Here is a 111483-nt window from a genome sequence, read left to right on the forward strand (position 1 = left end):
CGCCGCGACGATGACGACGACCGGCGCCATGCCTCGCGCGGGCGCCGCTGAACCCGGGCGAGAGGGGGCCGCAAGGCCCCCTTTCCGCCCCGTGGGACCGGATCGATGAGCGGGCCGGAGAAGGCGACGGAGAAGGCGCGCGCGCCCGGGCCGGAGACGGAGACGGAAAGGCGGCCGGAGGAGAGCCGCGGCGCCAATCCCTCGCGGCTGCGCGCCGAGATCGACGCCGGCCGGACCGGCGACAAGCTGGGCTTTCCCGACCCGGCGGCGGCGCCGCTGGGCACCGACGACGAGGCGGCGGGCACCCCGGTCAGCCCCGAGCAGCTGCGCCTGGCGCGCCGCGCCGAGCTGGCCCAGGGCGCCCGCGCCCGCCGCAACCCCGGCCCGCGCCTCCTGCCGCAGAGGCTCGCCGTCCTCGCCATCCTGCTGCTGATCATCATCACAGCCATCCTCATCCGCGCAAACAGACAAAACTGAATCACGTCGGACGGGAGAGTCCGGGATACAGCCGCAGCCCTGCAGGACCTGCGGAAGGACAAGACAGCCTCAAGCCGGGCGACGGCGCTGCTGGCCGTCCACCCCGGCCAGGCCTCGCATGAAACAGAGGATCCACCTCGGTGGCCGAGGCGGGCTTCAAGGCGATGATGGCGGGGAGGAGCAGATCGTCACCGGCTGGAAAACCGGCTGCAGGTGGCGGCGGCGCATGTGACGCCCGCGGGAATGCTGGCCGAGAATGCTGGCCAAGCGGCATCGCCGGATGGCCGAGCCGAATTCCGGGCGGTCGGGGGACGGCGACCCCGGCCCGGGCGCTTCGGCCTCGATCCGGCCGCCCTCGGGCGATGAACCGACCGGGTTCGCCATTCGGCCGGGCGGGGCTCAGCCCTCGTCCTCGGGCCGGCCGTCGCGCTTGTGGTGCTGGCTTTCCTGATTTTCCCCCTTGGGAGAAGGGTCGCCATCGTCGTTTTCCAGATCCTGCGGCCTGACCCGCCCTTCGGTTATCTGCCCCTGAGGATGTTTTGCGGCCTCAAGATAGGGGCGGGAATCGAAATCCTTGCCGGCATTGCTGGTATCCACGCGCTTCTCGATAATCTGGCGCTGCTGTTGACGGGTTTTCTTTCCGGTCATTCTTGCCTCCTGGATATTATATCGCTGCGTCACTTGTTTTCGCGGCCGCGCTGCCGGGGATCGACGCCGCCCTGCGGCGTGGTATCGTTCAGCACATCGCCCTCGAAGGTATTTTCGCCGCCGATCTCGGGGTCTTTGCGGTCGACGCCCTTCGAACGGCCGATACCGGGATCGTGCCGCAGATCGGCGTCCGAGGGGTGGCGGGTCTTGGGATGCTTGCTTGCCATGGCTCTTTCCTTTCCTTGCTGAAATGCCTTTTCCGGCAAAGGCGCTAACAACCGGAAAATCGCTGCATTGTTCCAGACACGCCCGTATTCCGGAAACGCCTGTGCCATTTCGCCTTGCAGGGTGCTGACGCAATGGGCAGTCCAGCCAATTTCCGCCAATGGGTTTTTGCTCATGCGTTAATTCCATAAGCGCGTGGGGGCGCCGCTCACAGGCATCAGGAGGTGAGCATGCCACATCAAACGATTCTCGCATCGGCGCTGGTTGCCGGCGTCATGACCGGCGCGGTTTTTGCAGCAGCGTCGGTGATTGCAATGCAGGCGATGGGAGTATGGATCGAACCTGCCGAGCATTAAGAGTCAGCCCCCCGTTTTAAAAGCGGGGGGCTTCCTTCGGCCGGTCCTTGAAACCCCGAAAGGCACTGCCTGCGCGACATGGCCCTTGGCCGGGCTTTTCGTCGACGCCGGAACAAAGCCGCCGCCAGCGGGTTCAGGACCGGCCTTTCTTGCGGGAGACGGGACCATGAACCACCCAGCTTTCAGGCGCGCCGCCGCGATGCGGCCCAGAAGCATGCCGCGGGCCGGCCGGCCATGAGGGTGCTGGTGACAGGCGCGACCGGCCTGATCGGGCAGAGCGTCTGCGCCCGGCTTGCCGCCGACGGCCATGTCGTGCTGGGGGCAAGCCGCAGCGCCCGCCCGCCCGCCTTCGGCGCGGTGTCGCGATGGATCCGGGTGGATTTCGGGCAGGCGGACGATCCCGACCTCTGGCGGCCGCATCTTGAGGGGGTCGAGGCGGTGGTGAATTGCGTCGGCGTGCTGCAGGACAATGCCCGCGAGGACACGACGGCCGCCCATGCCGGCGGTGCGGCGGCGCTGTTTCGCGCCTGCGCGGCGGCCAGCATCCGGCGGGTGGTGCATTTCTCGGCCATCGGGGTGGACCGGCAGCAGGCCTCGGCCTTCTCGGCCAGCAAGCTCGAAGGCGACAGGGCGCTGATGGCGCTGGATCTGGACTGGGTGATCCTGCGGCCCTCGGTGGTGCTGGGCGGCCCGGTCTTCGGCGCCAGCGCGCTGATCCGGGGTCTGGCGGTCCTGCCGGTGCTGCCGGTGATGCCCGAGACCGGCCCCCTGCAGGTGGTGGCGCTGGAGGATGTCGTCGAGACCGTGGCCTTCGTCGTCCAGCCCGACCGGCCGGCACGGCTGGCGCTGGAACTGGCCGGGCCCGAACGGCTGTCCTTTGCCGAGGTGGTGGCGCTGCATCGCGCCTGGCTGGGCTGGCGCCCGGCCCGGGCCCTGGCGCTGCCGCGATGGGCGGCCGGGCTGCTTTACCGGCTGGGTGATCTGGCCGGCAGGCTGGGCTGGCGCCCGCCGCTGCGCAGCACCGCGCGGCGCGAGATCCGCCACGGCGCCGTCGGCGATCCGGGGCCCTGGACGCAGATCACCGGCATCCGGCCCCGCAGCCTGGCCGAGGCGCTGCGCGCACGTCCGGCCTCGGTCCAGGAACGCTGGTTCGCCGGGCTTTACCCCATCAAGCCGGTTCTGTTCGTGGTGCTGGTGCTGTTCTGGACGCTGACGGCGGTGATTTCGCTGACCACCGGCTTCGAGAACGGGCTGGAGCTGATGCATCGCGCCCGGACCGGCGCCTTGGCCGGGCCGGGCGTGGTCGCCGGGGCGCTGGCCGATCTGGCCATCGGGCTGGCCATCGCCTGGCGGCCGACGGCGCGGCGCGGGCTGTGGGCGGCGATCGGGCTGTCCTGTTTCTACATCGTCGCCGGCACGCTGCTGCTGCCCGAGCTGTGGAACGAACCGCTGGGGCCCCTGCTGAAGATCTGGCCGATCCTTTTCGCGCATTTCGTGGCGCTGGCGATCCTGGACGAACGCTGATGCTGTATCTTGGCCTGAAATACCTGCATATCATCGGCGCTTCGGTGCTGCTGGGGACCGGCGCCGGCATCGCCTTCTTCATGCTGCTGGCGCATCGCTCGGGCGACAAGGCGGTGATCGCCGGCGTGGCGCGGATCGTGGTGATCGCGGATTTCCTGTTCACCGCCACCGCCGTGGTGGCGCAGCCGCTGACCGGGCTCGCGCTGGCCTGGCATCTGGGCTACGGGCTGGGCGAGCACTGGATCGTGCTGTCCCTGCTGCTTTATCTGCTGACCGGCGCCTTCTGGCTGCCGGTGGTCTGGATGCAGATGCGGATGCGCGACCTTGCCGTGGCGGCGCTGCGCGAGGGGCAGGCGCTGCCGCCGCGCTATTTCCGGCTGTTCCGGACCTGGTTCGCCTTCGGCTTTCCGGCCTTTGCCGCCGTCCTCGGCATCTTCTGGCTGATGATCGCCCGGCCGGCGCAGCTCTGGTAGGCGGGCGGCGGTTTTCAGGAACATTCCGGCCCGCCCCCGGTTGTCCGCACCCAGCCGCCCGCGGCGGCGCTGACCGTGAACAGGAGGATGACATGGCAGATCGTTGGAGGGACGAAGACCGCAATCGCTGGGACCCGGATTATTCCGAGCGGTCCTATCGCAGCCGCTACGCCCGCGACGACGACAGCGATTATCGCGACCGGGACTATGGCCGGTCGGGGCGCTACGGCGATTATGGGCGCGGCGCCTATGGCACGCCCTACGGCGATTATTCCGGCCGGCCCGGCGGCTATGGCGGCGGCTATGGCGACGATCGCCGCCGCGGCTATGGCCGGGGCGATTACGGCGGCGCCTACGGCACCCATCGCCGGCAGGACCGGGAAGGCGGCTATGGCCGCGACGATCGCGACTGGATGGACCGCGCCGGGGACGAGGTCGCCTCGTGGTTCGGCGACGAGGAGGCCGAGCGCCGCCGCCGCCAGGACGAGCTGCGCGATTACAACGACCGCGGGCGCCGCGGCTATACCCGCGCCGACGACCGCGTGGGCGAAGGCGCGCGCGGCCGGTTCCGCGACGACTGGTAACCCTATCCGCGCCGGGGACCGCCTGATTCCGGCGGTCCCCACCAGCCCGATGTTCTGCCGCAGGGACCATGACAGCGCACGGGTCTGCAGGCGTCCGCCATGGCGCTGCCTGCGGCTTGGCCATGCCGGCCGCGCCGGGGAACATTCCACGCGCTTGCGAGTTGGTTCGGGTCCGGTGGGTTCGGGCGGGCAGATCGTGATCACGGGGGCAGGCCGCGGCTGGTTCCGGGATGCGACCAGTGCGCCCGCAGAAGGGGGGTGAAGGTTGCGCATTCTCGTTGTCGAGGACGATTATTTCCTGGCGGAACAGCTGACGACCGAGATCCTTGAGCTGGGCGATTCCGTCGTGGGTCCATTTGCGGACGTGCATGACGCCATTCTCTGCGACGACCGGATCGAGGCCGCCATCCTCGACGTGAAACTGGGCGACGAGACCTCTTTCTGCATCGCCGATTCCCTGAAGAGCTCCGGCATCCCCTTTCTGTTTCTGACCGGCGGCCATCACGAGCTCGTGCCGCCGCGGTTCCGCGATGCCCGGATCTACAGCAAGCCCAGCCACGCCCGGCCGATGCTGCATGACCTGCATGCCCAACACGACCGCCTGCCCGCCCGGCCTTCGGAATCGATCGAAACCATCGTGGTCGACATGCTGGTGCAGGCGCAGCGGGTGATGCCGGACAGGGCCTCGGCCGAGCGGCTGGTCGAGGCGGCGCTGAAATCCGCCGTCGCGATGACCGAGCGGGGACAGGCCGAGCAGGAGCTGAAAGCGTGGCTTCTGCGGCTGCTCGGGAAGGAATATGCGAAACGGCGCAGGCGTCACCTGAACTGATCCGTTGCCCGCCTTGCGGCGGGGTTCACCCGCCCATGGCCTGCGCGAGCTTTTCCATATCGACCGGCTTGTCCAGCCGCAGGATGCCCGCGAAGCGGTCGGGCAGGGCGGATTGGTCGTAGCCGGTCACGAACACGAACCGCACCCCCCGCTCTATCAGCAGGTCGGCTGCGGGAAAGGCGGCTTCTCCGTGCAGGTTCACGTCAAGAAGCGCGCCGTCCAGCCGCTTTTCGGCTCTGATCAGCGCCATCGCGTCCTGAAGCGTTCCCGCCCACCCGACCACGATGGCGCCGGCCCGTTCCAGTTCACCCCGAAGCTCGGCCGCAAGCAGGAATTCGTCCTCGACCACAAGGATGCGGCGGGCCTTGAGCAGGGGTTCAGTCATGCCGGTCCGGCTCCGTCGTGCTGGCAGAGACCGGGATCGAGATGGTGCAATGCACGCCGTCCGGTCCGAAGCTGTAGGAGGTCCGGGCGCTGAGCTGATAGGGCAGGGCGCGCTCGATCAGTTCGCGGCCCTGGCCGTTGCCATGCGGACCCGCGCCCGAAGGCGGCATCCTGACCCCGCTTTCGCGCCAGTCGATATGCAGCCAGGGCTTGTCCTGCCCGCCCTGCGGCTGAAGCCGCCAGCTTACCGCAAGCCGGCCCGCCGGCTGACCCAGCGCGCCGTATTTGACCGCGTTGGTCGCCAGCTCATGCAGCGCCAGGGCCAGAATCTGCACGGTCGAGGAGCGCAGGCGGACGCCCGGCGGTCCGTGCAGCACCACCCGCCCGGAGGCGCTGCCCATGGCGGAAAGCTCGGTCCGGATCAGGTCGTCGAAGGTCACGCGGTCATGTTCCTCCAGCCGCGACAGCAGGCCCTGGACCCGGGCCAGCGCCGCCAGGCGGTCGTGGAACCGCTCGCGGAAATCGGCCAGGTCGGTGCTGGTGCGCGCGATCTTGTCGGCCATCGAGCGGACCACGCCCATCAGATTGCGGGTCCGGTGCTGCAATTCGGCGACAAGGACCTTCTGCCGCTCCTGCAATTCGCGCAGCTCGTGGATGTCGGTCGAGGTGCCGAGCCATTCGACGATCATGCCGGATTCGTCGCGGACGGGCGTGGCGCGGGTCTGGAACCAGCGGTATTGCCGGGTCGCGGCATGGCGGATGCGGCCCTCCATCTCAAGATGGCCGGTGCGCACGGCGGCGTTCCAGAAATGCATGGCCTTGTCCCGGTCGTCGGGATGCAGCGCGTCCAGCCAGCCCAGCCCGGCGCTGTCCTCGCTGCTCAGGCCGGTATGGTCGGTCCATTGCGGGCTGGACCAGGTCCAGTGCCCGCCGTCGATGGCGCGCCAGACCAGCTGGGGGATCCCCTCCATGAGCGTTTGCAGGCGCAGCCCCGCCTTGTGCAGCTGCGTCAGGTCGTGGCCGATGCCGCCGATCAACGTCACCCGCTCGGCGGTGTTGGTGATCGGAAAGACGGTGCTGCGCAGCCAGCGGGTGGTGCCGTCGTTCTGCCTGCGGATGCGATAGTCGAAGGTGACGTGCCGGCCCAGGCGGGCCTGGCGCATGGCATGGCTGGCCTTGCGCCGGTCCTCGGCCGCGATCATCCTGATCCAGGCGCGGTAATTGTCGCCCGCCTGCGCGGCGTCGCGCCCCAGCCCGTAGATGGTCTCGAAGGCGGGGGTGAGATATTGCCATTGCAGGGTTTTCGCGTCGCGTATCCACAAGATGTCATGCGAGGCCTCTCCGAACCGGCGCAGCCGCTCCTCGCTGGCGCGCAGCCGGTCCTCGGCCTGCACCCGCTCGACCAGATCGGCCGCCAGCCGCACCAGCAGGTCCAGGAAGCGCAACTCGCGCTCGCTGGGCCGGTGCGGCCGGCGCCAATGGGTCGAGAGCATGCCGAGCACCGTGCCGCGATGGGTCCGCAGCGGCGTGGACTGCACGGCGCGCAGCCCCGAGCGGCGATAGGCCCCCACCTCGGCCGGATCGTCGATCAGCGGTTCCAGATCCGCCATCACCACCCTGTCGCCGCTGTGATAGGCCCGTCCGCAGGAACTGGCGCCATCCATGCCGACCCATTCCCAGAACCGGGCGGATTCGGGGTGAAATCCGCGATGGGCCAGCAGTTTCAGCTGGCCGTGTTCATGGTCCAGCACCTGGATGCTGGCGGCATCCGAACGCATCAGCACCGCCGCCGCCTGGACGATGCGGTCATAAAGCGCCTGCGGCGACTTGGCGCCGACCAGATCCCTCACCACGGCGTGCAGCTCCTCCATCGCCTGCAGGTCCTCGGCCAGCTGCGCCTCGTTGCCGCGCAAGGCCGCCTCGGCATACATGCGCGAGATGATGATGGCCGCGGTCTGGGTCAGCGCCGCGGCAAGCTCGCGATCCCGGGCCGTGGGCTCGCGCGGCTCGGCGAAATACATTGCCAGAGCGCCCACGAGCTGCCCCGAGGCGGTCTCGACCGGAAAGAACCAGCAGGCGCGATAGCCGAAGTCGCGCGCCAGCCAGATCCAGGGCCGCCAGCGCGGTTCCCGGGTGACGTCGGGCGTGATGACCGGCTGGCCGCTGGCGAAGGCCAGTCCGCAGGCAAGCGACTCGGGCGAGACCTCGAAGCCGTTCACCCGCTCGGCATAGCCGTCGGTCATGCCGACGACATGGTGCAGCGTCGCGCTTTCAAGATCGGCAAGGTAAAAGGCGCATCGCAGCGCCCCCTTTTCCTGCTCGACCGCCGCCGCGACAAGGATGCCCAGAGAGACGTCCAGCGCCGCGCCGTCCATGGCGGCGCGGAACGCCTCCTTTTGCGCGGCCAGCCAGTTCTGGTTCCGGCGGCGGGTTTCCTCGCTGGCCTGCAGGGCGGCCTCGGCCTGCTTGCGTTCGGTCACGTCCACGAAGACGTTGATCGCCCCCGCCAGCCGGCCGTCATCGTCGTAAAGCGGGTCGATGCTGGCATGGGTGACCAGCCGGGCACCGCCGGGCTGTTCGAGGACGATTTCGAGGTTGCGGGCGCTGCGCCCGTCGCGCAGGGCTTCGGCCATCGGGCTGTCCTCGGGCCGCAGCGGCGCGCCGTCGGCGGTCCACAGCCGGAACGATCCGCAGAACCGCTCGCCGGCATCGTCGAGCCGCGGCGCCCGCCCCCACAGCTCGGCGGCGCGGCGGTTGAAGAAGGTCAGCCGGCCCTCGGCATCGCAGGTGTAGACGGCGGCGGGCATCAGCGAGAGAAGCTTGCTGACGCGCTGCTCGCTCTGGCGCAGGATGATTTGCGCCCCCGCCCGCTCGGCCGCGGCCCGCGCTCTCTCCGCCACCTCGGCGGCCAGCTTCACCTCGGCCGGGGTCCAGTCGCGCGGCGCGCCGTGTTCGAGGACCAGATTGGCCGCCTCCCGGCCGTGCCGGAGCAGCGGGACCACCAGCAGTGCCCGGGTTCCGGTGGCCAGAAAAGCCCGGCGCGCCTCGGCCCCGATGCGGGGATCCTGCGCGATATCGGCCAGCGCGACCGGCTTGCCCTGCCGAAGCCGCTCGCCCATCCGGCCCGCCAGCCGCGCCCCGCCATCGCCCTGCCGGTCATCGCCCTGCCGGCCGGGGGCATCCGGGCGGGCATGTGTCCCGGCGTTGCGCGCATCGTTCGGCGCCGCGACCTCGCGATAGGCGGCGCGATCCGCGCCGAGGCGTTCCGCCAGCAGGCGCGCCGCCGTTTCCTGGATTTCCGCGGCATCCGGAATCGCCGCCAGCGCATCGCTGAGACGGAGCAGGAACGCCTGACGTCCTTCCTTCATGCGCAGCCTTCCCTCCATGTCTGGCGACCCCGCGCGCGGATGCGCGCAAACATGGTTCCTGGACGATCAAGGTCGCGGGAAGCGGATTTCTGACAACGCGCCCGGCATGCATCCGTTCCTTGGCCGCGCGAAAACCCTCTCCCGTCCGATGGAAAGCCGCCCGCCGCGGACAGGAACAGGCGCCGCGCCGCCGAATGCCAGCGGCTAGAACCCTCCGCCGAGAAAGCGGAGATCGGACACGGTATCCACGTCCGCGGCGCTTTCCTCGCCGATCTCCAGCAGGTCCTCGGCCGGCAGGCGGGCGATGAAATCGCGCGCGCCCGCATCGGCCCGGGCGCTTTCCCGCGCGGCCCGATAGGACGAGGCGTAAAGCAGCACCGGCGGCAGGCGGCGCCCGGCCGAGCGGCAGGCGCTGTTCCTGCGCCTGGCCAGCAATTCGCCCAGCAGGCCGGCGGTTATCGCCGGCATGTCGCCCAGGCAGATCAGCGCCCTTTCCGCCGACATCTTTTCCGCAAGCCCGACAGCGGCGCGAAAGGACCGGGCCATCGATTGCAAGGGCGGGACATGCCGGACGACGAATCCGGGCGGCAAGGCGGCCTCGACCTCGTGCGAGGACACGATCGCCGCGACCCTCTGGCAGGCGGAATCCTGCAGCGCGCTTGCCGACCAGTGCACAAGCGGCCTGCCCCGCAAGGGGGCAAGCAATTTGTCGCCGGGGCCGAAGCGGCGGGACGCGCCAGCCGCCAGAAGGATGCCGACCGTGCGGACCGGCCTGTCGAGAACCATGGCTTTGCTGCCTGTTTCGGGACGGTGCGGACCGGCTTCGCTCTGCGACATGGCGTTTCACCGCCCGCGCGGGCGGGCGCGGATTCTGCCGGCTGCGGCAAAGGTGGCCGGCAGGTGAAGCCGGTCCAGCCGGTAGAAATCGGCCAGGCTGTCGGCCAGCAGGCGCAGGGCGGTGTCCGGCCCGATATCGCCCCGGCCGGCGCATTCGGGCGCCAGCGCCGCCTCCAGCCGGGCCAGCCGGGCGCGTTCCAGCGACAGCTCATGCGCCAGCAGCGCCTTGCGCAGGCGGCCCGCCCCGCCGTCGCGGGGCAGGCGTTTCCTGAGGCCGCGCGCCAGCCGCAGATGCAGCCGCGCCGGCCAGGGCACGGCCCGTTCCAGCCGCCCCAGCGCGCCGGGCTCGACGCCGATCCCCCGCGCGGCAAGGAACAGGGCCGCGAGAAGCAGGCAGACATCGCCCTTCTGCCGGTCCTGGAAATGCAGGCATTCCGCCTTGACGCCGGGCTCGGCATAGACGGCGAGCGCGAAGCGCCAGAGCACCCCTTCCCCCGTCGTCCCGGCATTGCGCGCCTGCTGCCGCATCGGTCAGATCTTTCCCGCCAGTCTCATCAGGGCCGCGGCGATCGCCTCGGGTGCCTCCAGCGGGGTAAAATGCCGCAAATCGGGCAGAATCTCCAGCGTGGCGCCCGGAATCGCCTCGGCCATGGCCCGCGCCATTTCCGGCGGCGTGGCGTAGTCGTGTTCGCCCACCACGATGGCCGTGGGAAGGTCGAAACGCGGCAAGCCCGCACGCAGGTCCGCCGCGCCCAGCATCCGGCAGGTGGCCAGATAGCTGGCGACGTCGTTGGCCATGAAGGTCGCGACGGCCTGCTCCACGACCTCGGGGCTGCGGGTGATGAAGGCCGGGCTGAACCAGCGGCTTTTCTGGAAGCCGACCAGCGCGTCCAGCCCCTCGGTCACGGCCTTCATGCCGCGTTCTTCCCAGGCGGCCGGCGCATTCTCGCCATACCAGGCGGTGGTGTCGATCAGTCCCAGCGCCCGGACCCGGCCGGCGTGGCGGGTGGCGAAGGCCAGCGCGACGCAGCCGCCCATCGAGGCGCCGGCGACCAGGGCGCCCTGCCACCCCAGCTCCTCCATGACCTCGGCGAGGTCGTCGGCGAATTGCTCGACGGTGAAGGGGCCGGGGGATCTGGTCGAGCGGCCGTGCCCGCGGCAGTCGATGGCCAGCACCGCCACGTCCTCGGGCAGGCAGGCGACCACCGCGTCCCAGAAGGCGCCGTCCATCGCCAGCGAATGGACCAGCGCCATCCGCGTCGTGCCGGCGGGATTGGCAAGCCGCCAGGCAAGGCTTGCGCCGTCGCGCAGCGGCGTCGTGCCCTGCCGGGCGGCGGGCGTGGTCATGGCGTCCATGGTCTGTCTCCTTTGTCATGTCGAAGGCTGTTTGCGAGGGCGGGCAGGGCCGCGTCCGGCGTCTGCCGGGGATCCTGCGGCAGGGTGCGCGCCACCGCCTGGATCTTTCGGGCCATCCATTTATGCGAGGGCAGGGACGAGCGCGGCTGGCTCCAGACCAGGTCCGAGCGGACCGACAGCCCCTCGACCGGCGCCTCGGTGATGTGCAGCGCGGATGTGTCGAACATGGGCAGCATCCGTTCCAGCATCAGCGCCAGCAGATTCGTATGCGCCACGATGGCCGGCGCCGCGACGAACTGGTGGGCCGTGGCGAAGATGTTCCGCTGGATGCCCCGTTCGGCCAGCAGCTGGTCGACCCGGCTCGTCTCGCCGAAGCCCGGCTTCACGGCGAGATGTTCCGCCTGCAGGAATTCATCCAATGTCAGCGGCCCCTGCGCCAGCGGATGGCCGCGGCGCATCATGCAGACATAGCGGTCATGGAACAGCGGCGCGCGCGAAAAGCGGCGCGGCAGATGCGGGATCACCCCGATGGCGAAGTCGATGGCGTTGCGGTCCAGCATCTCGACCAGCTGCGCATTGCTGTGCGATTCGGCCAGGACGCGGATATTGGGGGCCGTTTCGGCCAGATGGGCCAGCAGCGCCGGCAGCAGCACCGCCGAGGCGTTCTCGGATACCGCCAGGGTGAACACCCAGGGCATGTCCTGCGGCTGGAAATCCTGCGGGACCAGGATATTCTCGATCTGGCGCAAGGCTTCGCTCAGCGGGGCGGCCAGCTCCTGCGACCGGGCCGTGGGCTGCATGGCGCTGCCGACCCGGACGAACAGCGGATCGTTGAACAGCTGGCGCAGCCGGTTCAGCGCATTGCTGGTGGCCGGTTGCGACATCCCCAGCCGCGCGGCGGCCTTGCTGACGGAGTTCTCGGCCAGCAGCGCATCCATGACCACCAGCAGCCGCATCTCGATCGAGGCCAAATTCACCGACATGATAGTGCTCTCCCGGATTTGAATTTGCCAAGCCGCGTCACTTCGCAATACTGTCATACATACATACCGTAGTATGCGAATGCAATATTGTCGTCAGAGGATGAATTATGCGACCGTTCCCGCGCAGGGAATCGAGTCGCGCTGTGAGCCGCGAACAGCGCGGTGAGTCTCGAGATCCAGGGAGGAGAATGTGAACAATACCAGATGCGCCCTCGTCGCTGCGGCGATCATCGCTGCGGGCAGCGCCGCCACGGCCGAGACCTGGCGCCACGGCGTCGTCGAGGCCAAGGGCGATGCCGGCATCCTTTTCATGCCGGTGCGCTTCGGCGAGAAATACGGCGTCGAGATCGACATGGTGCAATTCGTGAGCAGCACCGTGCCGGTCAAGGCCCTGCTGGCCGGAGAGGTCGACAGCTATTCCACCTCGCCCCTGGTCGGCATCGCCGCCATGGCCGAGGGGGCGCCGCTGCGCTTTGTCGGCTGCAACTGGCCGGGCATGACCTACAACATCTATGCCAAGTCCGACATCACCTCGGTCGAGCAGCTCAGGGGCCGGTCGCTGGGCGTGTCGGGGCCGGGCTCCTCGCCCGACCTCTTCGCCCGCGAGGTCCTGCATGCCAGCGGCGTCGATCCCGCCGAGGTGCAATTCGCCAATGCCGGCGGGGGCGGCGACCGTTTCCGCGCCGTCGTGGCGGGCATCGTCGAGGCGACCGCGACCTCCAGCGAATACGAGGAGGAGGCCGGGCGGCAGAACGTGAACGTGATCGCGCGCGCGCCGGAGGTGACCCCGAACATGCTGCGCAACTGCATCGTGACCACGCAAAAGGCCATCGACACCAAGGGCGAGGCGCTGGTGCGCTTCCTTGCCGCGCAGATGGAGGGGCATGCCTATGCGATGGAGCATCCCGACGAGACCTATGCGCTGGCCCGCGAGATCGCGCATCTGCCCGAGGACGACACCGGCCCGGAATTCATCTTCAAGGAGGTCGTGCAGTACTCCGCGGTGACGCCGGAGCTGGAGATGGATGTGGGGAAGCTGCAATGGAACGTGGACATGATGCAGCGCAACGGGCGCATCCAGAACACCTTCGACATCACCGAATTCGTCGATGACGGCCCGCGCCAGCAGGCCCTCGAACTTGTGAAGCAGCAGTAGCGCCTTCACGCAGAAACCGGAGACTGCTGTATGTCCCATGTCGAACTGAAAAACGTATCGAAGACCTTCGCATTGCGGTCGGGGGGAACCTCCCGCACCACCCGGGCGCTGGACAACCTGTCGCTGAACATCAACCGGGGCGAGATCATCGCCCTGGCCGGTCCCAGCGGATGCGGCAAGACGACCGCGCTGCGCATCATCATGGGGCTGGAAGAGGCGTCCAGCGGCTCGATCCGCGTCGCGGGCAAGGAAATCTCGGGCTGCGGGCTGGACCGCGGCATGGTGTTCCAGCATGCCGAGCTGCTGCCCTGGCGCTCGGCCGTGGACAATATCCGCTTCGCGCTGGAGGCCAAGGGCATCCCGCCGCACGAGATCGCCGAGCGGGCCGAGCGGTTCATCAATCTGGTCGGGCTGGGGCACGCCATGCACCACCGTCCGCACCAGCTTTCGGGCGGGATGAAGCAGCGGGTCGGCATCGCCCGGGCGCTGGCCATCGATCCCGAGGTGCTGCTGATGGACGAGCCCTTCGGCGCGCTGGATTCCCAGACCCGGGAAACCCTGCAGATGGAGCTGCTGGACATCCACCAGCGCACCGGCAAGACGATCATCTTCGTCACCCATGACCTGGACGAGGCGGTGCTGCTGGCCGACCGGATCGCGGTCATGGTCCAGGGCCACCTGCGCGAGGTCATCGACGTGAACATCGAACGGCCGCGCAACGACATGCGCGCCATCCGCAGTTCCGAGGAATTCACCCGCAAGCGCCAACTGGCCTGGGATGCGCTGCATGGCTATCGCGACGAGGGCGATGCCGCGCCCCGGCCCGCCACGTCCACCGCAGCGCCCCTCCGGGCCTTCGCCTGAGAGGCAGCACCATGACCATGTCAAGCTATCACGAACCGACCGTCGCCAAGAAAACCGGCTTTTCCGCCAGAAGCCTGCCGAGCTGGTCGATCACCCTGATCTCGGTTTCCACGCTGCTCGTCATATGGGAGCTGTGCAGCCCCTGGATCAACCCGCTGTTCGGGTCCTATCCCTCGCAGATCTTCCGGTCCTTCATCGTCATGATGCAGAACGGAACGCTGGTGAAGGCCTTCGTCCAGAGCATCCAGCCCTTCCTGGTGGGCTACGGGCTCGCCGCGCTTCTGGGCATTCCCATCGGCCTGCTGCTGGGGCGATACCGGGTGCTGGACGCCGCTTTCGGCATCTATGTCACGGCAGGCTATGCGACGCCGATGATCGCGCTTGTGCCGCTGCTGATGGTCTGGTTCGGGCTGGGCTTCGCCGTGAAGGTGGTGATCATCTTCCTGCTGGCCTTCTTCCCGGTCTGCATCAACACCTGCGCCGGGGTGAAGGCGGTGCCGAAAACCCTGATCGAGGTCGGGACCGCCTTCTGCGCCTCGCAGTCCAAGATCATGCGGCAGATCGTGCTGCCGGCGACCCTGCCCTATATCATGGCCGGGCTGCGGCTGGCGGTGGGCAAGGCGGTCATCGCCATGATCATCGCCGAATTCCTGACCGCGCTGTCGGGCCTGGGCGGCATCATCATCCATGCCGCGAACAGCTTCCGCACCGCCGAGATGTTCGTGCCCATCCTGCTGGTGATGGTCCTGGCCATCGTGCTCGAGAAGCTGCTGGCCCTGCTCGAGCGGATCGTGGCGCCCTGGCAGCGCGAGATCGCGGCCGGCGGCCACTAGATCCCTGCCGCCCGGCGCCCCTGCGCCGCCCCCTGCCGACCCGGCGCATCCAGGGTCGGCAGGCCCATTCCAGACCCAGCAGACGGTCCATCTGAACCATGGCGAAATCCCGTTTCCAGCCGCCCCGCCCGCCGGGCAGGTCGCCCCGCAACGTCCTGCTCGCCCTGGCGCTGGGGGTCTGCGGCGGCGCGGCCTTCTTCTACCTGCATCTGCCGCTTGCCTGGATGATGGGGTCGCTGGCCTTCTGCCTGCTGGGCAGCCTGGCGGGCCTGCCGCTTCACATGCCGCGCAACATCCGCCCGGTGATGCTGGCGCTGATCGGGGTGCTGCTGGGCTCGAACTTCGATCCCTCGCTTTTCGACCGGATCGAGTCATGGTTCGTCAGCCTGTCCTTCCTGGGCCTGTTCATCATCGCCGGCGCGACGCTGTGCTACCTGTTCCTGCGCCACGTCGCCCGGCTGCCGCTGCCGACCGCCTTCTTCGGTGCCCTGCCGGGCGGGCTGGCCGAGATGGCCGCCTTCGGCGAAAGCGTGGGGGGCGACATCCGCAAGATCATCCTGCTGCAATCCTTCCGCATCCTCATCGTCGTGCTGACCCTGCCGGCGGTGCTGTGGCTGGTGCTGGGCGTCTGGCCCGCGCCGCTGGTCGATGCCGGGTCGCAGGCGGCCTGGTGGCCCGGGGCGGCGGAAAGCCTGTGGCTGCTGGTCACGGCCGGGATCGGCTGGAGGCTGGCCCTGCTGCTGCGCCTGCATTCGCCGGCCCTGATCGGCCCCATGCTGCTGAGCGCGGTGATCCATCTGACCGGGATCAGCGCCTTCCATCCGCCGCTGCTGTTCATCGCCGGGGCGCAGCTGGTGATGGGCACCTCGCTCGGCAGCGGCTTCGCGGGCATGAATCACCGCGATTTCGGCACCAGCATCCTTTGCGCCGGGGCGACCACCTCGATCCTGATCTTGCTGGGCCTGGCCTTCGCGTGGATCCTGGTGCAGCTGACCGGCCTGCCGCTGGTGGACCTGATGCTGGCCTTCGCGCCCGGCGGGCTGTCCGAAACCAGCCTTGTCGCCCTGTCGTTGCAGGCGACGGTATCCTTCATCGCCGTGCACCATGTGGTGCGCGTCTTCCTGATCACGCTGCTTGCGCCCCTCTTCTATCTGCGGGTCGGCGGCGGCCTGAAACAACAAGGGCGGGGTGACTGACGTGCAAAGACTGATCGTCGCGATTACCGGGGCGTCCGGGGTGATCTACGGGATCCGCGCGCTGGAGCTTCTGCGCGCGCTGCCCGATATCGAGACCCATCTGGTCATGTCGCCCTCGGCGGTGCGGACCGCCCGCGAGGAGGTGGACCTGGAGCCCGACGCGATCCGCGCCTTGGCCGATTGCTGCTACAGCTACAAGGACATCGGCGCCGCGATCTCGTCGGGGTCGTTCCGCACCATGGGAATGCTGATCGCCCCGGCCTCGATCAAGACGCTGAGCGGCATCGCGAACAGCTACAACGAGGAGCTGATCGTCCGGGCGGCCGATGTCTGCCTGAAGGAGCGGCGGCGGGTCGTGCTGCTGCTGCGCGAGACGCCGCTGCATGCGGGCCATATCGCGCTGATGCAGCAGGCGACGCTGAACGGGGCGATCATCATGCCGCCGACGCCGGCCTTCTATACCCGGCCGCGGACGATAGACGACATCGTGACGCAAAGCGTCGCGCGCGCGCTGGACCTGTTCGGCATCGACCTTGCCGTCACCCGCCGCTGGGGCGAAGCCTCGGCCGAAGAATAGGAGACCGCGGCCTTGCCCGCGGCCTCATGCCGGCCGCTGGGCATGCAGGGCCAGGATCTCGGCCAGGACCGAGATCGCCAGCAGCCGGGCATCGCGCGCCGAGGGGACCACCCCGATCGGTCCGCGCAGCCGGCCGAGCGCGGGCTCGCCCATGCCTGCGGCGCGCAGCGCCTCAAGCCGCGCGTCCCGGGCCCGCCGGCTGCCCTGCGCGCCGATATAGAAGGCGCTGCCGGCCAGAAGCCGGCGAAGGATCGCGGTTTCGTAGTGATGCTCGTGATAGAACAGCACCGCGGCGGTGTCGCGGTCCACCTCGACATCGCCCGGCAGGCCCCGCGTGTCGATCGGCCGGACCGGCATGCCGATGGCGGTGGCCTGCGCAAGGGTTTCGTCGTCATGGCTGAGCACCAGCCCGGGAAGCAGGGCGGCCTGCACCAGGCCGGCGAAAACCGCGACCTCGGGGCCCTTGCCAAAGATCAGAAAGCGCGGTTCCGGCCCCAGCCGGACGTGGAAAAGGCCATGCCCGTCCTTCCCTGTCGGCCGGTCCGGTCCGATGGCGACCGCGCCGTCCCGCAGCCCGATGGCCAGCGAGAAGCCCCGCCTTGCGGCGCGCAGCCGCGCCACCTGGCCGAGCAGGGATGCGGGCGGGCAGGGCAGCAGGAGGATCTCGAGCCCGCCGCCGCAGGGCAGCTTCAGATCGAAGAAGGGCGATCCCGCGCCATAGCGCAGCAGCGCCGGCGCCTCCTGCGCCATCACCTTCTGGGCGTGGAGCTGAAGGTCGGCCTCGATGCAGCCCGAGGACAGGCTTCCGCTGCGCCGTCCGTCGGGCAGAAAGGCCATCATGGCGCCGACAGGCCGATAGGACGGCCCCTCGACCGCGGTGATCAGGGCCAGCGCCCCCCGCGCGCCGGCCCGCAGCAGGGCCTCGAGCGGGTCGTGCGGCCGCCTTTCCCGCGCCCGCGGGTCGAAGGGAAGCAGCTCGGCACCGGAAGGATCGGCGGCAGGCGCCGGCATTCGATGGCCCGTCGATACGGTCTGCGTCTCCGCCATGGTTCCGCCCCGCCCCGTCAGCCGCGCCTGCCGGCGCTCATGTCCGCGCCGGAGGCGTTTCCACCTTCCGGACCGGGGTTTCCGGCTTGATGCCGCCGCGCCGCCGCGCCAGCGTCTGGCGGCCCGTCTCGCGCCAGTCGCCCTTGACCGTGGCCTCGGCGAAGCCCGTCCAGCTGTCGTCCCAGTCCCCCAGCGAATAGCCGTGCCAGGGCGGCTGCGGCGACAGGGCGGGAAGCTGAAGCTGCTCCCATATCTCGCGGGCGCGGCGCATGAAGGGCTCGGCCGGCAGCGCCAGCGGCGGCATGGGCGCCTTCAGCGTCGCGTCGATCATCAGCGTGCCCTCGGCCGATTTCGCCGCCGATTTCGGCCCGTGCCCTTCCGAGCGGTAGGGCGTGACATGCAGGTCCTCAAGCAGGTTCGCACGGTAGGCGATGGACCAGAACACCGCATCGGCATTGCGCGCGTCGATGTCGTCGGAAACGGCGATGACGACCTTGCCGCATTGCGCCTGAAGCGTCGCGGCGCCCTGCATGCCGCGCCAGATCTCGGACTGGGGGGTGTCCTTCTCGAATTCCAGGAAGATCACCTTGCGGATATTGGTCAGCGGCTCGTGCATGACGACGCGCCGGATGCCCTTCACGTTCAGATGGTGGCGCAGGTGCTCGAAGAACAGCGGCTCATAGGCGACGCGCTTCAGCACGCTGGATTCGCTGGGCGTCACCTGCGAAACGATCGAGACCAGCACCGGGCTGCGCTTGCGGGTGATCGCCGTCACCTGCATCGACATGTTGAAGTCTTCCAGCGCCACATGGCCGTGGCTTTCGCCGAACGGGCCTTCGGGTTCCAGCAGGTCGGGGTCGATCAGCCCCTCGATCACCAGCTCGGCATCCGCGGGCACCTGCAGGTCGATGGTCTTGCATTTGACGGTCCGCACCGGCGCGCCGATCAGGCCGCCGGCCACCGCCATCTCGTCGGTGTCTATCGGCAGTTTCTGCGGCCCGGTGAACAGCACCGCCGGCGCGCAGCCGATCACGATGGCGCAGGGCATCGGCTGGTTGAGCTTCTTGTATTTCAGCCAGTGCTGATAGCCCCCCGCCCCGCTGAGCCGGCTGGCCATGCGCACCCCCAGCCGGTCCTCGGCCTTCAGGGCGGCGCGATAGGTGCCCATGTTCTGGATGCCGTTTTCCGGGTCCTTCGTCACGCAGAGGGTGGCGGTGAAATAGGGCGCGCTGTCGAAGCCGGGGGTCGAGACCGGCACCGGCAGGCTGCCGAGGCCGCGCCCGTGCCGGCGCAGCTCGTCGCCGGCGATCACGACTTCCTGGCAGGGGGCGGCCTCGACCTCGACCGGCGGGATGGGGTTGGCCATGGCGCGCACCCAGACATCGCCGATCTCGTCCTCGGCGACGCCAAGCCCGATGGCATAGATCGCGGGCGACGCGGCCAGGACGCCCACCGCTACGGGAATGTCGTAATGCATGCCCTTGCTGTCGCGCACATCGGTGAACAGGAAGCCGCGGCGCTGATCCTCTTGCAGGCCGCCCTGGAACTGCCAGCGGGCCAGGGGATGCAGCTCGGCATCCTTGTCGATGGGAACCTGTATCCGGGTCAGAAGCCCGGCCTTCTCAAGCCTTGCGATATGCTCCTGCAGGTCCAGCGGCGCCCTGCTGCTTGCCTGATCCATTCGATCCTCCCTGTCGTTCTGCGCATCCCGCAACCCAGGCACATGATGAGGGGGCGGGGGAAATCAATCAAGTTGACATACTGTCATACATTGTGACAGTAATGTCAAACGACAAGATGCCATAACCCGGACCGCAAGGGTCGGGCAAGGAAGATCCGGGAGGGAAAGCGGAAGATGAACAAGAATGCGTTGCCACGCCGGGCGGTTCCGGCGCCGACGGCCGGCCGCGAGGTCAGCTATCGCCCCGGCGAATCGCGGCCCGAGATGCGTCTGGTTTCCGAGGCGCTGTTTCGCCACATCGGCAAGCCGCTTCCCCGCAAGGAGGATCTGCGGCTCATCACCGGCAAGGGCCGGTTCTCGGACGATTTCAACCTGCCGGGGCAGGTCTATGCGGCCATGGTCCGCTCGCCCCATCCCCATGCGCGGATCGGCGGCGTGGACGGTTCGGCCGCGCTGGCCCTGCCGGGGGTGCTGGCCGTGCTGACGCCGCAGGACATGCTGGCCGACGGCCTGCAGCCCATTCCGCACAACCCGGTGCCCTCGACCAATTACGACGTCAAGCTGCGTGCCCGGGACGGCAGCTTTCCCTTCATCGGCCCGCATTACCCGCTGCCGCTGGACAAGGTCCGGCATGTGGGCGAGGCCGTCGCGCTGGTGGTCGCGGAAACCCCCGCCCTCGCCGAGGAGGCAGCCGAGCTCGTCGAGGTCGAATACGAGGTGCTGCCGCATGTGACCGCCACCGCCGAGGCGTTCCGCGAAGGCGCGCCGGCGGTCTGGGACGAGGTGCCGGACAACACCTTCGTCGACAGCCGCTTCGGCGACGAGGCGGCGACCGGGGCCGCCTTCGCCCGCGCCGCCCATGTGGTGAAGCGCCGCTTCCATATCGACCGGGTGACGGCGGTGACCATCGAACCCCGCGCCGCGCTGGGGCATTACGACGCCGAGACCGGGCGCTATACGCTTTACGCCGGCTCGGGCGGGGCGGTGCGCCAGAAGGGCGAGATCTCGGCGGTGCTGGGCGTCGAGCGCGAGCGGCTGCGGGTCCTGTCCTTCGATGTCGGCGGGAATTTCGGTGCCCGCAACCGGGTCTATGTCGAGTTTCCGCTGGTCCTGTGGGCCTCGGGCAGGGTCGGCCGGCCGGTGAAGTTCACCGCCACCCGGTCCGAGGCCTTCCTGACCGAATATCAGGGCCGCGACCTGATCACCACGGTCGAGCTGGCCTTCGACGACGAGGGCTATATCCTGGCCATGCGGGCCGACAACATCTCGAATGTCGGGGCGCGCTGCGTTTCGCTGTCGCCGCTGTCCAAGGGGTCGGGGCTGATCTCGGGCTCCTACCACATCCCCTGCGCCACGCTGCGCGCGCGGGCGGTGTTCACCAATACGATGTGCACCCAGGCCTATCGCAGCTCGGGTCGTCCCGAAGTCACCTTCGCCATCGAGCGGATGATGGATCTGGCGGCGCAGGAGCTGGGCATGGACCGGGTCGAGCTGCGGCGCCGGAACCTCGTGCCGCCCGAGGCGATGCCCTACACCAATCCGGTCGGGCAGCATTACGACAGCGGCGAATACGAGAAGAACATGGACCGCGCCATCGCGTTGTCGGACTGGGACGGGTTCGAGGCGCGCAAGGCCGAGGCCCGCAAGCGCGGCAAGCTGCTGGGGCGGGGCTTCGCGAATTACGTGGAATCCTCGATCGGCACCCCGAAGGAACGCGCCGAGATCGAGATCACCGCGGACGGCCGCGTCGAGGTGGTCATCGGCACCCAGCCCAGCGGCCAGGGGCACGAGACCAGCTTCGCGCAGGTGGTCGCCGACATGCTGGGCGTCCCGGTCGAGCGGGTCGAGATCATCCTTGGCGACACGGATGTGGTGAAGGAGGGCGGGGGCTCGCATTCCGGACGCTCGATGCGGCATGCCGGCACGGTGATGGCCATCGCCTCGGCCGAACTGCTTGCCGAGGCCAAGGCGCGTTTCGCGGATCTGCACGGCATCAATTCCTCGGACATCGACTATCGCGACGGGCTGCTCTCGGCCGCGGGGGCCAGCGCCGACCTGTTCGCGCTGGCGCGGGCGACCGCGGAGAAGGGACCGCTGCGCGCCGCCCATACCAACGAGATGCACACGCCGGTCTTTCCCAACGGCACCGCGATCTGCGAGATCGAGGTCTGCATGCGCACCGGCGCGCCGGTCATCACCCGCTACACCACGGTGGACGACGTGGGGCGCTGCATCAATCCGCTGATCGTGCACGGCCAGACCCATGGCGGCATCGCGCAGGGCGTGGGCCAGGCGATGTGGGAGCTATGCGCCACCGATGCAGAGACCGGGCAGCCGCTGGCGGGCTCGTTCATGGATTACGGCATGCCGCGTTCCGACAACATGCCCTCGTTCACCTGCGAGATCGCCGAGGTTCATTCCCCCACCAACCCCCTGGGGATCAAGGCCGGCGGCGAAGGCGGCACGACGCCGGCGCTGGCGGTGATCGTCAGCGCCATCGTCGATGCGCTTTCGGAATACGGCGTCCGCGACATCGCCATGCCGGTGACGCCGCAACGGATCTGGCAGGCGATGAGGAATGCGCGCGCCAGTCAAGACCTCTCGTAACAGGAGCTACGAATGACCGAAGTGAACACCGTCCGGGTCATCGCCTTTCCCGGCGCCCCGAACCTGCCCGTCTTCGCGGCGATCGAGAACGGGGATTTCGCCGCTCTCGGGCTTGACGTCGCGCTCAGCCTGACGGGCAGCTCGATCGAACAGGCCGAGCGCACCGCGCGGGACGAGTTCGACATCGTCTTCACCGCCTTCGACAATGTCGTCGCCTATAACGAGGGGCAGGGCGCCGCCGCGCCGGGTCTCGATCCCGGCTATGTCGCCATCGCTGGCGCGACGCGGCTGGACCTGGCCGTCGTGACGGCGCGGGACATCGACGGGTTCGCGCAGCTGGCCGGGCGCAAGGTGGCGCTGGACGCGCCGACCACCGGCTTCGCCTTCGCCTTCTATGACATGTGCGCGGCCAACGGCATCGGTCGGGACGCCTATTCCGTCGAGGCGGTGGGCGCCGCCCCGCAACGCTGGGAGGCGCTGAAATTCGGGGCCTGCGACGCGACGCTGCTGATCGAGCCCTTCACCTCGATCGCCGAGCGGGCCGGGTTCCATGTCCTGAAACGCTCGACCGAGGCCTATGCGCATTATCAGGGCGGGGTGATCGCCGCGCGGCGCGGGTTCCTGAAGGCGCGACCGGATCTGGTCGAGCGGTTCCTGCGCGGCTATCTGGCCGGGCTGCGCTGGGTGCGGGCGCCCGAAAACCGGCAGGCGGCCGAGGCATTGCTGGCGCGGCGGATGCCGCAGATCCAGCCCGCCGCCATCGCCACGGTGATGAACAGCCTGCTGTCGCCCGAAACCGGCCTGACGCCGGATGCGCGCTTTCTCGACGAGGGGGCGAAGCAGGTGCTGGCATTGCGCAACGCCCATGGCGGCGCGGCGCCGGTCGGGGATTACGCCCGCTATGTCGACCTGTCCCGCCTGGATGCCGTCCTGACCGAGGAGACCGTGGAATGAAGCTTTCCGGTGAACGCCTTCTGGGCACGTCGCGCGATGTGGTCTGGCGCCTGCTGAATGACGGCGAGGTCCTGCAACGCTGCATCCCCGGCTGCGAAAGCCTGTCGGGCAATCTGGAGGACGGCTATGCCGCCAAGGTGGTGCTGAAGATCGGCCCGATCAAGGCGACCTTCTCGGGCGATGTGACCTTCAGCGAGGTCCGGCCCGGCGAGGGCTATCGCATATCCGGCAAGGGGCAGGGCGGGATCGCCGGCTTTGCCAGCGGCGGCGCGCTGGTCGCGCTGCAGGACGACGAGGGCGGCACCCGGCTGGTCTATGACGCCGAGGCGCAGGTCGGCGGCAAGATCGCCCAGCTGGGCGCCCGGCTGATCGATTCCACCGCCCGCAAGCTGACCGAAGCCTTCTTCACCAAGTTCGCCGAGGAGGTCGCGGCCTTTGAGGCGCATGCCTGACACGCCAGAGAGAGGACGAGATCCATGGCATTGGTCAATCTGACTGTGAACGGCCGGCCGCGCAGCTGCGAGGTGCCGGACGGCACGCTGCTTGTGCATCTTCTTCGCGACCACCTGGGCATGACCGGCACGCATGTCGGCTGCGACACCTCGCAATGCGGGGCCTGCACGGTGATCCTGGACGGCAGGGCGGTGAAGTCCTGCACCATCCTTGCCGCCTCGGCCGAGAATGCCGAGCTGCGCACCGTCGAGGGGCTTGCCGAGGCCGAGCGGCTGCACGAGGTGCAGGAGGCGTTCCGCACCCATCACGCCCTGCAATGCGGCTTTTGCACGCCGGGGATGATCATGGCCGCCGTGAACATGATCGACCGCCACCAGGGGCAGCTGGACGAGGCGCTGGTGCGGCACGATCTGGAGGGCAATCTTTGCCGCTGCACCGGCTATCACAACATCGTCAGGGCGATCCTGGCGGCGGCAGAGGCCTATCGCGCCCGGCATCGGGTCGCGGCGGCGCAAGCTTGAGGATCGGCCATGTATCTTTACGAAACCACCTATCTGCGCCCCGCAACCATCGACGAGGCGAAGGCGCTTTACGAGGCCGGCGAATCCCCGGCCTTCCTGTCGGGCGGCCATACGCTGCTGCCGGCCATGAAGGGCCATCTGGCCCGCCACGACCGGCTGATCGACATCCGCCGCATCCCCGAGCTTCAGGGCATCGCCGAGGACGGGGGGCGCCTGACCATCGGCGCGGCGGTCCGGCACTGCGAGGTCGCGGCCTCGGCCGTGGTGCAGGGCTGCGTCCCGGCCCTGGCCGGCATGGTCGGCACCATCGGGGACGTTCAGGTCCGCCATGTCGGCACCATCGGCGGGTCGCTGGCGAATAACGATCCCGCCGCCGACTATCCCTCGGCGGCGCTGGCGCTGGATGCCACCTTCCGCACCGACCGGCGGGAGCTGCCGGCGGCCGAGTATTTCCAGGGCCTTTACACCACGGCTCTGGAACCGGGCGAGCTGCTGGTCTCGGTTTCCTTCCGCAGGCCGCGCCGGGCCGGCTATGCCAAGTTCCGCAACCCGGCCTCGCGCTATGCGCTGGCCGCGGCTTTCGTGGCCGATCATGCCGACGGCGTCCGGGTCGCGATCACCGGGGCGGGCAATGACGGGGTGTTTCGCTGGCGCGAGGCGGAAGAGGCACTGGCTCACGCATTCGAGAGCGCAAGCCTTGACCCCCTTCGGGTGGACATGGAAGATATGGCGTCCGACATGCATGCGGATGCGGAATATCGTGCGGAACTGGTGAAGATCTGCACGCAGGAGGCCCTGAAGAACCAGAATCGCGTCACGCTGTTCTAGGCGTGACCCGGTTCCGGCAGGGGGCGGGCAGGGCGATGGACAGCGGAGGGGCGGTTGGATATGTGTGGGCGGAAATAACGATCATGTGCAAGCGGGCATAATGCAAGGCGCATCCAAACTCCGGAGTTCTTTGGTGACCAGCAAGGCAGAAGGATTGGCCCCTCTTGTCGCGGAGGCGGCGCCCTTGCGGCAGAAGATCATGCGCTCGCTGCGCCGCGCGATCGAAACCGGGGTGCTGGAGCCGGGAACCCGGCTGATCGAGAAGGATCTGTGCCAGCAGCTGAATGTCAGCCGCACTTCGCTGCGCGAGGCGCTGCGCCAGCTGCATGCCGAGGGCATCCTGACCGAGGTCGGCAATCGCGGCCTGACCGTCGCGGCGGTGACCATCGAGGATGCCCGCAACATCTACCGGCTGCGCAGCGCCGTCGAGAGCCTGCTGGTGCAGCAGTTCATCGAGAACGCGACCGAACAGGAGTTCGCCGAGCTCAAGCTGATGCGGGACCGTCTGGTCGAGGCCTACCAGAACGGCGGGGCCGAGGAGATCGTCGGGACGAAGCGCGAATTCTACGACCTGATCTCGGCCGGCGCCCGGAATCCGCTGGGCCATGACATCCTGAACAAGCTGACCCTGCTGACCTCGCCGCTGCGGCGCAAATCGGTCGTCCGGCCGGAGCGGCGCAAGTCCAGCACCAAGGAGATCAAGGATCTGGTCAAGGCGATTCTGGACGGCGACATGGATGCCGCATCCCGGGCGGCCCAGGTGCATATCGCCCATTCCGCCGATTCGGTGATCCAGGCCCTTCAGGAAAACGACGTCACCTAGCGGGGCTTCTCGGCCCTCCTTGCGGGGCTTCGGCTTCAGGCGGCGTTCCTCGCCCGCCCTCTGGACCGGCGGTTGCCGGGATTCAGGCCGGGAAACGGTCCGGTCCGGCTGTCCGAGGCGCGGATGGTGGGCTGCCCGATGCGCTGCGCCTCGCAATGCACCGGCCGAGATGCGCTTTCCGTAAAGGGGCGCGCCTTGCGCCAGAGCCGCAGCCCATCCGGGTCCGCGCTTCGCTGGTCCCGCCCCGTCCTCCTGCGGCCCATGCCCGCCTTGCCTGCGCGGCGCGCATGGCGTCCGCCAGCCCCCGATGCTGCGGCGCAGAATGCATAGCGGCTTTGCCGGGATCGTCCCTACTTCCCCCGATCTGCCCGGCCTATATCCGCCCTGTCCGAAACATGCCCGCTGGATGGGCAAGATGAAAAAGGTGCCGAGATGTCCGCTGTTGAAATGAGCCATAACCATGCCGCCGGTGGCCTCGGTCGGGTCGTTGCGCGCGTGACCGCGATGGTCGCTGCCTGGAACGACGCCCGCGTCACCCGCCGCGAACTGAACGCGCTGACGGATCGCGAACTGAGCGATATCGGCCTGACCCGCGGCGATATCGAGCGCGTCGCCCGCGGCCTCTGAGATCCGACCGACGAAGACACTCCGCGGCGATGCGGGGACGGTCGGGATCCGCATGACGGCGAGGGCCGCCGCGGCCGCAAGGGCCAAGGGCGGCCCGGCCCGCGACTTCCATATCGCCAGACCTGATCGCCTTGCCCCGCGCCAGTCCCGCGACCCGCTGGCGGATGCGTGCGGGCCAGGCATCGCCTGACCTTCCCGATCCGCCGCATTGCGGCGCCTGCGGCCGGCGCAGCGTCGCGCGCAGATGCGACGCGCCCGCCCCGGCTGGTCACAGATACATGTGCCGGATCGTGTCGTCGCGAAGCATCTCGGCGCGGGTGCCGCCGACCGCGATCCGGCCCCGCACCAGCAGATAGCCGCGATCCGCGATCGACAGCGCAGTCTCGGCGTTCTGCTCGATCAGCAGCACGGTCTTGCCCTCGGCATGGATGCGGACCACGGTTTCGAAATATTCGTCGATGCCGGCGGGCTGGTAGCGGCGGGCGAAAAGCTCGTCCGAGATGCCGCGCAGGATCGTCTCGGCCTCGGCGGCGCAGGTCTCCAGCTCGCGCAGCGGGCCGAGCTCCAGGAAACCGTGGGCGATGGCCGGGAAGGCCTTGGGGTTCGAGCCCTGCGGATAAAAGCCCCGGATCAGCTCGCGGATCACCGTGCCCAGGGCCACGGTCGCCATCCGTCAGGATCGGCGCGCGGCATCAGCGTCGCGGTCCCCGCGGGGCGGCCAGAGCCAGATCTCATCGGTGGCGCCGGTGCCGTTCTTCCACGGCATGGTGCGATAGGTGCTGGCGGGCAGGTGCAGGGGCAGGTCCATGGGGCTTCTCTCGGGCAGGGCGGATCAGCCGCGCCGATCCAGGAATTCGATCCGCCGCGGCAGGCTTTCGGCGGACAGAAGGCGGCCTTCCGCGTCCAGCCGGACCGGCCGGGGCCGGGTGCCGTGCGGCACGCGGACCAGATACAGGCCCGCCCGCGGGCGGATCTGCGCGGGGGCAAGCCGCTGTCCGGGGTCCAGCGGCGCCGGGCGCGTCACAGAAAGCCGATCCAGCGCCCGGCCAGCAGCACCGACAGCCAGATCGCCAGCGAAAGCGCCGCGAGGATGCGGGCATCGGGGCCGGGCGCTCCGGTCTCGACCGCCTGCCGCCAGCCCTTGCCGGCATGTTGCAGGGCGACCACGGCAAGGCCGAGCGCGATCAGCGCCATTTTCCAGCGGAAGGCCGCATTCGCCAGATAATCGCGGGCCGCGACCGACCACAGGACCGGGCCGGTCGCAAGCGCGAGGCCCAGCCCCGCCCCCGCCGCGCGCGACAGGAAAGGGGCCAGCACGCGCAGCGCGCCGCTGCGGAGGATCCCGACAAGGCGCAGGTCCAGCGGGATGATCGCGCCCAGCAGCAGCGCGATTCCCAGGATATGCGCGGCGTTCACCACCATGTAGAGATGGCCGGACCGGCGCAGCGCCGCCGCCAGGGCGGTGCCCTCGGCCCAGATCGCCAGCTCCTGCACCGGTCAGTCTGCCTGGATGCGCTCGGGATACATGTCGTAATTCTGACCGTCGATCACGATGCGGACGGCCTTCATATGGGGGCTTTGGTCCTGGTTGCGATTGCCGATCACCGTGATCGCATCGCCGGGCTGCGCCGTGTCATCGGTAAAGCCCGAGCGGGCGGTCTGGTTGGGATTGCCCAGATCGACCTGCCAGACGGTGCCCTGGGCATCGCGGACCTGGATCGTGGGATGGGGCGGGTTCATCGAGACGCTCTCGATGGTTCCCTCGAGCGTGGTCTGCTCGCCCTCGGCCCATGACCAGCCGTGATGCGCAAGCATGGGTGCGCCGCTGAACGCCAGCGCCGCGGCGAACAGGAGCGAGGGAAGGATGCGGGATTGGATATGCATGTCGGACCTCTGTTTCGGATGCTGGTCGGGACTGCCGCGCGCCGGGACGGCCGCCCCTCCATGATCGGCCAGCCGGCGGCTGTTCGTGCTGACAATTGCGTGAACGGGCCATGTGGGCCGGATGATCGTGAAGCGGCCGCCCGTCCTGCCCCCGGGTGCGCGATCTGAGTGCCGGGCGGCCGGGCGGCGCGTCCAGGATCGCGCCCATCTTGTCCTGCGGCGGCAGCTTGCCCTCCTGCACCCACCAGCCGCGCGAGCCCCTCGGCGAAGTCCCGATCCAGCGGCGCATGCTTCGCGAAGGCACGGAAATAGATCGGGCCGGCATAGAGGTCGATGATCAGGTCCAGGTCCAGATCGGCACGGAACACGCCGTCCGCCCGGCCCCGCGCGATCAACTCGCGCGCATGGTTGCGGCGCGGGACCAGGAAGCCCCGGTGGAACGCCGCCATCAGCGCCTCGTCGCTCTGCGCGCGGCCCAGAAGCTCGGCGATCACCCGGCCGACCCGGCCCTGGCCGGCCTGAGAAAAGCCAGCGCGGACGGCATCGCTGTCGCCCGTGCGAGGCAAGCAGAGAACTGGGGTCTCAGCCTGGAGCTTAGGTTTTGCGTCTAACGCGTGCGCTGGTGCGCCTCCGTCTTTCTCCGATGAGGCTGCGGAATACGGACGACGTGGTCCCGAGAAAAAGAAACTGAACGCCATGAAGCACACCGCGATCGTGCCCGAAGGCTGCCACATCATGTAGGGCAATTGCCTAGAGATCATGTGCAAGATGCCCGCAGGAAGCGTCGATCTCGTCATATCATCGCCTCCTTATCATATCGGCATGAAATACCATAGCGTCGGGGACAGCAGGCCGCGCATGGAATACTTGGATTGGATGGAAGGGATCGCGGTCGAGATCCGGCGTCTCCTGCAGCCCGATGGCGCGTTGCTCCTGAGCCTGGGCTCGACGAGTGCCGACCCCGTGGATCGTGGACGATGTCAGCACGCGGTTCCGACGACACCTGGTGCCCGCCGCCGGATCAGTGCGCCTGCAATGCGGCCGGCGCTTTCGATGCCCTCGAAGATCGGCAGGGGGCTGTGCCAAATCGCCTCCCTGATCGCCATCGGGCGTCTGATGGCGGCAATTCCGGTATGAGAAGCCCCGGTGATCATTGGCGCGCTATACTGCCTAAAACGGCCCGGCAGGGCGCCGGAGCTCGGGATGGCGCGGGTCGCGTGCGCGAACTTCGGCCTTCGAAAGCCCCTGACAACATGCAGTCCAGTTGAGCAGTTTTGACACAGCCTCGACCGTGCCCTGCATTCCCTGATGGCAGGCAACGCACGGTGACCTCGGCGCAGGACCTTACGCGCGGTCCGGCCTGCGGTCGTCGGGAGGGGTTGGGCGAAGATTGTTAGCCTCCAGCCAGACCGGGTTTTCGGCATACATGTCGCGGATCAGCTGCCTGACCAGGTCGAGATAGGGCGAGGCGTCGCCGGCGCGGTGATTGAGGATGACCGGCGATGTCGCCCGCGGGCTGTCGATCAGCCGATAGCGCACGTCCGACCGCATCTGCCGGGCCGAGGAGGGGATGATGCAGATGCCCGACTCCGCCGCGACCAGACCAAGCGCCGTCTGGATTTCACGCACCTCCAGCACGTCGGCCGGGCGAATGCCCTCGTCCTGCAGCAGGTTGAGGACCTGGTCGGCATAGCTGGGCCGCGGCTCCTTGGGATAGACGATCAGCGCCTGCCCGGCCAGCGCAGCCAGCGGCAGCGGCGCGGGATCCCGCGCCAGGGGGGTGTCCTGGGGCAGGGCGGCCACCAGCCGCTCCTCGCGCAGGACGGTGCCGACGACATTCGGGTCGCTGTGCTTCAGGCGGCCGAAGCCGATGTCGATGCGGCCTTCCTTCAGCGCCGGGATCTGCTGGATCGACAGCATTTCCAGCAGCTGGATGTCCAGCTCGGGCACGTTCTGGCGCAGTTTCCTGACCAGCACCGGCAGGCCGCCGTAAAGGGTCGAGGCCACGAAGCCGATGGACAGCACCCGGTTGCGATTCAGCCCGACGCGGCGCGTCGCATCCTTCATCTGGTCGACCCGCCCCAGCACCTGCAGCGCCTGTTCGTAGAACAGCCGTCCCGCGTCGGTCAGCCTGATCGGCCGGCTTTTCCGAATGATCAGGGCGACGCCCAGCTCCTCCTCCAGCAGCTGGATCTGGCGGCTCAGCGGCGGCTGGGCGATGTTCAGGGTCTGAGCCGCGCGGGTGAAGTTCCGCTCGCGCGCGACCGCGGTGAAATAGCGCAGCTGTCGCAGATCCATGGCCATCCTCTGGGCAGGCAAGAGCAAAAACGATGATTGTTTTTGGTATTCTGTGGCGGGGTAACTGGCCGGGGGGCCATATTTTCTTCACCATAATACCTTCAGAGTATTCTTTCAAATCCAAATGGTGTTGGACAGAAAGGGGCCGCCGCCGCAATTTGGCGTCATGAACCAGTCATTCGCACCCCTCGCCCCGCGCACCGATATCCGCCCCGTCGTCTCAAGGGTCGAGACGGTGATCCTCGACCTTCCGACGATCCGGCCGCACAAGCTCTCGGTCGCGACCATGAACGGGCAGGTGCTGATGCTGGTCCGCGTCCATTGCAGCGACGGGATCGTCGGCATCGGCGAGGGCACCACCATCGGCGGCCTGGCCTATGGCGGCGAAAGCCCCGAAAGCATGAAGACCAATATCGACAGCTGGTTCGCGCCGGTGATGATCGGCCAGGACGCGACGCAGGTGCAGGCGCTCATGGCGCGGATCGGCCGGATGGTGCGCGAGAACCGCTTTGCCAAGTCGGCCGTGGAAACGGCGCTGCTGGATGCGCAGGGCAAGCGGGTCGGCCTGCCGGTCAGCGAGCTTCTGGGCGGGCGGCGGCGCGACCGGCTGCCGGTGGCCTGGACGCTGGCCTCGGGCGACACGGCGCGCGACATCGCCGAGGCGGAGCGGATGCTGGACCTGCGCCGCCACCGCGTCTTCAAGCTGAAGATCGGCGCGCGGCCCATGCGCGACGACATCGCCCATGTGGCCGCGATCAAGGCCGCGCTTGGCGACCGCGCCGCGGTGCGGGTGGACCTGAACATGGCCTGGTCCGAGGGCGAGGCCGCCTTCGGCATTCCCGCCCTTGCCGATGCGGGCTGCGAGCTGGTCGAGCAGCCGGTCGCGCAGACCGCGGCGCTGCGGCGGCTGGTGCGGCGCTGGCCCGTGGCGCTGATGGCCGATGAATCCCTGACCGGCCCCGAAAGCGCCTTCGAGATCGCGCGCCTGCAGGGCGCGGATGTCTTTGCCGTCAAGCTGGAGCAGAGCGGCGGCGCCTTCAACGCGCTGCGCGTCGCGGCCATCGCCGATGCGGCGGGGATCGGGCTTTACGGCGGCACCATGCTGGAAGGTGCGGTGGGCACGGTGGTCTCGGCCCATGCCTTCGCCTGTTTCGCCAATCTGCAATGGGGCACCGAGCTGTTCGGCCCGCTGCTGCTGACCGAGGAGATCCTGGCCGAGCCGCTGGAATACGGCGAGTTCGAGCTGACCGTCCCCGCCGGCCCCGGCCTAGGGGTGGCGCTGGACGAGGATCGCCTGGCCTTCTTTGCCCGCGACGGGATCCGCAAGACGATCAGCCTGCCCGGCGGGAGGGTGTGACGATGCTGTTCCATGTCGCCATGACCGTGAAGCTTCCCCGCGATCTGCCGGCCGAGGAAGCCGCCGGGATCATCGCGCGCGAAAAGGCCTATGCGCAGGATCTGCAGCGCAGCGGCAAATGGCGCCATATCTGGCGGGTCGCGGGGCAATACGCGAATGTCAGCATCTTCGACGTCGGCGACAACGACGAGCTGCACCAGATCCTGTCCGGCCTGCCCCTGTTTCCCTTCATGGAGATCGCGGTCACGCCGCTTCTGCGCCACCCTTCCGCCATCCGCGAGGATGACAGCTAAGTCCCAACGGGCAGGTCCGGGGAAGCCTGTCCGCCCAGTTTCCAAGCGAATCCAGGAGGAGAAACCATGACCGTCAAGATTTTCGACCGACCCGATGTGCAGGAGTTCCTGAAGGAACTCAGCGGGTTGAACAACGACAAGGGCGAGCCGCGCATGAAGCAGATCGTGCATCGGCTGATGTCCGACCTGTTCAAGGCCATCGACGACCTGGACATCACCCCCGACGAATACTGGACGGGCGTGGCCTGGCTGAACGATCTGGGCGCGGCCGGGCAGGCCGGGCTGGTCTCGCCGGGCCTGGGGGTCGATCACTTCATCGACGAGCGGCTGGACGCCATCGACGCCTCGCTGGGGATCGAGAACCCCACGCCGCGCACCATCGAGGGGCCGCTCTATGTCGCGGGTGCCCCGGAATCCGTCGGCTTCGCGCGGCTGGACGACGGCACCGACACCGACGGCCACACGCTGATCATGCACGGCACGGTCCACGGATCGGACGGCAAGCCGCTGCCGGGCGCCAAGGTCGAGGTCTGGCACTGCGACACCCGCGGCTTCTATTCGCATTTCGACCCGACCGGCAAGCAGGCGCCCTTCAACATGCGCCGCACCATCATTACCGACGATCAGGGCCGCTACAAGTTCCAGAGCATCCTGCCCAGCGGCTATGGCGTGCCCCCCGGCAGCCCGACCGAGGCGCTGCTGTCGGCGCTTGGCCGCCACGGCCAGCGGCCGGCGCATATCCATTTCTTCGTCAGCGCCGACGGCCACCGCAAGCTGACCACGCAGATCAATATCGAGGGCGATCCGCTGATCGACGACGATTTCGCCTATGCGACCCGCGAAGGGCTGGTGCCGCATGTCGTCGAGCGCACCGACGAGGACAGCATCCACGCCAACGGCTTGAACGGCCCCTTCGCCGAGATCGAATTCGACATCCACCTGACCGCCCTGGTCGATGGCGTCGACAACCAGGCCAATGAACAGCGCCGCCGCGCTGCCGCCTGACCGATGCTCTCGGGCGGCCGCCGCAGGCCGCCCCCCCTTCCGAACCCGATCAACCATCACCGACATCTGGCAGGGGCCGGCCCGCGAAAGGCGCATCCCCTGGGAGGAAAGCTCATGTCCGCGATCATCGAGAAGGCACGCGACCTGGATCAACTTCTGGCGACGGCCGTGCAGGACGACAAGGAGGCCGGCCTCTACCGCTGCCGCCGCGACATCTTCACCAACGAGGACCTGTTCGCGCTGGAGATGAAGCACATCTTCGAAGGCAACTGGGTCTATCTGGCGCATGAAAGCCAGATCCCCGAACCGAACGACTATTACACCACCTGGATCGGCCGCCAGCCGGTGGTCATCACCCGCGACAAGACCGGCACGCTGCACGCCGTCATCAATGCCTGCGCCCACAAGGGCGCCATGCTGTGCCGCCGCAAGCAGGGCAACAAGGGCAGCTTCACCTGCCCGTTCCACGGCTGGACCTTTTCCAACACCGGCAAGCTGCTGAAGGTCAAGGACGCCAAGACGACGCAATATCCCGAACAGTTCGGCAAGGACGGCTCGCACGACCTGACCCGCGTCGCCCGGTTTGAAAGCTATCGCGGCTTCCTGTTCGGCAGCCTGAATGCCGATGTCGCGCCGCTGGAGGAGTTCCTGGGCGAGACCACCATCATCATCGACCAGATCGTCGATCAGGCCCCCGAGGGGCTGGAAGTCCTGCGCGGCAATTCCTCCTACATCTATGACGGCAACTGGAAGCTGCAGATGGAGAACGGCTGCGACGGCTATCACGTCAGCACGGTCCACTGGAACTATGCCACCACCATGGACCGGCGCAGCGAGACCGGCACCAAGGCGGTGGACGCGAACAGCTGGTCGAAGTCCGTCGCCGGCGTCTACGGGTTCGAGAACGGCCATATCCTGCTGTGGACCAACACGAAGAACCCCGAGGTCCGGCCGGTCTGGAACCGCCGCGAGGATCTTGTGGCCCGGCTGGGCGAGGAGAAGGCCGGCTTCATCGTCAACCAGACGCGCAACCTCTGCCTCTATCCGAACGTGTTCCTGATGGACCAGTTCAGCACCCAGATCCGCGTCGTCCGCCCGCTTTCCGTGGACAAGACCGAAGTCACCATCTTCTGCTTCGCGCCCAAGGGCGAGTCCGCCGAGGACCGCGCCCATCGCATCCGCCAATACGAGGATTTCTTCAACGTGTCGGGCATGGGCACCTCGGACGATCTTGAGGAATTCCGCGCCTGCCAGACCGCCTATGCCGGCAGCCTCGCGCTGTGGAACGACATGTCGCGCGGCGCGCCGCTGTGGATCGACGGGCCGGACGAGAACGCCCGGCGCATGGGGCTGAAGCCGCTTCTGTCCGGCGAACGCAGCGAGGACGAGGGGCTGTTCGTCTGCCAGCACGAATATTGGGCCGGGGTGATGCGCGACGCGCTTGCCGCCGAGAAAAGGGGGGCCGCGGCATGAGCCTGGATCACGACACCGCCGGCACCAGCCTGGGCTACGACGCCATCTGCGCCTTTCTCTATCGCGAGGCGCGCCTGCTCGATGACCGGCAATGGGACGAATGGCTGACCTGCTATGCGCCCGACGTCACCTACTGGATGCCCGCCTGGGACGACAACGACCAGATCACCGAGGATCCGCAGTCGCAGATCTCGCTGATCTATTACCCGAACCGCGAGGGGCTGGAGGATCGCGTCTTCCGCATCAAGACCGAGCGTTCGGGTGCCTCGACGCCCGAGCCGCGCACCAGCCACGCCGTCCTGAATGTCGAGGTGGTCGAGGACCGGGGGACCGAGGTGGATGTCCGCTACAACTTCCACACGCTGAACCACCGCTACAAGGTCACCGACCAGTTCTTCGGGACGATCTTCGTGACCCTGCGACGGACCGGCGACGGGCTGGCCATCGTCGCCAAGAAGATCGTCCTGAAGAACGACTATATCCGCCAGGTCATCGACGTCTATCACGTCTGACCGCCGCCGGACCCCGCACAACCGCAAGGAGGAGGCGACCATGTGCTACCGCATCGCATTGAACTTCGAGGACGGGATCACCCGCTTCGTCGATTGCAAGCCGGGCGAGAAGGTTCTCGACGCCGCGTTCCGCAACAAGATCAACCTGCCGATGGACTGCTCGGACGGCGTCTGCGGCACCTGCAAGTGCCGCGCCGAAAGCGGCGCCTATGACATGGGCGAGGACTATATCGAGGACGCCCTGACCGAGGACGAGGCCGCCGAGGGGCTGGTGCTGACCTGCCAGATGGTGCCGTCCTCGGATTGCGTGCTGTCGGTGCCCACGACCTCGCAGGCCTGCAAGACCGGCCAGCAGGTCTTCGCCGCCACCGTGGCCAGGATCGAGCCGCATCAGGACGCGGCCGTGGTGCTGGAGCTTGACGTGGAGGACGCCCCCGCCTTCCTGCCGGGGCAATATGTCAATATCGGCGTGCCGGGCAGCGGCGATCACCGCTCCTATTCCTTCAGCTCCGCTCCGGGCGAACGCACCTTGGGCTTCCTGATCAAGAAGATCCCCGGCGGGCTGATGGGCGGCTGGCTGGCCCGTGCGCAGCCGGGCGAGCGGCTGGAGCTGACCGGGCCGATGGGCAGCTTCTATCTGCGCGACGGCGACGGGCCGCTCGTGTTCCTGGCGGGCGGCACCGGCCTTGCGCCCTTCCTGTCGATGCTGGAGGTCCTGGCCCGCGCCGGGTCGCAGCGCCAGATCCACCTGGCCTATGGCGTGACCCGCGACCTGGACCTGGTGCTGGTGGATGAAATCGCCGCCTATGCAGGCCGGTTGCCGAATTTCACCTTCACGAGTGTCGTGGCCGATCCCGCCTCCGCCCATCCCCGCAAGGGCTGGGTGACGCAGCACATGCCGGGCGACATGCTGGCCGCCGGCGGGGTCGATGTCTATCTGTGCGGCCCGCCGCCGATGGTCGATGCCGTGCGTAACTATCTGGATGAAAACGGCATCCGCCCCGCCAGCTTCCATTACGAGAAGTTCACCCCCAACGCGCCCCTGAAGGCCATCGCATGACCGGGGCCGTCTTCGCCGGGCGTTTCGCGGGCAAGGTGCTGGTCGTGACCGGGGCCGCGCAGGGCATCGGCCGCGCCGTGGCGCTGCGCGCGGCGGCCGAAGGGGGGCGGGTGCTGTTCGTGGACCGCGCCGATTTCGTGGCCGAGGTGGCGGCCGAAGCGGGCGGCGGTGCCGCCGCCTTCACCGCCGACCTGGAGACCTGGGACGGCGCCGAGGCCGCGATGCGCCATGCGGCCGAAACGTTCGGCGGCATCGACATCCTGATCAACAACGTGGGCGGCGCGATCCGCATGCGGCCCTTTGCCGAATTCGAGCCCGCCCAGATCGACGCCGAGATCCGTCGATCCTTGATGCCGACGCTCTATTGCTGCCGGGCGGTCCTGCCGCATCTGGCGGCGCGCGGCGGCGGCACCATCGTCAACGTCTCCTCGAACGCCACGCGGGGCATCCATCGCGTCCCCTATTCGGCGGCCAAGGGCGGCGTCAACGCGATCACGCAATCCCTGGCGATGGAGCTTGCGGCGCAGAACATCCGCGTGGTCGCCACCGCCCCCGGCGGCACCGAGGCGCCGCCGCGCCGCATCCCGCGCAATGCCGAGGGCGACAGCCCGGCCGAGCGGCAATGGATGGCCGAAGTCGTGGAACAGGTGACGCAATCGGCCCCGATGAGGCGCTACGGCACCATCGACGAACAGGTCGCGCCGATCCTGTTCCTGGCCTCGGACGAGGCATCCTACATCACCGGTTCCGTCATGCCCGTCGCCGGAGGCGACACGGGATGAGCGCCGCCGGAGGCGACAGCGGCTGACCGGGCTTTCAAGCGAAAAACAAGGGAGGAACGACATGCGAAACATAGATGTCAGCGAGGCGATAGACCAGGGTCCGTTCGGCCGCTTCCAATGGATGGTGGTGGCGCTGTGCGGCACGCTGCTGGTCGTGGACGGATATGATGTCTTCGTGGCGGGCACGGTGCTGCCCACGCTGATCGCGGAATGGGGCCTGACCAAGCCGCAGGCCGGCGCGCTGCAGGCCTGGGCGCTGTTCGGGATGATGTTCGGGGCGCTGATCCTGGGCCCGCTGGCCGACCGGATCGGCCGCAAGAAGGGCGTCGCGATCAGCTTCGTGCTGTTCACCGCCTCGACCGTGCTGACCGGCTTTGCCACCTCGCCCGAGCAGTTCAAGATCTTCCGCTTCATCGCCGGCCTGGGCTGCGGCGGGCTGATGCCGAATGCCGTGGCGCTGATGAACGAATACGCGCCCAAGCGCCTGCGCGGCACCATGGTGGCGCTGATGTTCTCGGGCTATTCGGTCGGCGGCATGGTCGCGGCGGGGCTGGGCGTCGGGCTGATCCCCTCCTTCGGCTGGCAGCCGATGTTCTTCATCGCCGCGGTGCCGCTGCTGCTGTTGCCGCTGGTGCTGTGGAAACTGCCGGAATCGCTGGGTTTCCTGATCCGTCAGGGCAGGCAGGACGAAGCGCGGCGCATTTTTGCCCGCATCAATCCGGCCACCCCGCTGGCGGCCGATGACCAGCTGGTCTTCACCGAGACCAAGGGCGCCTCGGCATCCGTCGCCGAGCTGTTCCGCCACGGCCGGACGCTGCGCACGCTGATGCTGTGGCTGTCCTTCTTCTGCTGCCTGCTGCTGGTCTATCTGCTGTCGTCGTGGCTGCCCAAGGTGCTGCAAGAGGCCGGATATGCGGAACGGGCGAGCCTGCTGTCGCTGTTCTCGCTGAATTTCGGCGGCATGGCGGGGGCGATCGCCGGAGGGTGGCTGGGCGACCGCTTCGGCCTGCCGAAGGTGGTGGTCGCCTTCTTCGCCGCCGCCGGGGCATCCATCGCCCTGATCGGCTTCAACCCGGCGCCGGCGATGCTGTTCCTGCTGGTCTTCGTCGCGGGGGCCACGACCATCGGCACGCAGATCCTGCTCTATGCCAGCGTGGCGCAGCTTTATAACCTGTCGGTGCGCTCGACCGGGCTGGGCTGGGCCTCGGGCATGGGCCGGATCGGCGCCATCGTCGGGCCGACCCTGGGCGGGGTGCTGCTGGCGCGGGAATTGCCGCTGGAGCAGAACTTCCTGCTCTTCGCGATCCCGGCGGCGGTCTCGGCCCTGGCGATGCTGGTCTTCGCGCTTGCCAACGGGCGCGCCCGCGACACGGCGCGGCTTGCCGCCGCCTGACGATCCCTGCAACAAGGCGCGCGGCCCCTCGCCGCGCGCCGCATACCGATGAAAGGCCGCCCATGCCCTGCCTGGACCTGCCCACGCACCGGCTGCACTACCGCATCGACGGCGATGCCGGGGAAAAGCCGTGGCTGACCTTCTGCAATTCCCTGGGCACCGACCTGCATATGTGGGACGCCCAGATCGAAAGCCTTTGCCGGGATTTCCGCATCCTGCGCTATGACCGCCGCGGCCATGGCCGGTCCGGCGCGCCGTTGCCGCCCTATGGCCTGGCCGATCTGGGCGGCGACGTGATCGCGCTGTGGGACGCGCTGGGGATCAGGCGCAGCCATTTCTGCGGCCTGTCCATCGGCGGGCTGACCGGGCAATGGCTGGCGATCCACGCGGGCGCGCGGCTGGGGCGCGTGGTTCTGTGCGCCACGGCCGCCCGGATCGGCACCGCCGAAGGCTGGAACGCCCGCATCGATGAGGTCAGGGCAGGGGGCCTGGGCAGCCTTCTTCCCGCGACGGCGGAACGCTGGTTCACGCCGGGCTTTCGTGCGGCCGATCCGGCCAGCGTCGCGGCGATCCTGGCCAGCTTCGCCGCCACCTCGGTCGATGGCTATGCGGGATGCTGCGCGGCGCTTGCCGGGGCGGATCTGCGCGGCCGGCTTCACCAGATCGCCAATCCGCTGCTGGCGATTTCCGGGGCTGATGATCCGGTCTGCCCGCCGGCCGAACTGGCCACCATCGCCCGAGAGGTGCAGCGTGGACGTCACCTGTCCCTGCCGGGGCGGCACATCGTGAACCTGGAATCGGCGGCGCGGTTCGACACCGTCCTGAAGGATTTCCTGACCGCAGCACCTTGGCGGTGAGAATTCGGCTCAACTCCACCGGTTCATCTTTGTAAAACGCACCGGCCCAAATGCCGGTGCCCTTGTCCGGATCGCTGCCGTTCGCGTCGAATTGCGCCTGACAGCCCGGCGGTGCGGCCCGGGCGCCGGCCAGAAGCGCCTGGGCCATGTCGAACTCGCCGGACCTTTTACGTCAGAAGGTCACCTTCAGGCCGATGCCCACCTCGCGCGGTTCGACCACGGTGGCCTCGAAGCCGCCGATCGAGCGGCTGGCCCGCAGATAGGTCACCGAGCGGTCGTCGAACAGGTTGTTGACATAGGCGAAGGCCTGCAGGTTCTCGCGCGGTTGCCAGGTCAGCCGGGCATTGGCCACGGTATAGGAATCGACCCAGGTGTCGCGGTCCTCGTTGTCGTCGGAATAATAGCCGTCGGTGTGGCGCAGCTGGCCGCTGAGCCGCCATTCTGGGGTGATGTCCCAATCGGCCGCCAGCGAAAGCGTATAGTCCGGGGACCGGCCGAAGCGGTGGCCCTGGTAATCCGCCGCCGCGCTGGTGAAGCGGCTGATCTCGGTATGCACCAGGCCCAGCCCCGCCTTGACCCGCAGATTGTCGCGCAGCAGATAGTCCATCCCCAGTTCCAGGCCATAGGACTTGGCGCGCTCGGCATTGACGGTGATCGAACTGCCGATGTTCTCGGGCAGGCTGGTCACGACATAGCGCTGCGCATCATGGAGCTGGGTGTAGAACAGGTTGCCGGTCAGCTCCAGCCGGTCGTCGAGCAACCGGGTGCGGCCGAAGATCTCGTAGTTCCACGAGGTCTCGGCGTCGAAGGGCACGTATTCCCCGCTGGTCAGGTTCAGCGTCACCCCGCCTGGGTTGTAACCCTTGCTGATCATGGCGCCGATGCGGGTCGATGCGTCCAGGTCATAGGCCAGCGCGATCCTGGGCAGCCAGGCGTCGAAGCTTTCGTCGTAATCCAGCACGTTCGGGGTAAAGCTCGACACGCCGCGCCGGGTGATGTCGTCGCGCTGATAGCGCAGCCCGCCGGTCAGGCTCCAGCGGTCGGCAAGGCGCCAGGTGGTTTCGGCGAATATCCCCAGGCTGTCCTTGCGGTCGTCATAGGTGGTGGTGCCGCGGTAATCCAGAAGCTCGTCCGAATCGGTGCGCGAGACGAACAGTCCCGCTACGCCGCTGAACTGGTCTTCGGGCGTCCCGAAGGTTACGCGCGTCTCGTTCGAGGTCACGTCCTGATCCAGGATCGCTGTGCCCGCGCTGACCGGCTCGGTCGAGCGTTTGACCCAGATGTCGGAATATTGCAGCTGGTTGAACAACGTCCAGCCATTGCCGAATTCATAGCTGACATCAAGGATGGTGGTGTTCGTGCGCAGCCGCCAGCTGGGATTCGAGGCGGTGGCGCTTTCCAGATCCTCATAGGGCTCGGTCGCGGCTTCCCAGTTCGGCCGGTTGGTCAGGCTGTGCGAGAAGGTCAGCTTGCCCTCGAGCCCCGGGATCTCCTGCGGCTGCCACAGCAGCTTGGCGCGGATGGTGCGGGATTCATGATTCTGGTCGGTCGAGCCCACCGCGAAGGCGGGGTTGGTATAGTCGATGTAATTGTCGCGCGCCCAGTAGTCGACGGCGATGCGCCCGGCCAGATCCTCGGACAAGGGCCCCGAGGCCATCAGGCTGGCGCGGCGGCGGTTGTGGCTGCCATATTCCAGCTGCGCGGCGCCCTCGGGCTGGAAAGTCGGATCCTTGGTCTTGACGATGATCGCCCCGGCGATCGAGTTCGCGCCTTGGGTCGCGGTCTGCGGGCCGCGAAAGACCTCGATCGACTCGACATCCCAAAGCGCCTGGCTGCCCCAGACGATCTCGTTATAGCCCAGGTAATGCCCGTCCAGATTGAAGGCCAGCCGCGGGGCCGTGCCGCCGAAGAAGGCCACCGCGCCGGAATTCGGGCCCTCGCTGTCCTGCCCGCGGATGGTGGGGGCGCCGCCTTGGCCGCCCGAGGCGACATAGGTCACGTTGGCGATGCCCGTCGCCGCATCGGCGATGCTGTCCTGCCCGCCGCTCTCCTCAAGGTCGCGCGTGGTCAGGACGGCCACCGAAGAGGCGGTATCCTTGATGCTGCGCGCCTGCTTTTCGCCGGTCAGGACGATTTCGTCCAGCCGCACCGCCTCGGCCATGCCCTGATTGTCCTGAGCCAGCGCGGGGGCCGTGGCCAATGCCAGCATGGCGACCGTGCCAAGCAGCACCGGGATTTTACGTCCATTCATCTCCAAACCCTATCCAGATCTACTGCGGGCTGGCGAATGCTGGCTGCCATTTGCGATTCCGTCCCGCCGGCGGGAAACCGCCGAGCGACAGCGCCGGGTTAACCGATTGACAAGGCTCGGGGCAAGGGGCGGCGGCGCCTGGGAATCCAGGGCGTGACCCCTGCGCCACAACCTGCGCCGCAGGATCACTTTACACCCATCTGCAGTTGTGCGACAGTAATCCGATAAAAAAGATAAGATACCGTGCGTTCAGCCCTCCGCCAGTCGTCACGGTCGGGATTTCGGCGGAGCGGACATGGTCCTCCCTATCAAGGAAGATTTGCCCACCCTTCGCCAGCGGATTGCGAAAGGAGATTGCTGTGGCAGATCACGCTCTGGACTGGCAGGCCCGCTGCCCGTTCTGGCCCCGGGACGTTGCTGACCGTTACCGCGAGGCCGGGATCTGGCGATACGAGACATTCTTCGACCTTCTGGCGCGGCAAGCCGGGCGGCTGGGTCGGCGGATCGCCCTGATCGACGGAGAGCGGCAGATCGGTTACGACCGGTTGCACCGCGATGCGCTGGCATTGGCGGGCGGGCTTTCGGCGCTGGGACTGGTCCGCGGCGACCGGGTGGTGGTGCAATTCCCCAATTGCGGGGAATTCGTCACGCTGTTCTTCGCGCTTTGCCGGCTGGGGGTCGTGCCGGTGCTGGCCTTGCCCGGGCATCGCGACCTTGAGCTTGGCCAGTTTGCCGATTTCACCGGCGCCCGCGCGATCCTGACGGCGCAGGAGCCCGAGGGGTATGACATGGTGGCGCTGGCCCGGCGGGTGCAGGCCAAGGTTCCCTCGGTCCGGCATGTGGTGGTGCTGGGCGACAGCCGGGACGCGACGCCCTTCGACAGCCTGTTCCGTCCCGATCTCCCGTTGCCGGCCGGTCCCAATGCCGAGGACGTGGCCTGCTTCCAGATCTCGGGCGGGACGACCGGCGTGCCCAAGCTGATCCCGCGCCGGCACATGGAATATCTTTACAACATCCGCATGGCGGTGGCGGCCAGCGGGCTGGACGGCGATACGCGCTATCTGTGCGTGCTGCCGATGATGCACAACTTCCCGATGGCCTGCCCGGGTTTCCTGGGCACGCTGCAGGCCGGGGGCACGGTGGTCGTCGCAGCCGAGCCCGAGGCCGGGATCTGCTTCGACCTGATCGCCCGCCATCGCGTCACGATGACCGCGCTGGTGCCGCCGCTGGCGCTGCTGTGGCTGGATGCGCAGGCCGGGCTGGGGGCGGACCTGTCCTCGCTGCAGCTGCTGCAGGTCGGCGGCGCCAAGCTGAACCCGTCCAGCGCCCGGCGCATCCGGCCGGAGCTGGGCTGCCAGCTGCAGCAGGTCTTCGGCATGGCCGAGGGGCTGGTCTGCTTCACCGCGCTGACCGACAGCGAGGAGCGTATCGTGAACACCCAGGGCCGGCCCATGTCGCCCTGGGACGAGCTGCGCATCATCCGCCCGGACGGGCGCGAGGCCGCCATCGGCGAGCCGGGCGAGCTGCAGGTCCGCGGCCCCTACACGATCCGCGGCTATTACGACATGGCCGGGCACAATGCCCAGGCCTTCACCGCCGACGGCTTCTATCGCTCGGGCGACATCGCGCGGCGCGACGCCGACGGCGCGATCACCGTCGAGGGGCGGGCCAAGGACCAGGTGAACCGGGGCGGCGAAAAGATCGGCGTGGACGAGGTCGAGGATCTGCTGGTCGCCCATGCCTCGGTGCTGGATGCGGCGGTGGTGGGGCGGCCCGATGCGCTGATGGGCGAAAGGCTTTGCGCCTTCGTGCTGGCCGCGCCGGGCACCACGCCCCGGCCGGGGGCGTTGCGCCGCCACCTGGCCGAGGCCGGGATTGCCGCCTTCAAGATCCCCGACGAGGTGATCGTGCTGGATCGCTTTCCGCAAACCGGCGTCGGCAAGGTCAACAAGCGCCAGCTGCGCGAGCAACTGCGCGAGGCGCATTTCCCCGATCCCGTCGCCGCCCGGCAGGAGGAGCGTGCATGAGCCCGGCCGTCGTGGCGCCCGAGGATCTGGCGCCGGACCTGGTCCCGCCGGAAGCGGTGGCGGGGCTGGGCGACGTCCGGCGCGGCATCGACCTGATCGACGCCCGCATCGTCGGGCTGCTGGGGCTGCGGCTGCGCTATGTGCTGGCCGCGGCGGACTTCAAGCCCGACATCGCCTCGATCCCCGCGCCGGAGCGGGTGCGGCAGATGCTGGACGAACGCGCGGCCTGGGCCGCCGAGGCGGGCCTCGCCCCCGATTTCATCGGCCCCCTGTTCGGGCAGGTGGCGGAATGGTTCATCCGCCAGCAGGTGGCGCATTGGCGGGCCTGCCGCGCAGAGCGGCCGGCCGCAGACCGCCGGTCGTCGGCCCCGGCGCCCTCGCCGTCAGCGCGGCCCCCCGGCCAGCCAGCCCTCGACCGCGTCGAGCGTGTGCATGGCGCTGGCGACTGAAGGGCTGGTGACCCTGGCGGAATCCAGGAACACCACCCGCCCCTCGCGCGCCGGGGCCATGAAACGGTCCCAGCCGGGCGAAAGCCGGTCCAGCGCCGCGCGCGCGGCCGCCTCGTCCCGCGCCGGGGCGGCGAAGCTGGTCATCACCAGCAGCAGGTCGGGGTTCAGGCCGGCCAGGCTTTCGGCCCCGACGGGCAGGATCAGCATCGAGCGCGACTGCCGGGTCGAGCCCTCGCCGGCGATCTCGGCCCGGCGATAGCCCAGGTCCTCCAGGGCCTGCACCGCGCCGGACATGCCGGCCACGACATTGGCCTGGTCGGTCAGCATGACGATGAGATAGGTCCTTTCCCCCGGCGCCTTGGGCAGGCGATCGGGAAACCGGCCGCGCAATCCGTCAAGCCGGGCCTGATAGGCGGTCCTGAGTTCGCGAAAGCGGTCCTCGCGATGCAGGACGCGCGCCAGCTCCTCCTGCACGCTGAAGCCGTGGGCGGTCGCGCCGCTGCTGTTCTGCAGATAGACCGGCGCCGCCTGGGACAGGGCCTTGGCCTTGCCGGCATCGTAATCGGTGCCGATGATCAGGTCGGGCCGCAGCGCGCGCAGCTTTTCCAGGTTGATGCTGCCCACCGGGCCGATCCCGGGGATCGGGTCGGCATCCTTGGAACGTCCCAGCATCTCGTGCAGGAAATCCACCGCGGTCAGGCTGGAGCCGTCGTCGCCCCGGCCGTAGATTCCGACGACCGGCACGCCCAGCTCGATCAGCGGCACCGCCAGCACCGGCTCGTGCAGCGCCACGACGCGCTGCGGGTCGTCGGGGATCCGCACCTGCCGCCCCGTATCGTCGGTCACCTCGGCGGCCTGTCCCGTCCCGATGGCGGCCAGCGCCACAAGGGCGGTCATCAGCAATCGGCGCATCTCGTCCTCCTTTTCAGCTTGAACTCATCCGCAGGAACAGCCGCATCCGCATCGCCAGCACGAAAAGCGGCGCGCCCAGCGTCACCAGGACCAGCCCGACCGGCAGGCCGATATCGGTGCCGGCGTTGCGCGCCAGCATGTCGGCCGCCGTGACCAGCAGCCCGCCGGTCAGCGCCGCCAGCACCAGACGCGCCCGGCCCGAGGCGGGCGACAGCGCCGCCGCCAGCTGCGGCGCCATGACCCCGAGGAACATCAGCGGCCCCACCGCCGTCAAGGCGGCCGAGCTCAGCAGCACCGCAACGATCAGGACCGCCACCCGCGCCCGTGCCGCATCCAGCCCCAGCGCCATCGCCATGGGCGCGCCGAGGTCGATCAGCCGCAGCGCCCGGCCAAGCAGCAGGATGGCGATCGGGCTGGCGGCGAACCATGGCGCCAGCATCGTCACCCGCGGCCAGTCGGCCAGGGCCAGCGACCCGGCCATCCAGCCGGCCAGCGCATGCGAGGTCTCGGGCGGGGTATAGAGGACCAGCACCGCCGTCACCGCCGAAAGCGTCGATTCCAGCGCAATGCCCATCAGCAGCACGGCCAGCCCGCCGGCATGGCCGCGGACCAGCGCCAGCAGCAGCGCCGCGACCGCAAGGCCGCCCAGCAGCGCCGCGCCCGGCAGCCATGCCGGCGGCAGGCCGGGGGCCAGCACGGTCAGGACCATGATCGCCACCATCGCGCCCTGCGACAGACCCAGCAGGCCCGGATCGGCCAGCGGATTGCGGGCCAGCGATTGCAGCATGGCGCCGGCCAGCGCCACCGACCAGCCCGCCATGAAGCCCAGAAGCAGGCGCGGCAGCCGCACCTGGTAAAGCGCAAAGGCCTGATCCGCATCCAGCGGCGCCAGCAGGTCCAGCCGCGTCTCGCCCCAGGACAGCGAAACCGCCCCCAACCCCAGGCTCGCCAGCGTCAGGGCCAGCGCGGCGGCCAGATTCGCCAGTCCGATCTGCATCCCGCCCGGCAGGCGCAGCACGCGACGGCCGTCCAGGGCGCGGCTGCTCATGCCTCGGCTCCGCGCAGGTAGAAGCGGCGCACCATCAGCATGAAGGCGATGCCGCCCAGAAGCTCCAGCACGACGCCGGTATGCAGCGCCAAGGGGGCAAGCGCCATGCGCGCGATCAGGTCGGCCAGCAGGCACAGGCAGGCCCCGGCCAGGGCACAGCCCGGCAGCAGCGCCCCGAAGCGCGCGCCGGTCAGCGGCCGCACCAGATGCGGCACCACCAGTCCCAGAAACCCCAGCGGTCCGCAGATCGCCACCGCCGAGGCCGAGGCCAGCACCGCCGCCCCCAGCGCCAGAAGTTGCGTGCGCGCCACGTCGATGCCCAGCGAGGCGGCCTTCTCGGCCCCCAGCGCCAGCAGCGACAGCCGGCGGGCCAGCAGCAGCATCGCCGCCATGCCAAGCGCCGCCAGCCCCCAGAAATCCGCCAGCCTTTCGGCATGGACATGGCTGACATTGCCGCCCAGCCAGCCCAGGTAATCCTGCCGCAGCGCCGGATCGGACAGCAGCAGCGCCTGCGTCAGCCCGCCCAGGAACATCGAGACGATCGCGCCGGACAGGATCAGCGCCAGCCCGCGCGGATCATGCGCATGGCCGGCCAGCCGCGCGACGCCGAGGCTGGCCAGAAAGCCCAGGCCGCCGCCCGCCAGCGCGGCCGATCCCTGCGCCCGCGGCTCCAGCCCCAGCAGGAAGGCGCCGGCCACCACCGCCAGCGCCGCCCCGGCATTGATCCCGACCAGCGAGGGCGAGGCCAGGGGATTGCGCAGCACGCCCTGCAGGACCGCCCCCGACATGGACAGCGCCGCCCCGGCCAGCATGGCGATCAGCGCGCGCGGCAGGCGCTGGTAGATCACGATGACATCCGCCTGCCGCGTCTCGTCGAAGCGGGTCAGCGCGGCCCATATCCCCGAGGGCGGGATCCAGCTTTCGCCCGCCGACAGGGCCAGCAGCAGGCAAAGCGCCAGCGCCAGCGCCAGCGTCGCAAGGACCGGAAAGCCGCGCCTCATGCGCTGGGCTCCGGCAGGGCGGGCAGGCAGATCCGCCGCCCCTCGTGGCGGATGACCTGCGCGTCCAGGTCGAAGACCTCGCGCAGGTTCGCGGCGTTCAGGACCTCGGCCACCGGCCCCGAGGCGCGGGCCTCGCCCCCCGACATCATCACCACCTCGTCGGCGAAGCTCAGCGCCAGGTTCAGGTCGTGCAGGACCGAGACCACCGTGCGGCCATGGCGCCGCGTCAGGTCGCGCACCAGCCCCAGCAGGGCATATTGATAGGTGACGTCCAGGTGGTTCACCGGCTCATCCATCAGCACGACGGGCGTGTCCTGCGCCAGCACCATGGCGATGAAGGCGCGCTGCCGCTGGCCGCCGGACAGGGCGTTGACCGGCAGATGCGCCTGATCCTGCAGCCCGACGATGCGCAGCGCCTCGCGAAACAGCAGCCGGTCGCGGTCGTCCGGCCCGGCGAAAAGCCCCTGCCGGGCATGGCCGCCCATCTCGACCAGCTCGCCCAAGGTCAGGTAGTCGGGGCAATGGTTCTCTTGCGGCAGCCAGGCGATGCGCCGTGCCAGCGCCCGGCGCGGGATGCGCGCCATGGGCACGCCGTCCAGCGTGACGCGGCCGGCCTGGGGACGCAGAAAGCCCATCACCGCCCTCAGCAGCGTCGATTTGCCGCAGCCGTTCGGCCCGACCAGCGCGGTGAAGCGCCCCGGCGCGAAGCTGGCGTCCAGCCCGCGAATGACCGGCTTTCGGCCATAGCCGACCGTCAGGCCCTGGATGCGGATCACGTTTTCACTCCGGCTGGCAATCGCGTCCTCCGGTTCGTAAAGTAAAACACTCGGAATTATCCAGACGCAATTTCACGAGGAGCATGCGATGGCGCGGATGCTGCATATCGGTCTGGCCCTTGCCCGGACCTGGGGGCCGCCGCCGGCCCCGGACCAGGCGCTGGCGCTGGATTGCGCGCTGGCGGTCCGGGCCGAGGCCGCGCATCTGGATTTTGTCTTCAAGCCAGACAGCCTTTACATCGACCCGAAGGGGGCGGGGCCGCGCATCGCGCGGGCGGCGCTGGATCCGACGCTGGTGCTGACCGCCGTGGCCGGGGCGACGCGGCGGATCGGGCTGGTCACGACGGTCTCGACCAGTTTCAATCCGCCCTATGTCGCCGCGCGCCAGTTGCAGACCCTGAACTGGCTCAGCAACGGCCGGGCGGGCTGGAACATCGTCACCGCGCTGGATGGAGAGCGGAATTTCGGCCTTGCCGCCATGCCCTCGGCGGCCGAGCGTTACGCCCGCGCGGCCGAGTTCACCGATGTCGTGCGCCGCCTTTGGGACAGCCACGGTGCCGAAGGGCTGGCGGCCATCGACCATTGCGGCGCCTTCTATCAGGTCGAGGGGCCGCTGAACGTGCCGCGCCATCCCGCGCGCGTCGCGCTGTTCCAGGCCGGCGCCTCGGCCGAGGGCCGCGGCTTCGCCGCCTCGGTCGCCGATGCGATCTTCGCCTCGGTCCCCGACCCTGCCGCGGGGCAAGAGCTGCGGTCGGACCTGCAGCGCCGGGCCCGCGCCGCCGGCCGCGACGACGCGCCGCGGCTGCTGCCGGGCTTTCACGCCTATCTGGCGCCCAGCCGGAGCGAGGCGCAGGAGATGTTCCGCGAGGCGCAGGCCCGCCGCGATCCTGCCGCGCTGCGGGCCAAGCTGGGGGCGCTGGTCGGCCGCGACCTGGCCGACTGGCCCGAGGACCGCCCCCTGACCCCCGCGGACCTGCCGGCCGGGGACGCGGCGCTGCGCAGCCGCACCCATTCGGGGCTGCTGCAGCGGCTGATCCGGCAGGAAAGCCCGCCCCTGCGCGACCTGCTGCTGCGCCCCGAGGTGGCCAATTCCGGGCACTGGACCTTCGTCGGCACCCCGGCCGAGGCCCTGGCCGAGATCGCCGCCTGGTCGGATGCCGGGGCCATGGACGGCTTCATCGCCCTGCCGGGCGGCAGCGGGGAATCGCTGGACCTGCTGCTGTCCGAACTGGTCCCGGCGCTGGCCGAGGCGCGGCGCTTTCGCCACGCCTATGCCGGAGAGACGCTGGCCGCGCATCTGGGGCTTGCCTCGCCGGCGTCCAGCGGCTGATCGTCCTGCGGCTGTGCAAAGCGGGCCAGCATCGCCTCGACCGCTTCGGTGATCCGGCGGATTTCGGCGGGGCCGTAGCGGTCGGCGCGATGGCTTAGCATGATGCGCAGGCCGGCGGTCTCGTCCGCCACGTCCTCGACGATCTCGAATTGCAGGCCCAGCAGCGATTCCGCCTTGTCCGGGTCGATCTGCCGGTATTCGACGCGGCTGCCGTCCATCAGCGCGATGGCGCCGTTCATCCGGTTCCGGGCGTGGATCTGGATGAAGACCTCGAACATCTCGTCCAGCCGGGTGACGGGATTGCCGGTCAGCGCCTCGCCCACCAGGTCCAGCGGGACCTCGGAATGCGGCAGCGACCGGGCGATGCGGTCGCGCACCTGCGCGATCAGCGCGGCAGGCGTGTCCTGCGCCCCCAGCGCCAGCCGATGCGCGGTCATGGTGGTGAAATAGCCCACCGTGTCGAACCAGGCCGGATCGTTGCGCCCCGAGGCCGAGGTGCCGATCACCAGATCGTCGATGCCGCCCAGCCGCCCCAGCGCCGCGCCGATCGCCGCATAGGCCGTCGCGAAAAGCGAGGCCGCGTTGCGCCGCGCCGTGGCGTAAAGCCCGCGTGCGACCTCGGCCGGCAGGTCGATCCGGGTCCAGCCGCCCTGCGGGTCCTGCCCACCCGGCGCAGCGCCGAGGATCGGGCGGGCACGCGGTGCGCCGCGCAGGTGATCCAGCCAGTAGTCCAGATGCGCGCGGTCCGTATCCGCCGCCCTTTGCGCGGCGGCGAAGCGGTGGAAGCCCGGCGGCTGGTCGGTCCATTCCGGCGCCAGCCCCGCCGCCCGCTGGCGATAGGCGTGGCCAAGCTGGTCCATCAGCAGGTTCAGCGACCATTCGTCCAGCACGATATGGTGGAACAGCATGGACAGCACCTGCTCGTCCCCCTCGCGGAAGAAGCGCAGCCGCAGCGGCAATTCGCGGGCAAGGTCGAAGACATGGCCGGCCTCGGTCCGGCGGTTTGCCTCGCCCGCCTCGGCGCTGGTCCAGAACCAGCGATAATTGCCCAGCCGCTCGACCGGGACCACGTCTTGCAGCGGCTGGCCGTTTTCCTCGCGGAAATGGCTGCGCAGCACGGGATGGCGGCGGATCAGGTCGCCGAAGGCCAGCCCGAAGACCGCTTCGTCCACCGGGGTCGGGAAACGCAGGGCAAAGGGCAGGTTGAAGATGCCGCCATAGCCGAAGGCGGCATAGGCCTTCCACAGCGATTGCTGCGCCAGCGACAGGGGCGCCGCCTGGGGCCCGGCCGCGTCGTCCCCGGCTGCGGGCATCGGTGCAGCCGGCGCGCTGCGGGTGGCGATCCCGGCCAGCGCGAGGGCGGTCGGATGGCGGAAGATGTCGGTGAAGCGCAGGGCGATGCCGTGTTCGGCCTGCAGCCTGCCGATGATCCGGGTCGCGACCAGAGAATGCCCGCCATGGTCGAAGAAATCGTCCTCGGGCCCCATTCCGGGCGCGCCGAGCGCCTCGCGGAAGGCGGCGAGGATCAGGCCCGTCAGCGCGTCCGCCGGCTCGGCACCTAGCGCTTCTGGCGGTGCGGTCGGCTCGGGGCCGGGCTGGCCCGCGATCTGGCGCGCGCGGCGGCGGTCGGGCTTGCCGTTGGCCGACAGCGGCAGCGCCGGGATTGCAAGGATGCGGTCGGGAAGGTGCGATTGCGGCAGCCGCTCGCGCAGGAAGGCGCGCAGCGCGGCCGGTTCGGGCAGGTCGCGGCCGGCGACCAGCGCGGCCAGCACCGTCTCGCCCCGCGCGTCGGGAATGTCTACGACCAAGGCCTGCGCGACGGCGGGATGGGCGGCCAGCTCGGCCTCGACATCGGCCAGCGAGATGCGCACGCCGCGCACCTTGACATAGCCGTTCACCCGGCTGTCGAACAGGATGGTGCCGTCGCCGCGCCGCCGCCCCAGGTCGCCGCTGCGAAAGGCGCGGATGCCCCCGACCTCGGTGAAGTCGGTCTGTTCCAGCGCGCCGTCGCGCAGATAGCCGAGCGCCAGGTTCACGCCCGTGGTGTGGACGCGGCCGGCCACGCCCTCGGGGCAGGGTTCGCCCTGCGGGTTCAGCAGCAGGTAGCGGTTGCCGGGCAGGGCGCGGCCATAGGGGATGATGCGGTCGTCCTCGGGGCCGATCCGGTGCCAGATGCTCCAGATCGTGGTCTCGGTCGGGCCGCCCAGCGACCACAGCGCCGCATCGGGCCGCAGCCGGCGCAGCCGGTCGATCACCGCCGGCTTGATGTAGTCGCCGCCCTGCGCCACCAGCCGCAGCGAGGTCAGCCCGTCATCCGGCGCGCAGGCCAGCAGCATCTCGACGATGGCGGGGACCGAGCACCAGACGGTCACGCCGTGGTCGCGCACCAGACGGTTCCAGGCAAGGGCGTCCTTTTCCTCGGCCGGCGCGGGCATGACCAGCCGCGCGCCGGCGGCCAGGGTGCCGAACAGGTCGAAGACCGACATGTCGTGATGCAGCGGCGTGACCGAGATCACCGCGTCCTCGGCCCCGATCCCCCAGGCGTCCAGCGTATGGCCGATGACATTCGCGGTGGCGCGATTGTTCAGCACCACGCATTTCGGCCGCCCGGTGGTGCCCGAGGTGTAAAGGTAATAGGCGGCCGCTTCGGAGCGGGACAGCGCGGCCAGTCCCTGCGGGATCGGGGCCGGGTCATGCGCTTCGAGGGTGCGGGGCGAGGCCAGCGGCCAGCCGGGCAGGTCGGTCCCGGCCACGACCAGCCGCGGCGCGGAATTGCGCAGCAGGTAGTCGCGCCGCTCGGGCGGCGCGGCGGCGTCGATGGGCACCCAGACCAGCCCCGAGAAGGCGCAGGCCAGCGTCAGCACCAGATGCTCGGGTCCGCGCGGCAGGCAGATCGCGACCACGTCGCCCGGCGCGAGCCCGCGCGCGGCCAGCCCGGCCATCACGCGCCGCACCCGCAGGCCAAGCGCGCCGTAGCTGGTGCTGCGGGTGTCGCAGATCAGGGCCGTGCGGTCGGGATCGCCGTCGAACAGCTGCGCCGCGATGCGCTCCAAATGGCCGGGGCCGGCATGTTCCGCCCCGGCGGGGGCCGCGGGCGGCGGCGGCAGGAAATCGGCGCCGGCCAGGGTCAACTCGTCCCGTCCGGCCAGCGCGGCGAAGGCGCGGGCGGCGGCGTCCATCAACGCGCCGACGACCGCAGGCTCCAGCGCCTGCTCGACGTGATCGGCTTGCAGCAGCAGCGCGCCGTCCGCATCCAGCGACAGCCGCAGGTCCAGCGCGACCTGCGGGGTCTGCACCAGCCCGTCCACCAGCCGCAGCCCGGCATCGGCGGGCACTCGGTCCCAGCCCATGCCGTTGGTCAGCACCACCGGCAGCGCGATCCGGCCGCCGTTCTGCGCCAGCAGCAGCCGGCTGAGGCCGACCCCCGACAGACCGGGATGCGCCATGCCCTCCAGCAGGTCCTCCTGCAGCCGGCGGGCATGGTCCAGGAAGCTGCCCCGGTCGGCGCGATAGTCGACGGCGTTGAAGGACGAGCGGTTGGCCAGCGCCCCGCCCGGCGGCGGCGCCACCGGCACCGCCACGCAGGGCGCCAGGTCCGGGGTCCAGCGCGCCAGCACCTCCAGCACCACGGCCATGGCGATGCTGTTGCGGGTCAGTTTCTGCGCCGCCGCCAGCCGGGCCAGGCGCGCCAGCTGATCGCGCGGGATGCGGCGGCTGTCGCGGCGCCAGCGCGGGCGGTCGATGCCCTCCGGCGGTTGCCGCCAGGGCAGGCGCGGCGGCCCCTCGACCCCGGCCAGACGCGCGCGCCACCAGTCGGCATCGGCGGCGCGGTCGGATTGTTCGGGCGGCGGCTCGGGCAGGGCGGAGGCCGGCGGCAACCCGGGCGCCAGCAGTTCGGCGATCACCTGCGCGATCCCGGCGCCGTCCAGCGCCAGCGCGTCCATCTTGACCAGCAATGCCTGTTCCCGGGGCCGGGGCAATTGCACCAGCACCAGCCGCCACAGCAACCCGTCCAGCGGCAGCGGTGCGCGGGCGAATTCGTCCTGCAGGGCAGAGAGCTGCGCCTCGGCCTCATCGACGGCCAGTCCCGAAAGGTCGATCCGTTCCAGCGGCGGCTCGGCTTCGTCCAGCACGCGCAGCGCGGAATGGGCAGGGTCGAGCCGGCAGCGCAGCGCCTCATGCCGCTCGATCAGCGCCTTGGCCCGAAGCGCCAGGGCTTCGGCATCCAGCGGGCCGCGATAGCAGCGATATTCCTGCATGGCGGTGCGGCCCAGCGGCAGCTCGGCCTCGCGGCCCAGCAGATAGGCCTTTTGCAGCTCGCCCAGCCGCCGCATCCGCATCGGTGCCGGCAGCCAGTCCGACAGCGGCGCCGCCGCCAGATCGGGCGCATCGGCCAGCCGGCACAGCGCCGCGTGGCAGGCATCGAAACCGGTGCGGACCCAGTCGCCGGGCAGCGCGTCAAGCCGCAGATCCCAGTTCAGCAGCACGCCCTCGGCCAGCGATGCGACCTGCACGTCCAGCGCAACCTGCGGCGCCTGCGAGACGCTCCAGACCAGTCGCCCGAACAGCCGGCCGACGCGGGGGCTCAGCAGCTGGCGCTGCGCCCCGTCCAGGTCGAGCCCGCTGGTAAAGACCACCGGCGCGGATTCCACGCCCTGGCCGCCGCGTGACATCTCGCGCAGCACGGCGACGCCGGGGCAGGCCTGATGCGACAGCGCCTCGGCGATCTCGCGCCCTGCCTCGCGCGCCAGTCCGGCCAGCGTGGCCTCGGGCCCGACCCGCAGGCCGAGCGGCAGGATATTGGTGAAATCCCCGACCAGCCGCGAGGCGCCGCGCATCACCGGGGCGCGGAAGAAGCCCGGCAGCGTCAGGCGAAAGGCCCGGTCGCCTGTCGCCCGCGCCAGCACGGCGGCAAAGACCGCCAGGTAAAGCGCGGTCTGCGTGACCCGCAATTCACGCGCAAGCCCCCGCAGCGCCGCGGCCTGCGCCGGCGGCAGCAGGGCCGAGATCCGGGTGCTTTCCGGCGCGGCCGCCCCGTCGCGCAGCGGCAGCGAGGGCGCCGGCGGCATGTCGCGCAGCCGCGCCCGCCACCAGTCCCGATCCGCCGCCTCGGCCGCCGGGTCGGGAGGCAGCCGGCCCAGATAGTCGAAATAGCAGCCTTCGGGTTCCTCGACCGCAGCGATCCCGGCCGGATCTTCGTAAAGCCGGGCAAGGTCGTCCATGATCAGCCCGAAGCAGGAGGGATCGGCCGCGATCATGTCCAGGTCGACATGCAGCCGCTGCTCGTCGCCCGGCAGCAGGCTGAGCAGGAATTCCGCCGCCTCGCCCGAGGCGATGTCCAGCCGCTGATGCGTCATCCGCCGCCGCGTCGCGGCCAGCCGCGCCTGCACCTGATCCGGCGCCAGCGCCCGCAGATCCTCGACCCGCAGGGCGTGGCGGTCGTCCAGCGGCTGGATCACCTGCTGGCCCGCGGCCGTGACCCGCAGCCGCAGCATGGGATGCCGGCGGAACAGCCCGCGCACCGCGCGGTCCAGCCGCCCCGGCTCCAGCCCTTGCGGCTGGAATTCGGTATGCAGATGCGCGGATACGCCGCCGCCCGGCCCCTTCCAATCGCGCCCGGTCCAATAGGCTGCCTGCATGGCGGTCAGGTCCATGTTCATCCCCTTGCGTCTGGCGATAGTGGTTGATAAAAATACTCAACTAATGGCGGTGTCAAGGAAAGGCTTGGCCGCGTAGGACAGGACGGGATCGAAATGAACGACATCGGATCTATCGAAACGCTCGGCCGGGCATGGCTGGAAACGCGTGTGCAGGCGCTTGTCCCCGACGAGGCGGAGATTGGTTCCGATGAAAACCTGCTGTTCCTGGGGCTGGATTCGCTGTCGGTGCTGAAGCTGGTCGCCGAACTGAAGCAGGCGGGCATCACGGTCAGCGCGCGGGAACTGCTTCAGGAGCCCAGCATCGAGGGCTGGTGGCGCCTGATCCAGGCGCGGCGGCCCTAGATCACGACCTGCGATCGGGTTGACCGTTCGCTCGGACGGACGGCCCCGACGCCCGCCTGACCTGAATGGCATTGAGCCGGATCGACGCCATGGCTGCCCGTGCCGCACACGGGGTCGATCTCACGCGTGTTGGCACAGTCGCGATCACGGATATGCGGGCTGTCATAGGTCGCGGCACGCCCGGATGGCCGTCCGTAGTCACTGGATCAGGCATCGGCAGCTTCCTTCTTGGGGAAGATCAAGATTCCGGTCATTGGTTGGCGCGCTTTTGGGCCCCAGAGTGCACCCCGCCACATCGTCCAGGTGCTGCGAATGGCCGCTGCCGCATTCCTCCTGCGGGTGCCGCCGCAAGGGGCTAACCTGCATGGAGCAAGCCGGAAAGAGCCCACGCGCCCCGCACCGGGAACGGTGCGGGGCGCGGGGGTTCTATGCCGGCCCGTTGCTGGTGCGATGGCGGTTCAGTCCGGATCCGCGATTTTCTGCGCCGCAGCGCGGGCGGCTGCGGTGACCGCGACCACCAGGGGCTGTTCGAATTGCGACTGCAGCCGGATGGCCGAGGCCGAAAGCGGGCCGCCGCCCATGATCACCGCCTCGGCGCCGTCCTCGCCGACCGATTGCCTGACGGCATCGGCCAGGGCGGCGTCGAGCCGGTCGGGATCCCGGACCAGTTCGGCCGGGTCGCCCGGCGTGACCCGGACGCCGCGATATTGCGCCTCGTAGCCGAGCGAGGCCGCCTTCTGGCGGAAGGACTCGATCAGTTCTTCATCCGGCGTCACCGTCACGATGCCGAAGGGCCGGCCGTCGCGCGCGGCCTCGTGGAAGACCTCCTCGCCGATGCCGAGGACCGGGATGCCGACCGCCGCACGCAGTTCCGGCAGGCCGGGATCGCTGAAGGCCGACACGATCAGCGCCGCGACGCGCGGATCGGACGCGGCTTCGGTGCCGGCGGCGACCACGCCCGGAACCGCATTGGCCATGTCCTCGGGCGTGGTCAGCAGGGCCGGGGCGCCGGCATTGCTGCGCCCCTGGACCGTGGCGGCTTCCCCGACCGCGGCCTGCGCCAGTTCGGTCATGGATTGCGTGGCGGCCTCGTTCGAGTTCGGGTTGATCAGCACGATGATCCGTCCCGAGTCCTGGGCCAGGGCCTGGCCCTGCAGCAGGCCCATGGCGCAGCCGGCGGCCAGTGTCCAGCGCCGGGCCTGTCCGGTGATGATGCTCATGGCTCAGTTCTCGCGGAAACGCTGGGCGGCGGGCAGGTGCTGCATCAGCAGATAGTAGAGCACCCCCGAGGGCAGCAGGCTTGCATACCACGAGATGCCCGAGAAGATCAGCGCAAAGACGACGCCGACGGCCATGGCGATGACGGCGGCCATGTTGACGCCCTTATACGGCCCCTCGGGATCATAAAGCTTGGCGAGGTTCAGGTTCCGCTTGCGAAGGATGTAGTAATCCACCACCAGGATCGCGAAGATCGGGCCGAGGAAGGCGGAATAGGTGCGGATGAACAGGCTCAGGCCCGCCGCCGATTCGTCCTTGACCAGCTCCCACGGGAAGGTGCCGAAGGCCAGCAGCCCGACGATCACGGCCGAGGTCTTGAAGTTGACCTTGAACACATCCATCAGCGCATAGGCCGGCGGCACGACGTTGTTGAGGATGTTCGTCGTCACCTGCGCGAAGGCGATGAACAGCAGCGTCACGACCAGCAGCAGCTTGTTGTCGACCGCGCTGGAGAACACCTTGATCGGATCGACCTCGCCGGTCGCGCTGGAGACCATCAGCCCGATCAGGCCCATGAACAGCGTCGCCGGCAGGATCGAGTTGGCATAGATCACCACCTGCCGGAGCGGTCCGACATTCTTGCGCAGCTCGCGCGCGTAGTCCGAGACGTTCAGCATCATCGTCGAATAGATGCCCAGGAACAGCATCGTGCCGCCCCAGAACGGTGCGCCCCAGGTGCCCTCGACATTGATCAGGTTGTCGCTGATCTCGGCGCCGTATTTGTCGATGACGCTGAAGAACATGTAGATCAGCGAGAAGATGATGAAGACCGAGCCGATGTTTTCCAGCCATTTGATGCCGTGGAAGCCCAGCACCGACAGGCCGATCTGCAGGGCCTGGAAGCCGACGAAGAACACCCAGATGTTGGAATAGCCGAACAGCGTATCCGAGACGAGGTTCAGCGCCCCGGCGCCGATCCAGCTTTGGAAGCCGAACCAGACGATGGCCGGGACCGAGCGCACCAGCGCCGGGATCCGGGTGCCGGTGAAGCCGAAGGCCGAGCGGGCCTGCACCATGAAGGGGATGCCGTATTTGTGCCCGGCCTGCCCGTTGATCATCAGCGCGACGCCGATGACGGTGCAGCCGATGGCGATGGCCACGAAGGTCTGAAGCAGGTTCAGCGTCCCCACCAGCCCCGAGCCGACGGTGAAGGTCCCGATCGAGACGCAGCCGCCCAGCCAGGCGAACAGGTAGGACCACGGGTCCATGATCCGGGTCTCCTGCGGGGCAAGGCTTTCCTCTCCGACGGCCTTGTGTTCGATCACGGCGCTGTCGGGCGCCATCTCATGCGTTGTCATTGTCAGTCCTCCTCCCTTTTCCTGCTTCCCTATTTTTCGTTGGGGAAAGCGTAGGCGTTGATCTTGCTGGTCCTCAGCCCCGCGCCCACCAGCGCCTCGATCATGCGGGTCGCGACGCTGACGCCGTCGATGACCGGAATGCCGGTCTCTTCGCTGAGCCAGGCCGTCAGGTCGGCCATGCCGGCGCAGCCCAGCACCACGGCCTCGCAGCGGTCCTCGCGGATGGCGCACAGGATTTCATCGCGCACCTTGATCCGTGCGTCCGAGCCGGGTTCCTCCAGCGCCAGCACCGGGATCGAGGCCGAGCGGACGCGGCGGCATTGGTGCGACAGGCCATAGCCGTGGATCAGGTGCTCGATCACCGGGACCGAGCGCGGCAGCGTGGTGACGACGGAAAACGAGGTCGCCAGCATGCTGGCCGCCTTCACCGCGGCTTCGCAGATGCCCAGCACCGGGCCGCTGGCCAGTTCCCGGCAGGCGGCGATGCCCGGATCGTCGAAACAGGCGACGACGATGCCGTCGATGCCCTGCGCCTCGGCCTCGCGGACCCGCGCCAGCAGGCCGGGCAGCGACATCGCCTCATCGTAATGGCCTTCGATGCTGGCGGGTGCGCCGGCGGCGGTCGCGCCGTGGATCACCGTGCCGGGGCTGGCCACCGCACGGGCGGCCTCGACGATCTTGTCGGTCATTGACTGGGTCGAGTTGGGGTTGACGACCAGGATTTCCACCACTACCTCCATTTGTGTTAACAATCATTGTTAACAATTCATGTTATCAAGTCAACGGATTTGTGCAATACTTGCGACGGTCAGGATTTGCCTGTAATTCCGCAGGCCAAGCAGGAAGAAGCCGAGCCCGATGGACGCCCAGCCCGAAAGCCAGATCGTCGATGCGGTCCTGAACGCGATCTCCGAACAGCGCCTGCCCGCCGGGGCGAAGCTGGGCGAACAGGCGCTGAGCGAGCTGTTCAACTGCAACCGCGCCAATGTCCGCCGCGCGCTGGCCTCTCTGGCCGCCAAGCAGGTGGTCGAGCTGCGGCCCAATCGCGGCGCCTTCGTCGTCACCCCTTCCGCGCAAGAGGCGCGCGAGGTCTTCCAGGCCCGCCGCGCCATCGAGCGGACCATCGCCCGGCAGGCCGTGGCCCGCGTCAGCGACGAGGATGTCGCCTATCTGCGCGCCAATATCGCCGCCGAAGCCGAGGCGCGGGCCCGCCGGGACAAGCCGACCGAATTGCGCCTGTCGCAGCAGTTCCACATGTATCTGGCGCGGCTTTCCGGCAATCGCGTGCTGGAACGCTTCCTGGCCGAGCTGACCATGCGCAGCACCCTGATCCTGGGCATGTATCCCAGTGCCGCGCATTCATGCGCGCATTGCGACGACCATGTCGGGATCGTCGATGCCCTGATGGCGCGTGACGAGGAATTGCTGCTGCGTCTGACCGACGACCATCTGCGGCATCTGGAGGCGGGGCTGAATTTCGACCTGCCGCCGGTGTCTTCGGTCAGTCTCAAGGACCAGCTGATCGGTGCGCCGGCTGAGGGGGCAGGCGGCGACCGCAAGGCCGGGCGGCAGAACCTGCGAAACGCCTGAGCCGCGCAGATCCCGAGGCCCTGCGCATCATCATTGCACCGGACCGGCGCATGGCCCCGGCCACCCGGCCGGGGCCGGGCACGGTCAGGTGACCGGCTCGGGTCTCGGCCCCGAGCCGGCCAGATACTGGCGCAGCAGCACCAGCCCGAGGATCGCCGCACCGATCACGGTCGAGATGATTTCCGGCGCGATCATCATCAGCGCCGCCACGGGCAGCAGCATCCGCTCGACCAGCAGAAGCGGCCCCAGCAGCCAGTTGGTGATCGCCGCCGACAGCGCTACGATGCCCAGCACCGCGCCGGCAAAGGCCAGCAGGAAGTCGGGCAGGGTGAAGGATTGCGTGACCAGCAGCAGCGAGGGCGAGAAGACGAAGACGAAAGGCACCAGCGCCTTGCCCATGGACAGCCGGAAGGCGGTGTTGCCCGCCTTGAAGCCGTTGGCCCCGGCGATCCCGGCCCCGGCATAGGCGGCCAGCGCCACCGGCGGCGTCACGTCGGCCAGCACGCCGAAGTAGAACACGAAGAAATGCGCCACCAGCGGCTCGACATTCATCATGCCCAGAACCGGCGCGGCCACGGCCACCATGATGATGTAATTCGCCGTCGTCGGCACGCCGCATCCCATCAGCACGCAGACCACCGCCGTCGTCAGCAGCGTGAACAGCAGCGTCAGCGTCTGGATGCTGAACAGTTCGAAGGGCAGCGCCGCCAGCAGGCTATGCACCGAGGCGGCCCAGCCCGCGGCGACCGAGGTGACCATGAAGGCGATCTTGAAGCCGACGCCGGTCAGGGTCACGACGCCGATCACCACCCCGACCAGCGCCGCGGCCGCCGTCACGGCCAGCGATTGCCGGGCGCCGGCGACGAAGCCCTCATAGATGCCGGCGGCGGTTTCCTTGACGCCCTCGATGGCGCCCGACGCCATGACCCGCTGGATCAGAAAGACCGCCATGCAGGCGGTGATCGCCCAGAAGGCCGACAGGAAGGGCGTGCGGCCCGACATCAGCATCCAGACCAGCAGCACCAGCGGAAAGACCGACAGCCAGCCCTCGCGCAGGACTTTCCACGCCTTGGGCAGCTCTTCCTGGCGCAGGCCGCGGATGCCCAGGCGCTTGGCCTCCAGATGCACCTGCACCAGCACGCCGAAGAAATGCATGAAGGCCGGCACGACGGCGGCGATCAGGATGGTGCGCAACGGGATGCCCAGGTATTCGACCATCAGGAAGGCGACCGCGCCCATCACCGGCGGGGTGATCTGCCCGCCGGTGGACGAAGCCGCCTCGACCGCGGCGGCGAAATGGCGCTTGAAGCCGATCTTGATCATCGCCGGGATGGTCAGCGCGCCGGTGGTCACGGTATTGGCGATCGACGAGCCCGAGATCGTGCCCAGCATCGCCGAGGAGACCACCGAGACCTTGGCCGGCCCGCCGGCGAAACGGCCGGCCAGCGCCGTTGCCAGGTCGATGAACAGCTGCCCCAGGCCGATCTTCTGCGCCATCACCCCGAACAGCACGAAATGGAACACATAGGTGGCGATGACGCCGAGCGCGGTGCCGTAGATGCCCTGCGAGGTCAGGTAGAGATGGTTGACGATATTGGCCCAGTCCGCGCCGGGATGCACCAGGATGCCGGGCATCGACTTGCCGAAATAGGCATAGGCGATGAACAGGGCCGCGATGACCGGCAGCGGCCAGCCCATCGAGCGGCGCACCGCCTCCATCAGCGCCACCAGCAGCACCGTGCCCATGGCGATGTCGAGCGGCAGCGGATTGCCGACGCGGAATTGCAGCTGGGCATAGATCCAGGGCACGTAGAAGGCGCTGACGGCGCCGCCGATGGCCAAGAGCCAGTCCGTCACCGGCACGCCGAGGACGGCAAGACCGTCCGTCCTGTGCCGGTTGCGCGCCAGCGACGAGAAGCTGAGATAGACGATGAACAGCGACACGCCCATATGCAGCCCGCGATGCGTGGTCGCGCGCGGGATGCCGAACCCGGCCGTGTAATAGTGATAGGCCGCAAGCAGGAACAGGATGATCCCCGAGAGGATGGCGATCGGGCGCGTCACCGTGCGGAATCGCGCCTCGGGATCGTATTCCTCTTCCAGCGCGCGAAGCTGGTCGTCGGTAAGCGGGCGGGTTGGCTCGGTCATGCGGTTTTCCTGCCGTTCGGTTCAGGACCAAAGGACGCGGACCAGGGACCGGCCGCGTCCTTTTCGTCACGTTGCGGGCCTGCTCATTCGAGCTTGCCGGCCTCCTTGTAGAAACGCTCGGCGCCCGGGTGGAAGGGAATGCCTGCGCCCTGGGTGGCGCTGTCCAGCGTGATCAGCTTGCCCTTGGCATGGCCGGCGGCGAACAGCTTCTGGGTGTTCTCGTTGTAGATCGCCGCGGTGATGCCGTGGATCAGCTCCTCGGGCTGGTCGGCGCTGGTCACCAGCTGCGCCCCGACCGAGATCGTGGCGACATCGGCGTCCTGTCCCTCATAGGTTCCGGCCGGAACGGTGTCGGTGGCGAAGAAGGTATAGTCCTCGCGCAGCTTGTCGACCTCGGGGCCGGTGATCGGCACCAGCACCACATCGTGCTGGCTGGCCAGCTCGGCGATGGCACCCGCCGGATAGCCGCCGACGAAGAAGAAGGCGTCCATGGCGCCGTCGCGCATCCGGTCGGCCGCCTGGTCGGGCTTGAGATATTCCGGCGTGATGTCCGATTCCGACAGGCCGAAGGCTTCCAGGATGATCTTGGCATCGACCAGCGTGCCCGAGCCCGGCTCGTCCAGCGACACGCGCTTGCCCTTGAGATCGGCGACCGAGCCGATGCCCGCATCCTTGCGCGCCACCAGGTGGATGCTTTCGGGATAGAGGTTGGCGATCAGGCGCAGTTTCTCGACCGCCGGCTGGCCTTCCCAGAGCCCGGTGCCGGTCTGCGCCCAATAGGCCACGTCGGACTGGCTGAACCCGGCCTCCATCGCGCCGCCGTTGATGGCGTTCACGTTGCCGACCGAGCCGTTCGAGGCCACCGCCGTCGCCACCAGCCCCGGCACCCCGCAGGAGCCGCCATCCTCGCAGGCGCGCGAGCCGGGCGGGCTGGAGATCGCGTTGGCGATCAGCCCGCCGATCGGGTAATAGGTGCCGGCCGTGCCGCCGGTGCCGATGCGGAAGAACGACATCTCCTGCGCCACCGCGGCCTGGCCGAAAGAGGCGGCGACGGCGAAGGCCGCGAACAATGTCCTGAGTTTCATGTGCTTATCCCTGTTTGCCTGGTTGTCTGGACGCAGGTTAGCCAGAGCCGGCGCCGGCGACAACCGCCGAGGCCCGCAGGAAGGGTGCCGTGACGTCCGGTCCTGGCCGGGCCTTGCGGCTTGTCGACGATGGCAGTCCGCCGGGTTTCGCCTTGCGATCCTGCGGGGGACGTGCCGGGCATGCCCCGTTCCGCGAAGCAGGGACCAAGCCCGGCGGGCACCCGGGTCGGTGCGGCGCGTTCCGGTCGGATGCGTCTTGATATGTAGTCGATTCGCTCCTAGCACGCGCGGGAACAGAAAGGCGGAACATGTCTGACAAGGATCTCGAGCCCCGACACCTGGAAACGCTGGACCGCGATCTCGGCCGCTTCGCAAACCTGGAGGCGGCTGCCGCCTATGTGGCCCGGCCTTTGGTGGCGCCGGGCATCGGCTTCGTCTTCATCATCCTGGCCGGGCTCGCCGCGGCGATGTTGCTGGGGCAGAGCGGCGAGATGCTGATCGTCGTCACCGCCGCCGTGTTCGGCGCCTATATGGCGCTCAACATCGGCGCCAACGACGTGGCCAACAACATGGGCCCCGCGGTGGGGGCGAATGCGCTCAGCATGGGCGGCGCCATCGTCATCGCGGCGGTGTTCGAAAGCGCCGGGGCGCTGATCGCCGGGGCCGACGTGGTTTCGACCATCGCCAAGGGCATCGTGGCGCCCGAGGCGCTGGACACGCCCGCGACCTTCATCTGGGCGATGATGGCGGCGCTGCTGGCCTCGGCGCTGTGGGTGAACCTGGCGACATGGATCGGGGCGCCGGTCTCGACCACGCATGCCGTGGTCGGCGGCGTCGTGGGCGCGGGCATCGCCGGGGCCGGCTTCGGCGCGGTCAGCTGGGACCAGATGCTGGCCATCGCCGCCAGCTGGGTCATCTCTCCGGTGCTGGGCGGCGTCGTGGCGGCGGGCTTCCTGTCGCTGATCAAGAGCCGCATCGTCTATCGCGAGGACAAGATCGCGGCGGCCCGCATCTGGGTGCCGATCCTGGTCGGCATCATGGCGGGGACCTTCGCCGCCTATCTGGTGATGAAGGGGCTGAAACAGCTGGTCGAGGTCTCGATGGGGGCCGCGCTGCTGCTGGGCCTGATGGTCGGGCTGGGCTGCTGGCTGCTGATGATCCCGGTCACGCGCCGCCAGTCCGCGGGGCTGGAGAACCGCAACAAGTCGCTGAAGGTGCTGTTCGGCATCCCGCTGGTCGCATCGGCGGCGCTGCTCAGCTTTGCCCATGGCGCGAACGACGTCGCCAATGCCGTCGGTCCGCTGGCGGCCATCGTGCAGACCGTTCAGACCGGCAATTTCAACGGCGACGTGACCATTCCGCTGTGGGTCATGCTGATCGGCGCCTTCGGGATCTCCTTCGGGCTCAGCCTGTTCGGTCCCAAGCTGATCCGCATGGTCGGCAGCGAGATCACCAAGCTCAACCCGATGCGCGCCTATTGCGTCGCCTTGTCGGCGGCGATCACGGTCATTCTGGCAAGCTGGCTGGGATTGCCGGTCAGCTCGACCCATATCGCGGTGGGCGCGATCTTCGGGGTGGGCTTTTTCCGGGAATGGGACGCCGAGCGGCGCCTGAAGAAGGCCCGCATGGCCGTTCCCCGACCGGAACATATTCCTGCGGACGAGCGCCGTCGCCGCAAGCTGGTCCGCAGGCTGCATGTGCTGACCATCGGCGCGGCCTGGGTCGTCACCGTTCCTGCCGCGGCGCTTCTGTCGGCGCTCCTGTTCCTGATCCTGCGGCAGATACCGGGCTGAGGCATGGCGGGAAGGCCGGGGGCGGGGCAGGGCGCGAAATCGGGCGGCGGAGCCCCGCCGGCCCGCCGTCGCGTGCCGGGCGCCGGGCGAGGCAGAGCTTGACATTCGGCGCCGAAATTCCCCGTCTGTAGGCATTGCAATAACGAAACGCGGGATCAATGGGACTCGATCAGATAGAAGAAGCCTTGGGCAAGATCGGCGGCATCGTCTGGGGACCTTACCTTCTTGTTCCCCTGTTGCTGGGCACCGGGCTTTACCTGACCATCCGCTTGCAGGGCATCCAGCTTGTCCGGCTGGGCGCTGCCCTGCGTCTCGGTCTGCTCAAGCGCAAGGATGACGATGCCGAGGGCGACATCTCGCAATTTCAGGCGCTGACCACCGCCATGGCCGCAACCGTCGGCACCGGCAATATCGTCGGCGTGGCGACGGCCATCGCCGCCGGCGGCCCGGGGGCGCTGTTCTGGATGTGGGTCACGGCGATCCTGGGCATGGCCTCGAAATATTCCGAGGCCTTTCTCGGCGTGCGCTTCCGCACCACCGACGAGGTCGGCGAGAAGAACGGCGGCCCGCAATATTACCTTGAGCGCGGCATCCCGAACGGCTTCGGCAAGGCCCTTGCGCTGTGCTTTGCGGTATTCGCGGTCTGCGCCTGCTTCGGCATCGGCAACATGACCCAGGGCAATTCCATCGCCTCGAACCTGGAGCGCAGTTTCATGATCCCGACCTGGATCACGGGCGTGGTTCTGGCCGGGCTGACGCTGGTGGTGCTGGTCGGCGGCATCAAGTCCATCGGCCGCGTGACCGCCGGGCTGGTGCCGGCGATGATCCTGTTCTACGTGCTGGGGGCGCTTTATATCCTGCTGGTCAACATCCAGGCGCTGCCCGCCGCGCTGGGCGAGATCTTTTCGCAGGCCTTCACCGGCACGGCTGCGACAGGGGGCTTCCTCGGCTCGACGATCATGGTCGCGGTGCAGTTCGGCGTGGCGCGCGGCATCTTCTCGAACGAATCCGGCATGGGCTCGGCCGCCATCGCCGCGGCTTCGGCGCAGACCACGCATCCGGTGCGGCAGGGGCTGGTGTCGATGACCCAGACCTTCATCGACACGATCATCGTCGTGTCCTGCACCGGCCTTGTCATCATCACCACCGGCGTCTGGAACGAGATCGATCCACAGACCGGGCTGCAGATCTCGCCCTCGATCATGACCGGGCAGGCCTTCACCCATGGCCTGCCGGGGCAATGGGGGCATTGGATCGTGACCGTCGGGCTGGTGCTTTTCGCCTATTCGACCATCCTGGGCTGGGCCTATTACGGCGAGCGCAACCTGGAACGGCTGGTGGGCCATCGCGGCGTCATGCCCTTCCGCATCCTGTTTTCCCTGGCGGTGCTGCTGGGCTGCACGGTCCAGCTGGGCGTGGTCTGGAGCTTCTCGGACGTGATGAACGGGCTGATGGCCATTCCGAACCTGATCGGGCTGCTGATCCTGTCCGGCCTGATCGCGCGCGAGACCCGCTTCTACCTTCGCCACGATCCGCGGCTGGAGGCCAACCGCCAGCAGATCGAGCACTTCATGAAGGGCCAGCCAAGCTGGGAGGAATGGAAGGCGAGCGAGCGGTCCTAGCCGCCGCAGGTCAACCGCCGTGGTTCCGCCGGGTGACGGCGGAGCCGGGGTCGGGGGCGCGGATCACCGCCAGCGTCTCGCGCAGGCGCCCCAGGCTCGGGTGATCGGCCGAGCCGGCGGTCGGGAAGGACAAAAGCGCCACCCGCCGCGCCTTGGCCAGGAACCGCCGTGCGCGACCGGCTGGAATGGCCCGCCTCGCGCGACCGGGGCTGCCTGCGCGCAAGCAGGCCATGGGTCTTGTTCCATCCCTTCGGCCCCATGCGCCCGGGGGTATTGCCGCAGGATGCCGCCGCTGCGGTTCAGCCCCCTTGCCGCAGCGCCGCGATCAGGTCGTGGAAACGGTCGCCCTGCACGATGACATGGGCACGCAGCGCCTCGGCCGCGCCCTCGCCGTCGCCGGCGCGGATGCGCGCCACCACCGCGTCATGTTCGGCAAAGGACCGCATCATCCGGTTGCGCACCTTCAGCTGCATGCGCCGATAGGGTTGCAGCATGGCATGCAGGCGCGAGGCCTCCTGCTCCAGGAAGGCGTTGTGCGTGGCGCGATAGATGCAATGGTGGAAATCCGAATTGCGGGCGTAATAGGCCTCGACCTCGCCCGCCTCGGCCAGCCGGCGGCATTCGCCATGCACCGCCTCCAGCGCCGCCATTTCCGCCTCGGTGATGCGGCGGGCGGCCAGGCGGCCGCAGGTGGCCTCGATCTCGGCCATGACCTCGAAACGCTCGGCCAGTTCGCTGGGGCTCCATTCGGTGACGAAGGTGCCGCGCTTGGGCACCACCCGGACCAGCCCCGATGCCTCGAGCTGGTGCAGCGCCTCGCGGATCGGGGTGCGCGAGACGTCGAATTCCCGCTCCAGCGCCTCGGGGTCCAGACGGGCGCCGGGCAGGTATCTGCCTTCCACGATGGCGTTTTCCAGCGCGTTGCGGATGCGCAGCGGGGTGGGAATCGTCGCCATGAAAGCCTCCTTCGCCTCTCTGCCCGAAAGATAGGCGGTTCGCTGGCATTTATCCATGTTCCGTTTTGTTATATACAACACCGCACCGGAAACGTATAACAGCGCCGTGAGAGGATTCGCACGCCGGAGGAGGGCGCGGGAATCGACAAGGAGGTTTGCATGGAGAGGAGCCGCGCATGACCCCGCATCTGCTTTCAATCTATACGCTGGCGGCGATGTTCGTCGTCGCCACGATCTGGCCGATCAACATGGGTGTGCTGGCCTATGTCGGCGCCTTCCTGGTCGGCACCCTGCTGGCCGGCCAGGCCGCCAAGGAGATCATCGCCGGTTTCCCCAGCGGCCTGTTCCTGACGCTGGTCGGCATCACCTGGCTGTTCGCGCTGGCGCAGAACAACGGCACCATCGACTGGCTGGTGCGCATGGCGGTGCGCGCCGTCAAGGGCCGCATCGGCGCGATTCCGTGGATCATGTTCGGCATCTCGGCCGTCCTGACCGCCGTCGGCGCGGTCAGCCCCGGCGCCGTCGCCATCGTCGCGCCGATCGCGCTGGGCTTTGCCTTCCGCTACCAGATCTCGCCGCTGCTCATGGGCCTGATGGTGGTGCATGGCGCGCAGGCCGGGGGCTTTTCGCCGATCAGCATCTATGGCGGCATCACCAACGGCGTGGTGGCCAAGGCCGGGCTGCCGCTGTCGCCGATGACCACCTTCGCCGCCAGCTTCTTCGTCAACGCGGCGGTGGCGCTGCTGCTGTTCATGGCCCTGGGCGGGCGCAAGCTGATGCAGGCGCACGCGGACCGGATCGAGCCGGTCACGGTGCCGCATGTCGAGATCGCCCGCCCCGCCACCGGCCCGCAGATCTTCGGCGACAGCGAGGCCGAGGCGCTGAGCCGCCGCATCGGCAAGGAGGGCGGCGGCGAATCGAACCGCCTCGTCGCCGAGGTCGAGGAAGGCAACCAGCCCGACGGCACCCCCTATCAGATCGCGACGCTGGCCGGGCTGGCGCTGCTGGCGGTGCTGGTGCTGGCCTTCAACCTTGACATCGGCTTCGTCTCGCTGACCATCGGGCTGGCGCTGGCGCTGTGGGACCCGACCATGCAGAAACGCGCCATGGCCCAGGTCGCCTGGCCCGAGATCGTGCTGATCACCGGCGTTTCCACCTATGTCGCGGTGCTGGAGCACATGGGCACCATCGACTTCGTCGGCGACAGCGTGGCCGGCATGGCCTCGCCCCTGCTGGCGGCGCTGATGCTGTTCCTGATCGGCGCCGTGGTCTCGGCCTTCGCCTCGTCCACGGCGGTGCTTGGCTCGCTGATCCCGCTGGCGGTGCCGTTCCTGCAGGGCGATACGGGCGTGGGCGCCATCGGCTTCATCGCCGGCATGGCCGTCGCCTCGACCATCGTCGATGTCAGCCCCTTCTCGACCAACGGCGCTTTGGTTCTGGCCAATGCCCGCGGGGTGGACCGCCAGGTGTTTTTCCGCAAACTGCTGAACTACGGCGCGCTGGTGACGCTGGTCGCCCCGGTCGTGCTGTGGCTGATCTTCGTCGTGCTGCCGGGATGATCCCGGCAGGCCACCCGCTTTTCGGAGGCCCGAAATGATCAAGACCGTCGAGACCCCGCGCCCCGGCCGCCCGGCCTTTCTGGGCGAGCTGTTCGAGGTGCTGACAGAGCGCGGCCGCCGCCTGCTTGGGCGGCGGGGCGCCGGCACCGCCACCGAGGCGCCCGACCTGTGCGAGCTGGGCGAGGCGCTGCTGTCGCGTCGGGGCGAGGCTTCAGGGGTGGCCATCGCGCAGGGCTTGCTCGCCGCCTTCGAGGATGCCGATGAGGCGACGCGGCTGGCCTTCCTGCAGAACCTCGCCGACCGTTTCGGCCCCGATCCGGCGGCGGTCCGCGCGGCGCTGGAGGCGGTGCAGCGCGACCCCGAGGACGGGCGGGCCATCGAGGCGCTGCACGACGCCGCCGAGCCGCGCCGGCAGGAACTGTTCCGCCGCCTGAACCTGGCGCCCGGCGGCACGGCGGCGCTGGTGCGGATGCGCGAGGAGCTGCTGCGCCATCTGAAGGGCAACCCCGCGCTGCGCCGGGTGGACGGCGATTTCGCGCATCTCTTCGCGTCCTGGTTCAACAGGGGGTTTCTCGTGCTGCGCCATATCGACTGGAACACGCCCGCCAGCATCCTGGAAAAGATCATCCGCTACGAGGCGGTGCATGCCATCCAGAACTGGGACGACCTGCGCAACCGCCTGCAGCCGACCGATAGGCGCTGCTACGGCTTCTTTCACCCGCAGCTGGTGGACGAGCCGCTGATCTTCGTCGAGGTGGCGCTGACCGAGGAGATCCCGGACAATGTCGCGGGGCTGCTCGATCTCGACCGCCAGCCGATCGAGGCGGAGCGCGCCAGCACCGCGGTGTTCTATTCCATCTCGAACACGCAGCGCGGGTTGGCCGGGGTGTCCTTCGGCAATTTCCTGATCAAGCAGGTGGTCGAGGAGCTGAAGGCCGAACTGCCCAACATCCGCAACTTCGTCACGCTGTCGCCGGTGCCGGGCTTTGCCGCCTGGCTGGCCCAGCAGCGCAAGGACGCGATGTCGGAACTGATCGACGCCGACCAGCGCCTGGCCTTCGCCCTGCTGGACGATCCCGACTGGCACAAGGACCCGGCCAAGGCCGAAAGCCTGCGCGCGCCGCTTCTGGCCGCCGCCGCGGCCTATTTCCTGCGCGCCCGCGACGGCAAGGGCCGCGTCGTCGATCCGGTGGCGCGCTTCCACCTGGGCAACGGTGCCCGGCTGGAGCGGCTGAACTTTTTGGGCGATGTCTCGGCCAACGGGCTGAAGCAGTCGCATGGGCTGATGGTGAACTATCTCTATGATCTCGACCGGATCGAGGCGAACCACGAAGCCTTCGCCGAACGCAGCGCCATCGCCGCATCGGACAGCGTCAAGCGCGCGCTGCCGGCTTCCAACCCATGAATCACGGGGACAACGCATGAGTGACAATCTGTTCGACCTTCTCGCCGCCGGCATCACCGACCCCGAGGCCGTGGCCATCGAGACGCAGGCCGGCGAACGCATCCGCTACGGCGACCTGATCGCCCGCAGCGGCCGCATGGCCAATGCGCTGGCGGCCTTTGGCGTCCAGCCCGGCGACCGGGTGGCGGTGCAGGTCGAGAAATCGGTGCAGGCGATCATCCTCTATCTCGCCACCCTGCGGGCGGGCGCGGTGTTCCTGCCGCTGAACACCGGCTACACCCCCGCCGAGATCGGCTATTTCCTCGGCGATGCCGAGCCGCGGGTCTTCGTCTGCGACCCCGCCCGGCAAGAGGCGTTGCGCGAGCCCACCGAGGCCGCCGGTGCCCGCATGGTGACGCTGGATGCCGAGGGGCGGGGCAGCCTGACCGACGCCGCCGATGCCGCGCCCGAAACCTTCGCCACCGTGGCGCGGGCCAGCGACGACCTTGCCGCGCTGCTTTACACCTCGGGCACCACCGGCCGGTCCAAGGGCGCGATGCTGACCCATGGCAACCTGGTCTCGAATGCCTTGGTGCTGCGCGAGGCGTGGCGCTTTACCGCGCAGGACGTGCTGATCCACGCCCTGCCGATCTTTCACACCCATGGCCTGTTCGTCGCCACCAACGTGGTGCTGTTCTCGGGCGCCTCGATGATCTTCCTGCCGAAATTCGATGTCGACCGGATCTTCGAGGCGATGGCGCGGGCGACCGTGCTGATGGGCGTGCCGACCTTCTATGTCCGCCTGCTTCAGGACGACATGCTGAACGCCGAGACCACCGCGAACATGCGGCTGTTCGTCTCGGGCTCGGCGCCGCTGCTGGCCGAGACACATCGCGAATGGCAGGCCCGCACCGGCCATGCGATCCTGGAACGCTACGGCATGACCGAGACGAACATGAACGCCTCGAACCCCTATGACGGCGAGCGCATCGCCGGCACCGTCGGCCTGCCGCTGCCCGGCACCGAGATCGTCGTCACCGACCCCGAGACCGGCGCCGAACTGCCGCGGGGCGAGATCGGCATGATCGAGGTGCGCGGCCCGAACGTCTTCAAGGGCTACTGGCGCATGCCGGAAAAGACCGCCGCCGAACTGCGCGCGAACGGCTTCTTCATCACCGGCGACCTGGGGAAATTCGACGAGCGCGGCTATCTGCACATCGTCGGCCGCGGCAAGGACCTGATCATCACCGGCGGCTACAACGTCTATCCCAAGGAGATCGAGACCGAGATCGACGCGCTGCCCGGCGTGGTCGAATCCGCCGTGATCGGCCTGCCGCATCGCGATTTCGGCGAAGGGGTGACGGCGGTCGTGGTCCCGACCGGCAGCCCCGCCCTGACCGAGGCCGAGGTGCTGGCCCCGCTGGAGGGGCGGCTGGCCAAGTTCAAGCAGCCCAAGCGCGTGCTGTTCGTGGACGAATTGCCGCGCAACACCATGGGCAAGGTGCAGAAGAACCTGCTGCGCGACCGCTTCGCCGGGCTTTACGACTAGCAGGCCGCTGAAGAGCCCGCCCTCGCCGCGTCCTGCGGCACAGGATTCGGGCTGGCCGGGGTGATCCGGGAAGGGAGCGGGATCGGGGCATCGGCGTGGGGACGAGCAAGGTCAATGCCTGGCTGCGGTTCGAGGCATCCTCCTCGATCAGGACGCGGACGGATTTACCGCCCGAAGGCTGCGGGGTTGAATGCGGGGACAAGAGTGACGCCGTCATGGCGCATCAGGCGTTGCCTGAAAACCCCGCCTGCATGATCTGGCTTCGTCGGCATCACTCCGGTGTCGCCGAGGCGGGGCATCCTGCAATGGACATCGATGGGAGGGTCCCCGCGGTCACGCTGAACCTGGTGCTGAACGGGGGGGCGATGCCGGGCGATGTCACCGCCCGCGCCAGCCGCACGCTGGCCCGTTGCCTGCCGCATGGCACCCCGGCGATCTGCAGCCATGTGAATGTCGACAAGGATGCCGGATTTGCCGGGATCGAGGCGCTGGCGCAGCTGCGCGGCGACTGGGCGGACCGCGTGCGCCTGCAGCTGGTCGGCTTCATGCCCCCGCATCCCGGGCAGGATCTGGACTGGCGGCGCGCCAATATCGACCGCGCCGCCGGGCTCTCGGACGCCATGGGCCGCACTCCCGCCGTGGCCGAGGACCCCGACCGCTATCGGGACATCCTCTTCGACGCCGCCGCCCGGCACGGCCTGCCGGTGGACCTGCATCTGGACGCCTCGCGCCAGCAGTTCGAGCCCTGCCTGCAATGACGGCATGGCGCCCGGGACCCGCAAGGCTCCGGGCGCTGCCCCGGAAAGATCCCCATCCTGCCCCGCGCGCCGCGGCCACGCGGGCGCTTGATCATGGGGACGATGCCGCAGAAGCATCGTGGACACCGGGATCAAAGCCAGGGTCGATGAGATCATCCTGGTTGACGGGCTGCGGCCCGGAGCAGCTGGAGGACCAGACCGATTTCGAGACAAGTTTTCGCCCAGGCCCCGCGAATGAACCCGGCGCGTTCCGATCAAGGGCATGGTCTGCGGTGTCCGGGTGGCGAAAGGGAAACCGAAGGAGAAGATCCTGCGGAAAGGGCGAGCCGCCCCTGGCATAATGGGGGGCTTGCGGGCTGGTGTAGCGCCTCACGAAACCGGTCGTGATGATCCGGCGCTTATCGCCCATCGCATGGCAGCCTGCAGACCTGCTCCAGCCCGTGGGTCTGGCGGTTGCGGATGGTGATGCTGCCGCCGTGGCGCTCGATGATCTCGCGCGCGATGGCAAGGCCAAGCCCGGCGCCCGGGAAGGACTTGCGCCGGGCCTGATCGACGCGGAAGAAGGGCTCGAAGATCTGCGCCAGCAGTTCGGGCGGCACGCCGGGGCCGTCGTCCTCGATCCGGATCACCGCGTTGCCGCCCTCGCGCGCCAGCGCCACGCGCGCCCCGCCGCCATGGGTCGCGGCATTGGCGATCAGGTTGCGCAGCGCGCGCTTCAACGCGATGGGGCCGGCATGGACGGTCAGCGGCGGCAGCGCGCCCAGCTCGACCTTCTGGTCCAGAACCTGCAATTCCAGGGCGATCTGGCGCAGCAGCCGGTCCAGCCGGACCGGTTCGCCCCCGTCCAGCCCGACCTCCTCGCGCACCAGGCGGATGGCGCTGTCGGCGATCATGTCCAGCTCCTCGAGATCCGAGAGCCATTTCGCCCGCTCGGCATCGTCCTCGATGAACTCGGCCCGCAGCCGCATGCGGGTCATCGGCGTGCGCAGGTCGTGCCCCGCCGCCGCCACCAGCCGCATCCGGCTTTCCATCGCCTGCCGCAACTGCGCCGAAAGCCGGTTCAGCGCCCGCGCCGCCGTCCGCACCTCGCCCGAGCCGGTTTCGGGGATCCGCTCCAGCACGCCGTCCGGGCCGACGCGATCCACCGCATCCTCGAGCAGTTGCAGCGGCCGCGTCAGCCGGCGCGCGGCGTGGATCGAAATGGCGGCGCTGCCCAGCACGATCAGGGTCAGCCAGATCACCAGCACCTTCCAGCGGCCGGGCGGCGGCGACAGGTCCGGTATCTCGGTGATGAACCAGCGCCCGTCGCCGATGCGGATCGAGGCGGTAAAGGATTCCTGGCCCGGCAGTTTGGTGACCCGTGCATCGAGCGGCTGGCCGGTATGGCGCAGGGCGGCGCCGAGAAAGCGCGACATCCGCTCGTCCGGCTCGCCCCCCGCGGGGGCGGGCTGCAAGGCGCGCGGCCGGTCCTGGGGCCGGCCATGGCCCAGCAATGCCAGGGTCGCATGGATCTGCCGCGCCACCGGCTCCATCGTGGCCTGCGGCAAGGGGGGGCGCATCACGCTGGTCGCGGTATAGGTCGCCAGCACCACGACGGTGACAATGGCCGCGATCAGCAGGGCGGCGATGCGGGTCTGGAGCGAGCTCATCCGCGCGTCGCCCCCACGCTGACCGGCACGGACAGCTGATAGCCGCCGTTGCGCACCGTGCGGAAGATCGGCGCCGGCTCCTTCTCGGCCAATTTGCGGCGCAGCCGGCTCATCAGCACGTCGATGGAACGGTCCAGCGGATCGCGGTCGCGGCCCTGGGTCAGGTCCAGAAGCTGGTCGCGCGACAAGAGCCGGCCCGGGCGCTCCAGGAACACGCGCAGCAGGTCGAACTCGGCGCCGGTAAGCTCGATCTCGCTGCCGTCCGCGGCCCGCACCCGGCGCTGGCCGGGATCGAGCTCGAAACCGGCAAAGCCGTAGGTCCGGGTATCGGGGGCGGCGGGCTCGTCCTGACCCCCGGTGCGGCGCAGCACGGCCTTGATGCGGGCGACCAGTTCGCGCGGGTTGAAGGGCTTGCCCAGATAGTCGTCGGCGCCGAGTTCCAGCCCGATGATGCGGTCCACGTCCTCTTTCAGCGCGGTCAGCAGGATGATGCGCAGCTCCGGCCGGTGCTCGTGCAGGCTGCGGCAGATATCGAGGCCGGAACCGTCGGGCAGCATCACGTCCAGCACAATCAGGTCCGGGGCGCCGTCCGTCACCCGCGCCTCGCATTCGCGGCGGTCGGCGGCGACAGAGACGCGGAAACCCTGCCCTTCCAGATAGCGGCGCAGCAGGTTGCGGATTTCGGGATCGTCGTCGACGATCAGGATATGGTTCATCGTCATCACCTTGAGATGCGTCCGTTCTAGCGGATTTCGGCGCGCCTCGCTCAGGCAAATTTGTGACGAAACATTGCTGGATCGCCCTTTGGAAACACTCGTTTGCAAAACTTGGCCGCCCGGAAAGAATTCGTCACCGGCAAGACCTAAGCCGGACAAGCGGTCCCTGTAGCGTCATCGGCATCGCAACCGATGAAAGGGTCTGTCCGATGAAGAATATCCCGATGAAAGCTCTGGCGATGACCGCCCTGCTGGGCGCGGCCGGCATCCCCCTTGCCGCGACGGCGCAGAACGCCGGCGAGGCACCCCTCGCCCCGGCGGAGGAACCGGCGCGTCCCCAGCCTGGTCCTGCCGGGGCCCCTCATGGTCGAGACGACGTCTTCCGTCCCCATATCGGCCGGCCCGGCCCGGCAGGCATGACGCCGGCTCTTGGCCTTGCCGCGCATCTTGCCGCGACCGAGACCTATCTGGGCATCACCGGAGAGCAGCAGGATGCCTGGCGCGATTACAGCCAGGCGTTGATCGCCTTCCTCGAACCGCCGGCTCCCGACGCCCGTGCCGAGGGCGGCGAGCCCCCGGCCGATCAGGCCCGGCCGCTGGCCGCCGAGCGCATGGCGCAACATGCGCTGGCCCGCGCCGAGAAGGCCCGCGCGCTGCTCGCGGCAGCGACCGCGCTGCGCGGGTCGCTGGAGCCGGCACAGCTGGAGAGGCTGCAGCAGGTCGATCCGGGCTTTGGTCCCGGCCCGCACGGCCCGCGCCACGAAGGCCCGGGGCGGCAGCAGCCCGGTCCCCGGCATCACCCCGCGCCGGCGCGCTGAACCGGCCTGCGTCGGGCAAGGGCGCCCGACGCGCCTTTCTTCCAGACCGCAGAACAGCAAGGACAGATGCAATGCGTCGCTTTTTCATGATGACCGCGATCGCGGCAACGGCCCTGGGCAGCGGCCAGATGGCCATGGCCGAAACCCGCCCGGACGGCCCGCCGCCGGAATGCCGGCAGAACGACCGCAAATGCCCCGCGCCTCCGTCCAAGGACGCCCCGCGCAAGGCCAAGCGCAGCGAGCGCAAGGCACCCCCGCCTCCGGCCGAGGTCAAACGCGGCGAGCACAAGCCCCGCCCGGCCGAGGCACCGCCGCGCAACGCGAAAGGCAAGCACGCCCCCGACGGGCGCAAAGCCCTGCGCGTAGGCGACAGCATCCGTGACGGTCGTCCCTTCCAGCGCGCGGCCAACAGCCGTTTCGCTGCGCCGCCGCGGGGTCAGGAATATCGTGTCGTCCATGACCAGGTCGTGCTGGTGGACCAGAAGACCAAGCGGATCGCGCAGATCCTTGGCCCGGCCAACCGGTAACGCCGAAAGGAATTTCCCATGAGAAAGATCATCATTCTGGCAGGCTTGGCGCTGCTTCACATCAGCACGACGCCGGCACTTGCGGACCCTTCCGCGCGTTGCGCGCAGGGGGACCGGAATTGCGCGGTCAAAACCGAGCCGGGCAAAAAAGCCGAGCTCGGGCCCAAAAGCCTGGGGGCGCAAAAGCATTCCGCCTCGGATGCGAAACAGCAAAGCAGGGGGCCGAAAATTGGCGACGTCGCGCGCAGCGGTCGCTCTCTGAACACTTCCGAGGGCCGCAGGCTGGCAAAACCGACGGCCGGCCGCGCTTATCGCGTGATGGATGAGCGCGTGGTTCTGGTCGATTCCAACACCATGAAAGTCGTGCAGGTTCTGGGACTGGTTTCGGACATTCTTCGCTGATCATTCCACGGGTCAGGCAAGAGGCGGCGATCGGGCAATCCGGTCGCCGCCTTTTTTGCGAGATCCGCAATCTCACAGCCCGGAGTAACGCGCCGGCACGGTCGAGAGCACTTGCCCGGAGGCATCCACCAGCAGGAAGGCGCCGGGTTGCAATTCCCAGTGCTGGCCCTCATCGGGTTTCGGCAATGCGTGGTTGTGATAATCGACCGCCACGCTGCGGCCGCTGCGTGCCGCAGGCTCGACAGTCGCGGGGGCAGTGCCGCCGGGATAGCGGTAGATATGCCCCGTCGGTTCATCCTTTTCCGAACATGCGGCCAGCGTGGCCACCAGGGCAAGCAGGGGAATGACTTTCACGATATTTTCCTTTTTACATAGTCTCGGGAAACACCCCCCCTTTCATCCTTTTTGGAGTGCTTTGACGGGCCGAGTTTTGCTGCGTTGACGGCCGGGAGGTAGCCGAGGATCAGGAACGGTGCCGGTTTTTCCGCATGGTTCCGACATAGCCGCTGGGCGTTTCCATCGTTGGTCTCGTCTGTGTCGAGAGGTTTCCGCCAAGGCCGAATTTGTAACAGACTGTTTACCGATGCCTCTCGGAAACAATTCCGGTTGCATGTTACCGATCGTTTCATTGATCCGGTCCCCGGACGGCGACGATGGGTTGGGGGATGCGACAAGCACGCAGCCCTCCGCATCACTTATGCCAGCAAGCTAAAACCGCGCGTTCCCCGGACACTGGCACAGAGGATTTCAGCACGAGCGATGCGGGCGCGCCTGAAGCGGCCGGCCCGGCGGCACGATCTTTGTCCTGCAGGCCGTGATACGGCATCAAATGGCGAGGAACAGCGGGCATACTGCCCGGGGAATGGTCTGGAAGCGGGGCGACATGGGTCAGAACGAAGCGGGATTGGCAGCTGGTGATCGCAACCCCGTGCCGCATTTGCGCATCGACGCCTATGATGCCAGCGCCAAGCCCCTGCGCATGGCGCAGCGGCAGTTGCTGCACGAGTTGACGGTGGGGGTGCTGTGGCCGCATCGTCCCCGCGACCTGGATCTGTTCCTGTCGCTGGGGCAGGGCTACCTGGCGGTCGACGAGATCGGGCGCCCCCTTGGATCGGCCATGTATTTCCCGACGGGCGACGATTTCGCCATGCTGGGGATGATGGTCACGGTGCCGCGGTTGCAGGCGCGGGGGGCGGGCAAGTGGCTGCTGCAGCGGGTGATGGCCGATTGCGCGGGCCGGGATCTGCGGCTCAGCGCGACGCATTCGGGGTATCGCCTTTATGCGGCGGCGGGGTTCCGGCCGGTGGGCATCATCCGCCAGCAGCAGGGCATGGCGCGGGATATCGGGCCCGTTGACGCACCCGGCATCCTGGTCCGCGATCTGCGGGCAGAGGATGATGCGGGCCTTCGGGCCCTGGATGCAAACGCCTATGGCGCAAAGCGAACGCGGGTTCTGGACGCGCTGCTGCCCCTGTCGACCGGCACGGTCGCGCTGCGCGACGGCGCCGTCTGCGGCTTTGCGCTGCAGCGCGATTTCGGCAAGGGCACGGTGATCGGTCCCGTCGTGGCCGAGGGGGATGCCATGGCACAGGCCCTGATCGCCCCGCTGATCCGGGCGAATGCCGGACGTTTCACGCGCCTCGACACGCCGGTGGACAGCGACGGCTTCCTGTCCTTCCTGACCGATGCCGGGCTGGTGGCCTTCGACACGGTTACGGAAATGTGCATCGGCCCCCACCGCCGCGCCGCGGAAGGGGCGGTGACCTACGGCCTGGCATCGCATTCGCTGGGATAGCGTTTCCGTCCCCGCGCGATCAGGACAGCCGGTCCTTCAGCCCGAACCACAGCCCCACCAGCGGCAGGAACCACGGCTTGCCGCTATGCGCCGGGATCGCGGGCCAGGCGAGGCCCTCCAGCGGGTTCGTGCCGCGCTGGCCCAGGGCGATGTCCGCCAGGACCTGCCCGACCAGCGTGGACATCTGCGCGCCATGGCCGGAATAGCCCATGCCATAGATCATGCCGTCCACCTCTCCGGCGCGGGGGAAGCGGTCCTTGGTCATGTCCACCAGCCCGCCCCAGCAATAATCGATGGGAATATCCGCCAGATGCGGAAAGATCGCGGCCATGGACCGGCGCAGGATCGTCCCCGATTTCGCGTCAGAGGTCTGGTCCGACCGGGCCGAGAACCGTGCCCGTCCGCCGAAAATCAGCCGCCTGTCGGGCGACAGGCGGAAATAGTTGCCGATGTTCATTGAGGTCACGCAGGTCCGGTCGCCGGGCAGGGTGGCGGCGACCTCGGCATCCGACAGAGGCCGCGTGGCGATGATGAACGACCCGACCGAGATGATGCGCCGCCGGAAATGCCGGAAGGGCGCCGTCGTGCCATAGGCGCCGGTCGCCGCGATCACCCGGCCCGCGGCCAGGCCGCCGCGCGGGGTCTGCAGCTGCCAGCCATCGGCCAGCCTTGTCCGGCCGGTCACGGGCGCGCCTTGCCAGATCCGCGCGCCATGGCGATGCGCCGCCGTCGCAAGCCCCTGGGCATAGCGGCCCATGTGGATCATCGCGGATTTCTCGTACAGCATCCCGCCGTGGAAGCTGTCGGACCCGACCTCGCTTCGCATCTGGTCGCGGTCCAGCCAGCGGGTGTCGGGATCGACCTCGGCATGGATCAGGTCGAAATTCGCGCGCAGCCCCGCGACATGGCTGGGCTTGGAGGCCAGCTTCAGCTTGCCCGAGCGGCGGAAATCGCAGGCGATGCCTTCCTCGGCCACGATCTGCTCGATCATGTCGATGGACCGGTCATAGGCGCGATACAGGGCATGGGCGCGCTCTGCCCCCAGATGCGCCTTGGCATCGGCATAGCCATGGGCGATGCCGTTGTTCAGGTGCCCGCCATTGCGGCCCGACGCGCCCCAGCCGACATGTTCGGCCTCCAGCAGCGCCACGCGCACCCCGGCTTTCGCCAGGCTGCGGGCGGCGTTCAGCCCGGTGAAGCCGCCGCCGATCACGGCCACGTCGAAGCGTCCCTCGACCGGGCCGGCCTCGGCGCCCGCAAAGGGCGGCACGCCATCATGCCAATAGGATGCGTATTTCGTCACAGCCCCACCACCTCGGCCAGCCCCGAGATGTCCCGGACCTCGGTATAGCTGTAATGGGGATTGGCCGGCTCATGGCCGCGATTGACCCAGACCTTGTTGCGGATCCCCAGGTCATGCGCGGTCATCAGGTCATAGCGGAACGACGACGACACATGCAGCACGTCCTCGGGGCCGCAGCCAAGCTGGTCGAACATGTATTCGAAGGCCCGCATCTGCGGCTTGTAGGCGCCCGCGCTTTCGGCGGTGAAGACATGGTCGATGGGCGCGCCCAGCTTGGCGATGTTATGCGGGATCTGGTCGTTCATCGAATTGGTCAGCGCGACCAGCGGGATCTTCCCGGCAATGCGCCTAAGCCCCGCGGGCACGTCGAGGTTCGGCCCCCAGGTCGGCACGCGGGCATAGATGTCCTCGGCCACCGCGGGATCGAAGGCGATGCCGTTGCGCTTGCAGGTGCGTTCCAGCGCGTTGTGGACGACCTCGGCATAGGGTTTCCAGGCGCCCAGCACCTCGTCCAGGCGGTAGGCCGCGAAATTGGCGATGAATTTCTCCATCTGCGGGCCGCTGAGCTGCGCGCCGTAATGGTCGCGCGCGGCGCCCGCCATGTCGAAGAAGATCATCGTGCCGTGGCAGTCGAAGGTAATGAATTTCGGGCGCAGCGCCATGGGGGCCTCCTGTTGGTCCGTCTGATCCATCATTGGCGCGGTCTTGCGACAGCGCATGCGGCAGTCGGGCGCCTGACGGCAGGAGATTGCGAAATTCCGGCAATGGACGGCAGGCCCTGCCGCCCAGGACCCGACAACGGTGCCCGACCCTGCGCGGATCGGGCCAGGCTGGCGGCGTAACGGAAAGGAACCCCATGACCCTGCTGACCCCCATCGACACCGCCCCGGCCTTTGCCCCGCGCGAGGACGTAGCCGCCCCGGAGAAGCTGATCGAGGGCGCCCCCGCCTTCAAGACCTGGGCCCTGGACGAGGTGCCCCTGGGCAACTGGTCGAAGATCCGCACCGGCATCTGGGAAGCGACGCCCGGCACCACCCGTTCCGTCAAGGGCGAGGCGCTGGAATTCTGCCATATCCTCTCCGGGGTGGTCGATCTGACCGAGGAAGGCGGCGAGACGCGCCGCTTCACCGCAGGCGACAGCTTCCTGATGAAGCCCGGCTTCAAGGGCATCTGGAAAACCATCGAAACCGTGCGCAAGATCTATGTCTTCGCCGACTGATCTTCTGGCCCGGCTGGTCGGGTTTCCCAGCGTCGTGGGCGGCCCGAACGGCGACATCATCGGCTTCGCGGCGGATTACCTGCGCGGGCACGGGATCGAGCCGGCGCTGGTCCCCGGACCCGAGGGCGACCGCTGGAACCTGTTCGCCAGCATCGGCGATGCCTCGCGCCCCGGCTATGTCCTGTCGGGCCATCTCGACGTGGTTCCGGCGGGCGAGCCGGATTGGCGGGCCGATCCCTTCGTCTTGCGCCGCGACGGCGACCGGCTGATCGGGCGCGGGGCCTGCGACATGAAGGGCTTTGTCGCCGCCGCCCTGGCGATGGTGCCCGAACTGGTCGCGATGCCGCTGTCCGCGCCGGTCCATATCGCGCTTTCCTATGACGAGGAGGCGGGCTGCCGGGGCGTGCCGCATCTGCTGGCGGCCCTGCCCGGGCTTTGCGCGCCGCCGCTGGGGGTGATCATCGGCGAGCCGTCCGGCCTGGTGCCGGTGCTGGCGCACAAGGGCAAGGCGGCGCTGCGGCTGGTGGCGACGGGGGTGGCGGGGCATTCCTCGCGCCCCGACCTGGGCGCGAACGCGATCCACGCGCTGCTGCCGGCGCTGAACGCAGCCGCGGCGCAGGCCGTGGCGCTGCAATCCGGGCCGCAGGACCCGCGCTTCGCGCCGCCCTGGTCCAGCCTGCAGATCGGCACCGTCGCGGGCGGGCAGGCCGTCAACATCATCCCCGACCGCGCCGAGGCGCAGATCGAGGCCCGCGCGATCCACGGCGTCGATCCCAGGGCGGTCCTGGAGCCGGTGGTCGCGGCGGCAGGGGGGCTGGCCGTGGACTGGCTGTCCTCCTATCCGGCGCTTGCGCTTGACGGCGATCACCCGCTGGCGCGGCTGTTGGCCGAGCTGACGGGCGCGACGCCCCTGGGCGCGGTCAGCTATGGCACCGAGGCCGGGCTTTACCAGCAGGCCGGGATCCCCGCGATCATCTGCGGCCCCGGCGACATCGCCCGCGCGCACCGCCCCGAGGAATACCTGACGATGGCCGAATTGCAGGACGCCTGCGCCCTGATCCGTCGCCTGGGGCGGCGGCTCTGCCCATGACAGCATTTTCTGCGGCGGCCGTTCTGCGATCCGCAGGACATGCCGCGCGCCCTTGCCAGTTCGGCAATCCTGCGGGCGCGCCCGTGGCAGGATGGTGCCAAGAAGGACAAAGCGCATGACCACGACCATCACCCCTGCACTTGCCGCCTTTACCCCCGCCCATCTGCCGCAGGCGCTGCGCCTGTCGCAGCAGGCCGGCTGGCCCCACCGGGCCGAGGACTGGGCGCTGACCCTGTCTGTATCCCAGGGCGTCGTGGCGCTGGACGAAGGCCGCGTGGTCGGCACCGCGCTGTGTTCGCCCTTCGGCGCGGTCGCCACGCTGAACATGATCATCGTCGATGCGGCGATGCGCGGGCGGGGCCTGGGCCGCGCGCTGATGGAGGCGATCATCGCCCTGGCCGGCGACCGCGAAATGCGCCTGATCGCCACCGCGGACGGGCTGCCGCTTTACGAAAAACTCGGCTTCCGGGCCAGCGGCCAGATCGTTCAGCATCAGGGCCTTGCTGTCGCAACCGCGCCGGAACGGCCCGTCGCCACCGGCCGTCCCGCCGATATCGACCGGCTCGCCGATGCCGACCGCGCCGCCAGCGGCATGGACCGCGCGTCCCTGTTGCGCGACATCGCCGCCGGCGGCGAGGTCCTGACCTGCGATGCCGGCTTTGCCCTGCTGCGCGATTTCGGCCGCGGCCGCGTGGTCGGGCCGATTGTCGCCCCCGACACCGCCACCGCCCGCGCATTGCTGGCCGAGGCCGCGCGCCGCTGGGAAGGCAGCTTCCTGCGTGTCGATCTGCGCGCGGAACAGGGTCTTGACGGCTTCGCGGCGACGCTGGGCCTTGCCCATGCCGGCGGTGGCACCGCCATGACCCGCAACCCGCGCACCCCAGCCCCCACGACCCAGGCCCTGATCTCGCAAGCCCTGGGCTGAACCCGGAGACCCCCATGCTGAGCAATTCCCTGGCCGAGCTTGACCGCCGGCACCTGATCCACCCGGTTTCGTCCTTTCGCGGGCATGAACAGCGCGGCGTGCGCATCCTGACCGGCGGGCAGGGCGCGACCGTCACCGACAGCGAGGGGCGCACCCTGATCGACGGCTTCGCGGGCCTGTGGTGCGTGAACGCGGGCTATGGCCACGAAAGCATCGTCGAGGCCGCCGCCGAGCAGATGCGCAAGCTGCCCTATGCCACCGGCTATTTCGACCTGGGCGCCGAGGCGCCGATCCGCCTGGCCGCCGCCCTGGCCGAACGCGCCCCGGGCGATCTGAACCACGTCTATTTCACGCTGGGCGGATCGGACGCGGTGGACAGCACCATCCGCTTCATCCGCTATTACTGGCACGCCAAGGGCCAGCCGGGCCGCGACCAGTTCATCTCGGTCGCCAACGGCTATCACGGCTCGACCACCATGGGGGCGGGGCTGACGGCGCTGCCGGGCTTTCACGACGGTTTCGGGGTGCCCTATGACTGGCAGCACAAGATTTCGTCGCATGACCTGTATCGCAACCCGGCGGGCCGCGATCCGCAGGCCGTGACCGAGGCCTCGGTCGCGGAACTGCGGGCGAAGATCGAATCGCTTGGTCCCGACCGCGTCGCCGCCTTCTATGTCGAGCCGATCCAGGGCTCGGGCGGCGTGCTGGTGCCGCCCAAGGGCTGGATCAGGGCAATGCGCGATCTGTGCGCGGAATACGGCGTGCTGTTTGTCGCCGACGAGGTGATCACCGGCTTTGGCCGCACCGGCCCGCTGTTCGCCTGCGAGGACGAGGGCATCGTTCCCGACCTGATGACCACGGCCAAGGGGCTGACTTCGGGCTATGTGCCGATGGGCGCGGTCTTCATGCGCGACCATGTCTATGAGACCATCGCCGACGGCGCGGGGGCCAAGGCCGTGGGCCATGGCTTCACCTATTCCGCGCATCCGGTCAGCGCCGCCGTGGCACTGGAGGTGCTGGCGCTCTATGAAGGCGGGTTGCTGGAAAACGGCCGCCGCGCAGGTGCGCGGTTGCAGGCCGGGCTGGAAAGCCTGCGCGATCATCCGCTGGTGGGCGATGTGCGGGGCAGGGGGATGCTGGCGGCGGTCGAGCTGGTCGTGGACAAGGAGGCCAGGACCCCTCTGCCGCCCGAGGTCCAGCCCGCCACGCGGCTGTTCGACCGGGCCTGGGAACAGGGGCTGATCGTGCGGTCCTTTGCGCAGGGCATCTTCGGCTATGCGCCGCCCCTGTGCTGCACCGAGGACCAGATCGACCAGATCGTCGCCCGCACCCGCAAGGTGCTGGATCTGACGCTGGAAGACCCGGAAATCCGCGCGGTCCTGCGCTGATGGCGCTGCTGCTGCATTCCACCCCCGAACGCGGCGCCGTCTGGGGGCGCATCTTCGCCGAGGCGGGCGAGGGCTTCATCGCCGACGAGGCCAGCGTGACCGACCCCGCGCAGGTCACGCATCTGGCCTGCTGGACGCCGCCCGCCGATCTGGCGCGCTATCCGAACCTGCGCACGGTGATCTGCGTCGGCGCGGGCACCGACCATTTCCCGGCCTTGCCGGAGGGCGTGGCGCTGTCGCGCACCATCGCGCCGGGGATCGAGGCCATGGTGCGCGACTGGGTGGTCATGGCCACGCTGGCGCTGCACCGGGATCTGCCGTTCTATCTGGATCATGCCGCGCGCGGCGAATGGCAGCCCCGCCCGGCGCGGCTGGCGCGCACGCGGCGCGTGGGCATCATGGGCATGGGCCGGATCGGGCGCCTGGCCGCCGCAAGCCTGCAAGCCCTGGGCTTTGCCGTTTCGGGATACAGCCGCTCGGGCAGGCCGGTCGAGGGGATCGAGATCTTCGGCGCGAATCGGCTGGACGCCTTTCTGGCCGGGGCCGATATCCTGGTCTGCCTGCTGCCGCTGACGGACGAAACCCGCGGCCTGATGGGCAGCGGCTTCTTCGACCGGCTGCCGCAGGGCGCGGGACTGGTCCATGCCGGGCGCGGCGCGCAGCTGGACATGGCGGCGCTGCGCCGGGCGCTGGACGGCGGCCGGCTTTCTGCCGCCATGCTGGACGTGACCGACCCCGAACCCTTGCCCGCCGATCACTGGGCCTGGCGCGATCCGCGCGTGCTGATCACCCCGCATATCGCCGCCCATACCGATGCCGAGGAAGGCGCGCGCCACGCCCTGGCCGTCATCCGCGCCGACCGCGACGGACAGCCGGTGCCGGGGCTGGTGGACCGCAGCCGGGGATACTAGGGCGCTCGCGATATGCCGCGCCCCCGCCCAATACGAAAGAATCTGCTGCGCCGGCCGCCCGTTTCGGCGTTTTGCAGCCCCGGAATGGCGCAATCTGGATGTGAGGGGATGTGACGACCCGCGCGTCCGCCGATCTGACCGCCGCGGCCCGCGGCATCTGCGAAAGGAAGCTCACCCCATGGCCACCCTGACGGCGGCAAGACCCCTGGACCGCTTTTCCTATGTCACCTTCGATGTGGTCGGCACGCTGATCGACTTCGAGGGTGCGATCACCGGCGCGCTGGCGACGATCGCGGCCGATGCCGGCATGACCGTCGACGGCGAGGAGGCGCTGGCGGTTTACCGCAACGCCCGCTATCAGCCGGACGCGCTGCGCTTCCCGGACGACCTGGGCCGCTGCTACGGTCGGATCGCGGCAGCGACCGGCCTGCCCGACACGCCGGAAAACCGCCGGTTCATGATCGACGCCGTGGGCGAGGCGCAGCCCTTTCCCGACAGCGTCCAGGCGATGGCCCGGCTGAAGGCGCGCTACAAGCTGATCGCCATGACCAATGCCCGCCGCTGGGCCTTCGAGAAATACGAGGAAAAGCTGGGCAATCCCTTCTGGGCCAGCTTCACCACCGACGATACCGGCACCGAAAAGCCCGATCCGGCCTTCTTCCGGCAGGTCTTCGACTTCGTCGGCAAGAATGGCGGGACCAAGGACGACATCCTGCATACCGCGCAAAGCCAGCACCACGATATCGGCATCTCGCGCCAACTGGGCATGACGAATGCCTGGATCCAGCGCCGCCATGCCCAGAAAGGCTATGGCGGGACCATCGAACCCGCGGAATTCACCGAACCCGACTACCACTTTCACGCACTGATCGACCTGGCCGAGGCCGCCGACAAGGCCTTCGACAACTGACTTCACCCGCCCGAGCGGACACGAGAGCCGCCGGGCAAGCAACAGGGATGACGACATGAAAGACCTCAAGCCGAACAACTGGACGGGCCGCGACGACGCGATGGTCGAGGCCGCAATCCGCCGCGGCGCCTCGCGCCGGGACCTGCTCAAGATGCTGATGGCGTCGGGCGTGGCGCTGTCGGCGGGCGGGTCGCTGCTGCTGCGCGCCGGTCAGGCCGTCGCGCAAACCCCGGTCACGGGCGGGCACCTGAAGGCCGCGGGCTGGTCGGCCTCGACCGCCGACACGCTGGACCCGGCCAAGGCGTCCCTGTCCACCGACTACACCCGCTGCTGCGCCTTCTATAACCGCCTGACCTTCCTCGAGGAGGGCAGCGAGGTGAAGATGGAACTGGCCGAGTCCATCGAGACGACGGACGGCAAGACCTGGCAGATCAGGCTGAAGCCCGACGTGACCTTCCACGACGGCAAGACCTTGACGGCGTCGGACGTGGTCTGGTCGCTCAAGCGCCATCAGGATCCGGCCGTGGGGTCCAAGGCCGCCGCCATCGCCGAACAGATGGCCGAGATCACCGCCGTGGACGACCGCACCGTCAGCATCGTGCTGGCGGCGGCCAATGCCGACCTGCCCACGATCCTGTCGCTGCACCATTTCATGATCCTGGCCGAAGGGACCAGCGATTTCAGCAAGGCCAACGGCACCGGCGCCTTTCTCTGCGAAACCTTCGAACCCGGCGTGCGGTCCATCGGCACGCGCAACCCGAACTACTTCAAGGGCACCGGCCCCTATCTGGACAGCTTCGAATATTTCGCCATCTCGGACAACAATGCGCGCGTCAATGCCGTGCTGTCGGGCGATATCCACCTGGCCGCCGCGATCAACCCGCGGTCGATGCGCATGGTCGAGGGGCAGGGCCATGTCGTCAGCTCGATCTCGACGGCGGGCAACTATACCAACCTCAACATCCGGCTGGACATGGCGCCGGGCGACAAGGCCGACTTCATCGAGGGCATGAAATACCTGATGAACCGCGAGGCCATCGTGAACGGCGTGCTGCGCGGATTGGGCGAGGTCGCCAACGACCAGCCCGTCTCGGCCATGGACCGCTATCACAACCCGAACCTGAAGCCGCGCGAATTCGACCCCGAGCGCGCCAAGGCGCTGTTCGAAAAGGCCGGCGTGCTGGGCCAGGCGATCCCCATCGTCACCTCGGACGCGGCGAACTCGGCCATTGACTATGCCATGGTCGTCCAGCAGGCGGGCGCCCAAGCCGGCATGCCCTTCAAGATCGAGCGCGTGCCGTCCGACGGATACTGGTCGAACTACTGGCTGAAGGCACCGGTCCATTTCGGCAACATCAATCCGCGCCCGACGCCGGATATCCTGTTCTCGCTGCTTTACGCATCCGACGCGCCCTGGAACGAAAGCCATTACAAGTCCGAGAAGTTCGACGCCATGCTGGTCGAGGCGCGCGGCTTGCTGGACGAGGAAAAGCGCAAGGCGATCTATTGGGAGATGCAGGAAATGATCGCGGCCGAGGCAGGCACCATCATTCCCGCCTATATTTCCAACGTCGATGCGCATTCGGCGAAGATGAAGGGCATGCGCCCCAATCCCCTGGGCGGCCAGATGGGCTATGCCTTCGCCGAATATGTCTGGCTGGAGGGCTGACATCCCCACGCCCCGCGCCCCTGTGCAATGCGCGCAGGGGCATCCCCATTGATGGAGGTGTGACATGCTGCGTTCCGCAACCACCTGGATCCTGGTCGGCCAGCGCCTGGGCATCGCGCTCATCACGCTGCTGATCGTGTCCTTCGCAGTCTTCTTCGCGACCGAACTGCTGCCCGGCGACGTGGCCGAGGTGCTGCTGGGTCAGGCCGCAACCCCCGAGGCCGTGGCCGGGCTGCGCACCGCCATGGGCCTGGACGAGCCGGCGATCTGGCGCTTCCTGTCCTGGCTGGGCGGGCTTGCTACGGGTGATCTGGGGATGTCCTATGTCAACAAGATGGCCGTGGCCGACCTGCTGTCGGGGCGGCTGATGAACACGCTGCGCCTGGCGGGCATCGTCACGCTGGTCTGCGTGCCCGTCGCGCTGACCCTGGGCATCGCCGCCGCCATGTGGCGCGGATCCTGGCTGGACCGCCTGGTCTCGGTGCTGACCATCTCCGTCATCTCGGTGCCCGAATTCATGGTGGCGACGCTGGCGGTGCTGGTCTTCGCCGTCTGGCTGGACTGGCTGCCGGCGCTGTCCTTCGGGGTCAATGTGAACAGCATCGGTGACATGCTGCGCGCCTATGCGATGCCCGTCATCTCGCTGTCCTTCGTCGTCTCGGCCCAGATGATCCGCATGACGCGGGCCGCGGTGATCGAGACGATCAACACCCCCTATGTGGAGATGGCGCTGCTGAAGGGAGCGTCGCGGACGCGGATGGTCCTGCGCCACGCCCTGCCCAACGCGCTTGGCCCCATTGCCAACGCGGTGGCGCTGTCCTTGTCCTATCTGGTCGGCGGCGTGATCATCGTCGAGACGGTCTTCAACTATCCGGGCGTGGCCAAGCTGATGGTCGACGCGGTGTCCACCCGGGACCTGCCCCTGATCCAGAGCTGCGCGATGATCTTCTGCATCAGCTATCTGCTGCTGATCACGCTGGCCGATATGATTGCCATTCTCTCCAACCCGAGGTTGCGCCGTTGATGTCCCTTGCTTTGCGCCTTCCGACCCCGGCCCGGCTGGGATATTCCTTCAACTGGGTGGGCCGCATCGGCCTGGCCGTGATCCTGTTCTGGGCGGTGATCGCCATCATCGGCCCCTGGATCGCGCCCTATCCCCCCGGCGACATGGTCGATTTCGACTATTTCGGCCCGATGAGCAGCCAGTTCTGGATGGGCAGCGACTATCTGGGGCGCGACATCCTGTCCCGCATCATCATGGGGACGCGCTATACCGTCGGCATCGCGCTGGCCGCGGTGATGCTGGCCTGCGCGGGTGGCGTGCTTCTGGGCATGATCGCGGCCGTGGTCGGCGGCTGGTTCGACACGCTGCTGTCGCGCTTCCTGGACGCCTTCAACGGCATTCCGCACCTGCTGTTCGGCCTGGTCGTGGTGGCGGCCGTCGGATCCTCGATCCCGATCCTGATCGTGACGCTGGCGGCCATGTATCTGCCGGGCTCCTATCGCTTTGCGCGCGCGCTGGCGGTCAACGTCAACACCATGGATTTCGTCACCGTGGCCCGGGCCCGGGGCGAGGGCTTCGGCCATATCATCCTGCGCGAGATCTTTCCCAACATCCTGGGCCCCGTCCTGGCCGATCTGGGCCTGCGCTTCGTCTTCATCGTGCTGGTGCTGTCGGGCCTGTCCTTCCTGGGCCTTGGCGTGCAGCCGCCCAATGCCGACTGGGGCGCCTTGGTGCGCGAGAACATCGAGGGCCTCAGCCTCGGGGCGCCGGCGGTGATCTTTCCCTCGATCACCATCGCCTCGCTGACCATCTCGGTCAACATGTTCATCGACAACCTGCCCACCCGCATCCGCGACAGGAGCGAATGATGGATCAGCCGCTTGTTTCCGTGCGCGACCTGAAGATCGGCGCCAGGACCGACTCGGGCCGCGAGGTCGAGATCATCAAGGGCGTCAGCTTCGACATCGCCCCGGGCGAGATCGTGGCCCTGATCGGCGAAAGCGGGTCGGGCAAGACCACCATCGCCCTGTCGCTGATGGGCCATGCGCGGCCCGGCTGCGCCATCCAGGGCGGCAGCATCCGCGTGGGCCGCCGCGACGTGACGGCGATGCCCGAGCGCCAGCGCGCCGCCATGCGCGGGACCGAGGTGTCCTATGTCCCGCAATCGGCGGCGGCGGCCTTCAACCCGGCCAAGCGCATCATGGACCAGGTGGTCGAGATCACCGCCATCCACCAGCTGATGCCGCGCGAGCAGGCCGAGGCTAAGGCGCGGCAGCTGTTCCGCGCCCTGGCGCTGCCCGATCCCGACACCATCGGCAGCCGCTATCCGCACCAGGTCTCGGGCGGGCAGTTGCAGCGCCTGTCGGCGGCCATGGCGCTGATCGGCGATCCGGCGCTGGTGATCTTCGACGAACCGACGACCGCGCTGGACGTGACCACCCAGATCGAGGTGCTGCGCGCCTTCAAGTCGGTCATGGACAAGGGCGCCATGGCGGGGGTCTATGTCAGCCACGACCTGGCCGTGGTGGCCCAGATCGCCGACCGCATCATTGTGCTGAAGAACGGCGTGGTGCAGGAGGAGGGCGCGACCGAGCAGATCCTGCACGCGCCGAAGCATCCCTATACCCGCCAGCTTCTGGATGCCTTCGAGCCGGTGCCGCATGTCCCCGTGGCCCGGCCCGACGCGGCCGAGCCGATCCTTGCGGTGCAGGACCTCTGCGCGGGCTATGGCGTGATCCGCGACGGCGTGCCGGCGGCGAAGATCCTGCAGGATGTCAGCTTCCGGCTGGAACGTGGCCGCAACCTGGGCGTGATCGGCGAATCCGGATCGGGAAAGTCGACGCTCGCCCGCGCCATTGCCGGCATTCTGCCCGCCTATCGCGGCAACCTGCTGCTGGACGGCAAGGAACTGGCGCCCGCGCTGCAACAGCGCAGCAAGGACGAATTGCGCCGCGTCCAGATCGTCTTCCAGCTGGCCGATACCGCGCTGAACCCCGCGCAGTCGATCGAGACGATCCTGGCCCGGCCCCTGACCTTCTATCACGGCATGACCGGGGCCGCGCGCAATGCCCGGGTGATCGAGCTTCTGGACATGGTGCGCCTGCCCGGCCACCTGCGCCACCGCCTGCCCTCGGAATTGTCGGGCGGGCAGAAGCAGCGGGTGAATCTGGCCCGCGCCCTGGCCGCCGAGCCCGAGCTGATCCTGTGCGACGAGATCACCTCGGCGCTGGACACCGTCGTCGCGGCGGCCATCCTGGACCTGCTGAAGGAACTGCAGCGAGAGCTGAACCTGTCCTACATGTTCATCAGCCACGACCTGTCCACGGTCGAGGCGATCTGCGACGAGGTCCTGGTGATGCTGAAGGGCCGGGTGGTCGAGGCGCTGCCCGCCGCGCGCATGTCGACCGAGGCCGCGCATCCCTATTCGCGGCTGCTGATCGGCTCGATCCCCCAGCTGGATACCGGCTGGCTGAAGGGGCTGGAGCAGGACCCCGCCCTGATGGCGCAGTTCGCGGGACGGTAGCTGCGACGGGCAAGGGCCCAAGCCTTCGCGGCCAGCTGTCCTGTCCACGGATGCCGCCGGACCGCACAGGCCCGGCGGGCGCCGCCTGTTTCGTCCGGCCGGGCGTCAGGACCGTTCCGCGAATAGCCTGGTCAGCGGGATCTGCGTCTTGACGAAGGGCGTCTTGATGACCACGAAGCTGAAATACTTGTCCACGCCGACGTCGCGGTCGATCAGCGATTCGATGATGTTCTGGTAGTCCACGATCCCCGAGGTCACGAATTTCGCCAGATAGTCGTATCCGCCCGACACCAGATGGCATTCGATGCAGCTGTCGATCTTTTCCAGCGCCTCCTGGAAGCGCGCGAAGTCCGGCGGGCGGTGGTTCTTCAGGGTGAATTCGGTAAAGACGGTCAGCGTCTCGCCCAGCTTCGCCACGTTGATCTGGGCGCTGTAGCCGGTGATGTATCCGGCCTGCTGCAGCTTCTTGACCCGCATCAGGCAGGGCGAGGGGGACAGCGCGACCAGATCGGCCAGCTCGACATTGGTGATGCGGCCGTTCTTCTGCAACTCGGCCAGGATCTTCACATCGATGCGGTCCAGTTTCAGCGGCGGTGCCATTCGATCTTCCTTCCCGTTCCGGGTCCCTTCTGCTGCAATTCGGCCTCGCTGCCAACCGGCTGCGATTCGATAGGAAATGCCGCCGCCGCCGCGAGATGCGGCAGATGCGGCTGGCCACCCGCCGCTAGCCTGCGGTGACACGACCGGAGAACCCCATGCCCGCACCGCTTTTGTCCATCGAGACCGCCGGAGACCCGCCCGCCCGCGCCGATTGCGTCGTGATCGGCGGCGGCATTGTCGGGGTCTCGGCCGCCTATTGGCTGGCCCGCGCCGGGCAAAGCGTGGTGCTGCTGGAAAAGGGCCGCATCGGGGCGGAACAGTCCAGCCGCAACTGGGGCTGGTGCCGGCAGCAGAACCGCGATGCCCGCGAATTGCCCTTGTCCACGCGCAGCCTGGACCTGTGGGAGCAGATGGCCGCCGACCTGGGCCCCGGCATCGGCTTTCGCCGCTGCGGGCTCTTGTATCTGACCGATGACCCCGCCGAGCTGGAAGGCTGGGCCGCCTGGGGCCGCTTCGCGCAAGGCGAAGGCATCGACACGCGGATGCTGTCGGGCCCCGAGGCTGCCGAGCGCGGCCGCGCCACCGGCAAATCCTGGCTGGGCGGCGTCTGGTCGCCCACGGACGGCATTGCCGACCCCGCCAGCGCCGCACCGCTGATCGCGCAGGGCATCGTCAAGCATGGCGGCCATGTGATCCAGTCCTGCGCCGCCCGCGGGCTGGAGCTTGAGGCCGGCCGCGTCGCGGGCGTCGTGACCGAGCGCGGCACGATCCGCACCGGCACGGTGGTGATGGCCGGCGGGGCCTGGGCCGGCAGTTTCCTGCACCAGCTGGGGATCGGCTTCCCGCAAGCCTCGGTGCGCAGTTCGATCCTGTCGGTGATGCCGGGGGCCGAGGGGCTGCCCGATGCCCTGCACACCGCTGCCGTATCGGCCACGCGCCGGGGCGATGGCGGCTATACGCTGGCGATCTCGGGCCGGGCCAATGTGGATCCGACGCCGCGGATGATCGCCGGCGCCAGGCATTTCCTGCCGATGTTCGCGAAACGCTGGCGCGCCCTGCGCCCCGGCGGGCTGCAGGGCTGGGCTGCGGGGTTCGAGACCCGCGCCCGCTGGTCCCTGGATCGCGAAACGCCCATGGAGCGGGTGCGGATTCTCGACCCGCATCCGTCGAAGGCCCTGGTCAGGGAAACGCTGGCCCGCGCCCGCCGCCTGCTGCCCGCATTGCGGGACATTCCCGTGCAGGCCAGCTGGGCGGGCTTCATCGACAGCACGCCCGACGGGGTGCCGGTCATCGACGCGGATTGCGGCCTGCCGGGCCTGGTCCTGGCGGCGGGCCTGTCGGGCCATGGTTTCGGGATCGGGCCGGGGGTCGGGCATCTGGTGGCCGACATGATCCTGGGCCGGACGCCGATCACCGAGATCGCGCAATACCGGCTGGACCGCTTCAAGGGCAGCCAATGGGGCAAGGTGGCGAAATTCTGAGCTCATGCCGCAAAACGCCCGATGTGGAAATCCTCCAGCGGCGTTTCGCAGCGGCCTGTGGCGACCAGTTCCGCCATCGCATCGCCCACGCCGGGGCCCAGCTGGAAGCCGTGGCCGCAGAAACCGAAGGCATGGAACAGCCCCGCCGTGGTGCCCGAGGCGCCCATGACCGGCAGGCCGTCGCGGACATAGCCCTCGGCCCCCGACCATTGCCGGATAACGGCAACATGGCGCAGGGCCGGGCACAGGCGCACCACGGCGCGCAATTGCGCGGGCAGGCGGGCAGGGTCGGCATGGGCGCGGCCATCCGCGCCGACCGCTGCCCGGTCCACCGCGCCGCCAAAGACCACATTGCCGCGTTCGACCTGCCGCAGATAGGCGCCGTGATCCGCCGACCAGACCCCGACGACCGGCAGGATGCGGTGCGGCAGGGGCTCGGTCACGGCCATCTGCGGGCCGCGAACCTCGATCGGCACGGGTTCGCCGAACTGCGCCGCCAGAGCCGCGCCGTGATGGCCCGCGCAGTTGACCAACCGATCGGCATGGAAGGTCCCGCGCGAGGTCTCGACGGTAAAGCCGGGCTTGACGGACAGCACCTGCGCCTGGTCCACCACCTGCACCCCCGCCCGCGCCGCGGCATCGGCAAAGGCCGGCGCGATCAGGCGCGGGTTGGCCGAGCCGTCGCGGGGCGAGAACGACGCGGCGATGGCCTCCGGACCAAGCCCCGGAAAGCGCTGCCGGATCTGGTCCGGGCCCAGCTCTTCGAGATCCAAGCCCCAGGGCCGGGCGTCTTCGGCAAAGCCGCGCATCAGGGCCAGGCCCTCGGGGTCGAAGATCAGCCGCAGATGGCCCGTTGCGCGAAACTCCACGTCGCGGCCCAGCAGCGCCTCCAGCCGGTGCCACAGGGCAAGCGAGCGATGCGCCAGCGGCAATTGCGGCAGGTAGCGCCCGCTGCGCCGGATGTTGCCGAAAGATGCGACGGTCGCCCCGGCGCCGATGCGGCCGGTGTCGATCAGGGTCGCGGCGATGCCCCGGCGCGCCAGGAAGAACGCCGTTGCGCTGCCCATCAAGCCGCCACCCAGAACGATCGCCGACATCCGCGTTCCCCCGAAAATCTTGCCCAAGGGAACGCCCTGGGCCATGAAGGGTCAAGGACGGGTTCTTGGGTGAGCCATAAGTCGAACCTATGGGGTGGTGATGCGGGCCAGGCAGCTTGAGGTGTTCGTGGCGGTGATGCGCGCAGGCTCGATCACCGCCGCGGCGCGGATGCTGAACATCTCGCAACCCGCCCTCAGCCAGGTGCTGCTGCATGCCGAGGACGAATTGGGTTTCGCCCTGTTCACCCGCGAAAAGGGCCGCCTGCACCCTACGCCCGAGGCGCTGGAGCTGTTGCCCGATGCCGAGCGGCTGTTCGGCGGGCTGGAAGGGCTGCGCCGCAAGACCGCCGACCTGCGGCAGGGGCGGGCGGGGCTGGTGCGCATCGCGGCCTCGCCCCCGCCGGCGATGTCCTTCCTGCCGGAGGTGCTGGCCGCCTATCGCAAGGCGCATCCCGACATCCTGGTGCGCGCCCATGTCGCCCCGGTCGCCTCGCTGATCACCATGCTGCGCGCAGGGGATGCCATGCTGGCGCTGGCGCTGGACGACACGATGCCGCCCGATATCGACGTCGAGCCGCTGGGGGGCACGCGGTTTACCTGTCTCTTGCCGCCGGGCCATCCGTTCCTGGACCGCGACGGGCTCAGGCTTGCCGACCTGCAGGATCAGGCATTGATCTCTTATCGCGCGGCGACCCGGCCGCATCACGAATTGTCCCAGGCGGCCCGCGCCCAGGGCCTGCGGTTCGAGCCGGTCCTGGAAATCGACATGTCGATCACCGCCGTCGGCTTCGTGCAGGCGGGGCTGGGGATTGCGGTGGTCGATTCCCTGCTGCCCTGGGCGCAATTCGCGGGCATCCGGCAATGCCCGCTGCTGGACGATGCGGCGCTGCCCCTGTCGCTGCTGACGCTGAAGGGCCGCGTGCTGTCGCGCGCGGAAAGCCTGATGCGGGACACGATCCGAAGGCATAAGCCCGACTTATAGCCCGCGCCGCTTTGCGTCTTGGACGCGGATCGCCGCTTCTGGTTCCATCGCCTCGACCAATGACGGAGTGGCGGAATGGACGGGACCGTAGCGGACTGGAAGATCGGCGTCGATATCGGCGGCACTTTCATGGATTTCTGCGCGCTGGAGGCGACCTCGGGCCGCGTCGCATCGCTGAAGGTGCTGACCACGCCCGACGATCCCGGCGCCGAACTGCTGGAAGGGCTTCGGCTGCTGGCCGAACGCGAGGGGCTGGATCCGGCGACGGTCAGCCGCTTCGTGCACGGCACCACGGTCGGCATCAACACCATCATCCAGCGCAAGGGCGCGCGCCTGGCGCTGATCACCAATGCGGGCTTCGAGGATGTGATCGAGCTCGCCCGGTTGCGGATGCCCGAGATGTATTCGCTGTTCTGCCACCGGCCCGACCCGCTGGTCTCGCGCGACATGATCTTCGGCATCCCCGCCCGGATGCGCGCCGACGGCCGCCAGACCCTCGCCCCCGATGGGGTCGCCATCGCCGATGCCGTGGCCCGCGCCAAGGCCGCAGGCGCCGAGGGGGTGATCGTGGCGCTGCTGCATTCCTGGCGCGACGGTTCGCAGGAGGCCGCCGTCAAGGCGCAGATCGAGGCGCAGGCGCCCGATCTGTTCGTCTTCACCTCGGCAGAGGTCTGGCCGGTGATCCGCGAATACGAGCGCAGCTCGACCGCGATCCTGAACGGCTATGTCCACCCGCGCGTCGCGGGCTATCTGACGGCGCTGGAATCGCGGCTGGCGGGGCAGGGGGTTCCGGCCCGCGCCATGCTGACCAAGTCGAACGGCGGGCTGATGACCGCGGCCGAGGGGCGGCGCGACTGCGTGTCGATGCTGCTGTCGGGCACGGCATCCGGCGTGATCGGCGCAAGCTGGCTGGCCCGTCAGGCCGGCGAGGATCGTATCCTGACGCTGGACATCGGCGGCACCTCGGCCGATTTCGCGCTGATCGTGGACGGGCAGGTGCAGTTCGGATCGGACGAGCTGATCGGCGAGTTTCCGTTGCACATCCCCTCGGTCTCAGTCAGCTCCATCGGCATCGGCGGCGGCTCCATCGCCAGCGTGGACGCGCAGGGGGTGCTGCGCGTCGGGCCGGAATCGGCGGGATCGAACCCCGGTCCGGCCTGCTACGCACGCGGCGGGACACAGGCCACGGTGACGGATGCGATGGCGGTCTGCGGCTGGCTGGGCCACAGCCAGATGGCCTACGGCCAGTTGCAGATGGACGTGGCGCTGGCCCGGCAGGCCGTTGCTGCCTTGGCCGAGCAGCTTGGCCGCAGCCCCGAGGAAACCGCGCAGGCGATCCTCGACATCGCGATTTCCGAGATGTTCGTCGAGGTCGAGAAGCTGTCCTCGCGCGCCGGCGTCGATCTGCGGGATTTCGCGCTGATGCCCTTTGGCGGCGGCGGGCCGATGCTGGGGGCCTTCCTGGCGCGCGAACTGGGGATCTCGCGCGTCATCGCCCCGCGCCGTCCGGGCGTGGTCTCTGCGCTTGGCGGTCTGGTGGCCGATCTGCGCGGCGACTTCATCCGCACGGTCTTTGCCGATCTGGGCGCGGATCTGACCGCGCCGTTCCGGGCGCTGACCGATGACGGTCGCGCCTGGCTGGCCGCCCAGGGCCATCACGGCGCCGCCGATCTGCGCCTGTCCGCCGACATGCGCTATGCCGGCCAGAGCTACGAGATCGAGGTCGATCTGGAACCCGCCTGGCTGAACGATCCCGCCCGCATCGCGCAGGCCTTCCACGCCACGCATCTGCGTCTTTACGATTTCGACGACCCCGAGGGCCGGATCGAGATCGTGAACCTGCGCCTGTCCGCCATCGGTGCCGGGCCGAAGCCCGAATTTCCGACAGAGACGGGCGATCCCGCCCCCGCCCGGCCCGCGCGCCATGTGCCGGTGCATCTGGGGGCGTGGCAGGAGATCCCGCTCTATGACCGCGCGGACCTGACGGGGGGCGCAAGTTTCCACGGCCCCGCCATCGTCGCGCAGGAAGACACCACCTTCGCCATCCCCGAAGGCGCGACGGCCCGGGTGGACGACCACCTGAACATCCACCTGAGCTTTGCGGAGTAAGCCCATGTTCGACAAGATGACGCTTCAGGTCCTGGCCAACCACGCCCGCGCGGCGGCCGAGAACATGGCCCATACGCTGCACCGCACCGCTCATTCCGCCTTCGTCAAGGAAACGCAGGACTTCACCGTCATGCTGATGGACAAGGGCGGCGACACCTTCGCGGTGCCGATGGACCTGGGCGCGACCTGGTATCCGGGCCTGACCTATGGCCGGGCCATCGCCATGGTGGACGATTACCGCCCCGGCGACGTGGCCTTCACCAACGACCCCTATTCCGGCCATGTCGCGACCCATGCCCCCGACACCCACCTGTGGAAGCCGGTCTTCGCGGATGGCGAGATCGTCGCCTGGACCGGCGGGCATATCCACAACACCGACATGGGCGGCGCGGTGCCGGCGTCCCTGTCCCGGTCCCTGACCGAGATCCACCAGGAAGGCATCCGCTTTCCGCCGATGAAGCTGGTGAACGAAGGCGTCTTCGACGAGCAGATCCTGCGGATCATGCAGACCAATGTCCGCAAGCCCGCGCTGAACATCGGCGACATCAAGGCGCTTGTCGGCGCGCTGAACACCGGCGAGCGCAAGGTGCACCAGATGATCGCCCGTTTCGGCAAGCAGGGCTTCGTCCAGGGCGTCGCGGCGCTGAAGGACCAGGCCGAGGCGCAGGCCCGCGACATCCTGCGCGCGATCCCGGACGGGGATTACCATTTTGCCGATTACGCCGACGAGGACAGCGACCAGGCCAATCCCTGCCGGCTGAACCTGACCCTGAAGATCCGCGGCGACAGCGCGGTGCTGGATTTCACCGGATCGGACCCGCAGCTTGGCAGTTCGCTGAACGTGCCCTCGGGCGGGGATCCGCGCCATACCATGCTGCTGGTGGGGGTCTATTACGTCCTCTATACGCTGAACCCGCGCATCCTGCTGAACACCGGGCTGACGCGGCCCTTCACCTGCATCGCGCCGGAAGGCACGGTGCTGAACCCGGTCGCGCCCGCCGCCGTGGGGATGCGGTCGCTGACCTGCGCGCGGTTGCGGTCGGTGATCTTCGGGGCATTCTCGCAGGCCATTCCCGACCGGATGCCCGCCGCGCCCGCCGGCAACAACTGCATCATCAACGTGATGACGCGGGACGAGCGCACGCAGAAGACGGTCATCGCCGCCGTGAACCCGGTGGTGGGCGGCGGCGGCGGCATGCCCTGGCGCGACGGCACCAACGGCTCGGGCGCGGACGCGGCCTATCTGAAGAACACTCCCATCGAGATCACCGAGACCGAGGTGCCGGTGGAATTCGTCCGCTATGGCCTTGCGCAGGACAGCGGCGGGGCCGGACGCTGGCGGGGCGGGCTGGCCACCGAGATGGCCTTCCGCGTCTTCGCCCCCGACAGCCGCATCACCGCGCGCAACCGCGACCGCAGCCTCTTCCGCCCCTGGGGGATCCTGGGCGGCAAGGCTGCGGGCCTGGCCGAGATGATCGTGAACCCCGGCACGCCCGAGGAACGGCGCACCGGGTCCGCCGATACCGCGATCCTTGGCCCCGGCGATGTGCTGATGATCCGTTCCGCCGGCGGCGGCGGGCGTGGCAACCCCTTCGAGCGCGAGGTCTGGCGTGTCGAGCAGGATGTGGCGCGGGGCTATGTCTCGGCCGATGCGGCGCGGCGCGATTACGGCGTGGTCGTCGGCGATGCCGATGCCACGGCGGCGCTGCGGGCGCAGGCGACGGAACATCAGGGGCATTTCCATTTCGGCCCCGAACGCGACGGCTTCGAGGCGCGCTGGACCAGCGCCGCCTATGAGGCCCTGACGGCGATCCTGACGGCGCTGCCGATCCACTGGCGCTTCTTCGCCAAGACCGAGATCTTCCGCCGCATGGAGGGCAACGGCCCCGAGGCCGTGCACCGCGCCTTCGATGCCGTCTGCGCGCGTTTCCCCGACCTGCCGCGCCCGGCCCTTGCGCAGGCCGCGGAATGAGCGGGCAACTGGTCCGGCTGGCCGAGACGGGGCGCGCGCCGGTGGCGTTCCGTTTCGACGGGCGGGACATGACCGGGCTGATGGGCGACACGGTGCTGACCGCGATCCTGACCGGCGCCGGATCGCTGCGCCCGGCCGAGTTCGGGCCGGAGCGGCGCGCGGGCTTCTGCCTGATGGGCGCCTGCCAGGATTGCTGGATCTGGGCCGAGGACGGCTCGCGCCTGCGCGCCTGCTCGACGCCCCTTGCGGCGGGGATGCGGCTGCTTTCCGAGGCGCCGCAAGGGTGGCCCGCATGACGCGGGTGCTGGTCGTCGGCGCCGGGCCTGCGGGCATCCGCGCGGCGGAGCGGCTGGTCCGCGCGGGCCTGCGCCCGGTCGTGGTGGACGAAGCTGCGCGGGCCGGCGGCCAGATCTATCGCCGCCCGCCCGAAGGCTTCACCCGCCCGCCGGAAAAGCTCTATGGCTCCGAGGCCGGGAAGGCGCGGGCGCTGCACGCGCTGTTCGACGCCATGGTGGCGACGGGGCAGGTGGATTATCGCCCGCAATCCGCGGTCCATGCGATCCGCGACGGGGTGGCGCATGTCGGTGCGGCACGCATTCCCCATGACCGGCTGATCCTGGCGACGGGGGCCACCGATCGCCTGGTCCCGGTGGATGGCTGGCAGCGTGCCGGGGTCTATTCCCTGGGCGCGGCGCAGATCGCGCTGAAGGCGCAGGGCGTGGCCATCGGGCGGCAGATCGTGCTGGCAGGATCGGGGCCGCTGCTGACCCTGGTGGCGACGCAGCTGCTGGCGGCGGGGGCAGGGGTCGCGGCGGTGCTGGACACCTCGTCCCTGGCGACGCAGATGCGGGGCGGCATCGGCATGGCCCTGGCCCGCCCGGCGGTGACGGCGCGGGGGCTGGCGATGCGGGCGCGGCTTGGGCGGCTTTATCACGCCGGCGTCCGGCTGGAACGGATCGCCGCGGATGCGGTGCATTGGCGCGATGGCAGGGGCCGGGCGCAGGTCACGGAATGCGACGCGGTGGCGCTTGGCTGGCACCTGCGGGCGGAAACGCAACTGGCCGACCTGGCGGGCGCGCGCTTTGCCTGGTCCGACACCTGGGCCCAATGGCTGCCGGTCGCGGATGAGATGGGCCGGGCGGGGCCGGGCCTCTATCTGGCCGGCGACGGTCTGCGCATCCTGGGCGCGGATGGCGCCGAGGTCGCGGGTGCCCTGGCCGCCAATGCCTGCCTGACCGACCTGGGGATCGCCACGCCCGGCACGCGCGCGCTGCTGCGCCGCGCCCGGCGGCTGCACCGCTTCGCCGCCGCGATGGCGCGGGCCTTTCCCTGGCCTTCGGGCCAGCTGGACGCGCTGCCCGATGCGGCTGTCCTGTGCCGCTGCGAGGGGATCACCCTGGGACAGATGCGCGATGCCGCAGGCCTGGGCGGGGCCGAGGCCAATCGCGTGAAGTCCCTGGGCCGCATCGGCATGGGCCGCTGCCAGGGCCGCTATTGCCAGCTTGCCGCCGCCGCGCTGATCGCCCGCCACGCCGGTCTTGCCCCGCAGGAGGTGGGCCGGCTGCGCGGCCAGCCCCCGGTGCGCCCGGTGCCCGTCGGCGCGTTGCTGGAGGAGTGACAGCATAATCTTCCGTGCCTCGGTGCGGCACGGTGATTTCTGCTGCCCGACGCGCCCCTTCGGCAGCTTTCGCCGGCCGCCCCGCGCCACCCTTGTCCCAACAGCCGAGGATGCCATGACCCTTGCCTTCGATCCCCTGTCCCTGACCCTGCCCGCAGGCCATTTCATCGACGGCGCCTATGTCGAGGACGAGGCGCGGCTCGAGGTGCGCGCGCCTTCCAGCGGCCGGGTGATCGGCCATGTCCCGGTGGCCGATGCGGCCATGGTGGACCGCGCGGTGACGGCGGCGCGGCGGGCGCTTGCCGTGTCGGGATGGGCGACCCTGCATCCCCGCGACCGTCTGCGCGCGCTGCATGCCTGGGCCGACCTGATCGAGGCCGAGGCCCCCGTGCTCGCCCGGCTGGAGGCGGTCTGCTCGTCCCGCCCCGTCGCGCATGTGGCCGCAGGCGACGTGCCGGTGACGGCAGAACAGATCCGCTTCTTCGCCGAATTTGCCGACAAGGAAGGCGGCGACCTGGTGCCCACGGGCGCGGGCAGCCTGGGCTTCATCGCCGCCGAGCCCTATGGCGTGGTCGGCGCCATCGCGCCCTGGAACTTCCCGATCTCGATGGCGGGCTGGAAGCTGGCGCCGGCCTTGGCCGCAGGCAATGCCGTGGTGCTGAAACCGTCCGAGATGACGCCCTGGTCCACGCTTTACATGGCCGAACTGTCGGTGCGCGCAGGCATTCCCGCGGGGCTGGTCAATGTCGTCCTGGGCGACGGGCCGGTCACCGGGGCGGCGATCACCGGGCATCCCGGCATCGACAAGGTCAGCTTCACCGGCTCGACCCGCGCAGGCGCGGCGATCATGGAGAATATCGCGCGCACCGGCATCAAGCCGATGACCCTGGAGCTGGGCGGCAAAAGCCCGATGCTGGTGTTCGACGATGCCGATATCGACCTGGCCGCCACCTGTCTGGAACGCGGCATCCTGCCCAATGCCGGCCAGTTCTGCATCGCCGGATCGCGCATCATCGTGCAGCGCGGCATCGCCGATGCGCTGGCCGCGCGGCTGGCCGACCGCTTCGCCAGGCCGCGCCCGGCGCCGACCTGGGCGGAAAGCCCCGGCTTCTCGCCCATCATCTCGGACCCGCAGCTGCGGCGGATCGACGGCATCGTGCAGGCGGCGCGGGCGCAGGGCGGCGAGATCCTGTGCGGCGGCACCCGCTTCGATCACGAGGGCAGCTTCTACCGGCCGACCCTGATCGGCGGCGTTTCGGCCGACAACCCCGCCGTGACCGAGGAAATCTTCGGCCCGGTCGCCACCTTCCAGACCTTCGACACCGAGGAGGAGGGGCTGGCCCTGGCCCAGCACCCGACCTATGGCCTTTGCGCCGGGCTGTTCACCCGCGACCTGTCCCGCGCCCTGCGCCTGACGCGGCGGCTGGAAGCGGGGACGGTCTGGGTCAACCGCTATGGCCGGTCGCGCGACCATATCCTGCCGACCGGCGGCTGGAAGGCCTCGGGGCTTGGCAAGGATCTGGGGCGCGAGGCATTCGCCGCGAACCGCCGCACGAAATCGGTGCTGATCGACATCTGAAGGAGAAGACCATGACCGCCCACAAGATCGCGCTGATCCCCGGCGACGGCATCGGCGTGGATGTGACCGACGCCGCGATGCAGGTGCTGGACGCCGCCGCCGCGCGCTTCGGCTTCACGCTGGAACCGACCCGCTTCGACTGGTCCTGCGAGACCTGTCTGGCCACCGGCCGCATGATGCCCGAGGACGGGATCGAGCAGCTGCGCGCCTTCGACGCGATCTATCTGGGCGCGGTCGGCTGGCCCGCCACGGTGCCGGATTCGGTGTCGCTGCACGGGCTGCTGCTGCCGATCCGCAAGGCCTTCGACCAATATGCCAATATCCGTCCGCACCGGCTGCTGCCCGGCGTGGAAGGTCCGCTGAGGGCGGAAGGCTTCGACATCCTCTGCATCCGCGAGAACACCGAGGGCGAATATTCCGGCGCCGGCGGCCGCGTCCACCAGGGCCGCGACAACGAGGTCGCCACCGAAACCGGGATCTTCACCCGCAAGGGGGTCGAGCGCATCATCCGCTTCGGCTTCGAACAGGCGCGGGCGCGGCGGGGGCATCTGACCTCGGTCACGAAATCCAATGCGCAGAAATACTCGATGGTGTTCTGGGACGAGGTGACGCAGCAGGTTGCCGCCGAATATCCCGACGTGACCGTCAGTCCCATGCATATCGACGCCATGGCCGCCAAGATGGTGATGGCGCCGCAGGATCTGGACGTGATCGTCGCCTCGAACCTGTTCGGCGACATCCTGACCGATCTGGGCGCGGCGATCCAGGGCGGCCTGGGCTTCGCGGCCTCGGCCAATATCTGCCCCGACCGCAGCGGCCCGTCGATGTTCGAGCCGGTGCATGGATCGGCCCCCGACATCGCGGGCAGGAACCTCGCCAATCCCATCGCCGCGATCTGGTCGGGGGCGATGATGCTGGAGCACCTGGGCGAAAAGCCCGCCGCCGATGCGGTGCTGGCCGCCATCGAATCCGCCACCGCCCGGGGCATCGGCATCCGCCCCGGCTTGCACGGCACCGATGCCATTACCGCAGCCGTCCTGGCCGCGCTGGAGGAACAAGCATGAACCAGATGACCGATTTCGGCCCGCAGTTGAACGATCCCGGCCTGTTCCGCCAGGCCGCGCTGATCGACGGCCAGTGGATCGCCCGCCCCGACATAGAGGTAATGAACCCCGCCACCGGCCGCGCCATGGGCACCATGCCCGACTGCACGGCAGATGAAACCGCGCAGGCCATCGCCGCCGCGGAACGCGCCATGCTGGCCTGGCGCAAGCGCACCCATGCCGAGCGCGCCGACCTGCTGATGGGCTGGTATCAGCTGATGCTGGACCACGCCGACGACCTGGCGCAGATCTTGACCGCGGAACAGGGCAAGCCCCTGGCCGAGGCGCGGGGCGAGGTGCTTTATGGCGCCTCCTTCCTGCGCTGGTTCGCCGAGGAAGCGCGGCGGATCAACGGCAAGATCATCCCCTCGCCCGTGCCGGGCAAGAAGGTCTTTGCGATGAAGGAACCCGTGGGCGTCTGCGCGATCATCACGCCCTGGAACTTTCCCATCGCGATGATCACCCGCAAGGTGGCGCCGGGGCTGGCGGCGGGCTGCACGATGGTGGTGAAGCCGTCGGACCTCACCCCCTATTCGGCGCTGGCGCTTGGCGTGCTGGCCGAACGCGCGGGCATCCCGGCGGGCGTCATCAACATCCTGACCGGCCGCCCCGAGGCGATCGGCGCCACGCTGACCGCCAGCCCGGTGGTGCGCAAGCTGTCCTTCACCGGCTCGACCCGCGTCGGCGCGCTGCTGGCGGAACAATGCGCGCCGACGCTGAAGCGCATGTCGCTGGAGCTGGGCGGCAACGCGCCTTTCATCGTCTTCGACGATGCCGACCTGGACGCGGCGGTCGAGGGCGCGATGCTGTCCAAGTTCCGCAACGGCGGGCAGACCTGCGTCTGCGCGAACCGGATCCTGGTGCAGTCGGGCATCCACGACGCCTTCGTCGCGGCGCTGGCGAAGCGTGTCGATGCGCTGCAGGTCGGCCCCGGCACGGCCGAGGGCACGACCATCGGCCCGATGATCAACGGCGCCGCCATCGCCAAGATCCGCGCCCATGTCGAGGACGCGCTGTCCAAGGGCGCGACCCGCGCCACCGCCGCGCGCGATCTGCCCGATGCCTATGCCGATCCGGTGGTTCTGGTCGGCGCCACGACCCAGATGCAGCTGGCCGCCGAGGAAACCTTCGGCCCCGTCGCCCCGATCTTCCGCTTCGAGACCGAGGAGGAGGCTCTGGCCATCGCCAACGGCACGCCCTTCGGCCTGGCCGCCTATTTCTTCACCCGCGACATCGCGCGCGCCTTCCGCGTGGGCGAGGCCTTGGAGTTCGGCCTTGTCGGGCTGAACACCGGCGCGGTCAGCCATGCCGAAACGCCCTTCGGCGGCGTCAAGGCCTCGGGCCTTGGCCGCGAGGGGGCGCAGGACGGGATCGAGGAATATCTGGAAACCAAGGCGTTCCATTTCGGCGGGCTGTAAGGCCCGCCCCTTCTCGAAACGCTGTCACACCCCCATGAAAGGGCAAGCGGCCTGCAGGGTGGGGTTTTACCCACCTTTTTCCGGGCGCGCGGCGGGGTGAAGCCCACCCCAAGGCCTGCGCCCAAGGCCCGCCGTCACAACCCCAGGCACAGCCGATAGGCATCCAGGATCGAGGCATGCAGGTCGCGGCTGGCGACCGCATCGCCGATCCGGTGCAGCGCGAAGCCCTTGCTTGACCGGCGCAATTCGGCGAACAGATCGTCCACCGGAAGCGTGCCGTGTTCCATCACCACCTGCGCAACGTCCAGGCTGCGTTCCGCCCCCGTCATCTCGTTGCGCAAGGTGGCGCGCAGCCGGTTTCCCCGGCGCTCGACCCGGATCAGGGCATGATCGGTCAGGATGGCGAGGCCCGCCTGATAGAAGCGTTTGCGAAAGCTGGTCGCGTCCTGATAGGGCATCTCGGCCGCAGGGACCGCGTCGGGGGTGGCAAGGGTGACGGTCCGCCCGGCATCGGCCAGCTTCAGCGCGCAGGACGGGGCTGCCTGCCGCCCGGTGCCGTCATAGACCAGCACCTCGCCCTGGGCCGCGACCGCGCCGGTCAGCAGATCCCAGGTGCTGTGGCAATGCTCGGCCCCCTCCAGCCAGTCCAGGTCGGGAATGCCGCCGGTCGCCACGACGACGATGTCGGGGACCTCGGCCAGGATGTCGGCGGCCTCGGCCCAGGTGTTCAGGCGGACATCCACCCCCAGCCGCTCCAATTCGCTGCGCCGCCAGTCGATGATGCCCAGCAGGTTGCGGCGCCCCGGAGCCTTGGCCGCCACCAGGATCTGCCCGCCAAGGTGCGCCGCAGCCTCGATCAGGGTGACGCGGTGGCCGCGTTCGGCCAGCACGCGCGCGGCCTCCATCCCCGCCGGGCCGCCGCCCACGACAATGGCGCGGCGCGGCGCGGGGGACCGGGGGATCGCGTGGCCCAGGGTGGTTTCGCGCGTGGTCGCGGGGTTATGGACGCAATGCGCCTTGCGATACAGGCAATAGGAGGCGCCGACGCAAGGGCGGATGCGATCCTCGACCCCGGCCGCGATCTTGGCGACCAGATGCGGGTCGGCGATATGGGCGCGCGTCATGCCGACCAGATCCGCGATCCCGTCGCGCAGCACATGGCGCGCGGTGGCCACGTCGCGGATGCCGCCCGCGTGCAGGACCGGCAGCGACACCGCCTGCCGGAAGGCGCGGATATGCGCCAGATAGGGGGCCGAGGGCTGGAACATGCCGGGCATGTTGTCCTCGGTCAGCAGCAGGTCGCTGTCCATGCGGCCATAGATGCAGTCGAACAGGTCCACATGCCCCTCGGCCTGGATCATCCGGGCGATGTCCAGAGCGTCGCCAGCGGTCAGCCCGTCCGTGCCGCCTTCGTCGACGACATAGCGGATGCCCACCACGAAATCGTCGCCCACGGCACGGCGGATCGCCTCGTGCACCATCAGCGCGAAGCGGGCGCGGTTGGCAGGCGATCCGCCGAAGCCGTCGCTGCGATGGTTGGTGCGCGGCGACAGGAACTGGCCGATCAGGTGCCCGCCGGTCAGCGTCTCGACCCCGTCCAGCCCCGCCTCCTGGCAGCGCCGGGCGGCGGCGGCGAAATCCGCGATCACCCGGTCGATATCGGCGCGGTCCATCTCTTTCGGAAAGCTGCGGGTCCGGGTCTCGCGCACGCGGGAGGGCGCAATGGCCGGCAGCCAGGCCCCGCCAAGCGCCGTCGCCCGCCGGCCCAGATGCGAGATCTGGCACATGATCGCCGCCCCCTGGCCATGGATCCGCTCTGCCATCGCCGCCAGATGCGGGATGACCGCGTCATCCGCCAGGTTCAGCTGCCCCCCGCCCCAGCTGGAATCGCGCGAGATCATGGCCGAGCCGCCGATCATCGTCATGCCGATGCCGCCCCTGGCCTTCTCCTCGTGATAGGCTTGGTAACGCTCCCCCGGCATTCCGCCATCGTCCAGCATCGAGGCATGGCTGGTGCTGACGACACGGTTGCGCAGTTGCAGTCCCCGCAGGCGGAAGGGGCGAAGAAGCGGGTCGTCTGATGGGGCGTCGGGGGCGATCATCGGCATGCTGTGGTCCTGTCTGCAGCGGCACTTCCGGGCGCAAGCTGTCCTTTCAACCTGCGCGAGGACGGGCGTGGCAGGAAGCTTGATAATCCTGACAGGGGGTATACGCTGCAGGCATGACCCCTCCGCTCCGACTGGGCGCAGCCACGCGCGCGCTGTTCGTTTTCGAAGCCGCGGCGCGCACCGGCAGCTTCTCGGCCGCGGCGCGGGAATTCAACGTGACCCAACCCTCGGTCAGCCGGGCCGTCGCCCAGCTTGAAGCCGAGTTGGGCCTGCGCCTGTTCGACCGCAGCCCGGCGGGCATCGCCCTGACCGCAGACGGGCAGCGCATCTTCGACGCCGTCTCCCAAGGCTTTGCCGGCATCGGCGCGGCCATTGCCGAGGCGCAGGACCGCTTTGCCCGGACCCGGGTCACGCTGTCCTTTTCCAGTTCCTTTGCGACCCATTGGCTGCTGCCCCGGCTGGGCAGCTTCAAAGCCGCCTTTCCGGGCATCGAGTTGCGCCTGGACCTGGCCCCGGGCATGCTGGGCGAGCCGCCCGCCCATGCAGACATCGCCACCCGGATCGTGCGCGACGACGACCCGCGCTATCATGTCTGGCCCTTCGCGCCCGAGGTCATCCTGCCCGTCTGCAGCCCCGACTATCTGGCCAAGCGGGGACCGTTGACGGACGATCCGTCAGGCCATGTCTTCCTGAACCTCGATGACGCGCACGGGGCCCATTGGCAAAGGCTGCTGGGCCCCGGCTTCGCCCGGTCGGGACAGTGGCACCGCTTTTCCGACTATTCCGTGATCCTGCAGGCGGCCGAGCGGGGCGAGGGCATCGCGCTTGGCTGGATCAGCGTCGTCTCGCGTGCATTGCGCGAGGGAAGGATGGTTGAAGCGTCGGACAAAAGATTGCGCACGGGCCGCCAGCATTCCCTGATCGCACCGCGGTCGAAACCCTTGCCGCCGGTGGTTCCGCAGATCTGCGAATGGCTGGCAGGCAGGATGGCCGAGGATCTGGCGGCGATCAATGCTCGCCCCGATACGGCCGAGCAAGGACGATGACCGGCTATTCCGCGATCACGTCCCGCCTCAGCAGCGCCTCCAGCCAGTCGGCGAACACCTGGAGCCGGCGTGAAAGATGCTGCCGGTGCGGATAGAGCAATGTCATCGGCAGGGCCTCGGCCCGGTGATCGGGCATCACCTCGACAAGCTCTCCGGCTTCGAGATGCGCGCGGACATCATAGGCCGGGATCTGGATGAGTCCGAGACCCGCCAGGCAACAGGCGATGCAGGCTTCGGCACTGTTGACGGTGACGCGGGCACGCAATGGCCGGGTGCGGAGGATTCCGCCGTCCATCCATTCCCATTCCTCGACCCTGCCGCTGGAGGGCGAAGCGTAGTTGACGCCCCAATGGGCGCCAAGGCGGTCGGGGCTGTCCGGAATGCCATGGCGCTTGAGATAGGCGGGACTGGCGACATTGATCAGCGCCAGCTTGCCGAGCGGCCTTGCGATCAGCCCGGAATCGTCAAGCGGCCCGACGCGCAGCACGCAATCCACGCCGTCCTCGACAAGGTTCACCGCCCGATCCGTGACACCAAGGTCGATGTCGATCTGCGGGTAGAGATCAAGGAATTCCGGCAGGGCCGGCGCGATGATCAGCCGCCCGATCCGGCCCGGAACGTCGACCCTGATCCTGCCCGAGGGCTGCGCCGCCGTCTGCCGGAACAGGTTCTCGGTGTCCTCGACATCGGAAATGACCCGCAGGCAGCGATCATAGAAGGCCCTGCCGTCCTGCGTCGGCGAGACGCGGCGCGTGGTGCGATGCAGCAGGCGCGCGCCGACGCGACCCTCGAGTTCCTGCACGGCCGCCGACACCGATGAGCGTGGGAGGCCGAGCGTGTCGGCGGCCCGGGTGAAACTGGAACATTCGACGACACGGGTGAAGACGCGGAACAGGTCGATGCGGTCCAAGTTCGGCTGCCCTATTGTGCCGTTTTTCTGACAGGTGATGTCAGAATAGCCGGATTTATCCACAATTTCCATACGGTATGTTGTCCGGACGGAAGCGGCGCCCATACCGGCGCCCTGCGGACAAAGGAGAACGATCCATGACCGACCACAGCATCAAGGGCAAGACCGTCATCATCGCCGGCGGTGCGAAGAATCTCGGCGGGCTCGTCGCGCGCGATCTTGCCGGGCACGGCGCGAAAGCCATCGCCATCCACTACAACAGCGCATCGACCAAGGCGGATGCCGACGCGACCGTCGCCGCCGTCAAGGCCGCTGGTGCCGAGGCCATCGCCTTGCAGGCCGATCTGACCACCGCCGGAGCGATGGAAAGGCTTTTTGGCGACGCGATCGCCGCCATCGGCAGGCCGGACATCGCCATCAACACCGTCGGCAAGGTGCTGAAGAAGCCCATCGTCGAAGTTTCGGAAGCCGAATATGACGAGATGGCGGCGGTGAATGCCAAGACCGCCTTCTTCTTCCTGAAGGAAGCCGGCAAGCATCTCAACGACAACGGCAAGATCTGCACGCTCGTCACTTCGCTGCTGGGCGCCTTCACGCCCTTCTATGCGGCCTATGCCGGCACCAAGGCGCCGGTCGAGCATTTCACCCGCGCCGCGTCGAAGGAGTTCGGCGATCGCGGCATCTCGGTGACTGCGATCGGTCCGGGCCCGATGGATACGCCCTTCTTCTATCCGGCAGAGGGCGAGGATGCGGTTGCCTATCACAGGACGGCGGCGGCGCTTTCGAGGTTCTCCAGGACCGGCCTGACCGATATCGAGGACATCGTGCCCCATATCCGCTTCCTGGTCTCGGAGGGCTGGTGGATGACCGGGCAGACCATTCTTGTCAACGGCGGCTACACGACCAAATAGGATAGGCTGCCCGAAGACGAAGAAAGGCCCGGCGAACGATCCTGCTTCAGCCCCGCCTCGGCCTGCGTCGCAAAACCCTTGCCCATGCCGCCTGCCATCGGCCAGATCCGCGTGTCGGCCGGAACCGGGATCAAACCGCGTTCAACCTCTTGTGCCTGCCGTTCCCCGTGCTGCGGATCATCCCGGAACTGAAAGGGAAGGTCACTGTCACTCTTTGGTCAAACTGGGCCGCTATGGAAGGGGCGGTCCCGTCTTCGGCCGGGGCCGCGCCATCAGCCAGGAGCGTCTCATGACCGAGCAACATCCGTCCCGCCATGTCTTCCGCACCAGCCAGTTGGAGGAGGCTGACGGACCGGGCCACAATCCGACCGACAACCGCACCATGGGCGAGATCATCGCCGCGCGCTTCTCGCGCCGCGGTTTCCTGAAGGGCTCGATGGCCGCGACCGCCATCTCGGCCACCGTCAGCCCCTTCGCCCTGCTGGCCGCCGACGAGGCGCGCGCCCAGGATGCCGTCGAAGGTTCGGCCTTCGACTTCCCCGAGGTGACGGCCGGCGTCGATGCCGACCATCACGTGGCCCAGGGCTATGACGCCGACATCCTGCTGCGCTGGGGCGACAAGGTTTTTGCCGACGCGCCGGAATTCGACCCGCTGAACCAGTCCGAAGCCGCGCAGGAACGCCAGTTCGGCTATAACAACGATTTCGTCGGCTTCATCCCGCTGGACGGCGCCGATGACCGCGGCCTGCTGGTGGTGAACCACGAATATACCAACGAACACCTGATGTTCCCCGGCATCGTCACCGTCGAGGACGGCAAGATCGCCGTCGCCGATGCGACCGAGGACCGCGTGGACATCGAGATGGCCGCGCATGGCGGCACGGTGATCGAGATCCGCAAGGTGGACGGCAAATGGCAGCCGGTGCTGGACGGCGCGCTGAACCGCCGCATCACCGCCAAGACGCCGATGGATATCCGCGGTCCGGCCGCCGGGCATGCGCGGATGCAGACCGCCGCCGATCCGGACGGCACCCGCGTCCTGGGCACCATCAACAATTGCGCCGGCGGCGTGACGCCCTGGGGCACCTACATCATGGCCGAGGAGAACATCCACGGCTATTTTACCGGCGCGCTGCCCGAAGGCCACCCCGAGGCCGAGAACTACAAGCGCATGGGCATCCCCGAGGACAGCTATGCCTGGGGCAAGTTCCACGACCGCTTCGACATCGGCAAGGAACCGAACGAGCCCAACCGCTTCGGCTGGATCGTTGAGGTCGATGTCATGGACCCGAACTCGACCCCGAAGAAGCGCACCGCGCTTGGCCGCTTCAAGCACGAGGGCGCGGCGAGCGCCTTGGCCAAGGACGGGCGCGTCGTCTTCTATCTGGGCGACGACGAGCGTTTCGATTATGTCTACAAGTTCGTGACCGCCGGCCGCTATGATCCCGAGGACCGCGCCGCGAACCTGGACCTGCTGGACGAAGGCACGCTTTACGTCGCGCGCTTCGACGAGGATGGCAGCTTCGTCTGGCTGCCGCTGGTGCACGGGCAGGGACCGCTGACTGCCGAGAACGGCTTCGAGAGCCAGGCCGACGTGCTGATCGAGACCCGCCGCGCCGCCGACCTGCTGGGTGCGACGCCGATGGACCGGCCCGAGGATATCGAGCCCAATGCCGAGACCGGCCGGGCCTATGTCATGCTGACCAACAACACCAAGCGCGAAGAGGCGAATGCCGCCAACCCGCGCGTGGACAATGCC

104 protein-coding genes (1 of these 104 only partly in view) are annotated in these 111483 nt (G+C 68.8%); 65 read left to right on the top strand and 39 right to left on the bottom strand.

The window, feature by feature from the left end; genetic code table 11:
- Positions 1-105: 105 nt before the first annotated feature.
- A complete protein-coding gene (locus PARJ55_RS22970) occupies positions 106-477 on the top strand; it encodes a hypothetical protein (RefSeq protein ID WP_051416201.1) in 372 nt (123 codons plus the stop codon).
- Between the two features lie 399 nt (positions 478-876).
- On the opposite strand, the gene PARJ55_RS0108540 is transcribed toward PARJ55_RS22970, so the two are convergent.
- Positions 877-1125, bottom strand: a complete 249-nt coding sequence (locus PARJ55_RS0108540; RefSeq protein ID WP_028712655.1) for a hypothetical protein — start codon at positions 1123-1125, stop codon at positions 877-879.
- A 29-nt stretch (positions 1126-1154) separates the two neighbouring features.
- Positions 1155-1526 (bottom strand): hypothetical protein, encoded by a 372-nt coding sequence (locus PARJ55_RS24520; RefSeq protein WP_232215681.1) that lies wholly within the window; start codon positions 1524-1526, stop codon positions 1155-1157.
- A 54-nt stretch (positions 1527-1580) separates the two neighbouring features.
- Here PARJ55_RS24520 and PARJ55_RS24765 point away from each other — a divergent pair, with 54 nt between their 5' ends.
- The 5 genes from PARJ55_RS24765 to PARJ55_RS0108565 all read left to right on the top strand — a co-directional run bounded on the left by PARJ55_RS24765 (position 1581) and on the right by PARJ55_RS0108565 (position 5116).
- Complete coding sequence (locus PARJ55_RS24765; protein WP_256380434.1) at positions 1581-1706, top strand: hypothetical protein; 126 nt, start codon at positions 1581-1583, stop codon at positions 1704-1706.
- A 246-nt stretch (positions 1707-1952) separates the two neighbouring features.
- Positions 1953-3230: an SDR family oxidoreductase gene (locus tag PARJ55_RS0108550; RefSeq protein ID WP_232215682.1), complete on the top strand. Its 1278-nt coding sequence runs from the start codon at positions 1953-1955 to the stop codon at positions 3228-3230.
- Positions 3230-3703 carry a DUF2269 domain-containing protein gene (locus PARJ55_RS0108555; protein WP_028712658.1) on the top strand — a complete coding sequence of 158 codons (474 nt, stop codon included), beginning with the start codon at positions 3230-3232 and terminating at the stop codon, positions 3701-3703. The genes PARJ55_RS0108550 and PARJ55_RS0108555 overlap by 1 nt, the downstream gene beginning before the upstream one ends.
- 92 nt (positions 3704-3795) lie before the next feature.
- Positions 3796-4287 (top strand): SWFGD domain-containing protein, encoded by a 492-nt coding sequence (locus PARJ55_RS22975; RefSeq protein ID WP_028712659.1) that lies wholly within the window; start codon positions 3796-3798, stop codon positions 4285-4287.
- A 265-nt stretch (positions 4288-4552) separates the two neighbouring features.
- Positions 4553-5116, top strand: coding sequence for a response regulator (locus PARJ55_RS0108565; RefSeq protein WP_028712660.1), 564 nt, complete (start codon positions 4553-4555; stop codon positions 5114-5116).
- Positions 5117-5141: 25 nt separating this feature from the next.
- Here the strand turns inward: PARJ55_RS0108565 and PARJ55_RS0108570 are convergent, their stop codons facing one another.
- The 6 genes from PARJ55_RS0108570 to PARJ55_RS21715 all read right to left on the bottom strand — a co-directional run bounded on the left by PARJ55_RS0108570 (position 5142) and on the right by PARJ55_RS21715 (position 12044).
- Positions 5142-5501 (bottom strand): response regulator, encoded by a 360-nt coding sequence (locus tag PARJ55_RS0108570; RefSeq protein WP_028712661.1) that lies wholly within the window; start codon positions 5499-5501, stop codon positions 5142-5144.
- On the bottom strand, positions 5494-8868 hold the full coding sequence (locus tag PARJ55_RS22980) for a GAF domain-containing protein (RefSeq protein WP_198019330.1): 3375 nt from the start codon (positions 8866-8868) through the stop codon (positions 5494-5496). Before PARJ55_RS22980 ends, PARJ55_RS0108570 begins: the two co-directional genes overlap by 8 nt.
- Before the next feature lie 204 nt (positions 8869-9072).
- Entirely contained in the window at positions 9073-9654 is a 582-nt protein-coding gene (locus tag PARJ55_RS0108580; RefSeq protein WP_028712662.1) for an NTP transferase domain-containing protein, read from the bottom strand.
- A 57-nt stretch (positions 9655-9711) separates the two neighbouring features.
- Complete coding sequence (locus tag PARJ55_RS22985) at positions 9712-10233, bottom strand: TIGR02444 family protein (RefSeq protein WP_051416203.1); 522 nt, start codon at positions 10231-10233, stop codon at positions 9712-9714.
- A 3-nt stretch (positions 10234-10236) separates the two neighbouring features.
- Positions 10237-11061 carry an alpha/beta fold hydrolase gene (locus PARJ55_RS21710; RefSeq protein ID WP_232215683.1) on the bottom strand — a complete coding sequence of 275 codons (825 nt, stop codon included), beginning with the start codon at positions 11059-11061 and terminating at the stop codon, positions 10237-10239.
- Complete coding sequence (locus tag PARJ55_RS21715; protein ID WP_084637804.1) at positions 11049-12044, bottom strand: LysR family transcriptional regulator; 996 nt, start codon at positions 12042-12044, stop codon at positions 11049-11051. Before PARJ55_RS21715 ends, PARJ55_RS21710 begins: the two co-directional genes overlap by 13 nt.
- A 190-nt stretch (positions 12045-12234) precedes the next feature.
- Between PARJ55_RS21715 and PARJ55_RS0108600 the strand changes: the two genes are divergently transcribed.
- The 5 genes from PARJ55_RS0108600 to PARJ55_RS0108620 all read left to right on the top strand — a co-directional run bounded on the left by PARJ55_RS0108600 (position 12235) and on the right by PARJ55_RS0108620 (position 16670).
- Positions 12235-13200 (top strand): ABC transporter substrate-binding protein, encoded by a 966-nt coding sequence (locus PARJ55_RS0108600; protein WP_028712663.1) that lies wholly within the window; start codon positions 12235-12237, stop codon positions 13198-13200.
- Positions 13201-13230: 30 nt separating this feature from the next.
- On the top strand, positions 13231-14064 hold the full coding sequence (locus tag PARJ55_RS21720) for an ABC transporter ATP-binding protein (RefSeq protein WP_051416204.1): 834 nt from the start codon (positions 13231-13233) through the stop codon (positions 14062-14064).
- Positions 14065-14075: 11 nt separating this feature from the next.
- On the top strand, positions 14076-14897 hold the full coding sequence (locus PARJ55_RS0108610) for an ABC transporter permease (protein WP_036697895.1): 822 nt from the start codon (positions 14076-14078) through the stop codon (positions 14895-14897).
- 98 nt (positions 14898-14995) lie between these two features.
- Entirely contained in the window at positions 14996-16093 is a 1098-nt protein-coding gene (locus tag PARJ55_RS21725; protein WP_051416205.1) for an AbrB family transcriptional regulator, read from the top strand.
- 1 nt (position 16094) lies between these two features.
- Positions 16095-16670 carry a UbiX family flavin prenyltransferase gene (locus PARJ55_RS0108620; protein ID WP_028712665.1) on the top strand — a complete coding sequence of 192 codons (576 nt, stop codon included), beginning with the start codon at positions 16095-16097 and terminating at the stop codon, positions 16668-16670.
- Between the two features lie 24 nt (positions 16671-16694).
- Here the strand turns inward: PARJ55_RS0108620 and PARJ55_RS21730 are convergent, their stop codons facing one another.
- Entirely contained in the window at positions 16695-17681 is a 987-nt protein-coding gene (locus PARJ55_RS21730; protein ID WP_051416206.1) for an XdhC family protein, read from the bottom strand.
- 73 nt (positions 17682-17754) lie between these two features.
- Positions 17755-19398 (bottom strand): UbiD family decarboxylase, encoded by a 1644-nt coding sequence (locus tag PARJ55_RS0108630; RefSeq protein WP_028712666.1) that lies wholly within the window; start codon positions 19396-19398, stop codon positions 17755-17757.
- Between the two features lie 174 nt (positions 19399-19572).
- Between PARJ55_RS0108630 and PARJ55_RS0108635 the strand changes: the two genes are divergently transcribed.
- The 7 genes from PARJ55_RS0108635 (at position 19573) to PARJ55_RS0108665 (ending at position 26211) form a co-directional block, all read left to right on the top strand.
- A complete protein-coding gene (locus tag PARJ55_RS0108635; protein ID WP_028712667.1) occupies positions 19573-22005 on the top strand; it encodes a xanthine dehydrogenase family protein molybdopterin-binding subunit in 2433 nt (810 codons plus the stop codon).
- A gap of 12 nt (positions 22006-22017) precedes the next feature.
- Entirely contained in the window at positions 22018-22959 is a 942-nt protein-coding gene (locus PARJ55_RS0108640; RefSeq protein ID WP_028712668.1) for an ABC transporter substrate-binding protein, read from the top strand.
- Positions 22956-23411: a carbon monoxide dehydrogenase subunit G gene (locus tag PARJ55_RS21735; RefSeq protein ID WP_036697891.1), complete on the top strand. Its 456-nt coding sequence runs from the start codon at positions 22956-22958 to the stop codon at positions 23409-23411. Before PARJ55_RS0108640 ends, PARJ55_RS21735 begins: the two co-directional genes overlap by 4 nt.
- 24 nt (positions 23412-23435) lie before the next feature.
- Positions 23436-23933, top strand: a complete 498-nt coding sequence (locus PARJ55_RS0108650) for a (2Fe-2S)-binding protein (protein ID WP_028712669.1) — start codon at positions 23436-23438, stop codon at positions 23931-23933.
- A gap of 9 nt (positions 23934-23942) precedes the next feature.
- Positions 23943-24761, top strand: a complete 819-nt coding sequence (locus tag PARJ55_RS0108655) for a xanthine dehydrogenase family protein subunit M (protein ID WP_028712670.1) — start codon at positions 23943-23945, stop codon at positions 24759-24761.
- A gap of 154 nt (positions 24762-24915) precedes the next feature.
- Positions 24916-25584, top strand: coding sequence for a GntR family transcriptional regulator (locus PARJ55_RS21740; protein WP_198019331.1), 669 nt, complete (start codon positions 24916-24918; stop codon positions 25582-25584).
- Positions 25585-26016: 432 nt separating this feature from the next.
- A complete protein-coding gene (locus PARJ55_RS0108665) occupies positions 26017-26211 on the top strand; it encodes a DUF1127 domain-containing protein (protein ID WP_028712671.1) in 195 nt (64 codons plus the stop codon).
- Positions 26212-26479: 268 nt separating this feature from the next.
- Here the strand turns inward: PARJ55_RS0108665 and PARJ55_RS0108670 are convergent, their stop codons facing one another.
- From PARJ55_RS0108670 to PARJ55_RS24865, 6 genes are read right to left on the bottom strand one after another with little or no spacing between them, the layout of a single operon-like run.
- A complete protein-coding gene (locus tag PARJ55_RS0108670; protein WP_028712672.1) occupies positions 26480-26881 on the bottom strand; it encodes a hypothetical protein in 402 nt (133 codons plus the stop codon).
- 3 nt (positions 26882-26884) lie between these two features.
- Positions 26885-27019 carry a HutD family protein gene (locus PARJ55_RS23285; RefSeq protein WP_084637805.1) on the bottom strand — a complete coding sequence of 45 codons (135 nt, stop codon included), beginning with the start codon at positions 27017-27019 and terminating at the stop codon, positions 26885-26887.
- Between the two features lie 24 nt (positions 27020-27043).
- The gene (locus PARJ55_RS0108680; protein WP_028712673.1) at positions 27044-27235 is read right to left on the bottom strand and encodes a hypothetical protein; all 192 of its coding nucleotides are present in this window, start codon (positions 27233-27235) and stop codon (positions 27044-27046) included.
- Entirely contained in the window at positions 27232-27705 is a 474-nt protein-coding gene (locus PARJ55_RS0108685; RefSeq protein WP_051416208.1) for a DUF6644 family protein, read from the bottom strand. The genes PARJ55_RS0108680 and PARJ55_RS0108685 overlap by 4 nt, the downstream gene beginning before the upstream one ends.
- A gap of 3 nt (positions 27706-27708) precedes the next feature.
- Positions 27709-28062, bottom strand: a complete 354-nt coding sequence (locus PARJ55_RS0108690; RefSeq protein WP_028712675.1) for a DUF6152 family protein — start codon at positions 28060-28062, stop codon at positions 27709-27711.
- The gene (locus tag PARJ55_RS24865; protein ID WP_084648086.1) at positions 27948-28892 is read right to left on the bottom strand and encodes a TetR-like C-terminal domain-containing protein; all 945 of its coding nucleotides are present in this window, start codon (positions 28890-28892) and stop codon (positions 27948-27950) included. The genes PARJ55_RS0108690 and PARJ55_RS24865 overlap by 115 nt, the downstream gene beginning before the upstream one ends.
- Here PARJ55_RS24865 and PARJ55_RS0108700 point away from each other — a divergent pair.
- A complete protein-coding gene (locus PARJ55_RS0108700) occupies positions 28864-29232 on the top strand; it encodes a DNA methyltransferase (RefSeq protein WP_256380866.1) in 369 nt (122 codons plus the stop codon). The two genes, PARJ55_RS24865 and PARJ55_RS0108700, sit on opposite strands and share 29 nt — an antisense overlap.
- Before the next feature lie 207 nt (positions 29233-29439).
- Here PARJ55_RS0108700 and PARJ55_RS0108705 read toward each other — a convergent pair whose 3' ends face one another.
- Positions 29440-30393, bottom strand: a complete 954-nt coding sequence (locus PARJ55_RS0108705; protein WP_028712678.1) for a LysR family transcriptional regulator — start codon at positions 30391-30393, stop codon at positions 29440-29442.
- A 166-nt stretch (positions 30394-30559) separates the two neighbouring features.
- Between PARJ55_RS0108705 and PARJ55_RS0108710 the strand changes: the two genes are divergently transcribed.
- The 9 genes from PARJ55_RS0108710 (at position 30560) to pcaD (ending at position 39125) form a co-directional block, all read left to right on the top strand.
- Positions 30560-31750, top strand: a complete 1191-nt coding sequence (locus PARJ55_RS0108710; protein ID WP_036697943.1) for a muconate/chloromuconate family cycloisomerase — start codon at positions 30560-30562, stop codon at positions 31748-31750.
- Positions 31751-31752: 2 nt separating this feature from the next.
- The gene (gene catC, locus PARJ55_RS0108715) at positions 31753-32043 is read left to right on the top strand and encodes a muconolactone Delta-isomerase (RefSeq protein ID WP_028712680.1); all 291 of its coding nucleotides are present in this window, start codon (positions 31753-31755) and stop codon (positions 32041-32043) included.
- Positions 32044-32109: 66 nt separating this feature from the next.
- A complete protein-coding gene (catA, locus tag PARJ55_RS0108720; protein WP_028712681.1) occupies positions 32110-33048 on the top strand; it encodes a catechol 1,2-dioxygenase in 939 nt (312 codons plus the stop codon).
- A gap of 114 nt (positions 33049-33162) precedes the next feature.
- Positions 33163-34521: a Rieske 2Fe-2S domain-containing protein gene (locus PARJ55_RS0108725; RefSeq protein WP_028712682.1), complete on the top strand. Its 1359-nt coding sequence runs from the start codon at positions 33163-33165 to the stop codon at positions 34519-34521.
- Positions 34518-35033, top strand: coding sequence for a benzoate 1,2-dioxygenase small subunit (gene benB, locus PARJ55_RS0108730; protein ID WP_051416209.1), 516 nt, complete (start codon positions 34518-34520; stop codon positions 35031-35033). Before PARJ55_RS0108725 ends, benB begins: the two co-directional genes overlap by 4 nt.
- A 40-nt stretch (positions 35034-35073) precedes the next feature.
- Positions 35074-36093, top strand: a complete 1020-nt coding sequence (gene benC, locus PARJ55_RS0108735) for a benzoate 1,2-dioxygenase electron transfer component BenC (RefSeq protein ID WP_028712684.1) — start codon at positions 35074-35076, stop codon at positions 36091-36093.
- Positions 36090-36875 carry a benzoate diol dehydrogenase BenD gene (benD, locus tag PARJ55_RS0108740; protein WP_028712685.1) on the top strand — a complete coding sequence of 262 codons (786 nt, stop codon included), beginning with the start codon at positions 36090-36092 and terminating at the stop codon, positions 36873-36875. Before benC ends, benD begins: the two co-directional genes overlap by 4 nt.
- Before the next feature lie 61 nt (positions 36876-36936).
- A complete protein-coding gene (locus PARJ55_RS0108745) occupies positions 36937-38268 on the top strand; it encodes an aromatic acid/H+ symport family MFS transporter (RefSeq protein ID WP_028712686.1) in 1332 nt (443 codons plus the stop codon).
- 62 nt (positions 38269-38330) lie between these two features.
- Positions 38331-39125 carry a 3-oxoadipate enol-lactonase gene (gene pcaD, locus PARJ55_RS0108750; protein ID WP_028712687.1) on the top strand — a complete coding sequence of 265 codons (795 nt, stop codon included), beginning with the start codon at positions 38331-38333 and terminating at the stop codon, positions 39123-39125.
- 172 nt (positions 39126-39297) lie between these two features.
- Here the strand turns inward: pcaD and PARJ55_RS0108755 are convergent, their stop codons facing one another.
- Positions 39298-41376: a TonB-dependent receptor gene (locus PARJ55_RS0108755; protein WP_028712688.1), complete on the bottom strand. Its 2079-nt coding sequence runs from the start codon at positions 41374-41376 to the stop codon at positions 39298-39300.
- A gap of 359 nt (positions 41377-41735) precedes the next feature.
- Here PARJ55_RS0108755 and PARJ55_RS0108760 point away from each other — a divergent pair, with 359 nt between their 5' ends.
- The gene (locus tag PARJ55_RS0108760; RefSeq protein ID WP_028712689.1) at positions 41736-43403 is read left to right on the top strand and encodes a (2,3-dihydroxybenzoyl)adenylate synthase; all 1668 of its coding nucleotides are present in this window, start codon (positions 41736-41738) and stop codon (positions 43401-43403) included.
- A complete protein-coding gene (locus PARJ55_RS21745) occupies positions 43400-43852 on the top strand; it encodes a chorismate mutase (protein ID WP_074990905.1) in 453 nt (150 codons plus the stop codon). The genes PARJ55_RS0108760 and PARJ55_RS21745 overlap by 4 nt, the downstream gene beginning before the upstream one ends.
- Here PARJ55_RS21745 and PARJ55_RS0108770 read toward each other — a convergent pair.
- From PARJ55_RS0108770 to PARJ55_RS0108785, 4 genes are read right to left on the bottom strand one after another with little or no spacing between them, the layout of a single operon-like run.
- A complete protein-coding gene (locus PARJ55_RS0108770; RefSeq protein WP_028712690.1) occupies positions 43787-44764 on the bottom strand; it encodes an ABC transporter substrate-binding protein in 978 nt (325 codons plus the stop codon). The genes PARJ55_RS21745 and PARJ55_RS0108770 overlap by 66 nt on opposite strands.
- A gap of 13 nt (positions 44765-44777) precedes the next feature.
- Positions 44778-45812 (bottom strand): iron ABC transporter permease, encoded by a 1035-nt coding sequence (locus PARJ55_RS0108775; protein WP_028712691.1) that lies wholly within the window; start codon positions 45810-45812, stop codon positions 44778-44780.
- Positions 45809-46813, bottom strand: a complete 1005-nt coding sequence (locus PARJ55_RS0108780; RefSeq protein ID WP_028712692.1) for an iron ABC transporter permease — start codon at positions 46811-46813, stop codon at positions 45809-45811. The genes PARJ55_RS0108775 and PARJ55_RS0108780 overlap by 4 nt, the downstream gene beginning before the upstream one ends.
- Positions 46810-47589: an ABC transporter ATP-binding protein gene (locus PARJ55_RS0108785; RefSeq protein WP_028712693.1), complete on the bottom strand. Its 780-nt coding sequence runs from the start codon at positions 47587-47589 to the stop codon at positions 46810-46812. Before PARJ55_RS0108785 ends, PARJ55_RS0108780 begins: the two co-directional genes overlap by 4 nt.
- A gap of 88 nt (positions 47590-47677) precedes the next feature.
- Between PARJ55_RS0108785 and PARJ55_RS0108790 the strand changes: the two genes are divergently transcribed.
- Positions 47678-48919, top strand: coding sequence for an NtaA/DmoA family FMN-dependent monooxygenase (locus PARJ55_RS0108790; RefSeq protein WP_028712694.1), 1242 nt, complete (start codon positions 47678-47680; stop codon positions 48917-48919).
- On the opposite strand, the gene PARJ55_RS21750 is transcribed toward PARJ55_RS0108790, so the two are convergent.
- Positions 48859-54573 carry a non-ribosomal peptide synthetase gene (locus PARJ55_RS21750; RefSeq protein ID WP_198019333.1) on the bottom strand — a complete coding sequence of 1905 codons (5715 nt, stop codon included), beginning with the start codon at positions 54571-54573 and terminating at the stop codon, positions 48859-48861. The two genes, PARJ55_RS0108790 and PARJ55_RS21750, sit on opposite strands and share 61 nt — an antisense overlap.
- 99 nt (positions 54574-54672) lie before the next feature.
- Here PARJ55_RS21750 and PARJ55_RS0108800 point away from each other — a divergent pair, with 99 nt between their 5' ends.
- Complete coding sequence (locus PARJ55_RS0108800; RefSeq protein ID WP_036697886.1) at positions 54673-54921, top strand: phosphopantetheine-binding protein; 249 nt, start codon at positions 54673-54675, stop codon at positions 54919-54921.
- A 458-nt stretch (positions 54922-55379) separates the two neighbouring features.
- Here the strand turns inward: PARJ55_RS0108800 and PARJ55_RS0108805 are convergent, their stop codons facing one another.
- The 3 genes from PARJ55_RS0108805 to PARJ55_RS0108815 are packed head-to-tail and all read right to left on the bottom strand — an operon-like array spanning position 55380 to position 58225.
- Complete coding sequence (locus PARJ55_RS0108805) at positions 55380-56141, bottom strand: aspartate/glutamate racemase family protein (protein ID WP_028712696.1); 762 nt, start codon at positions 56139-56141, stop codon at positions 55380-55382.
- A gap of 3 nt (positions 56142-56144) precedes the next feature.
- A complete protein-coding gene (locus PARJ55_RS0108810) occupies positions 56145-57497 on the bottom strand; it encodes an NCS1 family transporter (RefSeq protein WP_028712697.1) in 1353 nt (450 codons plus the stop codon).
- Between the two features lie 29 nt (positions 57498-57526).
- A complete protein-coding gene (locus PARJ55_RS0108815; protein ID WP_028712698.1) occupies positions 57527-58225 on the bottom strand; it encodes an aspartate/glutamate racemase family protein in 699 nt (232 codons plus the stop codon).
- A 130-nt stretch (positions 58226-58355) separates the two neighbouring features.
- On the opposite strand from PARJ55_RS0108815, the gene PARJ55_RS21755 reads away from it, so the two are divergent.
- The gene (locus PARJ55_RS21755; RefSeq protein WP_051416211.1) at positions 58356-59087 is read left to right on the top strand and encodes a GntR family transcriptional regulator; all 732 of its coding nucleotides are present in this window, start codon (positions 58356-58358) and stop codon (positions 59085-59087) included.
- 84 nt (positions 59088-59171) lie between these two features.
- Here PARJ55_RS21755 and PARJ55_RS0108825 read toward each other — a convergent pair whose 3' ends face one another.
- The gene (locus PARJ55_RS0108825) at positions 59172-61235 is read right to left on the bottom strand and encodes a TRAP transporter permease (protein ID WP_028712699.1); all 2064 of its coding nucleotides are present in this window, start codon (positions 61233-61235) and stop codon (positions 59172-59174) included.
- Positions 61236-61318: 83 nt separating this feature from the next.
- Positions 61319-62320: a TAXI family TRAP transporter solute-binding subunit gene (locus PARJ55_RS0108830; RefSeq protein ID WP_028712700.1), complete on the bottom strand. Its 1002-nt coding sequence runs from the start codon at positions 62318-62320 to the stop codon at positions 61319-61321.
- Positions 62321-62628: 308 nt separating this feature from the next.
- Between PARJ55_RS0108830 and PARJ55_RS0108835 the strand changes: the two genes are divergently transcribed.
- Both PARJ55_RS0108835 and PARJ55_RS0108840 read left to right on the top strand, forming a co-directional pair.
- Complete coding sequence (locus PARJ55_RS0108835; RefSeq protein ID WP_028712701.1) at positions 62629-64113, top strand: inorganic phosphate transporter; 1485 nt, start codon at positions 62629-62631, stop codon at positions 64111-64113.
- Between the two features lie 158 nt (positions 64114-64271).
- Positions 64272-65735 carry a sodium:alanine symporter family protein gene (locus PARJ55_RS0108840; protein ID WP_028712702.1) on the top strand — a complete coding sequence of 488 codons (1464 nt, stop codon included), beginning with the start codon at positions 64272-64274 and terminating at the stop codon, positions 65733-65735.
- A 10-nt stretch (positions 65736-65745) separates the two neighbouring features.
- On the opposite strand, the gene PARJ55_RS23920 is transcribed toward PARJ55_RS0108840, so the two are convergent.
- On the bottom strand, positions 65746-65877 hold the full coding sequence (locus PARJ55_RS23920; protein WP_232215684.1) for a phosphate acetyltransferase: 132 nt from the start codon (positions 65875-65877) through the stop codon (positions 65746-65748).
- A gap of 157 nt (positions 65878-66034) precedes the next feature.
- Entirely contained in the window at positions 66035-66691 is a 657-nt protein-coding gene (locus tag PARJ55_RS0108850) for a GntR family transcriptional regulator (protein WP_028712703.1), read from the bottom strand.
- A gap of 176 nt (positions 66692-66867) precedes the next feature.
- Between PARJ55_RS0108850 and PARJ55_RS0108855 the strand changes: the two genes are divergently transcribed.
- The 4 genes from PARJ55_RS0108855 (at position 66868) to PARJ55_RS0108870 (ending at position 71941) form a co-directional block, all read left to right on the top strand.
- Entirely contained in the window at positions 66868-68250 is a 1383-nt protein-coding gene (locus tag PARJ55_RS0108855; protein WP_028712704.1) for an SLC13 family permease, read from the top strand.
- A gap of 34 nt (positions 68251-68284) precedes the next feature.
- On the top strand, positions 68285-69655 hold the full coding sequence (locus PARJ55_RS0108860; protein WP_028712705.1) for a malonyl-CoA decarboxylase: 1371 nt from the start codon (positions 68285-68287) through the stop codon (positions 69653-69655).
- A gap of 16 nt (positions 69656-69671) precedes the next feature.
- Entirely contained in the window at positions 69672-71183 is a 1512-nt protein-coding gene (locus tag PARJ55_RS0108865; protein WP_028712706.1) for a malonyl-CoA synthase, read from the top strand.
- A gap of 305 nt (positions 71184-71488) precedes the next feature.
- A complete protein-coding gene (locus PARJ55_RS0108870) occupies positions 71489-71941 on the top strand; it encodes a hypothetical protein (RefSeq protein ID WP_028712707.1) in 453 nt (150 codons plus the stop codon).
- 398 nt (positions 71942-72339) lie between these two features.
- Here the strand turns inward: PARJ55_RS0108870 and PARJ55_RS0108875 are convergent, their stop codons facing one another.
- Together PARJ55_RS0108875 and PARJ55_RS0108880 are read right to left on the bottom strand one after the other, a co-directional pair.
- Entirely contained in the window at positions 72340-73590 is a 1251-nt protein-coding gene (locus PARJ55_RS0108875) for an ATP-binding protein (RefSeq protein ID WP_028712708.1), read from the bottom strand.
- Positions 73587-74306 (bottom strand): response regulator, encoded by a 720-nt coding sequence (locus PARJ55_RS0108880; protein WP_156929458.1) that lies wholly within the window; start codon positions 74304-74306, stop codon positions 73587-73589. Before PARJ55_RS0108880 ends, PARJ55_RS0108875 begins: the two co-directional genes overlap by 4 nt.
- Positions 74307-74515: 209 nt before the next feature.
- On the opposite strand from PARJ55_RS0108880, the gene PARJ55_RS21760 reads away from it, so the two are divergent.
- The 3 genes from PARJ55_RS21760 to PARJ55_RS0108895 all read left to right on the top strand — a co-directional run bounded on the left by PARJ55_RS21760 (position 74516) and on the right by PARJ55_RS0108895 (position 76053).
- Entirely contained in the window at positions 74516-75124 is a 609-nt protein-coding gene (locus tag PARJ55_RS21760; RefSeq protein WP_051416212.1) for a Spy/CpxP family protein refolding chaperone, read from the top strand.
- A gap of 89 nt (positions 75125-75213) precedes the next feature.
- The gene (locus tag PARJ55_RS0108890) at positions 75214-75651 is read left to right on the top strand and encodes a hypothetical protein (RefSeq protein ID WP_198019335.1); all 438 of its coding nucleotides are present in this window, start codon (positions 75214-75216) and stop codon (positions 75649-75651) included.
- Positions 75652-75669: 18 nt separating this feature from the next.
- The gene (locus PARJ55_RS0108895; RefSeq protein WP_028712711.1) at positions 75670-76053 is read left to right on the top strand and encodes a hypothetical protein; all 384 of its coding nucleotides are present in this window, start codon (positions 75670-75672) and stop codon (positions 76051-76053) included.
- A 72-nt stretch (positions 76054-76125) separates the two neighbouring features.
- Here the strand turns inward: PARJ55_RS0108895 and PARJ55_RS0108900 are convergent, their stop codons facing one another.
- The gene (locus tag PARJ55_RS0108900; RefSeq protein ID WP_028712712.1) at positions 76126-76407 is read right to left on the bottom strand and encodes an RcnB family protein; all 282 of its coding nucleotides are present in this window, start codon (positions 76405-76407) and stop codon (positions 76126-76128) included.
- A gap of 529 nt (positions 76408-76936) precedes the next feature.
- On the opposite strand from PARJ55_RS0108900, the gene PARJ55_RS0108905 reads away from it, so the two are divergent.
- Entirely contained in the window at positions 76937-77848 is a 912-nt protein-coding gene (locus PARJ55_RS0108905) for a GNAT family N-acetyltransferase (RefSeq protein WP_198019336.1), read from the top strand.
- 19 nt (positions 77849-77867) lie between these two features.
- Here PARJ55_RS0108905 and PARJ55_RS0108910 read toward each other — a convergent pair whose 3' ends face one another.
- Positions 77868-79151, bottom strand: a complete 1284-nt coding sequence (locus tag PARJ55_RS0108910; protein WP_028712714.1) for an FAD-binding oxidoreductase — start codon at positions 79149-79151, stop codon at positions 77868-77870.
- A complete protein-coding gene (locus PARJ55_RS0108915; protein ID WP_051416213.1) occupies positions 79148-79846 on the bottom strand; it encodes a haloacid dehalogenase type II in 699 nt (232 codons plus the stop codon). Before PARJ55_RS0108915 ends, PARJ55_RS0108910 begins: the two co-directional genes overlap by 4 nt.
- Before the next feature lie 161 nt (positions 79847-80007).
- On the opposite strand from PARJ55_RS0108915, the gene PARJ55_RS0108920 reads away from it, so the two are divergent.
- The 10 genes from PARJ55_RS0108920 to PARJ55_RS0108965 all read left to right on the top strand — a co-directional run bounded on the left by PARJ55_RS0108920 (position 80008) and on the right by PARJ55_RS0108965 (position 90790).
- Positions 80008-80370, top strand: coding sequence for a cupin domain-containing protein (locus tag PARJ55_RS0108920; protein ID WP_028712716.1), 363 nt, complete (start codon positions 80008-80010; stop codon positions 80368-80370).
- Entirely contained in the window at positions 80354-81460 is a 1107-nt protein-coding gene (argE, locus tag PARJ55_RS0108925) for an acetylornithine deacetylase (RefSeq protein ID WP_028712717.1), read from the top strand. Before PARJ55_RS0108920 ends, argE begins: the two co-directional genes overlap by 17 nt.
- Positions 81461-81575: 115 nt before the next feature.
- Positions 81576-82385 carry a GNAT family N-acetyltransferase gene (locus PARJ55_RS0108930; protein WP_028712718.1) on the top strand — a complete coding sequence of 270 codons (810 nt, stop codon included), beginning with the start codon at positions 81576-81578 and terminating at the stop codon, positions 82383-82385.
- A 14-nt stretch (positions 82386-82399) separates the two neighbouring features.
- Positions 82400-83773 carry an aspartate aminotransferase family protein gene (locus tag PARJ55_RS0108935; RefSeq protein WP_028712719.1) on the top strand — a complete coding sequence of 458 codons (1374 nt, stop codon included), beginning with the start codon at positions 82400-82402 and terminating at the stop codon, positions 83771-83773.
- Positions 83773-84684, top strand: coding sequence for a glyoxylate/hydroxypyruvate reductase A (locus tag PARJ55_RS0108940; protein ID WP_028712720.1), 912 nt, complete (start codon positions 83773-83775; stop codon positions 84682-84684). The genes PARJ55_RS0108935 and PARJ55_RS0108940 overlap by 1 nt, the downstream gene beginning before the upstream one ends.
- A 178-nt stretch (positions 84685-84862) precedes the next feature.
- The gene (locus PARJ55_RS0108945; RefSeq protein WP_051416214.1) at positions 84863-85594 is read left to right on the top strand and encodes an HAD-IA family hydrolase; all 732 of its coding nucleotides are present in this window, start codon (positions 84863-84865) and stop codon (positions 85592-85594) included.
- 55 nt (positions 85595-85649) lie between these two features.
- Positions 85650-87263 carry an ABC transporter substrate-binding protein gene (locus PARJ55_RS0108950; RefSeq protein WP_028712722.1) on the top strand — a complete coding sequence of 538 codons (1614 nt, stop codon included), beginning with the start codon at positions 85650-85652 and terminating at the stop codon, positions 87261-87263.
- Positions 87264-87327: 64 nt separating this feature from the next.
- Positions 87328-88287, top strand: a complete 960-nt coding sequence (locus PARJ55_RS0108955; RefSeq protein WP_028712723.1) for an ABC transporter permease — start codon at positions 87328-87330, stop codon at positions 88285-88287.
- Positions 88287-89135, top strand: a complete 849-nt coding sequence (locus PARJ55_RS0108960; protein WP_028712724.1) for an ABC transporter permease — start codon at positions 88287-88289, stop codon at positions 89133-89135. The genes PARJ55_RS0108955 and PARJ55_RS0108960 overlap by 1 nt, the downstream gene beginning before the upstream one ends.
- Positions 89135-90790, top strand: coding sequence for an ABC transporter ATP-binding protein (locus PARJ55_RS0108965; protein WP_028716728.1), 1656 nt, complete (start codon positions 89135-89137; stop codon positions 90788-90790). Before PARJ55_RS0108960 ends, PARJ55_RS0108965 begins: the two co-directional genes overlap by 1 nt.
- Before the next feature lie 105 nt (positions 90791-90895).
- On the opposite strand, the gene PARJ55_RS0108970 is transcribed toward PARJ55_RS0108965, so the two are convergent.
- A complete protein-coding gene (locus PARJ55_RS0108970) occupies positions 90896-91390 on the bottom strand; it encodes an Lrp/AsnC family transcriptional regulator (protein ID WP_198019337.1) in 495 nt (164 codons plus the stop codon).
- Positions 91391-91545: 155 nt separating this feature from the next.
- Here PARJ55_RS0108970 and PARJ55_RS0108975 point away from each other — a divergent pair, with 155 nt between their 5' ends.
- A complete protein-coding gene (locus tag PARJ55_RS0108975; protein WP_028712726.1) occupies positions 91546-92871 on the top strand; it encodes an FAD-binding oxidoreductase in 1326 nt (441 codons plus the stop codon).
- A gap of 2 nt (positions 92872-92873) precedes the next feature.
- Here the strand turns inward: PARJ55_RS0108975 and PARJ55_RS0108980 are convergent, their stop codons facing one another.
- The gene (locus PARJ55_RS0108980) at positions 92874-93968 is read right to left on the bottom strand and encodes an FAD-binding oxidoreductase (protein WP_028712727.1); all 1095 of its coding nucleotides are present in this window, start codon (positions 93966-93968) and stop codon (positions 92874-92876) included.
- A gap of 100 nt (positions 93969-94068) precedes the next feature.
- Here PARJ55_RS0108980 and PARJ55_RS0108985 point away from each other — a divergent pair, with 100 nt between their 5' ends.
- The 8 genes from PARJ55_RS0108985 to PARJ55_RS0109020 all read left to right on the top strand — a co-directional run bounded on the left by PARJ55_RS0108985 (position 94069) and on the right by PARJ55_RS0109020 (position 104749).
- Positions 94069-94950, top strand: a complete 882-nt coding sequence (locus PARJ55_RS0108985) for a LysR family transcriptional regulator (RefSeq protein ID WP_028712728.1) — start codon at positions 94069-94071, stop codon at positions 94948-94950.
- Positions 94951-95025: 75 nt separating this feature from the next.
- Entirely contained in the window at positions 95026-97059 is a 2034-nt protein-coding gene (locus tag PARJ55_RS0108990) for a hydantoinase/oxoprolinase family protein (protein ID WP_028712729.1), read from the top strand.
- Between the two features lie 4 nt (positions 97060-97063).
- A complete protein-coding gene (locus tag PARJ55_RS0108995) occupies positions 97064-99031 on the top strand; it encodes a hydantoinase B/oxoprolinase family protein (protein WP_028712730.1) in 1968 nt (655 codons plus the stop codon).
- Positions 99028-99327: a (2Fe-2S)-binding protein gene (locus PARJ55_RS0109000; RefSeq protein WP_028712731.1), complete on the top strand. Its 300-nt coding sequence runs from the start codon at positions 99028-99030 to the stop codon at positions 99325-99327. The genes PARJ55_RS0108995 and PARJ55_RS0109000 overlap by 4 nt, the downstream gene beginning before the upstream one ends.
- Positions 99324-100649 (top strand): FAD/NAD(P)-binding oxidoreductase, encoded by a 1326-nt coding sequence (locus PARJ55_RS0109005; protein WP_028712732.1) that lies wholly within the window; start codon positions 99324-99326, stop codon positions 100647-100649. Before PARJ55_RS0109000 ends, PARJ55_RS0109005 begins: the two co-directional genes overlap by 4 nt.
- Positions 100650-100764: 115 nt before the next feature.
- Positions 100765-102228: an aldehyde dehydrogenase gene (locus PARJ55_RS0109010; RefSeq protein WP_028712733.1), complete on the top strand. Its 1464-nt coding sequence runs from the start codon at positions 100765-100767 to the stop codon at positions 102226-102228.
- An 11-nt stretch (positions 102229-102239) separates the two neighbouring features.
- Positions 102240-103292, top strand: a complete 1053-nt coding sequence (locus PARJ55_RS0109015) for a tartrate dehydrogenase (protein WP_028712734.1) — start codon at positions 102240-102242, stop codon at positions 103290-103292.
- The gene (locus PARJ55_RS0109020) at positions 103289-104749 is read left to right on the top strand and encodes an NAD-dependent succinate-semialdehyde dehydrogenase (RefSeq protein ID WP_305809500.1); all 1461 of its coding nucleotides are present in this window, start codon (positions 103289-103291) and stop codon (positions 104747-104749) included. Before PARJ55_RS0109015 ends, PARJ55_RS0109020 begins: the two co-directional genes overlap by 4 nt.
- 134 nt (positions 104750-104883) lie before the next feature.
- Here the strand turns inward: PARJ55_RS0109020 and PARJ55_RS0109025 are convergent, their stop codons facing one another.
- Entirely contained in the window at positions 104884-106857 is a 1974-nt protein-coding gene (locus PARJ55_RS0109025) for an NADH:flavin oxidoreductase (RefSeq protein WP_028712736.1), read from the bottom strand.
- 113 nt (positions 106858-106970) lie between these two features.
- Between PARJ55_RS0109025 and PARJ55_RS0109030 the strand changes: the two genes are divergently transcribed.
- Positions 106971-107903, top strand: coding sequence for a LysR substrate-binding domain-containing protein (locus PARJ55_RS0109030; RefSeq protein WP_028712737.1), 933 nt, complete (start codon positions 106971-106973; stop codon positions 107901-107903).
- 4 nt (positions 107904-107907) lie between these two features.
- Here PARJ55_RS0109030 and PARJ55_RS0109035 read toward each other — a convergent pair whose 3' ends face one another.
- The gene (locus PARJ55_RS0109035; protein WP_232215685.1) at positions 107908-108918 is read right to left on the bottom strand and encodes a LysR family transcriptional regulator; all 1011 of its coding nucleotides are present in this window, start codon (positions 108916-108918) and stop codon (positions 107908-107910) included.
- 32 nt (positions 108919-108950) lie between these two features.
- Here PARJ55_RS0109035 and PARJ55_RS0109040 point away from each other — a divergent pair, with 32 nt between their 5' ends.
- On the top strand, positions 108951-109724 hold the full coding sequence (locus PARJ55_RS0109040; RefSeq protein ID WP_028712739.1) for an SDR family oxidoreductase: 774 nt from the start codon (positions 108951-108953) through the stop codon (positions 109722-109724).
- 289 nt (positions 109725-110013) lie between these two features.
- Positions 110014-111483, top strand: the 5' portion of a protein-coding gene (locus PARJ55_RS0109050) for a PhoX family phosphatase (RefSeq protein WP_028712740.1). It continues 522 nt past the right edge of the window; 1470 of the gene's 1992 nt are visible here — the first part of the coding sequence; it begins with the start codon at positions 110014-110016; its stop codon lies beyond the right edge, outside the window.

Origin of the sequence: Paracoccus sp. J55 (assembly GCF_000513975.1) — a bacterium.
Taxonomy (GTDB): Bacteria; Pseudomonadota; Alphaproteobacteria; order Rhodobacterales; family Rhodobacteraceae; genus Paracoccus.

Excerpts from the sequence above, each read along its gene's own strand:
- PARJ55_RS22970 (WP_051416201.1), top strand. The coding sequence starts at position 106 with ATGAGCGGGCCGGAGAAGGCGACGGAGAAGGCGCGCGCGCCCGGGCCG.
- PARJ55_RS0108540 (WP_028712655.1), bottom strand. The coding sequence starts at position 1,125 with ATGACCGGAAAGAAAACCCGTCAACAGCAGCGCCAGATTATCGAGAAG.
- PARJ55_RS24520 (WP_232215681.1), bottom strand. The coding sequence starts at position 1,526 with ATGAGCAAAAACCCATTGGCGGAAATTGGCTGGACTGCCCATTGCGTC.
- PARJ55_RS24765 (WP_256380434.1), top strand. The coding sequence starts at position 1,581 with ATGCCACATCAAACGATTCTCGCATCGGCGCTGGTTGCCGGCGTCATG.
- PARJ55_RS0108555 (WP_028712658.1), top strand. The coding sequence starts at position 3,230 with ATGCTGTATCTTGGCCTGAAATACCTGCATATCATCGGCGCTTCGGTG.
- PARJ55_RS22975 (WP_028712659.1), top strand. The coding sequence starts at position 3,796 with ATGGCAGATCGTTGGAGGGACGAAGACCGCAATCGCTGGGACCCGGAT.
- PARJ55_RS0108570 (WP_028712661.1), bottom strand. The coding sequence starts at position 5,501 with ATGACTGAACCCCTGCTCAAGGCCCGCCGCATCCTTGTGGTCGAGGAC.
- PARJ55_RS22980 (WP_198019330.1), bottom strand. The coding sequence starts at position 8,868 with ATGAAGGAAGGACGTCAGGCGTTCCTGCTCCGTCTCAGCGATGCGCTG.
- PARJ55_RS0108580 (WP_028712662.1), bottom strand. The coding sequence starts at position 9,654 with ATGGTTCTCGACAGGCCGGTCCGCACGGTCGGCATCCTTCTGGCGGCT.
- PARJ55_RS22985 (WP_051416203.1), bottom strand. The coding sequence starts at position 10,233 with ATGCGGCAGCAGGCGCGCAATGCCGGGACGACGGGGGAAGGGGTGCTC.
- PARJ55_RS21710 (WP_232215683.1), bottom strand. The coding sequence starts at position 11,061 with ATGGACGCCATGACCACGCCCGCCGCCCGGCAGGGCACGACGCCGCTG.
- PARJ55_RS21715 (WP_084637804.1), bottom strand. The coding sequence starts at position 12,044 with ATGTCGGTGAATTTGGCCTCGATCGAGATGCGGCTGCTGGTGGTCATG.
- PARJ55_RS21720 (WP_051416204.1), top strand. The coding sequence starts at position 13,231 with ATGTCCCATGTCGAACTGAAAAACGTATCGAAGACCTTCGCATTGCGG.
- PARJ55_RS0108610 (WP_036697895.1), top strand. The coding sequence starts at position 14,076 with ATGACCATGTCAAGCTATCACGAACCGACCGTCGCCAAGAAAACCGGC.
- PARJ55_RS21725 (WP_051416205.1), top strand. The coding sequence starts at position 14,996 with ATGGCGAAATCCCGTTTCCAGCCGCCCCGCCCGCCGGGCAGGTCGCCC.
- PARJ55_RS21730 (WP_051416206.1), bottom strand. The coding sequence starts at position 17,681 with ATGCCGGCGCCTGCCGCCGATCCTTCCGGTGCCGAGCTGCTTCCCTTC.
- PARJ55_RS0108630 (WP_028712666.1), bottom strand. The coding sequence starts at position 19,398 with ATGGATCAGGCAAGCAGCAGGGCGCCGCTGGACCTGCAGGAGCATATC.
- PARJ55_RS0108635 (WP_028712667.1), top strand. The coding sequence starts at position 19,573 with ATGAACAAGAATGCGTTGCCACGCCGGGCGGTTCCGGCGCCGACGGCC.
- PARJ55_RS0108640 (WP_028712668.1), top strand. The coding sequence starts at position 22,018 with ATGACCGAAGTGAACACCGTCCGGGTCATCGCCTTTCCCGGCGCCCCG.
- PARJ55_RS21735 (WP_036697891.1), top strand. The coding sequence starts at position 22,956 with ATGAAGCTTTCCGGTGAACGCCTTCTGGGCACGTCGCGCGATGTGGTC.
- PARJ55_RS0108650 (WP_028712669.1), top strand. The coding sequence starts at position 23,436 with ATGGCATTGGTCAATCTGACTGTGAACGGCCGGCCGCGCAGCTGCGAG.
- PARJ55_RS0108655 (WP_028712670.1), top strand. The coding sequence starts at position 23,943 with ATGTATCTTTACGAAACCACCTATCTGCGCCCCGCAACCATCGACGAG.
- PARJ55_RS0108665 (WP_028712671.1), top strand. The coding sequence starts at position 26,017 with ATGTCCGCTGTTGAAATGAGCCATAACCATGCCGCCGGTGGCCTCGGT.
- PARJ55_RS0108670 (WP_028712672.1), bottom strand. The coding sequence starts at position 26,881 with ATGGCGACCGTGGCCCTGGGCACGGTGATCCGCGAGCTGATCCGGGGC.
- PARJ55_RS23285 (WP_084637805.1), bottom strand. The coding sequence starts at position 27,019 with ATGGACCTGCCCCTGCACCTGCCCGCCAGCACCTATCGCACCATGCCG.
- PARJ55_RS0108700 (WP_256380866.1), top strand. The coding sequence starts at position 28,864 with ATGCCCGCAGGAAGCGTCGATCTCGTCATATCATCGCCTCCTTATCAT.
- PARJ55_RS24865 (WP_084648086.1), bottom strand. The coding sequence starts at position 28,892 with ATGACGAGATCGACGCTTCCTGCGGGCATCTTGCACATGATCTCTAGG.
- PARJ55_RS0108705 (WP_028712678.1), bottom strand. The coding sequence starts at position 30,393 with ATGGATCTGCGACAGCTGCGCTATTTCACCGCGGTCGCGCGCGAGCGG.
- PARJ55_RS0108710 (WP_036697943.1), top strand. The coding sequence starts at position 30,560 with ATGAACCAGTCATTCGCACCCCTCGCCCCGCGCACCGATATCCGCCCC.
- catC (WP_028712680.1), top strand. The coding sequence starts at position 31,753 with ATGCTGTTCCATGTCGCCATGACCGTGAAGCTTCCCCGCGATCTGCCG.
- catA (WP_028712681.1), top strand. The coding sequence starts at position 32,110 with ATGACCGTCAAGATTTTCGACCGACCCGATGTGCAGGAGTTCCTGAAG.
- PARJ55_RS0108725 (WP_028712682.1), top strand. The coding sequence starts at position 33,163 with ATGTCCGCGATCATCGAGAAGGCACGCGACCTGGATCAACTTCTGGCG.
- benB (WP_051416209.1), top strand. The coding sequence starts at position 34,518 with ATGAGCCTGGATCACGACACCGCCGGCACCAGCCTGGGCTACGACGCC.
- benC (WP_028712684.1), top strand. The coding sequence starts at position 35,074 with ATGTGCTACCGCATCGCATTGAACTTCGAGGACGGGATCACCCGCTTC.
- benD (WP_028712685.1), top strand. The coding sequence starts at position 36,090 with ATGACCGGGGCCGTCTTCGCCGGGCGTTTCGCGGGCAAGGTGCTGGTC.
- PARJ55_RS0108745 (WP_028712686.1), top strand. The coding sequence starts at position 36,937 with ATGCGAAACATAGATGTCAGCGAGGCGATAGACCAGGGTCCGTTCGGC.
- pcaD (WP_028712687.1), top strand. The coding sequence starts at position 38,331 with ATGCCCTGCCTGGACCTGCCCACGCACCGGCTGCACTACCGCATCGAC.
- PARJ55_RS0108755 (WP_028712688.1), bottom strand. The coding sequence starts at position 41,376 with ATGAATGGACGTAAAATCCCGGTGCTGCTTGGCACGGTCGCCATGCTG.
- PARJ55_RS21745 (WP_074990905.1), top strand. The coding sequence starts at position 43,400 with ATGAGCCCGGCCGTCGTGGCGCCCGAGGATCTGGCGCCGGACCTGGTC.
- PARJ55_RS0108770 (WP_028712690.1), bottom strand. The coding sequence starts at position 44,764 with ATGCGCCGATTGCTGATGACCGCCCTTGTGGCGCTGGCCGCCATCGGG.
- PARJ55_RS0108775 (WP_028712691.1), bottom strand. The coding sequence starts at position 45,812 with ATGAGCAGCCGCGCCCTGGACGGCCGTCGCGTGCTGCGCCTGCCGGGC.
- PARJ55_RS0108780 (WP_028712692.1), bottom strand. The coding sequence starts at position 46,813 with ATGAGGCGCGGCTTTCCGGTCCTTGCGACGCTGGCGCTGGCGCTGGCG.
- PARJ55_RS0108790 (WP_028712694.1), top strand. The coding sequence starts at position 47,678 with ATGGCGCGGATGCTGCATATCGGTCTGGCCCTTGCCCGGACCTGGGGG.
- PARJ55_RS21750 (WP_198019333.1), bottom strand. The coding sequence starts at position 54,573 with ATGGACCTGACCGCCATGCAGGCAGCCTATTGGACCGGGCGCGATTGG.
- PARJ55_RS0108800 (WP_036697886.1), top strand. The coding sequence starts at position 54,673 with ATGAACGACATCGGATCTATCGAAACGCTCGGCCGGGCATGGCTGGAA.
- PARJ55_RS0108805 (WP_028712696.1), bottom strand. The coding sequence starts at position 56,141 with ATGAGCATCATCACCGGACAGGCCCGGCGCTGGACACTGGCCGCCGGC.
- PARJ55_RS0108810 (WP_028712697.1), bottom strand. The coding sequence starts at position 57,497 with ATGACAACGCATGAGATGGCGCCCGACAGCGCCGTGATCGAACACAAG.
- PARJ55_RS21755 (WP_051416211.1), top strand. The coding sequence starts at position 58,356 with ATGGACGCCCAGCCCGAAAGCCAGATCGTCGATGCGGTCCTGAACGCG.
- PARJ55_RS0108825 (WP_028712699.1), bottom strand. The coding sequence starts at position 61,235 with ATGACCGAGCCAACCCGCCCGCTTACCGACGACCAGCTTCGCGCGCTG.
- PARJ55_RS0108830 (WP_028712700.1), bottom strand. The coding sequence starts at position 62,320 with ATGAAACTCAGGACATTGTTCGCGGCCTTCGCCGTCGCCGCCTCTTTC.
- PARJ55_RS0108835 (WP_028712701.1), top strand. The coding sequence starts at position 62,629 with ATGTCTGACAAGGATCTCGAGCCCCGACACCTGGAAACGCTGGACCGC.
- PARJ55_RS0108840 (WP_028712702.1), top strand. The coding sequence starts at position 64,272 with ATGGGACTCGATCAGATAGAAGAAGCCTTGGGCAAGATCGGCGGCATC.
- PARJ55_RS0108850 (WP_028712703.1), bottom strand. The coding sequence starts at position 66,691 with ATGGCGACGATTCCCACCCCGCTGCGCATCCGCAACGCGCTGGAAAAC.
- PARJ55_RS0108855 (WP_028712704.1), top strand. The coding sequence starts at position 66,868 with ATGACCCCGCATCTGCTTTCAATCTATACGCTGGCGGCGATGTTCGTC.
- PARJ55_RS0108860 (WP_028712705.1), top strand. The coding sequence starts at position 68,285 with ATGATCAAGACCGTCGAGACCCCGCGCCCCGGCCGCCCGGCCTTTCTG.
- PARJ55_RS0108865 (WP_028712706.1), top strand. The coding sequence starts at position 69,672 with ATGAGTGACAATCTGTTCGACCTTCTCGCCGCCGGCATCACCGACCCC.
- PARJ55_RS0108870 (WP_028712707.1), top strand. The coding sequence starts at position 71,489 with ATGGACATCGATGGGAGGGTCCCCGCGGTCACGCTGAACCTGGTGCTG.
- PARJ55_RS0108875 (WP_028712708.1), bottom strand. The coding sequence starts at position 73,590 with ATGAGCTCGCTCCAGACCCGCATCGCCGCCCTGCTGATCGCGGCCATT.
- PARJ55_RS0108880 (WP_156929458.1), bottom strand. The coding sequence starts at position 74,306 with ATGAACCATATCCTGATCGTCGACGACGATCCCGAAATCCGCAACCTG.
- PARJ55_RS21760 (WP_051416212.1), top strand. The coding sequence starts at position 74,516 with ATGAAGAATATCCCGATGAAAGCTCTGGCGATGACCGCCCTGCTGGGC.
- PARJ55_RS0108890 (WP_198019335.1), top strand. The coding sequence starts at position 75,214 with ATGACCGCGATCGCGGCAACGGCCCTGGGCAGCGGCCAGATGGCCATG.
- PARJ55_RS0108895 (WP_028712711.1), top strand. The coding sequence starts at position 75,670 with ATGAGAAAGATCATCATTCTGGCAGGCTTGGCGCTGCTTCACATCAGC.
- PARJ55_RS0108905 (WP_198019336.1), top strand. The coding sequence starts at position 76,937 with ATGGGTCAGAACGAAGCGGGATTGGCAGCTGGTGATCGCAACCCCGTG.
- PARJ55_RS0108915 (WP_051416213.1), bottom strand. The coding sequence starts at position 79,846 with ATGATGGATCAGACGGACCAACAGGAGGCCCCCATGGCGCTGCGCCCG.
- PARJ55_RS0108920 (WP_028712716.1), top strand. The coding sequence starts at position 80,008 with ATGACCCTGCTGACCCCCATCGACACCGCCCCGGCCTTTGCCCCGCGC.
- argE (WP_028712717.1), top strand. The coding sequence starts at position 80,354 with ATGTCTTCGCCGACTGATCTTCTGGCCCGGCTGGTCGGGTTTCCCAGC.
- PARJ55_RS0108930 (WP_028712718.1), top strand. The coding sequence starts at position 81,576 with ATGACCACGACCATCACCCCTGCACTTGCCGCCTTTACCCCCGCCCAT.
- PARJ55_RS0108935 (WP_028712719.1), top strand. The coding sequence starts at position 82,400 with ATGCTGAGCAATTCCCTGGCCGAGCTTGACCGCCGGCACCTGATCCAC.
- PARJ55_RS0108940 (WP_028712720.1), top strand. The coding sequence starts at position 83,773 with ATGGCGCTGCTGCTGCATTCCACCCCCGAACGCGGCGCCGTCTGGGGG.
- PARJ55_RS0108945 (WP_051416214.1), top strand. The coding sequence starts at position 84,863 with ATGGCCACCCTGACGGCGGCAAGACCCCTGGACCGCTTTTCCTATGTC.
- PARJ55_RS0108950 (WP_028712722.1), top strand. The coding sequence starts at position 85,650 with ATGAAAGACCTCAAGCCGAACAACTGGACGGGCCGCGACGACGCGATG.
- PARJ55_RS0108955 (WP_028712723.1), top strand. The coding sequence starts at position 87,328 with ATGCTGCGTTCCGCAACCACCTGGATCCTGGTCGGCCAGCGCCTGGGC.
- PARJ55_RS0108960 (WP_028712724.1), top strand. The coding sequence starts at position 88,287 with ATGTCCCTTGCTTTGCGCCTTCCGACCCCGGCCCGGCTGGGATATTCC.
- PARJ55_RS0108965 (WP_028716728.1), top strand. The coding sequence starts at position 89,135 with ATGGATCAGCCGCTTGTTTCCGTGCGCGACCTGAAGATCGGCGCCAGG.
- PARJ55_RS0108970 (WP_198019337.1), bottom strand. The coding sequence starts at position 91,390 with ATGGCACCGCCGCTGAAACTGGACCGCATCGATGTGAAGATCCTGGCC.
- PARJ55_RS0108975 (WP_028712726.1), top strand. The coding sequence starts at position 91,546 with ATGCCCGCACCGCTTTTGTCCATCGAGACCGCCGGAGACCCGCCCGCC.
- PARJ55_RS0108980 (WP_028712727.1), bottom strand. The coding sequence starts at position 93,968 with ATGTCGGCGATCGTTCTGGGTGGCGGCTTGATGGGCAGCGCAACGGCG.
- PARJ55_RS0108985 (WP_028712728.1), top strand. The coding sequence starts at position 94,069 with ATGCGGGCCAGGCAGCTTGAGGTGTTCGTGGCGGTGATGCGCGCAGGC.
- PARJ55_RS0108990 (WP_028712729.1), top strand. The coding sequence starts at position 95,026 with ATGGACGGGACCGTAGCGGACTGGAAGATCGGCGTCGATATCGGCGGC.
- PARJ55_RS0108995 (WP_028712730.1), top strand. The coding sequence starts at position 97,064 with ATGTTCGACAAGATGACGCTTCAGGTCCTGGCCAACCACGCCCGCGCG.
- PARJ55_RS0109000 (WP_028712731.1), top strand. The coding sequence starts at position 99,028 with ATGAGCGGGCAACTGGTCCGGCTGGCCGAGACGGGGCGCGCGCCGGTG.
- PARJ55_RS0109005 (WP_028712732.1), top strand. The coding sequence starts at position 99,324 with ATGACGCGGGTGCTGGTCGTCGGCGCCGGGCCTGCGGGCATCCGCGCG.
- PARJ55_RS0109010 (WP_028712733.1), top strand. The coding sequence starts at position 100,765 with ATGACCCTTGCCTTCGATCCCCTGTCCCTGACCCTGCCCGCAGGCCAT.
- PARJ55_RS0109015 (WP_028712734.1), top strand. The coding sequence starts at position 102,240 with ATGACCGCCCACAAGATCGCGCTGATCCCCGGCGACGGCATCGGCGTG.
- PARJ55_RS0109020 (WP_305809500.1), top strand. The coding sequence starts at position 103,289 with ATGAACCAGATGACCGATTTCGGCCCGCAGTTGAACGATCCCGGCCTG.
- PARJ55_RS0109025 (WP_028712736.1), bottom strand. The coding sequence starts at position 106,857 with ATGCCGATGATCGCCCCCGACGCCCCATCAGACGACCCGCTTCTTCGC.
- PARJ55_RS0109030 (WP_028712737.1), top strand. The coding sequence starts at position 106,971 with ATGACCCCTCCGCTCCGACTGGGCGCAGCCACGCGCGCGCTGTTCGTT.
- PARJ55_RS0109035 (WP_232215685.1), bottom strand. The coding sequence starts at position 108,918 with ATGGGCGCCGCTTCCGTCCGGACAACATACCGTATGGAAATTGTGGAT.
- PARJ55_RS0109040 (WP_028712739.1), top strand. The coding sequence starts at position 108,951 with ATGACCGACCACAGCATCAAGGGCAAGACCGTCATCATCGCCGGCGGT.